This is a genomic window from Streptomyces sp. NPDC007896 (assembly GCF_042959425.1).
Classification (GTDB): Bacteria; Actinomycetota; Actinomycetes; order Streptomycetales; family Streptomycetaceae; genus Streptomyces.
Window position 1 is genome coordinate 329195 of the sequence record NZ_JBIBKX010000005.1, and the last position, 111230, is coordinate 440424.

The following is a 111230-nucleotide window of genomic DNA, read 5'->3' on the forward strand; positions in this document are numbered from 1 at the left end:
AGCCGCCTGTTCGAGCGGGTGCGCAGACTGCCCATGCCGACCCTCGCCGCGGTCGACGGCTGGGCGCTGGGCGGCGGAGCCGAACTCTCGTACGCCTGCGATCTGCGCATCGCGGGACCGGACGCGGTGTTCGGCAACCCCGAGCCGGGGCTCGGCATCCTCGCCGCGGCCGGGGCCTGCTGGCGGCTGCCCGAGCTGGTCGGCGAGTCGGTGGCCAAGCAGGTACTGCTCGCCGGACGGAACCTGGACGCGCGGGCGGCGCTGGCGGCCGGGCTGGTCATCGATGTCGTACCGGCCGACCGGCTCCTCGACGAGGCGCACGCGCTGCTGGACCGGATGGCCCGCTCCTCGGCCGCGGCCCTGCGCCTGACCAAGCTCGTGGTCGACTCCCCGGGCGCCCATCCGGTCGCCGACGACCTGGCGCAGGCCGTGCTGTTCGAGGGACAGGACAAGCGGGAGCGGATGACCCGCTTCCTGGAGAAGAGGAGCAGGGCATGAACACCGCCACGGCAGACACCGCGTCCGCACCCTCCGTCGTGGGCGTGATCGGGGGCGGCCGGATGGGCGCCGGTATCGCCCAGTCGTTCGCGGCCGCGGGCTCGTCCGTGACCGTCGTGGAGAGCGGCGAGCAGGCCGCGGCCGCCGCGCTGGACCGGGTCGCCATCGGGCTGACGCGGGCCGCCGAGCGCGGCAGGCTCGACGCGCCCGCCGAGGACGTGCTCGGCCGGGTCTCCGTCGTCGGCTCGGTCGACGAGCTGCCGCGGACGTCCGATCTCGTCGTCGAGGCCGTCCCCGAGGACGCCTCGCTCAAGGCCCGGCTGCTCGCCGCCGCCGAGCGGGCCCTGAGTCCGGCGACCGTCCTGGCCAGCAACACCAGCTCCCTGTCGGTCACCGACCTCGCGTCGGCTCTCTCCCGCCCCGGGCGCTTCCTCGGCATGCACTTCTTCAATCCGGTACCGGCCTCCGAGCTGATCGAGATCGTCGTCGCCCCGGAGACCGAGGACGCGACCGTACGGCTGGCGCTCGACTGGACGCACGCCCTCGGCAAGAAGGACGTCGTCGTCAAGGACTCCCCCGGGTTCGCCAGCAGCCGCCTCGGCGTGGCGCTGGGCCTGGAGGCGATCCGCATGGTCGAGGAGGGGGTCGCCGGGCCGGCGGCCATCGACGACGCCATGAGCCTCGGCTACAAGCACCCCATGGGCCCGCTGCGCCTGACCGACCTGGTCGGACTGGACGTACGCCTCGCCATCGCCGAGCACCTGCACGCCACCCTCGGGGAGCGCTTCGCGCCGCCGCGGCTGCTGCGTGACAAGGTCGCGCGCGGCGAGCTGGGGCGCAAGACGGGGCAGGGTTTCTACGCCTGGCCCTGAGCGGCCCCCCGGCCGGGCAGGACGAAAGTCTTGCCCGGCCGGAAGAAAACCGTCACACTGAAACCGAACGAATGGTCGGTAGGGAAGCTGGTATCGATGACCACGACACACTCCGCCGCCACCGGCGCCGACGACGTCGGGCCGGCGGCCGAAGAGCGGCTCCAGGAGCAGTTCGACGCGACCGTCGCCCGTGACCAGCGGGTCGAGCCGCGCGACTGGATGCCGGACGGCTACCGCAAGACGCTGATCCGGCAGATCGCGCAGCACGCACACTCGGAGATCATCGGCATGCAGCCGGAGGGCGAGTGGATCACCCGCGCCCCGTCGCTGCGCCGCAAGGCCATCTTGTTCGCGAAGGTCCAGGACGAGGCCGGGCACGGGCTGTATCTGTACTCGGCGGCCGAGACCCTGGGCGCCGACCGCGCCGATCTCACCGAGCGGCTCATCGAGGGCCGGCAGAAGTACTCGTCGATCTTCAACTACCCCACCCTGAGCTTCGCCGACGTCGGCGTGATCGGCTGGTTCGTCGACGGCGCGGCGATCTGCAACCAGGTGCCGCTGTGCAGGAGTTCCTACGGTCCGTACGCGCGCGCCATGGTGCGGATCTGCAAGGAGGAGTCGTTCCACCAGCGCCAGGGGTACGAGCTGCTGCTGACCATGATGCGCGGCACCGACGCCCAGCGGGCGATGGTGCAGGACGCGGTGGACCGCTGGTGGTGGCCGTCGCTGATGATGTTCGGGCCGCCCGACGACAACTCCCCCAACTCGGCCCAGTCCATGGCCTGGAAGATCAAGCGCCACAGCAACGACGAACTGCGCCAGCGTTTTGTGGACATGACCGTCCCGCAGGCCGAGAAGCTGGGCGTCACCCTGCCCGACCCCGAGCTGCGCTGGAACGAGGAGCGCGGACACCACGACTTCGGCACCCCGGACTGGGACGAGCTGATGCGGGTCATCAAGGGCGACGGGCCGTGCAACGCCGAGCGGATCTCCCGGCGGCGGACGGCCCACGAGGAGGGCGCCTGGGTCCGTGAGGCGGCCACCGCCCACGCGGCCAAGCAGAGTGAGCGAGCCCGGAAGGAAACGGCGGCATGAGCGACACCGAAGGCAAGAAGGACGGCTGGCCGCTGTACGAGGTGTTCGTACGGGGCAAGCGCGGGCTGAACCACGTACACGTCGGCTCGCTGCACGCCGCCGACGACACGATGGCCCTGACCCACGCCCGTGACCTGTACACGCGTCGCAACGAGGGCGTGAGCATCTGGGTGGTGCGCTCGGAGCACATCGCCGCCTCCACCCGCGACGAGAAGGACCCGTTCTTCGCGCCGAGCGCCGACAAGGTCTACCGCCACCCGACCTTCTACGACATCCCCGACGACGTCCCGCACATCTGAGGAGCAGGGCATGAGTGACGACCACGTCTACCTGACCCTCGCCGAGGGACACGAGGACGACACCCGCTGGGCGTACGGCACCGGCTTCGAGGACCCCCTGCACGGGGTCGACACCACCGTGCCGGACGGGCTGGACACCGGGGAGCTGGCGGCCTCCTGCGTCGCGCTCGCCGACGACGCGCTCGTGTCCGCCCAGCGACTGGCCGAGTGGACCACCCGTGCCCCCGAGCTGGAGGAGGAAGTGGCGCTCGCCAACATCGGCCTCGACCTGCTCGGCCAGGCCCGCCTGCTCTACGCGCGCGCCGGCCAGGTCGACGGCACGGGCCGCGACGAGGACGCGTACGCCTACTTCCGCGACGCCGACGACTTCCGCAACGTACGCCTGGCCGAACTCCCGAACGGGGACTTCGCGTTCTGCATCGTGCGGCTCCTGGCACTGTCCAGCTGGCGGCTCGCGCACTTCGAGCGGCTCGCCGCGCACCCCGACCCGGTGCTCTCCGCCATCGCCGCGAAGGGCGTCAAGGAACTGACCTACCACCGCCAGTACGCGGCCGAGTGGGCCGTGCGACTCGGCGACGGCACGGCGGAGTCCCACCGCAGGATGCGTACGGCACTGGAGCGGGTCGCCCCGTACCTGGGCGAGTTGTTCACGGCCTACGACGTACGCGACGACGTCGTCGCCGTGCTGCGTCAGGTGACCGAGGCGGGCTCACTGCCCATGCCCGTGTACCGGCCGCTGCCCGGCTCCGGACGCACGGGCGAACACACCGAGCATCTGGCGCCGCTGCTGGCCGAGTTGCAGAGCGTGGCCCGCGCCCATCCGGAGGCGACATGGTGACCGTACTGACCGACGTGCGACGGGCCCGGCACATCGCCGAACAGGTGCCCGACCCCGAACTGCCCATGCTCACCCTCGCCGACCTGGGCGTGCTGCGCGAGGTGTCGCTCGCCCCCGACGGCACGGTCGTCGCAAGCCTCACGCCGACCTACTCGGGCTGCCCGGCGATGGCGGAGATGCGCGCCGACGTGGCCGCGCGGCTTGCCGCCGCCGGGTACGAGCACGTCGAGATCCGTACCGTCCTCGACCCGCCGTGGACCAGCGACTGGATCACCCCGGCGGGCCGCCGCAAGCTCACCGAACACGGGATCGCCCCGCCCGGCGCCGCACCTCGGCGCCCGGCCGGTCCGGTGCCGCTCGTGCTGACCACCACCCGGCGCGCCGCCGTGCCCTGCCCGCGCTGCGGCTCGGCGGACACGGAGGAGACGTCCCGCTTCGCCGCCACGTCCTGCAAGGCACTCTGGCGCTGCCGCGCCTGCCTGGAACCGTTCGAGTACGTCAAGGAGATCTGATGGACGACCTGATGGAGCCGGCCGCCCCCGCCCCGGCGGTACGCCCGCGTACCCGCCGTCGGCCGGCCTTCCACTCCCTGCGGGTCGCCGCCGTGCAACCCCTGTGCGAGGACGCGGCCGCGGTCAGCTTCGACATCCCGGCGGAGCTGGCCGAGGAGTTCGCCTTCGCCCCCGGGCAGTCGCTCACCCTGCGGCGCGAGATCGACGGCCGTGACGAGCGCCGCTCGTACTCCATCTGCTCTGCGGCCGGATCGGTGCCGCGCATCGGGGTGCGGGTGGTGCCGGGCGGCCTGTTCTCCGCATGGCTGGTGCGGGAGGTGCGCCCGGGAGACACGGTCGAGGTCATGGCCCCGACCGGCGCCTTCACACCCGACCTCACCACCCCCGGCCATCATGTGCTGATCGCGGCGGGCTCCGGCATCACCCCCATGCTGTCCATCGCCGAGTCGGTCCTGGCGGCGGACTCCCGCTCGACGGTCACCCTCTTCTACGGCAACCGGCGCACCGACACCGTGATGTTCGCCGACGAGCTGGCCGACCTGAAGGACCTCTACCCGGCCCGGTTCCAGCTCGCCCACGTCCTCTCCCGCGAGCCCCGCGAGGCCGAGGTGCTCTCCGGGCGGCTGGACGCCGAGCGGCTGTCGGCGCTCGTCGACTCGTTGGTCGACGTGGCGGGCGCGGACCACTGGTGGCTGTGCGGCCCGCACGGCATGGTCCGCGACGCCCAGCGGGTGCTGGCCGGGCTCGACGTACCCGACGACCGGGTCCACCAGGAGCTGTTCTACGCCGACGACGAGCCCGTGCGGGAGGTGCACCACCAGGACACGGCCACCGAGGGCCCGGTCAGCGAGGTCACCATCACGCTCGACGGCCGCTCCACGACCGCCGCCCTGCCCCGCGGTCGGAGCATCCTCGACGGCGCCCAGAAGACCCGCCCCGACCTGCCCTTCGCCTGCAAGGGCGGCGTGTGCGGCACCTGCCGGGCCCTGGTCACCGACGGCAAGGCCGACATGCGGCGCAACTTCGCCCTCGAACCCGCCGAGGTCGACGCGGGGTACGTCCTTACCTGCCAGTCGTTCCCGGTCACGGAGACGCTCGCCGTCGACTACGACAGCTGACGCGGTCGTCCATCGCCATCACGATCATCATCGTCGGGAATGGTTGTGGCAGCTCGGCGTGACATCCGTCACGCCGTCTTCCCCCATCAACGTGGTGCGGTAGTACATGGCGTCCGGGCGATATAGGCAGACTTGCCACCCGGAAACAGACATACGGATCGAATGTTCCTCCGACATATGCCAGCCGTGGTGACGTCGCACCTCCCGCCAAGCACACGAGGCTTTCTGACGATACGTCACGTCTGGTCGCGCCCCGGTCAGCCTGGTCGGCACACCCGTGCGCCCGATTCAAGGGCGTTCGGGGCCTACGAGGCCGGGTAGTAGAGGCGCTCGTTGCCGCTTACTCACCCGGCTTTTAACAATGGCGGCCCCAAACGGCGTCACCACAGCTCAGGCACAGTGTCCGTGCGGAGCCGGCTCACCGGTGGCGCCCCCGCGACGACGAGCGAGGCCGCATGAGCAAGCACCGCAGGAAGACGCGCCACCGGCAGATCACCATCGCTGCCGTCGTGCTCAGCGCGCTGGCAGTACCGACCGCCGCCATGGCGTGTATGAACGACCAGAGCGCCGCGGACGCCAAGTCCTCCAGTCAGTGGCATGGCCGGAAGAACTGGCAGCACTGGCAGAACGCGTCTCTACAGGAGCGGTGGAAGGGCGGCCACTGGACCCCGCGGCCCCAGGAGCCGACCTCGCAGGCCACCACCGCGCCCGCCGTACCCGAGGCACCCGCCTCCACGACTCCCGCCACACCGAAGGCGCCCGCTTCGACAGCACCGTCGGCGCCCGAGGCACCCGTCTGGACGGCACCCAAGGCACCCGCCACGACGGCACCCGCCGCACCCAAGGCACCCGCTTCGACGGCGCCCGCCGCACCCAAGGCCACCGCCAGCGCGTCCCCGAGCACCGCGGGCACGACGGCCCCGGCGTCCACCGCCGTGGCCCGTGTCCTGGCCCTGGTCAACAGTGAGCGCGGCAAAGTCGGCTGCTCCCCGCTGACCCTGAACGCGAAGCTCTCGAAGGCCGCCCAGGATCACAGCGCGGACATGGCGAGCCACCAGAACATGTCGCACACGGGTTCCGACGGTTCGGATCCGGGCCAACGCATCACGGCTGCCGGCTACAGCTGGAGTGCGTACGGCGAGAACGTCGCGTTCGGATACTCCACCCCCGAGCAGGTCATGGCGGGCTGGATGTCCAGTGCCGGCCACAAGCGCAACATCCTGGACTGCGGCTTCAAGGAGATCGGCGTAGGCCTCGCGCAGCCCGGCAGCTACTGGACGCAGGACTTCGGCACGGCCCGCTGACCTGCGCCTCGCGGCGGCCTTCGTCAGCGTCCTCCGTTGCCGCCGCACGCCGTGAAGGAACTGAGCCGAACACTCGGGTCCGCCGCATCGCCGACCCGCTCGGCGATCCGGATTCGGCTGCCCCGGGACGGGACGGAGCCGGGGCAGCCGTCGCGACCGGCCTCGGACGCCGGTTCGGAGACGGCCGAGTAGGGAATGGCCGGGTAAGGAGCGGCTTGGTCGGCAACCGTCGGGTAAGGAGCGGCCGGGTCGGCAACTGTCGGCTCGGAAACCGCCGGCACGGGAACCGCAGGCTCGGCAACCGCCTGGTCGACAACCGCCGGCTTGTGGAGCAGGAGCAGCGCCGCGTCGTCGTGCAGTCGGCCTCCCACATGCGCCAGCAGTTCGTCGTGGAGCGCGGTGAGGGTGCGCGCCGGCTCGTCGCACAGGTGGCGCGCCAGTCCCTCGGCGAGCGGATAGAACTCACGGTGGTGGTTGCGGGCCTCGGTGACCCCGTCGGTGTAGAGCAGCAGCTGATCCCCGTCGGCGAAGGGCAGCACCTGGAGGCTGGGAGTCTCGCCCGTGAGAGCGCGCAGTCCGAGCGGCGGGGCGGGATGGGTGGGATCCACCGGCACGACGTCCCCGGACGCACGCACCAGCAGCGGCGGCGCGTGTCCGCAGTTCACCACTTCCAGATGCCCTGCCTTCGGGTATCCGGCCACCACGGCGGTGACGAAGTCGTCGGTACCGAGGTTGCGCGCCAGGCTCCGCTCGATCCTGGCGACGACGGCGAGGAGGTCGGGCTCGTCGTAGGCGGCCTCCCGGAAGACACCCAGGACGAGTGCGGCGGTGCTCACGGCCGGCAGCCCCTTGCCGCGCACATCCCCGACGATCAGCCTGACGCCGTACGGAGTGGGCAGCAGCGCGTAGAGATCCCCGCCGATACGGGCCTCCGCCGCCGCCGCGCTGTAGCGGACAGCCACCTGAAACGGCCCGACGGTCGCCGGTACCGGCCTGAGCAGTGCGTGCTGGGCGGCCTCCGCGACCGAGCGGACGGCCGCGAGCACCCGCTCACGACGCCCCCGCAGCGCGCCGGACAGGGCACTCGCGAGAGTGACGGCCGCCAGCGCGGACAGCACGGCCACCAGTTCGCGGCCCGGCACACCGTCCCGGATCCCGAGCGCGGCACCCAGCACCGCGGCGAGGAGACCGACGCACGAGACCCCGCGCGGCCCGCTGGTGGTGGCGGCCAGCGCGGGGCCGGCCGCGAGCAAGGAGAGCCAGATCATGCCGGCTCCGCCGAAGAGGTCGACGAGCACGACGACGAGCACGATCAGCACGGACAGGACGGGCGTACCGGAGGCGAGGTGTGCCGCGGCACGTGTCCGGGCCGATGCCCCGGGACCGGCCACGCGATTCCTGAGCGGCCCTGTCGGCCAGGGGGCGCCACCATGGTCTCGGGCCTGACTCATGTTTCGTCCGCAATCCTCACCGTGCGTCGCCCGCACTCCGGAAATGTCTGTTTCATCCAGGAAACGGGTTCGGCTCGGACGCCACAAGAACAGGGATTTCAAATAGTGAGCGACAGGCTCCTGGTCACGCGGTTCGCGGTCGGGCCCAGCCGCTCCAGAACCTCCTCCAGACGGGAGAGCCGGTTCGCCGGCAGCGAGACTCCGAGCGAGCCGAGCGTCTCCCCGCTGTACACCGGCACCGCGACACACACCGTGCCCAGCGCGTACTCCTCCAGATCCGTGACGGCCGGAGCCATCGGCGAGGAGTCCAGCCGCCGCAACAGTTCCCACGGACTCGTGATCGTCCGCGGCGTGAGATCCGCCAGGGGATGCCGCGAGAGGTAGTCCTCGCGCGACTCGTCGTCCAGCTCCCGCAGCACACACTTGCCCAGCGCGGTCGCGTGCCCCGCGTCCTCCATCCCCACCCACAGATCCACCCGCGGCGCCCGGGGACTGTCGACGATCTCCGCGACCCGGATCTCACCGTCCTCGTAGAAGGTGAGATACGCGGCAGCCGTGAGCTCGTCCCGCAACGCCGCCAGCGCGGGACGCACCCGCCCCAGCAGCGCCTGCCCGCGCCCCGAACTGTGCAGCGACTGCACCTTGTCCCCCAGCACGAACCCGCCGTCGTCCAGCTTCCGCACATATCCGTCGTGCACCATCGTCCGCAGCAGGTGATACGCCGTGGCCAGGGGAAGCTCCGTCTCCCGGGCCAGCTGCTTCGCCGGCACACCGTTCTCGTGCGCGCCCACCGCCTCCAGCAGACGGAACGCCCGCTGCACGGACGTGATCAGCGTGGGGCCGTCACGAACACCCATACGACCAGGGTGCGCCGGACACGCCACACGAGCAAGGCGGAACCGCTCCACCCGACTCCGCGCACGGATCCGGCGTACGGCCGATGCCTGGCTTGAGGGCGGAACGGCGCCGCGGGAGGCTGGAGACGACGCCCGCGATGTGCGCCTGGTTTCCTCCGGGCGCTCCTCCGGGCTCCGCCGAGGCGAGGACGAGGGTAAAAACCCATGGATAGCGAGCACGTCGCATCCGGAGGAAAGGTGCCGGCGCCCGTACCGGAGGACTCCGCGGTCGTAGTCGATGCCCGGGGGTCGGTCATGGTGTGGAGTGCCGGAGCCACGCAGCTGCTCGGCTACGAACCCGAAGAGATCGTGGGCCGCCACGCCACCGACCTGCTCGCCGCCGACCTGCCCGCCTCCGCGCGGCGCCACATCGCCGACGGGCGCCAGTGGGCCACCGAGGTGGCCCTTCGGCACCGGGAGGGGGGACGTGTCGTGGTGCGGCTGCGGGGAGCGCCGCTGGTGGACGCGGCGCACCGGAGGCTCTGGCTCGTGACCGGCGCGGCGCTGACGAACCCTGCCGGACCGTCCGACCCGAACGCGGCCGCGATGTGGGGCCGCACGCTGGCGCAGCTCCCGCTGCCGGTGGCGGTGTACGACCTCGATGCGCGGCTCGTGGCCGCCAACGAGGTCATGACGCGGGTGATGGGCAGGACCGAGGAGGAGATGCGGGGCCTGACGCTGTGGGAGATCGAGCCGAGCCGGCCCTTCGACGAGTACGACCGGCTCCAGCGGGAGGTGCTGCGCACCGGAGAGATGATCTTCCATGAGCAGCACGGCCAGGCTCCCGGCGAGACGCGGGAGCATGCGTGGTCGATGTTCTTGACGCCGTTGAAGGACGAGGACGGCAGGGTGCAGGGGTTGTCGGCGGCCGTGTTCGACACCACCGAGCAGTACTGGGCCCGACAGCGCCTGGCCGTGCTCAACGACGCGAGCCTCCGCATCGGCAGCACGCTGGATGTGACCCGAACGGCCGAAGAGCTGGCCGAGGTGGCTGTGACGGGGTTCGCGGACTTCGTCACCGTGGACCTGCTGGAGTCCGTGGCGCAGGGCGAGGAGCCCCGGTCGGTGCCGCCCGGCGAGTCGGTCACGGTCCGCCGCACAGCGCAGCGATCGGTGCTGAAGGGATGCCCGGAGTCGGTGGTCGCCTCGGGCGGCACGAGTCTCTACCCGGCGGATTCGCTGCCGGTGCTGGCCCTGGTCAGCGGCCGGGGCACCCGGCACCGGTCGGACGATTCGGCGCTGCGGGCGTGGGTCGAATCATCCCCGGCCCGTGCCGAGACCGTGGGCAAGTACATGATCCACTCGGTGATGATGGTCCCGCTGCGGGCCCGGGGCGTGACCCTGGGCATGGTGCACTTCCTGCGACACCGGACGCCTGAGTCCTTCGGCGAGGACGACCTGCTGCTCGCGGAGGAGATCGTCGCCAGGGCGGCGGTGAGCGTGGACAACGCCCGCCGCTACACCCATGAACGCCGCACGGCGCTGGCACTCCAGCGCAGTCTGCTGCCCGAGCGGCCACCGGCTCTCACGGCGGTGGACGTCGCCTACCGCTATCTCCCGGCCGGTTCCGGAGCCGACATCGGAGGGGACTGGCTCGACGTGATCCAGCTGTCCGGCGCGCGGGTCGCCCTGGTCGTGGGCGATGTGGTGGGCCATGGCATTCAGGCCTCGGCCACGATGGGACGCCTGCGGACCGCCGTACGGACTCTCGCGGACATCGACCTCGCCCCCGACGAGTTGCTCACCCAACTCGACGACCTCGTCATCAGGCTCGACCGCGAGGAGGGTCCGGAGGCGCGCGGACGGGCGGAGGAGACGTCGGGGGAGGTCGGGGCCACCTGCCTGTACGCCGTGTACGACCCGGCGTCCCGCCGCTGCACCCTGGCCCGTGCCGGGCACCCGCCGCCCGCCCTGGTCACCGCGGACGGCACCGTGCGGTTTCTGGACCTGCCCGCCGGGCCGCCGCTCGGCCTCGGCGGCCTGCCGTACGAGTCCGCCGAGGTGGAGCTCGGCGAGGGAAGCCTGCTCGCTCTCTACACCGACGGCCTGGTCGAGGCCGCCGACCGGGACATCGGCGTCGGGCTCGAACTGCTGCGCCGGGCGCTCGGCAGTCCGGCCGACACGCTGGAGGAGACCTGTGACCAGGTGCTGAGCACCGTGCTGAGCGGTCGTCCCGCAGACGACATCGTCCTGCTCCTGGCCCGTACCTCCGCGCTCGGCGCCCAGCGGATGCGGACCTGGCACCTGCCGCGAGACCCCGCGGCCGTCGCCGGGGCCCGCAAGGTGGCGGGCGAGCAGGTGGCCGCCTGGGGGCTGGGCGAAACGGCGTTCGCCACCGAACTGATCGTCAGCGAACTGGTCACCAACGCCATCCGCTATGGCGAGGCGCCGATCCAGCTACGGCTCATCCGCGACTCCACGCTCATCTGCGAGGTGTCCGACGGCAGCAGCACCGCCCCGCACATGCGCCGAGCCCGGGTCTTCGACGAGGGCGGCCGCGGACTGCTGCTGGTTGCCCAGGTCGCCGAGCGCTGGGGCAGTCGCCAGACCCCCACCGGCAAGACCATCTGGGCCGAACAGCCGCTGCCCTCCTGACAGCGGGACGCCCCCGCGCCGGCACCGGCGCCGACCGCGGCGGTCGTGGCGGGCTCACGGCACCGGTCGTACGTCGGGCGGGCGCCGCCGGGCGGAGTTCACGAGCCGGTCGGCGAGCGCGACGACGAGATCGCGGAGCTCGTCCGGTTGCTCGATCACGAAGGGGCGATCGAGCGACGCGAGCACCGGAGGCAACCAGTCGAGCCGTTCCACCCGCAACCGGACACGCGACCAGCGCTCGGAATCACCGTCCTGGCGGCCCGCTGCCGGCGGGTCCTCGACGATCGCGACGCTTGCCGGCAGCCGGACGTGGATCTGCTCGGCCGTCCCCCGGATCCACAGGATCACTTCGTGCCGGTACGGCGCCTCGGCGAATCCCGACAGGACGCGCTGCGCCGGATCGAGTCCCGCGGGCGGCTCGAAGGAGCCGGGCAGGGCCCTCGCGTCCGCGATGCGGTCGAGCCGGAACGTGCGGTCCTCGCCGCTCTCGGGCTCCGCACCGGTCACGTACCACCGACCCGAGTGGACGACGAGCCCGTACGGGTGCACCGTGCGGACGCTGCGCCGGCCGTCTCCGGCGGTGTACCGGATCGAGACCGGCCGGCGATGGCGGATCGCGTCGGCCACCGAGAGCAGGACCGCGTTCTGCGGTGCGGTTGTCTCGTCGGGCCGAGCGGTGAAGGCGAGGGAGTCGAGCACGGCGTCGAGCCTTCGGGCGAGGCGCTTGGGCAGGACCCGCCGGATCTTGGCCGTTGCCGTCTCATGGGCGGTGCCCGCGGTCGTCGGCAGTCCGACTCGGCGACCGGTGATCAGGCCGAGCAGCACGGCCAGCGCTTCGTCGTCGCCGAGCATGAGCGGAGGCATGCGGTGGCCGGGGGCGAGCCGGTACCCGCCGTAGCGGCCGCGCACCGATTCGACCGGCACGTCGAGGTCGACCAGGTGGTCCACGTACCGCCGCACGGTGCGTTCGTCGACGTCGAGCCGCTCGGCGAGTTCGGCAGCCGTCCTGATGCCGCCCGACTGCAGGAGCTCCAGCAGGGTGAGCACGCGAGCTGTGGGCCTGGGCATGCTCAGAAGTATCCCCGCAATACCGGGCGGAATGTGTCCGCTATCTCTCCTAGCCTCCGTGAGTACGAATCCCACCGAACTCACCGGGAGATCACCGTGAACTTCGTCTCGATCCGTGTCATCACGGGCGATGTCGCACGCCTCGTCGACTTCTACGAGCGCGCGACCGGCACGCGGGCGAGCTGGTCCCACCAGGACTTCGCCGAGCTCAGGACGGCGTCAGCCACTCTCGCGATCGCCGGCATCCGCACCGTGCCGCTGTTCGCGCCCGACGCCGCCCGTCCCTCCGACAACCGTTCCGTGATCATCGAGTTCCTCGTCGACGACGTGGACGGCGTGTACGAGAACCTGACCGGCTTCGTGGAGGACTTCGTCAACAAGCCCACCACCATGCCTTGGGGCAACCGTTCACTGCTGTTCCGCGACCCCGACGGCAACCTCGTCAACTTCTTCACCCCGGTCAGCCCGGACGCCGTCAGGAAGTTCCCTTCCTGACGGCGCGGGGGCGGAGCTGTCGGGCTGAGTTGTCAGGGCTGGGCTACGCCACGAAGGTGACCCCTCGTGCCGTGGTCATGAGCGGCGTGCGCGGCGGGACGCGTACACCGCCCCGGCGCCGAGGGCGACCACCAGGGCCGCGCCGCCCGCGATGGTGCCGACCGGCGCGCTCGCACCCGTCTCCGCCAGCGGCGGCCCGCTGTCGCTGGGCGACGGCTTGGGGGTGGCGGGCGGCGTCGACTCCAGCGGGGGCACGTCCGGCGTCGTGGGAGGCGTGGTGGAGGGCTTGGGGCTGGTCGGAGGCGGGGTCGTCTCCTCGGCGGGAGGCTGTCCGCCCGCGGGAGTCGTGGGCGTGACCGGGGTGGCGGGAGTGGTCGGGTTCGACTCCGACGGCGTCGGGGTGGGCGAGTCCGACGGGCCGGGGGTGCACGGCTGTTCGCCTCCGTTCCACGCCGCTATGAGGTGGTAGGGGGTGACGACGTTGTCGGGCTCGTAGGGCACGGGGCCGTGTCCCTCCCCCGTCTTGCCGTCGTAGGTGATGTCATCGCCGTACAGGTCGATCTGGCCGTAGCAGTCCGGCGTCTTCACGCTCAGCTTCTGCCAGGTCCGCTTCGCGTCGTCCGTACCGGCGACGTCGTCGGCGGTGAGGTAGACCGTCGCCTTGTCGACCAGGCTCTGGTGCCCGGAGACGTACCAGTTCGGCCCCTCGGTGGTGTATTCGGCGAGGGACACCGGGTACTTGCAGCCCTCCCCGACGGTCTGGCCCGGGGCCAGCCGGACCTGGACGCTGCCGGGAACGGTGTCCCAGAGATGGAACCCGCCCTGCGAGGTCCAGTCGGCACCCACGACGTTTCCGTCCGCGCCGACGATGCGGTACTGGACCGTGGCGGACTCGCACGCCCCGGCGGTCGTGGCACTGGCCACCCCTGCGCCGAGCACGGGCACGGCGGCGGCGGCGAATGCGGTTGCGGCGAGCACAGCCAGAGTTCTGGAGTGTTGCGAACGCGACAAGATGAGCCTCTGTGAATTCGAATGTGTGGGAGGTGATTGCGCGCGAGTGACCGACGCGGACGGCAGAACTGGATGACCCGATGCAAGAACCGGCGCACGGACCAACGGAAGAACCGACGGAAGAACCGACGGAAGAACCGACGGAAGGCATGCCGCCCAAGCCACTCGTGTCGCTTCGCTCACTTCAGACGCGGCGAAGCGAGCTGGATTCTTCCAACTTTTGACAACTCCCGTCAATCCTTCACCGGTTGCGCACTTCCTCCACGGAACACTCCCGGGCTGTAAGGGACTTACGAGACGGGGTCCCGCACGGCCGCGACGGTTCAGGAAGCCAGGTCCCGGTGACGACGCAGCAGTTCAGCTATCAGCCGGCGTCGATGCCCGGAAAACGCGAGAGGGCCCCCGGATGGTTCCGTGGGCCCTCACTCGGGTGTCGGGTCATGTCAGCTGGGAACGGCGACCCGTCGGCTCGCGGCGGCCGTCACCGGCTTGGGATTCAGCAACCGCTCGGCCAACTCGCCGAAGACCAGGCCGAATCCGCCCCACAAAACGGTCTGGATGGCCAGCGCGGAGAGACGGAACCGCCACAGCAGAGTGGCGGGGAAGTCCTTCGGCACCTCGTTGATGACCGGCAGGAACGCGTACGCCAGACCGATCACGACGGCGAAGGCGGCCACCGCGGCGACGGTGGCGTACCAGGTGCCGATCCTGGGTGCCAGCCGCTTGCCCAGGATGGTGGCGGCGATCGCGAGGAGCACGCTGAGCACCATCATCAGGAAGTACAGGGTGGTCCGCTTGCCGATGGTGTCGGGGTTGCCGACCGACGGCGGGTTGGCGGGGTACTTCAGGAACGGCACGACGTACACGGCCAGCAGCGCGCAGCCGGACAGCAGCAGTGCGGTCGCCCGCGGGCTGAAGCGGCCGACACGGCCGAGCGCGAAGGAGAAGGCGAGCGCGGCGATGCCGCCGAAGGCGACGCCGTAGACCAGAACGCCGGTGGCGAGACCGGCGGTGGACTGCAGGGAACGGGAGACGATCTCCATCTCGTGCTCGTGGGAGTGGGCTTCCTCGAAGCTGATCGCGCTGTCGACGTTCGGCTCACCGAGGAAGTAGGCGGCAACCAGGGCGAGCAGGCCGGCACCGAGGCCGGCGAGCATGCCCCGCACGAGGAGATTTCTTACCGTTGCGGAGTTCATGGGAGTGCTGGGGTTCCCCTCGGTCAGTGGCAGGGGAAGCCGAGAAGGTGGCGGGCGTCGTGCACCCACTCGTGGACGTCCGAGCCGGAGACGACGGAGGTGGCGCCCTGTTCGGCACCGACGAAGTACAGCAGGACGAGCATCAGGATGCCGAAGAAGACCGCCCACGGAGCAATCGCCTTGAGCGGCAGCTTGGCGGGAACGACGGGGGTGGTGGTTGTCGGCTGGGCGACGGTCTGCGCCATGGCAGGACCTCCTCGGGAGTTCGCGTCCCATCTCGGTGGTGCACTGGACGACGGCTACGGGTCTGACTCACGACAGGTCCCAGCGGGCTGGAGTCTCTCGTTCACAGTGGCGCGACCGTGCCGGCTTCCCACCGGCTTCCGTCTTGCCGTCATCGATATCGCACCGACCGTACCGCGTGTCGGGTGCGGGGCCAAGACCGCGCCACCTGGCGTGATCTTCCTCTCGCACCAGGTGGCCGCTCCCGAGTGAACAGCGGGTCAGCGGTGGCGGAACCCAGTTGAGTTCGGGCCCGGCCCCGCTCTCAGACCGAGGGGGACCGGTCCGCGTCCTGGGACTCGGGCGTGCCCGTCGTACGACCGAGCTTCTGTGCCTCCTCCAGCGTGCGAGCCCCGCGGAGGGGGGGAGAACGTGAGCCAGAAGGAGACGACGAGGTAGGAGACCCCAACGGCCCACAGGGCCGTGCCGGGTGACAGGGCGTCGGCCAGGGCACCGCCGACGACGGCTCCCAGGGGCAGCGTGCCCAGGGCGACGAGGCGGTAGCTCGCGGTCACCGCGCCGATCTGGTGCTCCGGCGGAATGGCCTGCCGCAGGCTGACGGCGAACACGTTGAACAGCGCGACACCGAAGCCGTTCACCATCATGGCGACCGACGCGAGCACGGCGACGTACCCGCCTACCCGGCTGACGGCGGGTACGAGCAGCAGACCCACCGCGGCCAGCACCGCACCCAGGGCCAGCACACCGCCGACGGCCCACCGTTGGGTGAGCCGGGTGGCGCAGAGCGAACCGATCAGGGCCCCCACACTGCCGATGCCGGTGATCACGCCCACCGTGGTGCCGCTCATGTCGAGATCACGGACGGCGAACACCAGGAAGACGGTCAGAAAGGCCTTCTCGTGCAGATTCGACAGGCCGGCCTGAACGCACAGGTCCCGGATCGGGCGCAGGGACCAGGTGTAGCGGAGCCCGGAGCCGATCGCCTTCAGCGCCGGCTCACGAGGCTGTTCGGGGGCCTTGACGCCCCGCAGCAGCAGACCGCTCACGGCGGCACCGGCGGAGCACGCGGCGGCCACCGTCAGGGTCGGCGACACCCCCAACTGGCCGACCAGGAAGCCGGCCGCGGCGGGACCGGCGAGGGTGCTGACCGAATACGTCGCCTGGTGCAGGCCGTTGGCCGCGGCGATGGAGTTCAGCGGCAGGAGCCTGGGCAGCGTGGACTGGTAGGCGACTTCGTAGAAGACGGTGGCGACACCGATCACGGCGGCGGCGGTGAGAAGTTGGCCGAAGTTCAGCCCGTCGGCCGCCTGGAACGCGGCTAGCACCGCCAACGCCGCGCCCTGGGCGGCACTCGCGGTGACGAGGGTGCGGCGCGGCGGATACCGGTCGACCATGACGCCCGCGACCAGCGAGAGCACCACGACGGGGACGAACTGCACCGCCGACACGAGTCCCACCCCCGTGCCGTCGGCATGGAGGTGGGTGACCGCGATCAAGGGTAGGAGAAAACTGGTCAGCTGTCCGCCGAAATGCGCCGAGGTTTCTCCCAGCCAGATGTTGCGGAAGTCTTTGTTGTCCGCGATCAGGATTCGGATACGGGAAGTCGTAGTACGGCGTCCCGGCGAGGAGTTGGCCGTCGGCCTCGACCGTGAGGTATCCCGGGGTGGCGAACTCGGGCCGCTCCTGACCGCGCAGCCAGGCGTGGCTCTGGTAGAAGCAACTGCCCGGCGCGAGCGCGTCCCAGGCCTCCCGGTCGATGTCGTCGATCGTCTCCAAGTGCCTCACCTCAGGCATGTGCCTTCCTCCCGTTGCTCACAGCAGCCAGTCGTCGGTGTTCAACCCACCCACCACGTACTGGCCGTACTCGGCGCCGAACGCCTCCGCCTCGGCCCGGTTGCGTTCGCGGACCTTCGCCCCGTCCGCCGCCAACGGCCGGTCCACTCCGACGAACACGCTGTACAGGGGATGAGGCTGGGCGCCGCGCGCCAGCTTTGCCTGGAAGGTGCCCAGACCGAGGTGGATCGCCCGCACGGTGCGACCGGCGCCCGACTCGATGGGGTGGTAGAAGACCAGGTTGAAATAGTCGGCCATGTTGGGCACCGAGTAGTCGAAACCAGCCACGCGCGCATACAGCGTGTCGCCATGCCGGTACCGCAGCGCGAAACCGATGGGCTGCCCGGCGTCCTCGTCCAGGAGCAACGTGCTGCGGTCGCCGAGGTGGCGGCCCTGGCGGTCGTACACCGCTGCCGCGCGCTCCTCACCGTACGCATGTCCGTGCTTGCGCATCAGTGCGCTGTTGAGCGGGGCGATCTCCTTGACGACTTCGGGGAGGGAGACCTCCCGGATGGTCCGGCCGCTGCGGTCGAAGTCCCTTCTCTCCCGCCGGGCCCGGGGCCGTCGGCCTGAGGGCAGCCAGGCGAAGTAGTCGTCCAGGTTCTGCCACAGACCGACGGGCAGAACGGTCTCCACGTCGTGATAGAGGACCACCGCCCCGTCGTCGGCGTGGGCCTCGGCGACCTCCAGTGCCTCCGCCCGGGGCAGGTAGTAGTACCCGAGCACGTCCGCTTCGGCGGTTCGGGCGAAGTCGAGGGTCTGTGCGGTGAGCGCGTGCACCGCCTGCGCGCGCTCCTGTGCCGTCACTCCCTCACGGCCCGGCAGTTGGCCGCGGAACTCCGACCAGCCCGCGCCTAACACCATGGGCCGGGCGGCGAGTTGGGCGTGGCGCTCGTGGTCGATCAGACCGGCGAGCAGGTCGGCGGGGGTGTAGAGCAGGTGCGGCGGACGTGTGAACGCGTACGCCTCGGCTCCCGCGACCGGCGTTCCCTGCCTGTCGCGCGCCAGCAGATAGCGGGCGGCGGCTCCGGGCGGCAACTCCTCCGTGCGTACGCCCGCGAAGCCGCTGCTGGAGTAGATCGTCCCGCCGATCACCAGAGCATCCCATTCCGCTGCCGGCAGCTGGTCAACGGAGTCGTACGAGGAGACGTGCATGGGGGAAACTCCAGAAAGGGTGATCGGATGACTGTAGGGGGAAACGGTACCGGGGTTCACTTCAGCAGAGATCGCACATCGCTGTCGCGCGTGTGCAGGAGCAGGATGCCGGTGCCGCTGAACGCGTCGAACAGCTTCTGGTTGGCGACCCGTTGGGAGCCGCGGACCTGCACGGCGTACCAGAGGATGGACCGGGGGCCGACGACGGTCCAGAACGTTTCCCGGACGCCGCCCCAGAGTTCCTCACGGCGTATCCAGCGCCGTACGATACGGCGCAGCAGCCGCGGCCAGGTGACACGCAGCGGCGGATCGGTCCACACCACGCAGTCGGCCCGGTGGGCGAAGGCCTCCACGCTCGCGGCGAAGGCCGGTCTCCAGAAGAGGGCGTCGAGCGTGACGGGCGGGATGCCACGCCGTTCGGCGAGGGCGCGGGCGAGGGTCGACTTGCAGCAGCCGGGACCACCCACGATCCACACCCGTTGGGCCTCCGCAAGGGTCTTCACACGTGGCACAGACACATTCCCTCCAACCAGGCGGCCAGGCCGTCGTCGTCATTGCACGCGGTGAGGGCATCGGCTGCCTCGCGTACGCCCGCGCTCGCGTTCGCTACGGCCACACCGAGGCCCGCGGCGGCGAGCAGGCCCGTGTCGTTGGCGCGTCGCCGACAAGCGACGGCCCGCTCCCAGCCGATGCCGAGGCCGGCGAGGACCGAGGCAATCGCGGACACCTTCTCCGCCTCCGGGGCCGACACCTCCAGCAGTCCCGGCCCCGAAGAGGTCCACCGCACCGCCCCCCCGCACCCCGAGCGGCGGAGGCGGTGTGCACCATCAGGCACAGCACCGGCGAGCCGTCCGGCACGTCATCGACGCGCAGGGCCGTCCCGGCACCGCTCGCCAGGATGTCGGGCCGGCCGGGGCCGATCAGTCGGTCGTGCTCCCGGTCCACGGCCCAGGGGCGCTGCTCGAGCGCCGCGATCGCGGCACGGACGGTGGCGGGTGCCATCGCCCGGATCCGGCGCCACATCCGATCAGGGTTGACGATACGGCCGCCCGCCGTCTCGGTGATCCCCAGCATCCGCCCGTCCACATACGCCGGCACCGCAGAGCGGGCCTGGCTGCGCGAGGTCCTCGGCGAGGACGCCTACGAGCCCTGCGTCGCGCACACCGAGAACGTTCCCCGTACGCTCGAAGAGCCCGCGAGCTGAGAGACGACGGAGGTCCCACGTGCTTGCGTCCTGGTACGACGAACAAGGCCCTGCCACCGCCGTGCTGAGGGTCGGCGAACTCCCTGACCCCGAGCCCGGCCCCGGTGAGGTTCGGGTCCGTGTCACCGTGTCGGGGGTGAATCCCGGGGACACGAAGAAGCGGCGCGGGTGGCTCGGCTCGTCGATGCCGTATCCGCGGGTGATTCCGCACAGCGATGCCGCCGGGGTCGTCGACGCCGTGGGCGACGGTGTCGACGCGCGCAGGGTCGGACAGCGGGTCTGGGTCTACGGCGCCCAGTCGTACCGGCCCTTCGGCACCGCCGCCCAGTACACCGTCGTACCCGAGGACCTGGCCGTTCCCCTGCCCGACCACCTCGGCGACGAACTCGGTGCGAGCCTGGGCATCCCCGGGATCACCGCGCACCGGACCGTGTTCAGCGACGGGCCGGTGGACGGGAGGACCGTGCTGGTGCACGGAGTGCTCGGTGGGGTCGGCTCCCTGGCCGCTCAGCTCGCCCGCTGGGGCGGAGCCACCGTGCTCGCCACGGTCCGCCGCGGCGACGATCTGGACCGCGTCGACCCGGCCGTCGTGTCCCACGCCGTCGCCCTCGACTCCGCCGACCCGGGGACGGCAATCCGCACCTACGCGCCCGAGGGCGTGGACCGCATCATCGAAGTGGCACTCTCCGACAACGCCGACCTGGACACCGCCGTCGCCGCGGCAGACGCGGTCATCGCCGCCTACGCCACCCGCGCCGACCGGACCGAAATCCCCTTCTGGCCGCTGCTGTTCAACAACGTCACCCTGCGTCTGCTCGGCAGCGACGACTTCCCCGCCGAGGCCAGACGCCACGCCGCCCGCGACCTTACCGCCGCGGCCGCCGTGGGCGCCCTCACCGTCGACGTCGGCGACCGCTACCCGCTGGAGAACATCGCCCAAGCCCATGACCGCGTCGACGCCGGCGGCCGGGGCCGGGTGCTGGTGACCATTCCCCAGTGACCGGGCCGCCGTCGGGGGACGGCCGGCGGGACGGCCGGTCGTCAGGCCGTCTTCACCGCCTTCATCGTGAAGTGTGAGGTGACGTTCTTGATCCGCGGGATGGTCATCACGTGCCCGCTGAGGAAGGTCTCGTAGGCGGACAGGTCCGCGACCGCCACGCGCACGAAGTAGTCCGGGCTGCCGAACAGCCTTCTCAGCTCGATGACCTCCTCGGCCCGCGCCATGGTCTGCTCGAAGCGCTCGACCGTCTCCGCGTCCTGGGCTTCGAGGCTGAGGTCGATGAGCACCTCGAAGGAGCGGCCCACGGCGACGGGGTCGATGACGGCCCGGTAACCGCGGATGACGCCGTCGGCCTCCAGGCGCTGCACGCGCCGCAGGCACGGCCCGGTCGTGAGCCCGACCCGCTGCGCCAGCTCGACGTTGGTCAGCCGTCCGTCCCGCTCCAGCTCGGCAATAATTGCCAGATCAATCGCATCCACGACAGAAGATTGCACCCCAGACGGCCAGGCAAGCAATCTTTGCAACCACATGTCGCGCGTTTTCCGGGACGATCAACACATGCACCACGACGTTCCGCCCCGCGCGGCCACACCGGAGGCCGCCCCGGTCGCGGCTCGGGCTCCCGCCGACCGGCGCCGCCTGATCACCCTCGGAGTCCGCGACTCCTTCTCCGCAGGCCTCGGGATCTTCCCCCTGGGCATCGCTCTCGGCCTGCTGATCATGCAGGCCGGCCTCCCGTGGTGGCTCGCCCCCGCCCTGTCCCTGGCCGCGTTCGCCGGCTCCCTGGAACTGCTGCTCGTCGGCATGATGGCCACCGTCACCCCGCTCGCCGCGGTCGCGCTGACCGTCCTCGTGGTCAACTTCCGGCACGTCTTCTACGCCTTCTCCTTCCCCCTCCACCTGGTCAAGCACCCGGTCGCGAAGGCGTACGCCGTCTACGCCATGATCGACGAGGCATACGCCGTCAACGCCTCCCTGCCCGAGGCGGAACGCTCGGCACCCCGACTGCTGGCGATGCAGATCGCGTGCGAGACCTACTGGGTCGGCGGCGGTCTGGTCGGGGTCGCTCTCGGCGCCGCGCTGCCCGCGCCGATCAAGGGCCTGGAGTTCGCCCTGTGCGCCCTGTTCACCGTGCTCACCCTGGACGCCTTCCGCTCCCGCGACGAACTCCCCTCGGTCCTGCTCGCCGGTGCCGGCGCCACGCTCGCACTCGTACTGACGCCGGGCCTCGCCCTGTTCACCGCACTGCTGCTGTTCGTCGGCCTGCTCCTGGTGCGCCACACACTCACCACTCGCCGACCCGCCCAGGAGACCTCCGATGCCTAGCACCTCGTATCTCATCGCCGTCCTGGCGATCGTCTTCAGCATCACGCTCGCCCTGCGCGCCCTGCCGTTCGCGGTACTGCGCACCCTGCGCGGCTCGGCGATGGTGCGGCAGCTGTCGGTGTGGATGCCGGTCGGCATCCTGGCGATCCTCGCCGTGACGGCCCTGCACGGCACGATCACGCACGACCCGGACGGAACGGGGTACGCACTGCTCGCGGTCGCCGTCACCGCCGGCGTCCACCTGGCCTTCGGCCGCCGCACGATCCTGAGCGTGGGCATCGGCACCGCCCTCTACGTCGTCCTGCTCAATACTCTGTGATCAGCACCGCGAACCGCCCGAGGAGAAACGTCCGTTGAACACCGGCACCCCGGCCCCCGACAGCTACTACGAGCGCATCGACGAGCACCGCTACAAGCCGACGGTCCACACGGGCGGGGCATGGGACCCCGACGAACAGCACTTCAGCCCGCTCGGCGGCCTCGTCGTCCACGCCATCGAACGCCACCTGGCCACGCTGGCGGACACCGACCTGGTGCCGGCCCGGATCAGCTACGACATCCTGGGCCGTCTCGCCCTGGACGAGTGCGAGATCCGGGTGGAGACCATCCGCCCCGGCCGCACCATCGAGTTGATCGAAGCCGCCGTGCTCATCGCCGACCGGCCCGTGGTCCGTGCCCGTGCCTGGCTCCTCGCCACCGTCGACACCTCCGCCGTCGCCGCCGGCCCCGACGACCGGCTCACCCCTCCCCAGGCGCTCACCCCGTGGCCGATGGCCTCGGTGTGGCCCGGCGGATACATCGCCTCCCTGGACGTCCGCCCGCTCGCACCACCGCGGCCGGGCCGTACGACCGCCTGGATCTCCACCCGCCACGCCCTCGTCGCCGGCGAGCCCAGCAGCACGCTCGCGTCCTACCTCGCCCTCGTCGACACCGCCAACGGCATCGCCGTACGACAGCCGCCCACCGCCTGGATGTACCCCAACGTCGACCTGACGGTCCACCTCCATCGCCAACCCGAAGGCCACTGGACCGGCCTGGACACCACGGTCACCTTCGGCCCCACCGGCCAAGGCCTCACCAGCACCGTCCTGCACGACCTCAACGGCCCTGTCGGACACGCACAACAGATCCTCACCGTCCGCCCCGTACCGGACCGGTGATCACGGACGAGCGAGGTCGGGGCGGCTACTTGTCGATCTGGAGTACCGCCATCATCCCCGCGTCCTCATGGTTGAGGATGTGGCAGTGCAGGACCGTCTTGCCCGGATAGTCGAGGAACCGGATACGGATGACCATGTTTCCGCGAGGCGGGACGTCGACGGTGTCCCGCAGGCCGTAGTTGGCCTGCGGCTTGCCGTTGATGCTCATCACCTGGAAGTCGTTGGTGTGGATGTGGAACGAGTGGACCTCGTCGCTGTCGTTCTTGATCGTCCACTCTTCGACGGTGTTGAGCTTGGACCGGTAGTCGATGCGGTTGTGGTCGAACTGCTTGTGGTTGATGTAGAAGAGCGTGCCCGCCTTGTTCTCCGTGAAGATGACCGTCTTGCGTCCCGCGACGGCCTCCTTCGCGAGGTCGTCCACCGGGGCGAAGGCTGTGGGCAGGGCCGCGGCTCGCATCGGTTCGCCCTCGGACTGGACCGTGGCCAGTGTCGCCAGGGGGAACTGGTTTCCGGCCTTGCCGGAGTTGTACGGCAGGGTCCGAAGTTCCGACACACCGGCCTTCGGGCCCTGTACGAGCACGTCGTAGCGGGCACCGGCCGGGATGACCAAGGTGTCGACGGAATAGACCCTGTTCACCGGGTAGCCGTCCTGGGCGATGATGTGGAACTTGGTGCCCGGCAGCGTCACTTTGTAGAAGATGTTGGCCCCGATGTTCGCGAGCCGCCACAGCTGGGTCTCGCCGGGCCTGATCCGGATCCGCGGGTTGAGCTGTCCGTTGACGGTGCGTGTCGTGGGTGAACCGATCTTGAGATTCGTGGTTTTGATCTGGTCGCCCACGAGTTGGAAGTCCTTGAGCGCGACGACGTGTTCTGTGATCCCGCGGAGCGGCGCGGGCAGATACGCGTCGAGGCCGTCGACCACGATCAGGCCGGCCATGCCGCCGGCGGTCTGGGCGGCGGAGAGCGGGTGCGGGTGCGGGTGGTACCAATACGTTCCCGGCTCCAGGCTCTTGGGGAAGGTGTACTCGTAGGTGAACGTCTTCCCTGGCTCGACCTTGAGGAAGATGTTGTCCGCATTGCCGGCGGGTGACACGTGCATGCCATGGACGTGCAGATTCGTCTGATGGTCGAGCTTGTTCTCGAAGGAGATCTCCATCCGGTCCCCCGGCCGCAGACGCAGCGTGGGCGGCATGTACATCCCGTTGTACGTCAGGGCCCACAGATCGCGGCCTGCCAGGCGCACCTTCTTGCGTTCGACGACGATCCTGGTCCTGAGCAGTCCGTTCGCGCTCACGATCTGCGGGGGGTCGCGCAGCTCCTCCGTCGCCCGCTCGGTGAGGGCCGGCGACGGGGACGGGGACGGGGACACGCTCCGCGGGGGAACCGTCGACATTTCCGGATGGCCGAGTCCGCTCGTCTCGGTATGCGTGGTGCACTTCGCAGCCAGTGCGAGTGCGGCAAGTACGGATCCGATGACGGTCAGGGTGCGACGGGCATGTGCGGACAAGCTGGACTCCCATGCACTGCACATAGGGAAAACGGGCGGCCGTGAGCTGCCATCATGCATCGGGAAATCAGGCGAAATCGGTCACGACCCCAAGGAACGGGGAGGGCATCACCTTGATGAGCGAGCCCGTTCCACAACGCCCCGGCCCCTCCCCGGTGGAACCGGTCATCCGGCGCGGCCACAACCCGTACGCCACGGAGTCAATCTGCTCCTTGTCAGATACAGCTGCCACCGTTCGATCCCGCGGTCGCACGAGGCCGCCTTGACCTGCTCCGCCGGCCCAGCGGCGGGCGGCACCCGGAACCGGCCGGTGCGGCCGACGAACACGCGCAGCACCGCCATCTGCGAGGGAATCAACTCCACGAGTGGGCGCCCGGGCGCCCAGCCGTGCCCGGCCGCCTGCCTCACGGACTGGACCGCATGGTCAGGCGGTCAGCTCCGTCTGGGCCGCGGCCGCGGTCATGGGGGCGTGGCGGATGTACCACTCAGTGGCGAACAGCCGCTCCCGTACGTCCGGCGGAAGACTGGCGATCACCCCCGGCAGGGCTCCCCGCTCGACCTCGGAGCGGTGCGCGAGTACGGCGGCGATCTTCTGCTTCATCCAGGGGCCGACATCAACAGTCGCGGTGACCTGTTCGTCCGGAACGCTGTACACCGCCTTGCGTGCACCGATCACGTCTCTCAGCGCCGACAAGGCCGAGTGCGGGTGCGTGGCCAGGTAGAGGGCACGCGGCTGCCAGGGGGCACCAGTATCCGGGTAGAGCTGCCCAAGGCCTGCCGCTTGGGCAGCGAGCATGGTCACCCGATGGGTGTGGACGTGATCTGGGTGACCGGGCAGCCCACCGTAGGCGTCATGGGTGACCATGATGTCCGGTCGGAATTCCCGGATGTGCGCCACCAGCCGCTGCACCGCCTCGTCGAGTGGCGCATCGCAGAACCGTACGCCGCCCGGGGCCGAGTTCGGTACACGCGCATCGGCATAGCCGAGCATCCGCGGCTTGCCGGCGCCAAGGATCCGCAGCGCCTCGGTCAACTCCGCGGCCCGCGGGGTGTCCGCGGCCCAGGTCGCCGTGACGACTGCGGTGCGCGCGCCCGCAGCCGCGTGCCGGGCGAGCACTCCGCCGGCCGACAATGACTCGTCGTCCGGGTGCGCGAAGACCGCGAGCAGGCTCGGCACGGGCATGGACGGACCGCCTTCCAGCGCGAAGGAAGCCCGATCGTACGTTCTCAGGTCGGCGCGCTGCTGACCTCCGGCCGGCCGTTTTCAAAGTGCTTGGCCATCGTGATGCGCGTGGCCGAGGCGACGAGGCCTCAGCGATCCGGGACAGGCGGGTCGATGGTGTCCGGGTCCGCCTGCCACCACGGCGCCGATGTGACGTCCTCGATGATCTGCCGCCAGCCTTTCGTGTGGTGGCCTCCCGTAGGGGCTGTGTCGTCAAGCCAGATCTCTGTGCCCACGGGGAGATCTGGGGCTTCGCGGTTGCCGCCGATGGTGAGGGTGAATTCCGGGTCCGATGGGCTGCTGTGGCTGTAGTGGACGCCGCCCCGGCTCCATGCCTCGATGGCGAACCCGGCCAGCGGTGCCTGCCATGTCCCTTCGCCCGGGAAGAGGAGCAGAAGCCTGTCGCCCGGCATGGGTACGTCCAGGTCTTTCACCCGTGACGCCAGCTCCTTGATCCGCACGGTGGGTTTGACCTGGAGGCCGAAGCCAGTGCGATGCGAGCTCTCCACGGTGAGCAGGTAGTAGGGCACGACAGATCTCCCGGGGCGACAGGTTCGTGCGTACGACGGGCGTATCTGACCACGTTGCGGTACTCGCGTTCAACGTCGCCAGAGCCACTCGTCGATGCCGGCGACGGTGACTGTGGCTTCGTAGGGGACGGCGAGTTCGTCGTCCCTCGCGGCCACTGCCCGATGGCGCTTGAGGCGATCGATCCCGCACTCCACCGCATGACGTTCCTTGTAGTCACTCTTGTCGAACTTCGGCGGTCGGCCGCCGCGGGAACCGAGCTTCTTGCGGTTGCGGACCTGATCACTTTTCTCCGGGATGGTGCGAGAGCGGCTTCTGTCACTGTTCAACCGCTAGGTGGAGCTTGGTGGTTGAACCACCCCGGGAGCGGCCGAGCCCGTGGTCGGCCGGCTCGGCGTCGATGCCGCCGACCGGCTCGCGTGATCGGTCGCGGAAGACCGCGGGTGCGCGTGATCCGCTGAACTGCCCGCCCACGCGAAGTACTTGACGATTACGTGTACACGACGAAGAATGATCGCACTCTGCGCTTGACAACGTTGTCTAGGCTTCGAGGAGGCGTTCCCGCCCATGGGATGGACTCAACGGCTGCGCGATGCGGGGATGGTGGTGGCGACCACCATCCTCCTCGGCGGCTCCCTCGCGGTTCCGGCGGCTCGGGCGGCCGTCCCGCCGAGCGCCCCGCTCACCGATCTGGTCAACCCGTTCATCGGAACGGAGAACGAAGGCAACACCTACCCCGGCGCAGCCGTGCCCTTCGGCATGGTGCAGTTCTCGCCGGACACCGGTCACAACACCGGCTACGACTACTCCCAGAATCACATCCGCGGCTTCTCCCTCGTCCACCTCTCGGGCGTCGGCTGCGGCCTGGGCGGCGACCTGCCCGTGCTGCCGACCACGGGCGACGTCACCGAGACGGACTACGCCAAGTACGAGGCGGAGTTCAGCCACGACAGCGAGCGGGCGAGCCCCGGCTCGTACCGGGTCGACCTGAAGACCGGCATCGAGGCCGAGCTGACCGCGACCGCCCGGACCGGGGTGCAGCGCTACACCTTCCCGGCCACGGACAAGGCCAACGTCCTGCTCAACGCGGGCCAGTCACTGCACAGGACGATCTCCACCAAGGTCGAGATCCTCGACAACCGCACGGTGCGCACCGCCATCACCGGCAGCGGCTTCTGCCAGGACACCAAGCCGTACACCGTCTACACGGTCACCCGCTTCGACCGCCCGTTCACCACTTCGGGCACCTGGAACGGCGATACCGTCACCGAGGGTTCCAAGGAATCCGTGAGCGCGGGACGCAACGGCGCCTTCGTCCGCTTCGACACGACCAAGGACCGGACGGTCGAAGCGACCACCGCGCTCTCGTACGTGGACGCCCACGGCGCCGCCCTCAACCTCCGCTCCGAGGGGGGCCGTTCGTTCGACGCCGTCCGGAGCCAGGCGCACCGCACGTGGGAGGACCGGCTCGACGACGTACGCGCCCAGGGCGGCGGTGACACCCTGCGCCGCACGTTCTACTCATCGCTCTACCGGTCGTTCCTCGCGCCCAACATCGGCAGCGACGCCGACGGTCGCTACACCGGCTGGGACCAGCGGGTCCACCGCGCACAGGGCTTCACCTACTACCAGAACTGGTCGCTGTGGGACACCTACCGCACCCAGTCGCAGCTCCTCTCCCTGCTCGCGCCGCGTGAGGCCAGGGACATGGCGATCTCCGTCATCAAGATCGACGAAGACAGCGGCTGGCTGCCCAAGTGGGGCTACGGCACGGTCGAGACGAACATCATGACCGGCGATCCGGTCACCCCGTTCCTGACCAACGCCTACCAGCAGGGCCTGCTCAAGGGATACGAGGAGCGGGCCTACCGCGCCCTGAAGAAGAATGCCGACGGGGTGCCGCCCGCCGATTCGCCCGCGGTGGGCCGCGAGGCCAACAGGGAGTACATCGCGAACGGCTTCGCGCCCTACGTCAAGGACCGCCCGCACGCGAAGCCCGGCGACTCGGACTACGACCACGGAGCCTCCGCGACCCTGGAGTACGCCCTGTCGGACGCCATGCTCGGTGCGATGGCGCGGGATCTGGGCCACGACGCGGACGCCGCACGCTATGCCGCACGGTCCCAGAACTACCGGAAGATCTACGACGGTTCGACCGGCTTCTTCCGCGCGCGGGATGCCTCCGGCGCCTTCACCGGACCGGCGGACCCGGCCCTGAGCGAGGGTTTCCACGAGGGCACGTCCTGGCAGTACCAGTGGCTCGTGCCGCAGGACCTGCCGGGCATGGTCGACCTGATCGGCGGCAAGCCGACGGCCAACGACCGGCTCGACTCGTTCTTCGCGTACGAGCAGCTTCTGAAGGACCCGGCGAAGACCGCACGAGAGGTGTGGGTCAACGGCCCGTACGACTACTACAACGCGGACAAGTACAACCCGCAGAACGAGCCCGACCTGATCGCCCCGTACACGTATCTGTCGACCGGTCAGCCATGGAAGACGACCGATGTGGTGCACGCCGCGCTGACCTTGTTCACGGACGCGCCGACCGGCATGACCGGCAACGACGACCTCGACACGATGTCCGCCTGGAACGTGCTCTCGTCCATCGGGATCTTCCCGGTGCAGCCCGGATACGACACCTGGGGCCTGTCGACGCCCGTCTTCGAGCGGGTCGATCTGACACTCGACCGGCGCTACTACCCGCGGGGCACCCTGACCGTGACGGCGACGGGCACCTCGGACCGTGACCGGTACATCCAGTCGGCGAGGGTCGACGGTTCCTCCTACAGCCGTACGTATCTGACGACCGAGTCGCTCCGAGGGCTGCGGTCGCTCGCCTTCACCGTCGGCGCCGAACCGTCCGGCTGGGGGACGTCCACCGACGCCGCCCCGCCCGCCCTGGGACCCACCACACCCCTGACGTGACGAGACGCGGTCGCGGCAATCGCCCATGCGCCGGTCAACGGATGCGCATGGCGGGCGCCGCGGCCGTCACTCGACGACCGGCACGGATGGAGCACCCGGTGGCATGTTGAACGGTGTGACCACCTGGATGGCCGAGGGCAGCGACGGTCCGTCGTCGGGGAGTGCCTTGTGGGCGCGCATGATGATCTGGCAGGCGCGGCGCATGTCCTGGCGCAGGTCATGGTGGAGGACCGCGGACAGACGGCGCTCGCGCAGCAGGCGGGTGTTGTCGTGGTCGAGGTCGTGGGCGATGAACGCCTCGCACTCCCGCCCGAGCGCGTCGAAGGCGTCGAGGGTGGCGAGGTTGCCCCCGCCCGCGGAGTAGACGGCGATGATGTCCTCGTCCCGCTTGAGCGCCTCCAGGACGAGATCGTGCTGGGTGGCGTCCAGGCCGTCGCTGTCGGTGACCTCCACCAGGGATCGTCTGGGTTCGGCGAGGCGCATCGCGCTGCGGAAGCCCATCTCGCGTTCCTCCTCGCCTCGGAAGGAGCCCCGGCTGATGGTGGTGAGCACGTTGCCGGGCCGCTTGCCCAGCCACTGCCCGAGGAGGTAGGCGGCGGTGGCGCCGGCCGCGCGGTTGTCGATACCGACGTACGCCAGGCGTGCGCTGTGAGGCAGGTCGGTCACCAGGGTGACGACGGGGATGCCGGCCGCGACCAGCCTGCCGACCGCGGCCGCGATCTCCGGCTCGTCGGGGGCCTTGAGGATCACGCCCTGCGTACCACGCTTCGCGATCTTGTCCAGGGTTCCGATCAGTTCGGCGGGAGGGCAGGTCTCGCGGAAGTGGAAGCGCGAGCGCACGAGAGCGGGATGCAGGGAGGGCAGTTCGGCTTCGAGTGCGTCCCGTACCGCGGTGGAGAACCGCTCCGGGGTCTGCATCACGATGTCGATCATGAAGGTGCGGCCCCCGAGCCGGACCTGGCTCTGCTGGCGGTCGAGGTCCTTGATGGCTTCGTGCACCTCCCTGATGGTGCTCTCCGTCACGTTGCCCCGCTGATTGAGGACGCGGTCGACCGTGGCCGTGCTCAGTCCGGCCTGACGGGCGATTTCCCTGATCGGATAGCGGTGTCGCATGACTGATCCCAAATGCCGATGATGGATTTTTGATGCACTGATAAGCATTGAATGATGGGTTCGGGTTCTCAAGACTGGCAGAAATACACGGACTGCGAAAGGACCCGGATGTCTCCCATAGCCGCAGGAGCGCGGACTTGGTTGACCGAGGCGGACTGCGATCTCGACGTGTTCCGCTCGCTCGTGGAGCGGCGCACCGACCCCGCCGACCACCCCTCGGCCGAGCGGATCGAGCAGAACGTCCCGCTCTACGACAGCGATCGGCTCCGCTCTCTGGCGACCTCCCCGCAGGGCCGTCGGAGCGTGCAGGACGAGCTGATCAGGGCTCTGTTGGACGGGCCCGGCATCGTGGTCCTCAAGGGCGCCTTCCCGGACGCGGCCGTCGTGGACCGGGCCTCCGACGCCTTCCGCGCACTGATCGAGGAGGAGCGCGCGAGCGGCGCGGCCCACGGCGACCACTTCGCCAAGCCCGGTGCGAACGACCGCGTCTGGAACGCCCTGGACAAGGTGGCCGTACGGGCGCCCGAGGCGTTCGCCGACTACTACGCCAACGACATCCTGGAGTTGATCGCCGAGGCCTGGCTCGGCCCCGCCTACCAGGTCACCTCACAGGTCAACGTGGTCAACCCGGGCGGCGCGGCGCAGAACGTCCACCGCGACTACCACCTCGGCTTCCTCTCCCGGGAACAGGCCGCGACCTACCCGGCGCACGTCCACCGGCTCTCTCCGGTGCTGACCCTGCAGGGCGCGGTGGCCCACTGCGACATGCCCGTCGAGTCCGGCCCGACGCTGTACCTGCCGCATTCGCAGAAGTTCGAGCCCGGCTATCTCGCCTGGCGACTCCCTCAGTTCGTCGAGTACTTCGACGCCCACCACGTCCAACTCCCCCTGGAGAAGGGCGACGCGGTCTTCTTCAACCCGGCGCTCTTCCACGCCGCCGGGCACAACCGTTCGGCCGACATCAGGCGCATGGCCAATCTGCTGCAGATCTCCTCCGCCTTCGGCCGCGCCATGGAGACGGTGGACCGCGAGGCGATGGCGAACGCGTTGTTCCCGGTGCTGCTGCGCCGCAAGTGCGAGGGGGTCTCGGAGGACTGGCTGCGCCGCGTGATCGTGGCCACCGCCGAGGGCTACCCCTTCCCCACCAACCTCGACCTCGACCCGCCGGTGGACGGTCTCGCCCCGCCCTCCCAGGCGGACACCCTCTGGCAGGCCGTGGCCGAGGAATGGGACCCGGAGCGGCTGCGCCAGGAACTGCAGGCCGCAGCCAAGCGCCGCCAGGGCTGAAAGGGACACAGCACTCTCATGGGACTGCTTGAGGACAGAGTCGTCCTCGTCAACGGCGGCGGCCAGGGCGTCGGCGCGGACATGGGCGCGCGCTTCGTGCGCGCGGGCCTCTCCGATCCGGCGCAGGCGCGCGACAGAGCAGAAGGAGCACGATTCCGATGCGTATAGGCATCATGGGGCTGGGCCGCATCGGCGCCTTCCATGCGGAGACCCTCGCCGGGCTGGAGGCGGTGGACTCGCTGGTGGTCACCGACCCGGTGTCGCCGCACACCGTCTTCATGGACCGCTTCGCCGAGGCGTGCACGCTGTCGCTCCGTGAACACCGGCCCGTACGACTCGACGAGGTGCGCAAGTGATGACGGACGAACCCCTGCGGATCGGCGTCCTGGGCGCGGCCCGGATCGCCGAGCTGTCGATCGTGGGACCGGCCCGGGCGACCGGCCACCGCCTCGTCGCGGTGGCCGCCCGCGACCGCGACCGGGCCGAGGCCTTCGCCGCCACGCACGGCGTGGAGCGGGTGGTCGGCTCCTACGCCGAGCTCGTCGCCGACCCGGAGATCGAGGTCGTCTACAACCCGTTGGCCAACAGCCTGCACGGGCCGTGGAATCTGGCCGCCCTCCAGGCCGGCAAGCACGTCCTGACCGAGAAGCCGTCCGCGAGCAACGCAGCCGAGGCGGTGGAGGTCCACGAGGCCGTCGCCAAGGCGGGCACGGTGTTCATGGAGGGCTTCCACTACCTGTTCCACCCGGTCACCCGGCGCCTGCACGAACTGCTGAACAGCGGGGAGTTGGGCGAGCTCAGGCACGTCGAGACCATGGTCGCCATGCCCGCGCCACCGGACAGCGATGTGCGGTGGTCGCTCCCGCTGGCGGGCGGCGCGCTGATGGACCTCGGGTGCTACAGCCTGCACGCCCAGCGCATGCTCGCGCCCTGGGCAGGTGGGGCGCCCCGGCTGGTCGCCGCGCGCGGCGGTGAGAAGGCGGAGGCCGCGGGGGTCGACGAGTGGCTGGACGCCGATCTGGAGTTCCCGGGCGGCGCCACGGGCAGCGCCCGCTGTCACATGGCCCACCAGACATGGCAGATGAGCTGCCGCGTCGTGGGCTCACGCGGCGAAGCCACAGCGGTGAACTTCGTACAGCCCCATCTGGACGACCGGGTCGTCGTACGTACAGCCGCCGGTGAGCGCACCGAGGAACTCGGCCGCCGGTCCTCGTACACCTACCAGCTCGAGGCCTTCGCCGCCCACCTGCGGCGCGGTGTGCCGCCGGCGCTCGACGCCGACGACGCGCTCACCACGATGCGGCTCATCGACGATTCCTACCGGGCGGCCGGGTTCCCGGTACGGCCACGTACGGTCCTTCCGGCCACGGCATAGCGAAGAGCGAACGGGAGAGGGCGGTACCGGACCGGTACCGCCCTCTCCCGTTCTCTGTACGGCCTACCGGTAGAAGGCAGGCCGCTCGATCAGCTCGACCTCGACGCGTCGCCCCTCCCGCTGGGAGAGCACACCCGCCTCGCACACGGCCGCGGCCGCGTAGCCGTCCCAGACGCTGGGGCCGGTGATCTCGCCGCGTCGGGTCGCGTCCACCCAGCCCTGGACCTCACGGTCGTACGCGTCCTCGAAGCGCTCGACGTAGTCCGGTGTGATGCGTCCGCCCCAGCGGCCGTCGGTACTCAGCCGCGGCCCGTGCTCGTCACCGATGCGTACGGTGCCCCGCTCGCAGACCGCCTCGGCCTGCACCTGATAGCCGTAGCCACAGTGACCGAAGATCTCGACGTCGACCAGGGCACCCAACTCCGTCTCGAAGAGCACGAATTGAGGGTCGTTCATACCGACCGGCGCGTGTGACGTCGGGGCCGGCTTGTGCACGGTGACCGCTGTGATCTCCTGGTCGAGAAGCCAGCGTGTCACGTCCATCTCGTGCACCACCGAGTCGTTGATGAGCATCTCGTTGGTGAACCACGGCGGCATGGACAGGTTCCGGTGCCGATGGTGCAGCATCAGTGCCCTGCCCAGCTCCCCGCCGTCGAGGAGCCGCTTCAGCTTCATGTACTCGGTGTCGTACCGCCGCATGAAGCCCACTTGGATACGCCGGTGCCCGAGCCGCTGCTCCGCCGTCAGGACGCGAAGGGCGGAAGCCGCGTCGGGGGTGAGCGGCTTCTCGCACAACACCGGCAGGTCACGGCCGAGGGCTTCGAGCAGGGCCGCCTCATGGGCGGGCCCCGGGGAAGCGATGAGGACGGCGTCCACGTCCTGTGCTGCCATGGCCGCCGCGGGTTCGGTGTACGCCGTGCAGCCCTCGATGGCGTCCGCGAGGGTCTTCGCCCGTTCCGCCTCGATGTCGACGACGGCTGTCACGCGTGCCCCGCTGACGACGTCATGGAGTCTGCGCACATGATCCGCGCCCATCTTGCCGGTGCCGACGACGGCAACACCCAGTGTTCGCTGAGGTGGCATGTTCGTGATGTCTCCGTTGCTGGTGAGGGTCAGTTGGCCTGGAGGGCTCCGACTTGAAGGGCGTCCTCTTCGGGCCGAGCCAACAGCCCGAAGGTCAGCGGCCGTTCAGAGGTTCGCCCGTCCTTCCGCGGGGCCGGCGGAGCCGGCGACGGGGAGCCCGTCGCCGGTGCCGTTGTCCGGGTCACGGTCGTCACCGGGTTCCCTTCGCGGCGAAGTCGGCGATCTTGTCGACGTTGGACTGGTCGACGAAGGCCGGCCCGGTCAGCACGGGTGCCTCACCGCCTCCGCTGTAGTTGCCGTTCGTCTTGTAGAGCCACAGGGAGTCGACCGACAAGTACCCCTGGAGGTAGGGCTGCTGGTCGATGGCCCACTGGATCTTGCCCGACTTGATAGCGCCGACCGCGTCCTTGTTGAGGTCGAACGTGGCGAGCTTGGTCTTGGTGCCGGCATCGGCGATGGACTGAATGGCGGTCATCGCGAACGGAGCGCCGAGCGTCGTCACGTAGTCGATGGAGCTGTCCTGCCTGAGCTTGGCGGTGATCGTCGACTTCACCGACGGCATGTCCGTGCCGTTGACGTAGAGGATGTCGGTCTTGCCTTCGAACGTCTTCTTCACGCCCGCACAGCGGGCCTCCAGGGCCACCTGCCCCTGTTCCATGATCACGCAGACGGTGTGCTTGGCCCCGGCCTCGTTGAGCCTGCGACCGAATGCCTCGCCGGCGATGCTCTCGTCCTGGCCGAAGTACTCGAGCAGACCCTGCCCCTTCCAGTCCCGCACGCCGGTGTTGAAGCCGACGACGGGGATACCGGCCTGCTCGGCCTTGGCGACCACGGCCTTCATGGCGTCCGGCTTGGCGAGTGTGACAGCGATGCCGTCGACCTTCTGGTCGATGGCGTTCTGAACCAGGTTCGACTGGTTGGGGCCGCTGGGGTCGCTGGAGTAGATCAGCTTGACGTTGTCCTTGGCCGCGGCGGCCTCGGCACCCTTGCGAATCGTGTCCCAGAAAGTGTCACCAGGGGCGGCGTGAGTGATCATCGCGACCGTCATACGGGGGGTGCCGGCCTTGCCGGCCGAGACAGCGTTCCCGCTCTCTTCGGCCTGCTTGCCTCCGGAGCTGCTGGAGCATCCGGCCACAAACAGTGCGGCGGCGGCTGCCACTGCGACGACGGGGACGATTCTGCGGGAGCGGGGGTGGGAGGAACGGTCCATCTTTCCGGCACCTCACTGTGCTACAGGGAAAAGGGAGAAGCGGCTGACCAGGCGAACATTGCGAATCACATACCGTTGACACGGCTGTTGCCCATGACGAGATAGAACCGTCACACCATCCCGAGGTCAACGTTTGCAATGACATCATTTATCCATCACGGCAAAATGCCGGAACAATTGCTGACACTGCTTGCGCGTGACCTCCAGACCTGAAATATCCACTGCGTTCCCCTGAAATGGGCGAGAGGTCCGGCGCCGCGCCGACAGATGGAAACAGGGGTGGTGGGGACGACCGTGGTTTCGTCCCCACCACCCCTGCGGCATCTATTTCACCAACTCCGCGGCAGACCGGTACGCCGCCGCGGCAGCCTCCCGCACCGGCAGCCCACGGTGCGTGTCGGAGAGGATCTCCACACCCCAGGGGCCGCGCCAGCCGGCCGCACGGAGCGCGGCGATGATCCCCGGGAGGTCGAAAGAGCCCTCTCCGCACAGGCGACGGCGATGGACGGTGTCCTCGAAAAGAGTGCCGACGACCTGGCTGTCGGCGTCGTTGAGCTCCACGCCCACGATCCGCGACCCGGGTACGTCCGCCAGGTCGGCGGGTGGGGTGTGGGCACGCTCGGTGTGCCAGACGTCGATGATGAGACCGCCCGCCGGGTGACCGGCGGCCTCGACGAGCCGTAGTCCGTCGTGCACGGTCCTGAGGTTGGACCAGGGCAGGGGCTCGACCCCGAGCCGGGCACCCACCCCCTCGGCCTGCGCCGCCAGCGTGGCGAACTCCTTGGCCCAGACGTCGAGGTCCCAGGGCTCGTCGCCCACGTCGGGGCCGATCTTGAAGGTGCGTGCGCCGAGCGCCTCGATGGCCCTCAGCATTCCGCCGCGGACGGCGTCCGACGCGGCTCGCCGGGGTCCGTCGGCCCACCAGTCGGTCAGCAGCTCCAACTCGATGTGGCTGATGCCGTGGTCCTCGAAGAGAGACCGGATGCCGGTGAGCCCGTACTCTCGCTCGGCCTCCACCAGGTCCGCGTACAGCAGCCCGAAGGCGGTGAATCCGGCGTCGCGCGCCGCTTCCACCCGTTCCCGCAGGTTCAGCGGACTGCGCTGGTCCTCCTGATCGGGAGCGGCGTCGCCCGCCGTGGTCCAACAAGTGGCCAGAAATTCGTCAGCGGTCATTTCTGTTTCCTGGATCCCTCATGTTCGGAAAAGACGCCGGCGTGCAACGAATGGCAATCAAAAGAAGAGGCGGAAAGAGCGAGCAGCAAGTCGCCCCGATATTCTTTGATGCCCCGCACACGCCAGTCAATCCCTCAGAAGACATCAAAAACGCATCAGGCCCGTATACGGCTGCGCGACACCGCGCAGCACCGCGCGCAGATGCTCGGCACTGGCCCACACATCCTCGACCGGCCCCTTTGCCTTGGGCTCCTCGGTCAGGATGGTGTCCTGTTCCAGGACCTACCAGCCGTCGTACCCGCGCGCGCTGCGGTGGATGACGATGGCCTGGACATCCACGTCTCCCGCGCCCGGTCGAGGTTGGAGAGCAGCAGCCTCCAGCCGTCGGCGTCGAGTTCGGGGCGGGAGTCGTAGCCGTCCTGGCCGGTGACGGCCGACAGGACGAGGACCTCGGCCTTCGAGGCGGCGTGGCTCTCCAGGAGCTGTTCGGCCTCGGGCAGCGGATCGTGTCCGGGCACGTGCAGCAGCAGCGGGGTGAAGCCGCCGACCGCGGGGAGGTCGTGGTGGGCGAGAACCTGGGCCATGGCGTCCGGCCACGAACCCGCGGGCCCGCGGACCTGGGACGCGGCCGTGGCCCCGAGCCGGTCGCGGACCCGGCTCCGGAAGGCGTCATACGGGCGCGGCGGCCCGAGAACCGTTCGGGCCGCCCCGACGCGTCGAGCGAATCAGTTCGTCCTCTGTACGGCGCACACCTTGCCTGCGCCGTTGAAGATCTGCCAGGAGAGCGTCTGCCTGTCGTTCCGCTGGGGGCAGCTGCCGCCGCTCAACACCGCGGTGATCGCCATGATCGCGTTCTGGCCGCTCGGCACCTGCGTCCGGTCACAGCCCCAGACGCTGAAGAGCCGCCCTTCACCGTGGAGGGACCCGTCGGCCTGCTTGCTCAGTGTCGCGGGGAAGCACTGCCCCACGGCGAATACGCGGTCAAGGCACAGCGCGATGGAAGATCCGTCGTCGTTGACGTGCCCCCAGCCCCGTCGGCCCGCACCCTGGGGGCAGTTCGAGGCGGACGTCGTCACCATGGTCACCTTCGAGAAGGCGAAGTTCGCACCGCAGTCGACCGCGAAAGGCCGGTCGTGGTTCAGCTTGCCCCAGCCGCTGTCGTACACGTTGAGGCAGGTGCCGACGCCGACGGACGCGAATGCCACGTCGACCGGGTCCGGCGGGTCGGGGGTCGGAGAGGGGCTGGGACTGGGACTGGGGCTGGAAGAGGGGCTGGGAGAGGTTTCCGGGTCCTCCGACTCCTTGTCACCCCCGCCGGCGGACGACGGCTCCCGGTACGGCGCGGGCTTCGCAAAGGACCCGCCGGAGGGACCCGAACCGATCCCGGTGTCCGTGCGGTTCCGTTCGCCGGTCGACGCCGTCTCCTGCCACGGCTGCCACATGCCGAGGAGAATCACGAGGCCCACGAGGGCGGCAAGCGCCGCCGACGAGGCGCTGACGAAGTAGGTGGTGTTCATGTCGCGGCCGGCCACCCTGATCCGGGACCGACCGTCCCCTCGTACATCGATGCGAGTCCCAGCGTTGCCGTCGCCGTCGCGGCGGGAACCGTTCGATGTCCCTCCGGAGTAGCTCAAACGATCACCCCTTGGTGATGTTGATGTCCCGCCCGGACATGGTGATGCGGGAGTGCCCCGACCCGTTCGCGATCAGAGTGACGCTACCGGCCCGCGGTTCCTCCTCGCGGGCAGTGGGCCGCAACTCCTCGATCAACCGCTGGAGTTCGGTCACCATCTCCGGGTTGGCGACCAGCAGCCGGCGCAGCCGCGCCTGCCATTCACCGACGAGTTCCCGCTCGGCCTGCTCGTCCCCGTTCCGCCGTGCCACGAGCACCTCGGCGCGCGCCTCGCCCAGCTCGGCCACCACCGTGTCCGCCCGCTCGGGGTGCACCCGGCGCCATAGCTCGCCCATGGCCCGCTGCACTCCCTCCCACCCGGCCGTCGCCATTCCGCTGACCACCGTCGACGCGGCCACATTCGCCAGTGCCGCCAGTTCCAATTCCATCGCCACCCCTGTATTCGCTCGACTTCCTGGGTCAACGTGTATATCGCCCGAAGGGAAACGGCGTCCCGTGATGTGAGGAGCCCCAGAGCAAGAAGCGAGCGCGGTGCTGATCCGAGGAGCCTGCGGCCTGTGGCCGACCCCGTGGGTCAGGGCGACTCTGCTGCTCAATTCCGTCAGGCGAAGAGTCGGTGGCCGAGGCGCCCGCCCAGGTCGGAGGCGCTCTGACCTGGGACCCGCTCCGATCACGGATTGATGCCGTCGAACTGCAGCACCCGGTACGGCTGCCCCAGGGTGCCGTTCCACTGCGACACGAGGAGGGTCAGCGAGGTCGCGCTCGCGCTGCCGGGGTGGATGTAGCCGCCGTAGAGGTTGGGCACCGTCAAGGCGGTGATCCGCGGGATCGGGATGCTCCACCCGGCGTCGGGGCGAGGGGCGGCGCGGGTGCAGATCGCGCCCATGTCGACGTCGAAGTAGCTCATGCAGTAGGTGCCGCCGATCCGCTTCACGGAGAACTCGCCGGTGTTGTGCCCGGTCAGGATGACCGACGGCGCCGCCGCGGTGGTCCACTGCCAGGAACCTCCGAGATAGGCCCAGTTCTGCTGGGCGCCGAAGTTGCCGTCGCGGAAGTCGCCCGGCTGGATCCGGAACAGCTGGATGGCTCCGCCGTCGGCCGTGTTCTTGTGGGTGCCGTTCCAGCGCTTGGAGAAGATGTAGAGCCAGCCGTCGGGGTCGATACCCGCGAACGACCACATGCCGTACAGGGACTGGTTCGCCCCCTGGGTGTCGCCGGCCCAGTGGTAGTCGTAGTCGTTCCAGGTCACCCCGTAGTCGTCGGAGTAGGCGACACCGGACATCAGCGAACCGTCGTATCCGGCCGGCGGGTCCCAGGTGGCCACGGACGTGTACTGGATGTACGTGCGGCCGCCGAACTCGATGCAGTCGTTGGGTATGCGGCTCACCTCGAAGCCGTACCCGTTGTCCGTGTTGTGCTGGTAGTTGAACAGCTGGCCGGCCTGGCCGCCGGTCGGCTGCGCCCAGGTGAACGAGATCGGTGTCGCGCCGGAGGCGTCGAAGCTCGCCTGGTCCAGCATCACCGGGGAGCCGATGTAGTCGCCGCTCTGCTGCATCCCCGTCCACGAGTCGCCGAAGACGTAGCCCCAACTGCCGTCGTGCTCCCGGTAGTACGGGATGCCGAGATCGCTGGAGCCCAGGCCCTGCTGACTCGCCGAGTCACCGGCCTGGTCGCACAGCGGCGTACCGCTCTGCCCGGCGGCCACGGCAGGGGTGGCACCGAGCAAGCCCGCTCCAGCGAGCGACAGGCCCATACCGGCCTTGAGTATGGAGCGCCGGCTCGGCCGAAAGGGAACGGACATGGATCTGACCTCCGGGTGTTCTTGGTGAGTGTTGGGTGTGTTCGGTGTTGTTGCGAACTCGATGTGGGCCGGCGCTACCACGTGATCCTCCGTCGCCCGTCTCGTCAGTGGCGGGAAGCGATGACCAGGAGCAGGACCACGATCCCCAGGGCGATGAGGCAACCGGAACCGCCGCCGGAGGAGGACCCCTTGCGGAACTCGACCATCCCCCCGGGGACGACATGCGGATGACTCCGGGCGTAGTGGGTCTCGATCGCCTGCTCTCCCTGCGATTCGCTCCCCCAGGCGGTGCGGTGCCCGCACTCGCCGCACCGGTGTCGGTAGCTGTCGGCCATGCCGGTCTCCTTCGGATCGTCACCAGCGGTTGTGCTAGGTGGGTTATGTGTGGCTGCCGGCGCGTCCTGCCGGACGCTAGGAGCAGTCGGTGAAATCGCCGTGAAACAAGGGGCCGTACGTCAGTCGTCGTTCCGTGCGGCACCAACCAGGTGCTCGGCGAGGGCGTGGAAGACGAAGGGGTTCGGGATCCCGGACGCCACGGATCCCAGCACCTGCCACCGCCTGGCGACGCGGATCGCGACGGAACCGTTCAAGATCTCGACCTGCTGGACCTGCGGCCATCGCAGGGACGTTCCTCGGGAGCCGATCTCGTCCCTGGTGATCCATACGGGGCCGAAGGTGAGCCGCGCTCCCTCGGCCAGCGCGGCCAGGGCCCGCGGCACCTGGGCCTCGGTGACGGCACGACGGATCTCGGGCCCCCACACCTCCGGGTGGCCGAAGTCGCCGCCGCTCAGCATGATCCGCTCGCCGTCGACGTCGACGAGCACGTGGGCACGGGTGATTCCCTTCGGGGACAGAACTCTGCGCCGACGCACCAGGGTGGTGTCGTAGCGGATGACATGGATCCGCCCGTCGACGACAGCCGTCATCCCGTGCTCGTAGAAGTCCAGCCGGGCGCCCGCGTTCGCCCCCGTCCTGCCACCGGCCCGCCACAAGCGGCACGCGCCCTGTGCAACAGCCCGCCCGAGCACCCGAATCGCCACTCCCCGCCCAGCACGTGCGGTGGCTCCGTGCGGTGCCGCCCGATAGGTGGCGCATCGCCTGCCGAGGTGTGCGCGGCCGGCGGCTGCGGAGATCCTCGCCAGCAACAACTCCTCGTCGCGGTCGCGGGAGGTCCCGTCGCTCATGCCGCACCCACCCGGCCGCGACCGGCGCCCGCGTCGTCCCCGCGCAGGATCGCCCACCGAGCCCGCCGCAGCAGTTCGCCCGGGGCCACCCCCAGGTCGTCCGCGAGCCGCCGGCCGGCGCGGTCGAAGACAGCCAGCGCCTCGGCCCGCCGACCGCCGCGCTGCAGTGCGCGCATCAGCAGCACGGCGACCGGTTCGTTCAGCGGCTCTTCCAGAGCCAGGGCGGACAGCCCGGCAATCGCCTCGGCAACCCGGCCGAGCCTCAGCTGCCAGTCCGCCTTCCGCTGTGCCAGGGCGACCCTGCGCTCGGCGAGCCGCAGCCGTTCCAACTCGGCCAACGGGCCGGGCAGTCCGGCCAACGGCACACCACGGAACAACTCCAGCGCCCGGTCGCACAGCCGCACCGCCTCGGACAGGTCACCGGTGCGCTCGGCCGCCCTGGCCGCGGTGGCGAGTACCTCCATGCACGCCACGTCCACCTCGGCCACACCGCGGACCAGCCCGTAGCCGTACCGGTCACGCCTGATCACCGATTCCGGGCACTCCCCAAGACGCAGGCTCTTGCGCAGCCGGTAGACATAGACCGGTACGACGTTCCCGCCCGGCGACTCCATCCCCCAGACGCCATCGAGCAGTTGCTGCCGGCTGACCGAACGGTCCGGGCTCAGCGCCAACGCCGCCAGCACGGCCTGCTGGCGCACCGGGCCGACGTCCACGGGCTGACCGGCGAGCCACGCCCGCAACGGGCCGAGCACGGAGACCCGAAGCCATGGACCAGGTGCGGGGCCCGTCCGCTGACGGACAGTGATCCCCTGCGCCGCCTCCTGCCTGCGCGGGCCCTGTCCGGGCACGACCAGACCGCAGTCGAAGGCGTGCACGATGGCGGCAGCCCGGTCCCGCAGGTCCAACTTCACCAGGACGCGCCCCAGGTGTCCGCTCACCACATGCTCGGGCAGGGCGAGGACATCGGCGATTTCGGCGTCCTCCAGGCCGCAGCCGAGCGCGTAGAGAACCTCACGCTCCTGCGGAGTAAGGGCGGTGACGGTCGGCCGTCCGTGCGGTGCGGTCGTCGTCGGCATGGCTGTTCCCCGTTCTCCGGACCGGTCGATCCACTCGACCCGTCGAGTCGAACCCTCGATGCCCTCGAAGGTGGCCCCGGTGGAGGAAACGTGGACAGGACATTGAACCGGTCATATGTGGCCGGTGGCCGCGCTAGAGTCCCCCACCTGCGAAAAGGCGACATCTCAGAGGAAAGGGCAGTGACTTGTGACCAGTGGGTTCGGCGATGTGCTGCGGCGGCTGCGGGTCCAGGCGAGGCTGACCCAGGAGGAGTTGGCTGAGCGTTCCGGGGTGAGCGTGCGCACCATCCGCGGCTTGGAAACCGGCAGGCGCTCCAACCCGCGCATGACCACGGTGCGGGAGCTCGCCACGGCTCTGCCGCTACGGCCCGTGGAGCGCGAGGAGTTACTCGGCGCCGCCGTCCGCCGGAACCCGGACGGCGGCCGACAGGACGAGTCCGCCACGGAAGAGCCGGGTCCGGAGGATCCAGAATCGGAGGAACCCGGATCTGAGGAACTCGGATCGGAGGAACCAGGGTCGGAGGAACCAGGGTCGGCGTCGTCGGCTTCGGGACAGCCGACGTCGGCAGCGCATGACACGCCGTCGGACGCGACCGAGCAACTCGCGAAGGCTGTGGCCGTCCGCTGGCAGCGCGAGGAGGAACACCGACAGATCCAGGACCCGTTCCCTCTGCCGGTCCGCTGGCAGGCGGCCCCCGAGGAGCTGACCGACCACTGGGCCAACATCCTCCGTCTCCCGGCGGGAGCCGCGGCCGACCCGCTGGACCTGGACGGCCGGCTGGACGACATCGCCGAGCTGTACCGGCGCATCCCGTCCGGGCGACTGGTGGTGCTGGGGAGATCCGGCTCGGGCAAGACGATCCTGGCCCTGCGCTTCGTCCTCGACCGCCTCAAGTCACGGACGTCGGCGGAGCCCGTTCCGGTGATCTTCAGCATCGGCGCGTGGAACCCCACCGCCATCACTCTGCGGGACTGGCTGACCAGCCAACTGACCCGCGACCACCCCGGCTACGCCGCCCAGGGCCCCGGCGGAACAACCCTGGCCTCCGCCCTGGTCGAGTCCGGCCGCATACTCCCGGTCCTGGACGGCTTCGACGAGATGGCCGACGGCCTGCGCCGCCCGGCGCTGGAAGCCCTCAACGCCACCACCCTCCCTCTGCTGCTCACCAGCCGCCCCGCCGAATACGCCGCCGCGGTCGCCGAAACCGACGTACTGACCTCCGCCGCCGCGCTCGAACTCACCGACCTCACCCTCGACGACCTGGCCAACTACCTCCCCCGCACCACCCGCAAGCCCGGCCGCGCGAACCCCACCGCGAACGCCTGGGTCCCCGTACTGACCACACTGCGCGAGCAGCCGCAAGGCCAACCCGTGTCCCCCCTCGCCGCAGTCCTGGCCAACCCTCTGATGGTCGCGCTCGCCCGCACCATCTACAGCGACACCCCCGACCACGACCCGGCCTCACTCCTCGACACCGAGCGATTCGCCAGCCGGGAGGCGCTGGAAGACCACCTCCTGGACAACTTCATCCCCACCGTCTACCGCCGCCGACTTCCGCAGGCCCCGGGCGCCCGGCCTCGCCCCACCTTCGACCCGGAGCGCGCCCGACACTGGCTCGGCTACCTGGCCCACCACCTCAACCGGCTCGAAACTCCCGACCTGGCCTGGTGGCGACTCGGCAGCGGGCTGCGCCGCTCCACACGCACCCTGGTCACCGCACTGGTGACAGGACTGGTCATCGGCCTCGTCGACTGCGCCGTCTCCACCGCCGTGGGCAACTCGTTCCCGTTCCCGATCGTGGACGCGACGATCGTCGGACTCCTTTCCGGACTCATGTTCGGGCTCGCGCACTGGCTCACGTTCGCGGTCAGGGACATACCGGTGACACCGTCCGTCGTACGCCTGCAATTCCGCGGCAGGCCAGGGACCGCCCAGTGGAAGACCGGACCCCGACTGGTCATCGGGATGCTGGGCGGGTTGGTCTTCGGCTTCGGCTACGGATGCGTGACCGGCGTGATGAACAGCCTCGTCTGGAAGGCCGGGCTCCCGACCGCACTGCACGTCGGGCTTGTCAACGGGAGCGTCTACGGCCTGGTCTTCAGCGGCGGCGCCGGACTCACGTTCTGCCTTATCGGCCTGCTGGAAAGCCCCCTCGACATCCGCTCCGCCGTCCACCCACGCAGTCTCCTCACCACCAACCGCGGCACGGTGACCACCCAACTACTTGTCTGGGCACCCACCTTCGGGGCGGTGGTCGGGTTCGGAGCCGGAACAGTGGTCGACCTCCTGCAGGGGCCACTGGGTCCACTCGTCTGGAGCCCCAGCGCCGGACTCGTACTCGGCATCATCAGCGGCCTCGGCGGTGCCCTCGGATACGCGCTCACCATGACCGCCTGGGGCCAGTGGCTCGTACTCTCCCGGATCTGGCTGCCCTTGACCGGGCGCCTGCCCTGGGCCGTCGTCACCTTCCTCGACGACGCCTACCGGCGCGGTGTACTGCGCCAGGCCGGCGCGGTCTACCAGTTCCGCCACGCGCGCCTGCAGCACCACCTGGCCCAGGCCCACCCCACACTCCCCGTCCCCGGCCGACCGGGACGTCGCAGATAGCGCGTCCGCGGGATCGCGCTTCACCACGATTTCATCGCTCCTCCCTAACGTCAGGTGCCGTCCCACCAGCAACCACCATGTCATCGGACCCCGGGGGAACACCCAATGCGGAACACCAACCGACTCACGCGCCGCGCCAAGACCGTCGCCCTCACGGTGGCGATGGCGGCCGCCGCCGCCATCGCACCCACGGCCGCGTACGCCGAGTCCCCCAACCACTACTACATCGAACTTGGCGGCACCGGCTCCGCGACGGACGCGCCCGGGTGCACCATGACGTACTACTACGCCAACCAGCACCTGGACGGCGGCATCCCCGTCCCGGTCTGTTACCCGGCCAGTGCCGGCCCCTGGCTCAACGGCCAGAACACGCCGGACGTGACCGCGCCGAGCTACGACAGCAGCGTCGCGCAGGGCTACAAGAACCTCCTGGCCGCCGCCGAGGAAACGCACCGCAAGGACCCGACCGCACGCCTCACGATCGTGGGCTACTCCCAAGGCGCGCAGGCCGCCGACCAGGTACTGGAGACGATCGCGGGCGGCGGCGCCGACATCCCGCGGGAACTGGTCAACGGCATGCTGTACGCCGACCCGAAGCAGCCCGACACCGGCCTGTGGGCCAAGGTCCCCAAGGGCCTGGGCGCCCTCGGCTTCACCTCCGCCGGCCCCGGCCCCAAGGAGTTCCCGGGCGTCCCGGTCGCCCGCTTCTGCATCCGCACAGACCTGGCCTGCGACGCCACGACACCCGTGTCCGCCTACACCTTCTTCCTCACAGACACGCACAGGCGCTACGCGAACGACGGAAACGTCATGACCCAGACCATCGCGAACGGCAGCGTCGACGGGGTCTTCTGGTACGAGTCCTGACTTCGCCCAGGACATGAGAAGGCCCAGGTCAGACCCGATCCGACCTGGGCCCCGGGGCGCTCTGCCGCGAGGTGATGCATCGGCTGGGATCTCGACCGTCCTCGCCTCGGCCCGGATTGCGGCCACCGCATCGCGGGTGGACAGCACGTCAACCGGCTCCGCTCTCACCTGCGCGAGCCCCCTTGCCGCTTGAGCGCGAGCGTCGGCGCGAGGTGATCGATGGTGCGATGGGCACTGGACGTGGAGATGCCGAGCAGCGGGGCGAGCTGTCGCAGCTTCAGGTCGGTCCGCCAGTACGCAGTCACCAGAATCACGCGGTCCTGCAGCGGTGACGACCACGGACGCCCAAGCCACGACGGACGGCCGACGGGCCGACGGGCAGCCTGAATCAGGGATATCCTCGGACGGTGTCGAATGGGGCGGTGTCAGCTGGAGTAGGTCTCGCGCGGGTGATGGCGCACTGCGGGGGCAGCCCAGCGGCAGCCGTGCACTATCTGGCGGGTGCCGTCGCCTCCGCGCCTGAGAACCCCGAGCCCTATACGGTTCTTGCCGAGTTGTGGGCGGACAAGCCGTCGGAGCTGGCCGAGGTCGTTCGGGATGCCGACTCCTTGAGGGCGGTGCTGGCCCAGTCGTACATCAGCTTCCTTGAGGACGACATGGACGGCGCGGCGCTGGCCATCGGATCGGTCACGGGTGCGCAACCCGACATCGCATGGGCCAACGCTCCCTGGTTCAGCGATGAGCGCTTTCTCGGCGTCGTGAGTGCCGACGCGCTGGCAGAGGCCGCCATGCGGACGATGGACTACGGCCATGTTCTGGACACCGAAAGCGTGCGGGAACGATTCCGGCCCTGGTTCCATGCCATCGACGTGGTCTCTGCCCGCCAGCCGTTGCCGGAGGCGTCGGCCAAGATGGCGATCTTGCTGCGGGCATGCGGTCTCACCGACGCGTCCTTCGCCCTCTGCGACCAGGCGGATTCGATGGAGCGGATCATGCTGACGGAAGTCGTGCGAGCGGGGACGTGGCGCAAGCTGGGTGATCCTGAACAGACCGCGGCGGCGTTCGAGCGCGCTCTTGCCCTGGACCCGGCCAACTGGTCGCTCTATCTCGACCTGGCCGACGTGCGCAGCGAACAGGGCGACTTCACCGCCGCGGTCCGGCTGATCGATCAGGGACTGACGCACGAGCCGGCTGAGCTCACACTTCGCGCGGCCGGGGCCGCCTACCGGGCCCGCCTTACCGGCTCGGCTGCCGAACTGAGCGAACTCATCGAACTGGCGCCGAATCTGCCGAACGACTCGTACCGGAACCTGCTGATTGACCACGCGTGCGCCGGCCCCGCCCTGCCTTCCGAGCTCGTGGCCGCGGCCCGCCGCATCCGGAACAGCTGAAGCTCCGCTCCTCGACGAGCAGCAACTCCAGCTCAGGGACAGTCGGCCGCGTCGGTCTCCTCCGCGGCCCGGAGTCGGGGCGCGTCCGTACCGCGAGGAGTGAGTTCCCACAACGGGGCAACCCCCAACGGGGGCCAGGCGGTTGTCCATTCGTGCATCCCAACAATTCTGTGGCATCACCTCGCGAACGCCGGCCCCGAAAGCCACTCGCGACGGTGTCCCTCATCGCGACCGTGGTCGCCGCTCTGCTGGCCGGCTGCAAGATACCGGTCACGGCTACACCAGTCATACGGGTACCACTCGCGCGCAGGCCAACTGGACCGACGGCGCCACCGGGATGACCGGCAAGAGCTGGGACGGCAGCATCGCCAACGGGGTCGCCGCCACAGGCGTCAAGGGACTGCGGACGATCGTCCCGGTCAGCTCCATCTCCTCCTGGTACCACGCCTACTTCCCCCAGGGACCCTGGCCGGCCGGAAGCGCGCCCACGCCTGGGTCAACACCCTGCACCGCTGCTTCGACCACGAACTCCTCGGCTACGACAACGGAATCGACCGCGAGCCGATGGCCGACATCGAACGCACCCCCGACCACTCGCGGCCGGGCGTGGCCAAACTCGGTACCCACACCGGAAGCGGGACCGAGCCCTTCACCGACGACCCACAGAAGAGCGAGCCGCCAAGGCACTGCGGATCCTGCGTCGGCACCTGGGGCCGTCGCACGTACTGGAGGTCGGTGAGCAGCCGTGACACGCCCGACAGAAGACGCGGAAGAACACGAGGTGCCTCAACAACGCCTCCCCGACCGTGATCCAGCAGACCACCGAGATCCTCGCCACCGCCACCCTCAGTCAGTGATGCGAGGCGGTTGATGATGCCGGTGCCGAAGGCGGAGCGGACCAAAGGAGGAGCCCCTCTACGACACCCTGGGCATCACCGTCACCATCACCTACGACAACGCAACGAGGACCGCGACCGTAATGTCGAGGCCCTCTGTTCATCAGACGCCGAAGACCTGGAACTCCGAGACCTGCCCGGCCGGCCAGCCGTTGTTGGCGGTGAAGGTGAGTCGTACGTAGCGGGTGGTGACGGTGGAGGGGAGCGTGAGGGTCGCGGTGTTGCCGGTCGCCGGGTCGAAGGTGTAGCCCGCCGGGGCGAGTAGCTGGGCGAAGGTGCCGCCGTCCGTGCTGTCCTGGACGGAGATGGTCTGGGTACGGGTGGCCCAGGCGGTAGCCGGGGGAAGGTGGAGGACGATCCGTTTGACGCCGGTCGTGGCGCCCAGATCGACCTGGACCCACTGCGGGAAGGCGTTGTTGGCGGACTCCCAGTAGGTGCTGGTGTCGCCGTCGGTCGCGTTGCCCGAGGCGTAGATCTGGGTGTGGCTGCTCTCCGAGGTCGGGCGGTGGAGGGCGAGGTTGGTGGTGCTGGAAGGGGGGTCGGTAGTGACGGTGACCTGGTTGGAGGGCTGCGACACGTTGCCCGCCGCGTCGAGGGCGACGACGTCGAAGGTGTACGCGGTGGACGCGCCGAGTCCGGTGACAGTGATCGAGGCGGCGCTGGTGGTGCCCACCTGTGTGCTGGTCGAGCCGGACACCTGCAGGACGCGGTAGCCGGTCACGCCGACGTTGTCGGTCGACGGGTTCCAGGTCAGCGAGGCCGAGTTGCTGGTGTGCCCGGTGACGGTCAGGGCACCCGGCGCGGCGGGCGGTGTGGTGTCACCGCCGGTGGGGACGACCGGCTGGGTGGGGCGGGTCGCGGTCAGGGCGATCTGGCCCTTGAGCATGCGGCCGCCGTCGCCGGTCAGGCGCAGGTAGTAGTCGGAGGAACAGGCGGTGCCGTCCTCGTCGAGGGCGAGGAATCCGGAGTCGGTGGGCACCCACGCCTGGGTCTCGGCGGTCTTGGCGATCTGGTTGCCCTCGTTGAACTCGTCGAACATCGAGATGTAGATGCCCTGCACCCCGGCCCGCACCATGTTGTAGAACTGCCGCCACATGAAGTCGCCGTGCGCGCGCTGCCGGCCGGAGACGTCGCCGGGCAGGACGCAGGGCTGGTAGTCGATGCCGTTGGCGTTGCAGTCGGCCTGGTCGCCGAGGGTGTAGGTGTTGTAGGCGTTGTCGGCCTCGGTCACATTGGCGATGGCGCCGATCATCCACGGCGAGATCATGTTGAAGGCGTGGTAGACGCCCAGATAGCCGGGCCGTGAGCCCCCGGTGCCCGTCCGCCATTCGCGCGGGACGCCGCCCATGACGTAACAACCCTGGCCCTTGAACCAGTTGATGACGTCAAGGCAGGCGTCGGCGGTGAAGGGGTGGTCGTTGTCGTTGAAGCCGAAGCCCCAGATGCAGACGACCGGCTTGCCGTTCTGCTTCGCGTACGCCGAGGACGCGGTGTGCGCGGACATCTTGTTCGACCAGTCCGCCTTGATCTCGGACTGCATGTTCGTCCAGTCGGTGACGTCGTACATGATGTAGAACTTCCGCCCGTACGACTCGGCGGCGCTGCGCACCTTGGTCGCCATGGCGTCGCGGGTGGGGCCCTCGCCGCCGGTGGGGTTGAAGCGCTGGAGTGCCGCGGTGTCGATGCTGTTCTGCTGCATCCACAGGAAGTGGGTGTTCACCGTCTGCTGGTCGTAGGAGGAGAACAGCGTGGCGGGCCGGCCGTTGCCGAGGGCGGCGTACGACGTCTGGTACGTCCTGGTGTAGTCGCGCATATCGGGCCAGCATTTGATGCCGGTGTTGGACGGGGACGGCGGCTGGCCCCAGTTCTGGGTCCAGTGCCACCAGCCGTTGATGGGCGCGCCGTCGCCGACGCAGGCGAACCAGCCCTGGTAGCCGACGCTGATCTTGCCGACCACGTCGCCCGGCGGACTGGCCGCCGACGCGGTCTGGGCGAGTACGGTCTCGGTGGCTCCCACGGTTCCCACCGCGGTGGCCGCGATCGCGGCCCTTAAGAAGACTCTGCGTGTGACACCCATCTGCACTCCTCTGGACGCCTCTGGACGCCTCTTCGGTGGTCGGTGCCGCCGAGCGCGTCTGCGCTCGGCGGCACCCTCAACTCGGATCAGGTGTTCCAGACCTGGAACTCCGAGATCTGACCGGCCGGCCAGCCGTTGTTCGCCGTGATGTTCACCCGGAGGTATCGCTGGGTGGTCGCGGTGAACGTGATGGTGACCGTGTTATTGGTGGTGGGGTCGAAGGTGTACGTCGCCGACGACTTGAGGGTGGTGAAGGCGGCGCCGTCGGTGCTGCCCGACAGGGACAGCGTCTGGTTACGGGCGCCCCAGGCCGCGGGGAGCTGGAGGACGACACGGCCCGTGCTCTGCGCGGAGCCGAGGTCGACCTGGACCCACTGGGGGAAGGCGTTGTTGGCGCTCTCCCAGTAGGTGCCCTGGTTGCCGTCCGTCACGTTGGACGACGGGTACACGTCGGTGTGGCTGGACTCGGTGGTGGCAGCGCCCGCTGCCAGGTTCCTGCTCACCGTGCCGGCACCGGTGCCGGTCAGCGCGACCGTGGTCGTGCCGTTCGACGCGTTGCTGGCGATGCTGAGATCGCCGGTGCGGGTGCCCGACGCGGTGGGCCTGAACGTGACGTTCACCGTGCAGGAGGCGTTCGCCGCGATCGACGTACCGCAGTTGTTGGTCTGCGAGAAGTCGCCCGTGACGGTGATGCCGGAGACGGTCGCGGCCGCGGTACCGGTGTTGGTCACCGTGACCGTCTGCGCACTGCTGGAGGTGTTGAGCGCCTGGGTGGGATACGACAGCGACGTCGGGTTGGCCGACAAGGTCGCCGGCGAAGAGCCGCCGTCGCTGGGGAACACCTCGAAGTCCGACAACTGGGCCGCGTTCCAGCCTGTGTTGGCGGTGATGTTCACCCGCACGTATCTCGCCGTGGCGGCGCTGAACGTGATGGTCACCGTGTTGTTGTTGGCGTTCGGGTCGAAGGTGTACCCGGCCGATGCCTTGATCGTGGAGAAGCTCGAGCCGTCCGTGGATCCCTGCACCGACAGGGTCTGCGTGCGAGCCGACCACGCCGTCGCCGGCGGGAGCTTGAGCACGACCTTGCCGACGCCGTAGTTCTGGCCGAGGTCGACCTGGGCCCATTGCGGGAACGAACCGTTCGTGCCCTCCCAGTACGTCGACGCGTCCGGGTCGGTGAGGTTCGAGGCGACGTACGGGCTGCTGCTCGAACTCGCCGACGCCGGCCGCCCGGCGGCGACATTGGTGGTGCTGTCGATGCCACTGCCGGTCAGGGAGACGACGGTCGGGCTGTTGTTGGCGTTGCTGGTGACGGTCAGGTTGCCGGTACGGGATCCGCCCACGGTGGGCTTGAATCCGACGTTCACCGTGCAGGACGCACCGACCGCGAGGGTGGAGCAGTTGTTGGTCTGGCTGAAGTCACCGGTCGCCGCGACGCCCGAGACGGTCGCCGACGCGGTGCCAGAGTTCGTCACCTTCACCGTCTGCGCGGTGGCCGACGAGCCGACCACCGTATCGGCGAAGGACAGGCTCGCCGGGTCGGTGTTCAGCACCGGGCCCGGCGCGGTGCCGGTACCGGAGAGACTGACCGTGTTGGTGATCCCGCCCGCGTTGACGGTCAGAGATCCACTACGACTGCCGGCCGCTGTCGGCGCGAACTTCACGCTGACGGTGCACGAACCGTTCGCCGCGATCGACGAGCCGCACGTGTTGGTCTGGGAGTAGTCGCCGCTGGTGGAGATCGACGAGACGGACGCGGCGGTGTTGGTCGGGTTGGAGACCGTCACCGTCTGTGCGGCGCTCGTCGAACCGGTCGCGACCGAACCGAAGTTCAGCGCGCCCGGGGTGGCCGTCACACCTTCGGACGGGTACGGCGGATACACCGGAGCCGGCCAACCGCCGCAGTACGGCGTGCCGCTGATGCCGGAGTTCCCGCCGCCGTCGGTGACGGCGAAGTTGCCGCCCGAGCAGTTGTACACCGGGGACGAGTAACCGACGCCGGTGGCCGTGACGTTGGTGAACTTGGCGGCGCCGCCGGTCTGTTCCTGCAGGGCGAAGGTTCCGGTGCCGGCGATGGTCACGTTGCTGAGGTTGACCCCGCTGATGGTGCCCTCGACCCACTGGACCGCTTCGTACGGACTCTGCTGGATCAGCGCGTTGGTCACGTTGATCGGGCCGGTGATCGCGCCCTGGCTGCCGTCGAACCACAGGGCACCGACCCCGAACTGCCAGTTCGGGTCGAGGCTGCCGGCCCGGATCATGGTGTTGTCGGAGATCGTGGTGGTACCGACCGGCGTCGACGTGAAGCGCTGCCCCACGTGGATGCCGCCGCCCTGGGCGAGGCCGGTGTCCACCACCCGGTTGCCGCTGACGGTGTTGTCGTGACCGCCGTAGATCGCGATGGCGTTGGCGAGGATCTGCAGGGACACGGTGTTGTTGGAGATCGTGTCGTTGGCGTCGGCACCGATGCCGGAGTCCGCCCAGGTGGCGATGCCGTCGTCGCCGGTGTTGCGGATGTCGCTGTTGGTCACCTTCGAGTTGGTGACGGCGCCGTGGAAGTTGATACCGTCCGCGGTGGTGTCACGGATGCGCATGCCGGTGAACGTCAGCCCGTCCATCGGCCCGTCCATCCAGGCGCCGACCTTCATGTGGTCGATCCACACGCCGGCCACGGTCGAGTTGCTCATCGCGCCGCCGATGCCGTTGACCTGGGCGCTGTCGTCGCGCTCCTGCACATTGCCGAAGATCGCGAAGTTCTGGAGATGCACGTTGGTGCTGGCCGAGGGCGCGGAGTTGCCGTAGAAGCCGGGTGCCGTGCCGGTGACGGTCGAGTACCACATGCCGGCGCCGGCGATCGTGACGTTGTTGACACTGATGTGGCCGGGGATGTTGTAGGTGCCCGGCGGGATCCACACGGTGCCGCCGGAACCGGCCGCACTGATCGCGGCGTTGAACGCGCTGGTCGCGTCGCTCACACCGGTTGAGTCGGCGCCCTTGCTGGTCACCGACACCGACCCCGAGGGTGCGGTCAGGGCGGCGCCCACCTGCTCGAAGTCGGCGAAGTCGATCGTGTACGAGGAGGCGGTGTCCCCCGAATCGACCTGCAGCTTGAAGGTCGTTCCCGCCGGATAGGTGGTGGAGAACAGGCGGTGGGCCTCGTCGAAGAAGTGGTGCGGGTTGCTGCCCGGCGAGTTGGTGAAGGGGTAGCTGCCGTAGTACCAGCTGTAGGCGTTGGTCAGGGTGAAGTCGGGCTGCTTGACACCGTCGATGTACAGGGACAGCCCCGCGGTGTAGACCGAGCCGTTCGAGGTGTCGGGGATGCTGTAGCGGAAGTTGATCGAGTTGGTGGCCACCGGCGTGGTGAACGTGACGTACTTGCCGGTGCCCTGGAGCGTCGTCGCCTTGCGGTACGACGCCTCGTCGGCCAACTGGCCCTGGGTGTAACTCGGGCCGATGGGTGTGCCGTTGGTGGCGGAGTTCTCCGCCTGCACCTCGACGTAGGGCAGGCTCGCGCCGCTGCCGCCCGTGGCGGCGATCGCCGCCCAGGCAGGTGGGACAGCCAGAGCGAAAACGCCGACGACAGCCAGCATCGCGGTGCTGACCGCCCAGACGAGGACTCGTCTCAGAGCTCGGATGGAATGGAACACTTGCCACTCCTTTCATCACGAAATGCCGGAACTGTGCCGCTGACACCGCCAGAGAGGGAGGGACGGGGCTCAAGGGGAGCCGGGAGACAGGGGGAAGGCAGGGGGTGCTGACGATGCGAGGGGGACCGTAATATCGTCGACATGGTCGCGCAAGAACTAGACAGAACATTGCAACAATGAAAATTCAGCATGCAAGATCTAATGCGACGCCTTGAGGCTGCATCCAGCACCGGGCCACGCGCATGCCGGTGCAGAGATTCCCATCCAAGGTCGCCTGAGCACGCCACGCACTCCACGTTTGAGGTCAGCGAAAAGACGTCACAAGAAGCGGAGGACGACGAACATGCAGGTCAGGCTCGGCTTTTTGGCTGCGAAAGTAGGTCGTCAGCCGTCAAGAGCGTCTAACGAGCGTCACGGCCCGGCAGGTTCCTAAGCGGATCATGACTGACAGGCGACCTACACCACAGGGCCGCCGAAAGGCGATCACGTTCACGTGCGGCACCCAGACGTGTGACGGGATGTGCTCCCGGGCTGCCTGCCCGCCCCATCTTGGCAGTCTGCCCGCACCTGGTCGAGGTGGAGCCAGAGGTCAGGGCGATCTCTACGCCCATCCCTGGCCGTTCGACGACCACGGTCGCTGGACTGCCGGACGACGGTGCGGACGCAGAACAAGCCTGACCAGATAAACGGCTCCGCCCCTGTTTGAGGACAGGGGCGGTAGATCGGCCCAAGAGATGCTGGACCTCGTAGAGAGTCGTCCAGCGTCTTGTGGTGCGGGAGCTTCGAGAACAGCAGGGACCGGCGGAAACGGCGGCCGTCTCGGACCGCGAGTTCCTCGGACAGCACGGGGTGGACGGCCTCGGCCTGGTCCTGGCCGTCACGGTGACTGGACACCTGGACTGCTGCTGCGGCGAGTCACCCGAGTCCTACTGGGGCTGCCGCCTCCACGCCGACGGCAGCGCCGGACAACCGGGCGCACTCCACATCCGCTTCTCCCGCCGTTCCGGCGACCGAGCACGGCACTACAAGCACAAGCTCAACGACTATGAAGAGCGCCGAAACCTCTACCGACCCGTCTCCGCATAGCTGACGGGCCCGCGTACCGGAACGATCCCGTAGCCGCTGACCAACGGCTGTCCCACCGCTCCAAGACGCCTGTCGGCCTTCGCGTCCACCAATTCAGGCGCACGATACAGCGGCGGAGTCCCGGTTACCGAAACCGGGACGCCGCCGCACCAGTGGGTAGTCCACCGCCACGACCTGCCCGTACGTCGAAAGGGACACCCGACGGCCAGCACGGTGGAGGTGACGGGGGCTCAGATCTCCCAGCACCATCCCAGTACGAGGAAAAACCAGGAGCCCGACTCGGAAGAGTCGGCGCTACCTGGCGGGTCATGGCGCGCCGCCTGATGGGTCACGGCGGGGTCGCCAGCGAGCCCCGAGCCGTCTGCCGGCATGTGCGTCATCAGCCGCCGGGAGCGAGGATGTAGCTCCACTCGGCGAGCGCGTTGATGCGGCTCTCGGTGTACGCGAGTGGAAGATATTCTCCGGCGCGCCATGGTTGGACGTGGTCCTGGTAGTGCTTCCGGCCTGGACGTCCGTCCTGTCCGGGCGCGTTGATGAACCAGGAGTCATCCCAGTCGCCGACATCCGTGACGAACCGGAAACCGGCACCAGCTGTCTGCGATCCGTCGGCACGGCGCGACGAGACCGCGACCGTGTCCGGACTCCCGCTCTTGGGCACTGGCGGCAGTGACCAGTCGGGCGCGATCTCGTCTGCCGGATGGGTGAAGCGCATGGTGTGGAACCGACCCCACTCCCAGAGGGAGTGCTGGCCTTGCTGCCGGTTCAGGTGGTCGACGGCCTCGGTCAGAGTCGCGTCCACTACCTCGGCGAGAAGCGAAGGCGATGCGGCGAGTTCATCGAACAGCCTCAGGTCGACCCGAGGGTCGCCTGCGGCCTCTTCCCGGTCGGTCGGGTCGAGCGTATCGACGGCCTCGTCCACGGCGTCGACACCACAGGCGATGACGGCACGAGTGAGCAGTGCGCGCCGCAGCGGTCCGCGGAACCAGGTCTCGAACAGTGCTGCCGCCGGTGAGTCCTCCGTCATGCGGTGGTCCCACTGAGCCAGCAGGCGCAGCGCCTGCGAGGCCGGCTGGGAAAGCCCGCTCAGCGGCAGGCCGCGCAGCACGCCGCAGATGCGCTGCGCCGGCACGCTGACCACATCCATCTGCAGTGCTCTCGCCGTCTTTGTCGTCCAGCTCCGATCACGGCGCAGCTCTTCGCTGATACGGAGATAGCGGTAAGGCGCGAGCCATTCATAGCCGACCGGAGAGGCCGGCTCTGTCGCGCCGTCCGGCAACTGCCGCTGGTTGGCGGTGGCGATCCAGCCTTCGTCCGGATCGATGAGGCCCGGCAGGTCATCGGAGCCGCGAGAGCCCGTCCAGTCGAACCGGCCGTCGCCGGGTACCGGAGTGAGCCCGTCCGCCTGGCGGACCGGCGTCCGTCCGCTCGCCTGCCATCCGATCTGCCCGGAACGATCGGCGAAGACGTGGTTCGCGGTCGGCGCTCCCCACTGCGAGAGCGCCTTTCGGACGTCGTGGACGTCCGTGGCATCTAGATACCGCAGGCTGGAAAGGTAGGGCGCCATGCCGGGCTCGAGCCACACCGCCGCCACGGCGACGGCGGTTCCCGCATCGGCATCGATCGAGGTCACCGGCCCGTGGACGCTGAACCGGTTGAGACGCACTTCCTCGCCCTTTCCGCATACCGGGATGACCTCTTCGACGCGCTCGAAACGCCGCCACGCACCGTCATGCCAATAGCGTTCCGAGTCCGCCGGATCCAGCCGATAGACGAACACGTCCTCCTGGTCCGTTGGAAGGTAGGTCAGCCCGAAAGCGACTTCTGCATTGTGGCCGATGCTCACGCCGGGCAGGAACGGCTCGCCCGCCCCGATGACGTCGAACTCGGGACAGCTGAGGTGCACGACATACCGCAGCGAAGGGAGAGTCATGGCTCGGTGGGGATCGTTGGCGAGCAGAGGCCGGCCTGAGGCCGTACGCGATCCGTCCAGCACCCAGTTGTTGCTGCCGTCGACGGCGGGCTCCGAGTTGCGCGTCGCGTTCGGATCACCGAGCCGCACCGGCCCGGAGGCGAGCTCGTACATTGCCAGCGCGTCAGGACCCACCTGCGCATCGGCGTGGGCGGTGGGAGTCGTGGCAGGCTCCAGACTCCGGCGAAGTGCGTCGACGCCGGCGCCCCACCGGCTCAGGGTCCGGCTTCGGGTGAGTTCCTGCAGCGCGTTCTCATACAGTCCGTGCACCCGGATGCGGCTGATGTCCTCGCCGGCCCACTCCAGCGGCTGATGTCCCAGGCGTCCGAACTCTGGTGGCAGGGAGTCCGTCGCCTGGGCGTGAGCGATGTACGCATTCACGCCCGCTGCGAAGGACGTCATCGCCTCGCCGCCGCGCGGGCCGTACGCCTGGCGTTCGGCTACGGGATCGCCGCGGAAGAGGAAGGCGCGGCTGGCCTGATCCTTCTCCACCCATTGCGGACCGAAGGCTTCCGCGAGGCGGCCGAGTCCTCGGCGCATCCACAAGTCCATCTGGAACAGGCGGTCGCGTGCCGCGACATACCCCTGGGCCAGGAACACGTCGGCCGCCGACGAGGCGCGGATATGAGAGACCCCGGTGCTGTCCACGGTCACGGTGACGTCGCTGCGCATGCCCGGGACTGCGATCACCGAGCTCTGCCGTTTCGATTCGGTCGGTGCGATCGCCGTCACAGCTTCACCGCCTCTGCCTCTGCCCGGGCGACCTTCCCGTCTGCATGACGGCGGCTCATGATCCGGTGCAGGCCGAGCGCCCCGCCGATGGTCAGGAGCATCAGCACCGCATAGAAGACCGCGACGGCCCACGGGTTGTTGCCGGAGGAGTTGAGGATCCACTGCGCGATCAAGGCCGTCGGTCCGCCGATCAGAGCCGAGCAGAACTGGTAGGCCATCGAGACGCCCGAGTAGCGGATACGGGAGGGAAAGGCGTACACGAGGAAGCTGGCGAGAACGGCGAAGTAGGCGCAGATGCTGCCGAACGAGACGTACATGGTGAGTGTGATCAGCAGGAGGTTGCCGTGGGAGATGGCCGCGAAGTAGGGGACGGTGAAGACCAGCGCGATCCCGAGTCCGACGAGCATGACCCTCGTACGGCCGAAGCGCTGCGCGGCGTGGCCGGCTATCCACTGCGCGACGAACTGGACGACCGTGGCGCCGATCAGGATGTTGAGGATGATCCGGCGCCCGAATCCCAGCGGCCCGGTCGCCCACGCCAACATGAAGGTGTTGGTGAAGTAGGAGTTCGAGATCGCCATGATCGAGACTGCGATGCCGAGGACGAGCACGAGCGGTGCCTGCGTGAAGACGACGAGTGCCGGCGCCTTCTCGACGGTTCTGGACTGCTTCGACGCCAGGTACTCCTCGGACTCGGGGACCCGGAGCCGCAGCACAAGGCCCACCACGACGAGGACTGCTGAGAACAGGAAGGGAAGTCGCCATCCCCAGCTGTAGAAGTCGTCGTCCGGAAGCAGTCCCACCAGAAGGAACGAGCCGGTCGCGAGCAACGACCCGATCGGGGAGCCTTGCTGGACCCAGGCGCCGGCGATCGTCTTGCGATTCTCCGACGCGTTCTCGGTGGCGATGAGGACGGCGCCGCCCCACTCGCCCCCGACGGCCAGCCCCTGCACGGCGCGGAGGACGACCAGCAGTACCGGCGCGAGCAGGCCCACCTGGGCGTACGTCGGCAGGAGTCCGATGAGGGTGCTCGCGATACCCATCATGAGCAGGGTGGTGATGAGTACGTTCTTCCGGCCGAACTTGTCTCCCAGGTGGCCGAAGAGGAGGGCTCCCAGCGGCCGGGTCAGGAAGCCGACCCACAGGGTTGCGAAGGACGCGAGCAGTCCGGTGCCGGCGTCCACCTCCGGGAAGAACACCCTTCCGAACACGAGCGCGCTTGCTGTTCCGTAGACGAAGAAGTCGAACCACTCCAGTGAGTTGCCGACCATGGCACCGATGATGGCGGCGCGTTCGCGATCTGGGCCTCGCGTCATCTTGCATCTCCTTGACGAGGACTGGGTGAGCGGCTCAAGCGCCGTCCGCACCAAGGTGACCGGCTCCGTTCATGCTGTCCAATGAAAAATTTCGCCCTTCGTTATAACCTCCAGGAATGGACCGGCGAAATCTGCAAAGCTTCGAGACCGTTGCCCGCCTTGGTTCCGTGAGCGCCGCGGCCGCTGAATTGCGGATCAGCCAACCGGCCGTGTCGAAGCAGATCCAGCGTCTGGAGAAGGAGTTGGGTCTGCGTCTCTTCCACCGCAACCCGTCCGGCATGACGCTGACTGCCGCCGGTGAGACCCTGCTGGAGCTGGGCTTTGACGTCCTCGCCCGCTTCGAGCGGGCCGAGGGCGTGATGCGCTCGCGGTTCCGCGGGATGCCGTCGTTCAGGGTGGCCTGCCCGCATGCCACAGCCGAAGGCGTACTTACACCGTTCGTCGCGATGACGGACGTTCCCATTGTCGACCTGCACATCATCCCGGCCGACGACATCGACGCGGCACTGGACCACAACATCGACCTCGCCGTCAGCTCGCTGGCGCCTCCAGAACATCGCCACCGGCTTCCGATCGCCGAGGTGCCCGTCATGGTGCAGGGCACCGCCGAGGCACACGACCGCTTCGGCGTCGCGCAGTCCGGCGATCTCGAACTCCTGCGGCAGACCTGGCTCATCGTCCCGCGCACCGGAGTCGGCACGGCGGTCATCGCCGCTGCCGCGACACTGTATCCCGCACCATCGATCCGCGAGGTCTCGGCAGGCTCGGTCGCACAGTCGCTCGCTGCCAACGGCCAGGGATTCGCGCTGGTCACGGAGGCGCAGCGCTTCGGCCTCGGCGCCGTTCCCGGCAGAGTGAACGGCCAACCGATAACAATCACCCTCTACGCCTCGTGGGATGTCAACCACTACGCGGCAACCGACCTGCTCCAGGTGGCGAAGTCGCTGCGTGAGTGGATGTCCGCGAATCCGCCCTGGGGTCCCCGCGAGGCTTGGGACGCGTCCTCACGCAACTAGCCTCGCGCTTTCACGAGTGAGCCTGTCCGAGTCTTGATCAAATACGTGGAGAGTGCCGCTGACCTGCAACGATGGGACTTTTCGAGGGTCCTGTCGGATGCGAGGAAAGAAGCACTCTCCAGGTGAAGAAGCGTAGCGGGTCGTATCCACGTGGCTGGCCGGTGCGGACGGTCCGGCCGCCGACGGCCAGGTGACCCTGGACAGCAAGGGGCATGTGGACTGCCCCTCCACATCGTCATGGGTGACCGTAGTCAGCTCTTGCCGAGCAGCCGCCAGATCTGGTTCTTCTTGGTGCTCAGTACGCTCGCCGCATCGCAGGTCCACTGATGGATCTGCGCGCCGGCCGTGGTCGAGACATTGCTGACGTCGACGCACTTGCCGCTGTGGACGGCGACGAGCTGGTAGTCGTGGCTGTTGCCGAGTGCGGTGACGGGGCTGAGCATGAACTGCTGGTTGGTGGCGCCGTTGCAGGTGTACTGGATGACCGCGGCGCCGTCGGCGGTGGACGCGCCGGAGACGTCCAGGCACTTGCCGCTGGTCTCGTTGACGACCGTGTAGGTGTTCGTCTTGCCGCTGACCGGCTTGAAGTCGAACATCTGCTGGTAGCCGCCCTCGCAGTAGTACTGCTGGTACTGCGTGCCGTTGGCGGTGGAGAGGTTGGTGTCGTCCAGGCACTGGCCGCTGTTCTGGCTGACGGCGACCGTGGAGACGGTGGTGTTGGACGGGGGCAGCAGGGTGACGGTGTAGCCGTCCTTGGCGTTGGTCCACGGGAGGCTCACCGAGGCGGTGTTGCCGCTGACCGTGAGGGTGGTGTCGGCGATGGTCTCCGGGCCGGTCACGGCGGCCCCGCTGTTGTACGGGATGCGCTGGACGACGGCGCGGACCTGGCTGTTCTCCACGACGGACGTGGTGTTGAGCCCTGTCAGATTGACGGTGACGGTGCCGGTGTTGCCGCTGCTGCCGAGCAGCACCTTTGCGTTCTTCGCCGAGTTGTCCTTGGTCGCCAGGCCGTCGGTCCCGGTGCCCGGGATCAGGTTGACAATGTTGCCGGTCTGGGAGCCGTAGTAGCGGTATATGAACCACTCGCCGAGCGGCAGGTACTGGCCGGCGCTGTTCTTGGTGAGCAGGTTGGCCTCGTTGTCGTGCAGAGCGGTGCCGGAGGCCCAGTTGCCGCGCAGGCCGTCGGCGCCGGCCCGTTCAAGGCGGCCGATGAACCAGGCGCCGCCACCCGGGGACTGCATGGACAGGGTGGCGTACTCATTGATCTGGTAGGCACGGGTGTTGGTCAACCCGGCTGCGGCGAGGGTGGAGTTGGCGCGGCCGACGTCGGTGGCGGGGTCACCGGGTTCGTCGTGCCAGCTGTAGATGTCGGGGGCGACGTTGTTCGCCTTGACGTAGGTCAGGTATGTCGTCCACCAGCTGTTGGAGGAGTTGGGCTGGCCGGCGATGCTGGGGCCGACGATGAGCTGGGCGGGGAAGGCGGCGCGCACCTTGGCGTAGAAACGCGACCACATCTGAAGGTACTGCGTCTGTGATGCGCCCCAGAAGCCGCTGCCGTCGGGCTCGTTCCACAGGTCCCACTGGACCGTCATGTTGTTGGCCTTGACGTCACCGATGAGCTGGGTGACGAAGGCATCGAACTGCGTCCAGTCACCGTTGTCACCGGGCCAGCCCTGACTGGTGGTGCCGTCGGCGCCCCACAGGTCGTGCGGCAGGAGGACGAAGGTGCCGCCGAGGGCGGCGGTGCGCTTGTACTGGGCCAGGGTGGAGGCCCAGCGGGTCTGGTAGTCGGCGAGGCTGGTGGCATAGCCGCCACTGTTGAGCTGAGCGCCTCCGGCCCGCATGAAGTGCCACTTGATGTCTTTGAAGAAGTGATCCTGGGGAAGCGAGCCGTCCGGGGTCATCCCGTAGATCATCCCCGAGGCGTGGTACGTGGGGGCGCCCCCGGCCGTGGAGAAGTCGACGGTGACGGAGGTGTCTGCGGCGTGGGCCGTGGTCGCGGGGAGGGTGACGGCGGCGAACGAGGCGAGGATCGCCGCGATCACGGCGGTCCTGCGGATTCTCGGGACGGCCGGTCTGCCGGGGCGTCCGGCTGGGGAAAAGAAGCGAGGTATGCGCATGTGCGGGTCTCCCGAAGGGGGTACTGCCTGGGCGCGAGTCGCCCAGGGGGTCTGTCAGCCGCCGACGGCCTCCGTGGTCTCGGCGCGCCGGAGCTCATGGGCCTCGGCGAGGAGGAGGTAGCTGCTGGCGGTCCAGGTGTAGGCGCGGTCGCGCAGGCCTACGCCGGTGAGGGCGTCGAAGTTCTCCGCGAAACCCGAGGTCTCGCACAGGGCCCGGAAGCGGGTGCTGATCTCGTCCGCGAGACGGTCGTGGCCGGCGCGGCGCAGGCCGTCCTCGATCAGGACGGTGGAGGGGGCCCAGATCGGGCCGCGCCAGTAGCCGTCGTCCAAGTAGTGCGGCGAGGTGGGCAGTTCGGTGGCGAGACCGTACGCGGTGAGGTGGGCCTCGATGCGGTCGGCCAGCGCGTCGCCGATGTTCTCGGGCAGGTGCTCGCCGAGCACGACGGGCATCAGGTCGAGCAGGCTGGAGCTGGCCCAGGTGGCCCCGCTGTGTGCCGAGCGTGCGACGAACCGGTCGCCGGTCCACAGCTCGTCGAGCATCGCCGTCTGCGTCGCGTCGGCCGTTCGTGTCCATCTGTGGGTGTCGGCCGAAAGCCCCAACTCTTTTGCCAGTTCGGCGAGTTCGCGCAGCTGGAGGACGAGGAAGGCGGACAGGTCGGCGCTGACGATCACACGTTCGGGGGCGAAGGTGGTGGCGTTGTCCCAGCCGCTGTCGTTGCCGTGCTGGTAGTGCGGGAGGGTGGACCCGGGTCCGCGCCGCATGGTGAGCCAGAAGTCCGTCCAGCGGGCCAGCCGGTTGTACACCTCGGTCAACTCCGCCTCGCCGAGCGGCTCGGGGAGCCGTCGGCGCAGGTGGCGCAGGGCCCAGCCGTGGATGGGGGGCTTGACGAAGTTGTAGAGGATCTCCGAGTGGGCCACCGAGTCGGGCAGCGCACCGGTCTCGTCCTGGTGGTCGAAGGGCAGCGAGAACTGGTCCAGGGCGAGTCCGGGGCTTCCGGGGGCCAGGGCAAGGGCGTTGAAGCAGTGGTCCCAGCTCCACACCTTGTCCATCCAGTGCTTCGACATGAGCACCGCGGGCCTGGTGATGAAGCCCCGGGGTCGGACGGTCGCGGACCACAGGACATACGCGGCGAGTTCCGCGGCGGGTGTGCCGGACGAGCGCCAGGGCGCGACGGTGTCGACGAAGGAAGAGAAGGCGCCGTGCGCGGCGTCCACGACCTGGCCGAAGGATGCCGAAGACGCGTACGGGCGGCGCGCGGTCTCGTACTCCTCGACCGCGGCCTCCCAGACCGCGCCAGCCTCGGCGCCGATCGTGACACCTCGCGCGGCGCTGCCCAGCGTCTGCGTGCCGGACGCCTCGGCCGCGGTCCCGGACAGCATGGTGACGCGGTAGCGCCGCCCGGTCTCGTACGAGGTGAACACATACGCCCCTGTGCCGGGTTCGGGGTAGAAGTAGGTGCCACTGAACGGGGTCAGCGTGGTGGCCGCCGCGCCGATGTGCAGGCCCAGCCCGTCACCGCGCAGGCGTACGGTGTCGGGCGATTCGTAGGCCATGTCGACGCGACCTTCGGCACCGATCCAGCTGAGCAGGCTCGGCGTCGCGTGCGGCCCGGTGGCGGCGCGGTCGCCGGTGGTCATGTCGAGCGGGACGAGACGCAGCACGGCGTGCATGCCGTTCTGGTGCGAGACGAGGTGGAGGTCGTCGGCGAGGGTCTTCTCCGCCACCACGGGCGAAATACCGAACCATGACCCGTGGGTGCTGAACGGGATGTCGTGGACGGAGAAGGCCGGGCCGGACGGGGCGGCGGTCATGCAGCGTGACTCGTTTCTGAAGCAGGGGTGATCGGCTCTTGGGCAGGCGGAAATGACAGGCCGGCGGCAGGCGGCCGGTGGTGGACCGTGACGGGGTGGGGAGAAGTCAGTCCTTGACGGCGCCGGCGGTCACGCCGGCGGCGACGTAGCGCTGGGCGAGGACGAGGATCACCGCGGCGGGCAGCGAGGCCACGACGGCGGTGGCCATGATGGCGTTCCACTCCTGGTTGTTGTTGCCGATGTAGTGGTAGATGCCCAGGGTGATCGGCTCGTGCGCGCCGCCGTTCGCAAGAGTGCTGGCGAAGACGAAGTCCGACCAGGACCACAGGAACGCGAACAGCGACACCGTGACGATGGCGTTGCGACTCATGGGCAGCACGATCGACCAGAAGGTACGCACGGGCCCGGCCCCGTCCGTCTTCGCGGCCTGGAGCAGTTCGCCGGGGATCCCGGACATGAACGCGGTGAAGATCAGCACGGCGAAGGGGACGGCCAGCGTGGAGTCCGCGACGATCAGGCCGGGCACCGACTGGAGCAGTCCGAGGCTGAGGTAGATGGCGTAGAAGCCCATCGCCATGATGATGCCGGGGATCATCTGGGCGACCAGGAAGAGGAAGCTGAGCACGCCGCCGCCACGCGGGCGCAGTTTGGCGAGTGCGTAGCCTGCGGGCGCGGCCAGTGCCACGGTGAGGACCACGGTGCCCAGACCGATGACGAGGCTGGTGCCGAGGTAGGGCAACTGCTGGTCCAGGACGGCGCGGTACCCCTCCAGGGTCCCGTGCAGGGGAATCGGGTCCGGCGGGCTCTTGCGCATGTCCTGGTCGCGGGTGAAGGACACGTTGAGCATCCAGTAGACCGGGAAGAGCATCACCGCGGTGAACAGCACGCCGATGGCCGTCTGCCACCACGTACGGCTGGTGCTTCGGTTCATGACAGTGCCTGCTTCCGCTGGACCCTGACGTAGACCAGGCCGAACGCCAGGGCGGCGACCACAAGCAGGTTTCCTACGGCCGCTCCCGGACCGAAGGCAGGCAGCAGGTTGCCGAAGCCGAGCTGGTAGGACCAGGTGGCGAAGGTGGTGGACGAGTCGGCCGGGCCGCCCTTGGTCATGATCCAGATGATGTCGAAGACCTTGAGCGTGTAGACCAGGCCCAGTAGCAGGGTGATCGCGGACACCGGTCGCAGCAGCGGGAACGTGATCCGCCAGAACCGTTGCCAGGCGTTCGCCCCGTCGAGGGCCGCCGCCTCGTAGAGGCTCGCGGGGATGGACTGCAGACCGCTGTGGAGGACCACCAGGTTGAACGGGACGCCGATCCAGATGTTCGCGACGATCACCGAGGCCAAGGACCAGCCCGGTGCGGTCAGCCAGTTCACCGGCCCGATGCCGACGGCGTGCAGGACGGCGTTGACGACACCGGAGTCGCTGTTGAGCATCCACGACCAGGTGGACGCCGAGACGATCAGCGGGAGCAGCCACGGCACAAGGAAGAGCGCCCGCAAGGTGGCGGAGAGCCGGAAACGCTGGTTGAAGAAGACCGCGAGGGCCAGACCGATGGCGTACTGGAAGACCAGACACACGGTGGTGAAGACCACGGTGTGGAGCAGGGCCGGGGCGAAGGTCGGGTCGTCGAGGACGGTGCGGTAGTTCGCCAGGCCCGTGAACGGTGCATCGCCCTGGACGAAGGACCGGACCGTGTAGTTGCGCAGGCTCAGGTCGATGTTGCGGTAGAGGGGATAGGCGTAGAAGAGGACGAGGTAGAGGGTCACCGGGGTGAGGAAGCCCCAGGCGGCCCACTGCTGGGACGTGGGCCGGCGCCGTGCCCGGGGCGGTGCGGCGGGGGCCGCACCGCTGTGGTGGCGCACGGGCCGGCGGTGTGGCACTTGGGTCATGTGACTCATCAACTGGCCCTGACCCCTGGTTACTTGACGGCCGATTGGGCGGTGGACAGCGCGTCCTTCGGCGACTTCGAACCGCTGAGCGCGGACTGGACCGCCTTCCACAACTGCTCCGAGATCTTCGGGTACTTGGCGCCCAGGTCGTCGCTGGTGCGTCCCTTGGCCGCCTTGACCGCGTCGACCCAGGGCTTCAGTTCGGCGTTCGCCACGACCTGCCTGTCCTGGACCTCGGTGGTGGGGGCCACGTAGGACAATGTGGTGTCGGTGTTGAGGAGGTTGTCGGTGCTGGTCAGGCAGGTCACGATCTTCTGTGACGTCGCGTAGCGGTCGGTCTTGCCCTGGACCGGGATGGTGACGAACTCGCCGCCGGTCGGGGCGGCCGCGTTGCCTCCGTCGGCTGCGGGAACGGGGATGACCTCGTAGTCGAAGCCGGCCTTCTTGGCGTTGGCGAGCTGCCAGGTGCCGTTCTCGCTGAACGCGTAGTCTCCGGTCGCGAACTCCTGCCAGCTGGTCGTCTGTGTGTTGTTGAGGACCGAGTTCGGGGCGTAGCCGTTCTGCAGCCAGTCCTTCCACAGCGTCAGCGCGGAGACCGCCTTGTCGGAATCGAGCGCGGTCAGCTGGGCGCCCGATCCCCAGTACCAGGGCAGGAATTGGAAAGTGCCCTCCTCCGTGCCGATCGCGGAGAACGTGATGCCCTTCTTGCCCGCCTTCTTGACCTTCGCGAGCGCCGCCGTCAGCGATTTCCAGTCCTTGACCGAGGCTATGTTCACCCCGGCCTGCTTCAGCACCGCCTTGTTGTAGTAGAGGGCGAGGGTGTTGGCGCCGATCGGCATACCGTACGTCTTGCCGCCCGACTGTCCGGCCGCGAGGAGGTTGGTGTTCACCTTGGAGGTGTCCAGCTTGTTGTCCTCGGTCGTGGTGAGGACGCCGGCCTCGGCCAGGGTCGACACCACCGGGTTGTCGACGATGAGGACGTCTGCGGAGTTGTCCTGCTGGGCTGCCAACAGCGCCTTGTTCGCCAGGTCGCTGGTGTCGAACGCGGTCCGCTTGATCTTCACCCCGGCCTTGGCGCCGCAGGCATCGAGCAGCTTCGCCCACGCGGAGCTCTTGTCGAACTGCGGGTACGGGTCCCAGATGGTGTACGTGCCGCTGTCCGCGGCCTTGGTGCCGGTGCTGCCCGCACCGGAGGAACAGGCGGTGGCGGTGCCTGCGACGGCGAGGACGGTCACGGTCGCGGCGGTGAGGCGGAGCCGTCTGACGGAGCTGTGCATGGCGCGTTCCTTCGTTTTCTGGCACGGGTGTGCCGAGGGAGGGTGACGAGGGGGGAATCGGGCATGCCGAACAGCCACGGCGAGCGGTGCATACGGTGCGGGGGACGGACGCTGCCCGTGATCCGTGGTCAGAAGGTGGTGTTGATGGCCGACGTCAGGGGGCGTCGATGGACGGTGTGCCGGGGCCGGGCCCCGTGCTGGCACGGAGCGAGATCGGCGGTGCGAGCAGGTGGTGCCGGGGCGGCGCGTCGGGCTGGTCGATCCGCTCGACGAGGAGGTCGACGGCGTGTCGGCCCATCTCCTCCGCCGGTACGTCCGCCGCGGTGAGCTGCGGGGTCACCGTCTCCGCCCACCGGCCGGCCACGACTCCGGTGATGGAGAAGTCGCGCGGTACATGACGGCCGGCCTGGGCCAGTCCGCGGTACAGGCCGCCGAGCGCGGCCTCGTTGAGGGTGACCAGGGCCGTGGTGGCCGGGTCGTCGTGCAGAATCTGTTCCAGGCACGCCTGGCCGGACGCGGCGTCGTCCCCGCAGCAGTACGTCCGGACGGTCAGCCCGCGCTCGGCCGCGGCCTTGGTGAAGCCGTCCAGCCCGCGGTGGGCCGACTCGTATCCGGCCCGCAGCAACTGCTCGGGACGGTTGACGAAGGCGACCCTGCGGTGGCCGAGGTCCGCGAGGTGATGCACGCATGCCGCTGCCAGCGCGGTGTGGTCCAGGCCGACCCACCAGGTGCCTTCGGGATGCGCGGTCCGGCCGATGGCTACGGAGGGGAAGCCGAGGGCGGCCAGGTGATCGACCCGGTCGTCCTCCAGTCTGATCTCCATCAGGATCGCGCCGTCGACCCTTCGCTCCCCCAGCAGCCGCTGGAACGAGCGGTCGCTGTCGACGCCGCTGGGAGACAGCAGCACGTCGTAGTCGTGGGCCGCGGCGGCCTCCACCACGCTGCCGATGAAGTCGAGTTGCATTCCGGTGTAGTGGTTGCCGGCCGGCGGAAAGACCAGGCCGATCGTGTTGGTGCGGCCGTTGGCCAGGGCGCGCGCACTGGCGTTGGGCCGGTAGTCCAGCTCGTCGATGACGCGCTGGATCTTCCGGCGGGTGTCCTCCGACACGGCGCGCTTGCCGCTCAGCGCGTAGGACACGGTGCTCCGCGAGACACCGGCCCGCCGGGCGATCTCACCGATGTTCACGAGCACTCCTTGGACGGGTCGAACCGGTTCGATGTGGCGAACCAGCTATCGAACCGGTTCGCGTGAAGTGAAGGTAGGAACAACCCCAGCGGCTGTCAACACCTCGCGCCACACTTCTCGTTACGGCTCCGAAATCCAGTAGGAGCTGCCACAACCGCCCGTGTCGGAGGTATTGCTGGTGGATTTCCGCGGTGCTAGCTTTCATCGAACCGGTTCGACACAGGCGCCGTGTCCACCAAGGCGCAGGGCGGCCCGCAGCACGCGGGTGCGGACGCGCTGGAGGTCCTTCCGCCGTTCGTGGATTCGGGCGGCAAGGACGTCTACCTCTACATGACCGATGTCTACCGCGGGTTCCGTACCAGTGGCCGGGTGACAGCGGCCCCGAGCGGCTCGCGGACTTCAAGGAGAAGATCAAGAAGCAGGTCGCCCAGGTCAAGACGATGGGCAGCTACAAGGACCACGTCGTCTACGTCCCCTTCAACGAGTCAACGAGCCCGAGGGGAACATGTTCGGCTCGGGCACGTGGAGCTACAACAACGTCTCCTGGCTCAACGACCCGCGGGTCGGTCACCGTAGGGCTTTCTGCAGTACGCCAAGGCCAACGACGTCGTCCCGGAGGTGATGACCTGGCACGAACTGTCGTCGCCCGCCGCGGTCCGCACTGGTGCCCGCCGCTGGTCTCGTTCCGGCGCACCCCGGCAGCCGCCCCAGCTCACCGTGACGCTCCCCGCCGCCGCGCCAACCGTTCCGAGGCCCCAGACCGGCCGACTCCGCCGGCCGACGAACAGCAGCGCGGCTCCGCGGACGGGGGATGCGGCGCAGCCGCACTCGCCCCGTACCGTCCGACTGTGCGATTCATACAGCGGCGTAGCCGAGCCGGAACAGGTCTTGGGCACGCTCCAGGTCCCGCTCCGTGCGCAGCTGTACCTCCAGGTCGCCCGTGCCGTGGTGGCCGAGCCCTTTCAGATCCCGGGTGAAGCCGGGAACAAGGCTGACCGCCTTCGGGTCGGCATTGAGGTACTTGAGGTACTTGAGGTACTTGAGGTAGACGAGCAGCTTGGTCTGCTGCGGCGGGCAGACGCAGGCGAAGTTCCGCAGCCGCTGATAGGCCGCGTACTGCTTGCGCTGGATCCGGGTGATGCCATCCCCGAGGGGCACCACCGCATCAACCGCCTCCGCAAGCTCCGCCATCGCACCGTGCCGCCTGAGATCGTCGGCGGCCTCGCCGCGCGCCGGCGAGGCCGCTTGGCAGCTCGGCAGCTCGGCAGCTCGGCAGCTCGGCAGCTCGGCAGCTCGGCAGCTCGGCAGCTCGGCAGCTCGGCAGCTCGGCAGCTGCAGACTGCCTGGTGACCGAGGCCACCGTCTCAAGGCCGATGTGCTCGGTGTCGAAGTACCGGTAGCGGACCAGGTCGATGCCGCGCCGGTGCTCGCGTACAGCGTGCGCGTCGTAGCGGGTGAAGTCGCCGGCAACGCAAATCAGCCCGGGTGCGCTCCTCAGGACCTGAGACGCAGCCGAGGCACCGAGCCGGTCGCGCACCAGGCTCCGAAAAGCGTCCTTATGGGCCATGAGCCACGACATGCAGTAGAACCCCTGGTTGGCCCGCCGACGTCGGTGCCGCGCTTGTATTCCACCATCACGGGTGCGTTGTTCTCGTCGAGCCCCAGCGAGTCGATCCGCCCGCCGTCGACACAGTCGATGACGTACTCGCTCGCCAGAAACCGCACGCCCAGCATTGTCTTCTTGTGCGTCTCGACGAGGTCCTGCACTTCCGCCTCGACCGCAGCAAGACGCGGCGCGACAGCCGACGGGAGTAGATTCTGGCCCTGAATGCAGGCACGGATGAGGAGCGCGGCCAGTGACCAGCGACAACCGCATAGGACCACCCAGTTTTGGAAGCGAACGCGACATGCTGCGGGCTTTTCTCGACTACCATCGCGCGACCCTCGCCATGAAGTGCGAAGGGCTTACCGACGAGGAATTGCGGCAGCAGTCCATGCCGCCGTCCACGCTTTCGCTGCTCGGTCTGGTGCGGCACATGGCGGAGGTGGAACGTGCTTGGTTCCGTCGAGTGTTCGAGGACAACGACGCTCCCATGGTCTGGTCCGACAAGATCGACTTCCAGGCGGCCTACGACGCGAGCGCGTCGACCAGGGACGAGGCGTACGTAGCCTGGGAGGCCGAGGTGGAGAACTCCCGCCGTATCGAGCGGGAGGCCGAGTCCCTGGACCGGGCCGGGTATCAGCCAAGATGGAGCGAAGAGGTATCGCTGCGGATGGTGATGGTGCACGTGCTCCTGGAGTACGGCCGCCACAACGGGCACGCGGACTTTCTGCGTGAGGGTGTCGACGGGACTGTGGGCGCCTGAGTCCGCAGGAGCCACCGGTCTCCCCTTGCTGATCCATTCCAGAGAATCGCGCGCGCGGCTGGAAGGAGGGGGTCCAACGTCAGTGGGTGAAGACGGAGTTGGACTCCCCCGCCATCGCGCTCTATGTGAAGACCGACGATCCGCTGAAGGATTCGCCGCAATGGGCCCCGTGGCGGCCGGCCGTGGGCATCGCGCCGCGGCTCACCGACGCGGAGCCGATGACGCTGGCGATGATGCAGGTCAGGTTGGGTTTCACCGCTTGTTGCAGCCGGGCTGATGGAGAAGGTGGGCCTACGACGACGACCGGCGGTGTCGGTGCGCGGTCTGAGCTGCCGTGTGCGGGCCGACATGGCGGCCCGGCCACGCGCCAGCGGATCGGCTCCGGTCAGCTGTCGGTAGACGGGCCAGTCGCTGACCCAGGTACGTACACCCATGGCGTGTTCTCTCGGGCAGCCAGACTCCTGCCACCAGTCGCGGGCATCTCTCCCAGCGCCACCCGCCAGGGCTCCCGCGGCGCGCCGAGCGTCAGGCCGACGGTTCGTCGGGCACGGGATGCTCCGGACGTCGGCTGCCGGAGTGCGGGGCGCCCCTCCGGCCGGTGCCGACCTCGTCCGTATCGGGAATCTCCAGGTCCGGCTGCTCCTCGGTGACGGACTGTGTCGGGTCGCCGACGATGTCCCAGGGGTCCTCGGCGGCGGTGGCCTGCTGATCGGGCGGATCCCTGGGTATCGGCTTCGGTATCGGCTTCCCGCTGCTCCCAGGGGCTTCCGGGCGGCGCTCGCTCATGGCGTTCTCGCTTCCTCATGCGGGGGGGTGGCGTGAGTCGCAGGTACCCCGGCGGCCGACGATGATGCCGATGATCGAGGCCCCGCCCCGAGGCTGGTCGGCGACTGAGCAGAGCATTGACGAGTTCCCCCTCGCTCCCGACCTTCTTCCGGCTCTGCGGGGAGGTCGCCCTTGGTGCGCTCCCAGAGCGAGTCCCGCCGGGTACCTCGGAAGGCCGAAGGTCAGTTCGCTGCGCTATGCCGACCTTGCTGTGAGACTTCGTTTGCGGTCGGAGCCGCACGGCAGGGGCGAGACCGAGCAGGTAGTCGCCGTCGGCGAAGAACCCCGCGCCGTACGCCGTTGACGTCCGCCCGGCCGACCTCCTTCACAGTGATCTTGGTAAGCCCGCGGACGCAGGGAATCAGCGCCGACCCCTTCCAGGGCCCCACGAATCGGCTTCTCGCCCGCCCCGAACGTCGTCACCTGCAGGGCGGCGAAGCCATGCAGGCGCAGACTGACGCTGGAGGTTCAAGTGTGCCGTCACCACACCTCAGGACCGCCGCCGTGCCACTCGATGACCGGTGAGTCCGCCACATCGATCTCATCCATACCAGCCCAGCCGACCCGCCGCATGATCTCGGCCAAGCCACACAGACCGCACGCCGCCCCCACGGGCTCCCCGTCCACGCGTACTTGGCGCCCCTCCCCCTTGACGGGCGGGCAAACGATCACGGAACGCTCGGTCATTCGGCAAGCATCGCCCGCAGCCGCACCCCGCGCATCCGGACGTAGCCCGCGGTGCCGTGCCAGACGCCGTGCCGCTCCAGGCGGCGCGCAGGTTCGTCTGGATACGCGTGCGCAGGTCGCGCTCGATACCTTTGCCACGGCGGCGGAGGGCCGGCGGGATCTCCCACCCCGGCGGGCGTGCAGAGCTCCGTGCTCGACACCCATCTGCTCGATCCGGTCGCCACGACCACCCCGTCATCCGCAGGGTCTGGGCCGGCGGCTACTGCCAGCACCTCGTCCTGGCATGTTCCGACACCACAGAATCAAACAACTGGTGCTGTGCAGAGTATGAGAACGCGCCGACCACGAACTGGCCGGGCGTGACGGTGGTGACCTCGCTGCCGACTTCCTCCACGAAGCCCACGTACTCGTGGCCGATCGGGCTGGGGGCGTCGCTGGGATCGGCGCCGCGACAGGGCCACAGGTCCGAGCCGCACACACAGGTTGCCGACACTCGGATGATCGCGTCCGTGGGCTTGAGGATCTTCGGTTCCTCGCGCTCACTCGGAAATCTCCGGGGCGCGCATGACGACGCCGCGCACGGCAGCTGCTCCTTCACCCCAGGGCCGACCGCCGGGGGATGAGGACGGCCGGGCGGCCCACGTGCCGCACTTGCCAGGAAACCGGTCTATCGGCAGGGCAGTGAGTCCCTGGCGAAGGGTGTACGGGCGGCATGTCGGGGTGAGCATGATCGCCTCATGGATCGACGTGCGGTGACCTTAAACGAGATCGTTTTCGAGGACTGGCCGGCCGTTCACTCGTGGGCGTGCCTCGCGGAGGCGTGCCGCTATCAGGTGTGGGGGCCGAACACAGAGGATCAGACGCGGGGCTTCGTGAGAGAGGTGGTCAAAGCCTGGTCGGACAGCCCTCAGCGCCGGTTCTCCTATGCCGCACGCCTCGGGCGCAACGTGGTGGGCATGGGTGAGCTGCACGTTCGTAGTCAAGTACAGCGCCAGGGCGAGATCACATATATCGTGCATCCGCAGGTCTGGGGGCAGGGCATCGGGACAGAAATCGGGCGACAGCTCCTCTCTCGTGGCTTCAGCGAGTTGGGGCTTCATCGGATCTATGCCACCTGTGATCCGCGGAATACCGGCTCTTCCCGGGTCCTGGCGAAGCTCGGCATGACGCAAGAGGGACGCCTGCGTCATACCCAGGTGATCCGTGACGGCTGGCGAGACTCCTTGATCTTCAGCATCCTCGAAGAGGAATGGCGCTTCGGTGTGGGGATCCCTGCACCAACTGCGTAAGCAGCTAGGGCGAACGACGGCTGGCCCACCGACCGACAGTCGGCGTGCCTCGGCCATCGGGCCGGTCGGCATGGCAGGGCGACGCTGGTGACGGCCTGCCGGCGGACCACGCTCCCGGCCCCTCCACTCTCCTACTGCGGCGGCATGGCATGGCATGGCTACGCAGGATTGAGATCCTTTGCCATCACCAATTCCCTACGCACACCATCCGGCAGCAGGTCGCCCGGCTCTCCGGTGTCCTTGAAGCCGTGACGCTCATAAAGCGCCATAGCCGCACGGTTGTCCGGCATCACTGACAACCGCAGCGTCTTGACTCCTGTCTGCACAGTCCAACGGGCAATCTCTCCGATCAAGAGGTCTCCCACCCCCTTGCCTCGAACCGCGGGACTCACCCACATCGAGATCAACTCCACGGCATCCGGTTGCTCAGCAGGGACACCACTGGCCATCCCGACCGGCTCACCTTCGCGGACTGCGACAACGTTGTGAGAACCGGGGATCGCCAGGCGGGCCCTCCAGCGTTCTTCTCGGTCACCCTGCCCCTGCCACTCGGCCAACGTTGAGCCGAAGGCAGACGGCGCCTCGGCAAGCGCGGCTAGCCGCAGCACGCGCCACACTGGCCAGTCATCCGGTCGCAAAGCACTCAGTTCGATCACGCCAAGACAGTGCTCCGAGGGGGGCTCCATCCGCAACTTATATGAGAAACAGGCGCTCTTGATCTTCAACATCCGGAGTCGAATGGTGCGTCGAACTTGATCACTCGGTGCGGTAACTGCCGTACGCGGAAGCGGCCTTCGTCTGAACATGTGATCCGACCAAGGAACACACACATTCAGCACGAAGGCCATGAGGATGAGTCTGCTGCATCACGAAGCCCGGCGGGATCCGTTGGCACAACTGTCATGTTTCCGGGGCGAGTTCCACTCCTGCCTGACTGCTCGTTCGGACGGCGTTGTTCGAGCTGGCCGATGCCGCTCTGTGCGGCGATGGGCCGGTGAGGTCGCTGCCCGAACTGTCGCTGGTGGGCGAATACCGCCGAGGCCATGGCGGGCTTCAAAAGGTCCTAACAAAACAGTTGGACGTGGCGGTGGGTGATCAGGCAGACGGCGAGACCGAGGATCGCTTCGTGGATGTCGTCGCGGCGTTCCCAGCGGATGCGCAGGCGGCGGAAGCCGTGGAGCCAGGAGATCGTGCGCTCGACGACGTAGCGGAAGATGCCCAGGCCGGTGCCATGGGGCTGCCCTCGGTCCGCGATCACCGGTCGGATCCCGCGCTGCCGGAGCAGGCGGCGGTACTTGTCGTGGTCGTAGCCGCGGTCGGCCAGCAGCGCTTCCGGCCGTCGGCGCGGCCTGCCGACCCGTCCCGCGACGGCCGGGATCTTGTCGAGCAACGGCAGGAGTTGGGTGACGTCGCCCACGGTTTCCGCCGGTCAGCGACACCGCGAGCGGGATGCCCTGCCCGTCGACGATGAGGTGGCGCTTGCTGCCCGGCCGTGCGTGGTCGACCGGTCTGGGACCGCTTTTGGGCCCCGCCGGGCCGCGCGGACGTGCGAGGAATCGATCACCGCCCGGGACCAGTCCAGCTTGTCCTGCGACCGCAGCTTCTCCAGCAGCACCACATGGAGCCGGTCCCAGACGCCGGCCTCGTTCCATGCGGCCAGCCGCCGCCGGCAGGTCACGCCTTAGCCGAAGCCCAGCTCCAGCGGCAGGTACTCCCACCGGATGCCGGTGTGCAGGACGAACAGGATCCCGCACAGGGCCTGCCGGTCCGGCACCCGCGGCCGTCCCTAGACCAGCTTTGGCGCCGCCGCGGGCAGCAACGGCTCGATCAGCGTATTCGGTTCGTCGGCAGTAGAGCGCGCACCACTTGGGCGGGCGGCTTCTGAGAGAGACGGGGAGGGGCGAGCCGCAGTATGCGCAGTCTGTTCGACGAAACGCTTTGAAGAAGGCGTCCTACAGGGGCAGGCCGTGGGAGCGTGTGCCAGGCTCCGGCACAACATCCTGGTCGGCCACGGCGTCGGCCCGGGTACTGACCGCTCCGACCGAGGCATGAGCCTGTCACCGCCCGGCGCGACCTTCCGCGCACCCGGCGGTAGACCACGGTCCAGGCTCGCCACGGTGTCGGCGGCGCAGCGGACCGACGGCGAACCGGTCACTCTGTTACGCCACGTCCTTGGGCACTCCGTCCGGAGAGCGCCGACCATCTCGGCGTCACGCCGGCAGCAATGCCTGTCGGCATGCCGGGTTACAGAAACGAGCCCTGGCGGAGCTGGTGCCCGTCAGCTTTGGGGGGCGTCCTCGGATGCTGCGCGGGCGAGGGTGTCCGCCACCGTTGTGCATGCGAGCCGGACCACGGAGCGCAGCTCGGCGTCCGAGGCGCCGGCACGGCTCAGTACGGCCAGACCGCCGTCTGAACACCATCAGGAACGTACCCGTCCTGATCATCGCCGGCGAGGAGGACAGCCAGTTCCCCCTGCACGTGGTGCGGAAGATGGCCGAACGCCATCGAAGGAAGCACCTTCCGTGTGCTCCAGCACACCGCCCACCTCGCCGCCCGCGAGAACCCCGAAGGCGTCAACGCCGAGATCGACGCCTTCTTCGTCGCCCTGCCCGCCGCAGCCTGATCAGGAGACCGCCACCATGACAGACAACGCACGAGCGACAGCCGTGCCCGGCTGGGTCCTGAAGCTCATGGACGCCATCGACACCCTGGAGTTCAGTGAGGGCTTCGCGCCACTGACCGAGGACACCGACATGTTCTTCGGCACCGCCCACATCCACGGCGTCGAAGCCATCAAGGAGTTCTTCGTCAAGATCGACGCGCCGCTGAACATCACCCACGAGGTCCTGGAGTTCTGGACCGCGGGCGACGGTGTCCGCCTGCTGCACGGCGAAGCGACCATGGCCAGGAAGAGCGAACCGGACCAGGTGGTGCGCGCCCCGTTCACGCACATCTTCTACCTCGACCAGGAAGAGCCGGTTCGCATCCGGACACTCCGCATCACTGCGGGCCCGCTTCAGACCGATGCCGTGATGTGACCTCGTTCCGGGGCGAGTTGTGAGTGTCCTGGAGCCCCGGAACGGAGGACGGACGGGACGAGCACCATCCGGTCTCGCTGTACTACCGGAGATCAGCCAACGATCTCCCGCGGCAATCACGACGCGAGACACGCCCGCCAGGGACCGCCCGGTCGAGGTCTGCCTCGGCATGGCCGCCCCTGCCGTGTTCGACTCCCAGGCGCGAAACGTGCCCCTCGACGCGCCTGGCCGGCCCGTCGGCACCTTTTCGGGAGACGACAAGTTCGCCGAGGTGGCCTGGCGGCCCGGGCCGCACGAAGACCCGGTCATCGACGGCGGGGTCGCCTGGATCGGCTGCACGATCGAAGCCGTGCACGACGCCGGTGACCACTACATCGTCATCGGCCGTGTCGACGAACTGGACGCCGACAGCACGGCGCACCCCTAGATCGTTGACAGCGCGGACAGGCCTGTGGCGGCCAACTCCAGCCGTCGACTGGAATGTCGGAGCCGGCGTTGTCATTGGTAGGACGCGGCGCTCTTGGACCATGCGGGCTCACGCATCGAGATCATCGAACTGGTCGAGAAGAAAGTCGACCGGTGTCCGGCTCGGGGCGGCGGATGTGCCGTCGTGGAGAAACTGTTCCGCCCAGATGACCTTGCCGCGGGTCGTGTATCGCGTTCCCCATCGCTGGGCGAACTGCGCCACCAGAAACAGCCCCCGCCCGCCTTCGTCCGTGGTCGCCGCCCGCCGTAGGCGCGGCGAGGTACCGCTGCCGTCCGACACCTCGCAGATCAGACAGCGTCCGTGCAGCAGCCGCACGCTGACCGGCGGCAATCCGTACCGGATCGCGTTCGTGATCAGCTCGCTGAGGATCAGTTCCGTGGCGAATCCGGCCTCCTCCAGTCCCCATTCCCGCAAAGTCTCCCTGCACCGCGCCCGCACCGAGGGAACCACTGCCGGGTCCGACGGCACGCCCCACTCGGCCACGCGCGAGGGCGGGAATATCCGGGTACGCGCCACCAGCAGCGCGATGTCGTCGGAGGAGTGTGACGGCTTCGTCGCGTCGATCACCGCCTGACACGTCTCCTCCGGAGTGCGGCGCTCGGAACCGTCCAATGCCTGGCGCAGCCTCTCCAACCCGACGTCGATGTCGTGGGTGCGCTCCTCCACCAGGCCGTCGGTGTACAGCACCAGTTGTGAACCGTTCGGCAAGGAGAACTCGGCGGTCTCGAAGGGGTAGCCGCCCAGGCCGAGCGGCGTCGAAGCCGGGACGCCAGGACAGGTGACCGTCCCGTCCGGACGCACCACCACCGGTTCCGGGTGTCCCGCACGGGCCATCGCGCAGGCCCCCGACACCGGGTCGTAGACCGCGTAGAGACAGGTCGCTCCGGTCACCCCCTCCCCCTCGTGGCCCTGCGCGCCACCGCTCGCGTTCTCCTCGTTGTCCATGCTGACGACGAGGTCATCCAGGTTCGCGAGCACCTCGTCAACGGGGAGGTCCAGGGTGGAGAAGTTGTGCACCGCGGTGCGCAGCCGACCCATCGTCGCCGCCGCGTGCAGCCCGTGACCGACGACGTCACCCATGACCAGAGCCACCCGAGCGCCCGGAAGCGGGATGACGTCGAACCAGTCCCCGCCCACCCCCGCCTCCGCGGGCAGATACCGCCAGGCCACCTCCAGCGCGTCCTGATCCGGCTGTGCCCGCGGCAACAGACTGCGCTGCAGCGTCACCGCCATCGCGTGCTCCCGGGTGAACCTCCGGGCATTGTCGATGGCCAGGGCCGCCCGCGCGGCCAGTTCCTCCGCGAAGGAGAGATCCTCCGGCTGGAACGCCGGGGAATCCACTGTCCGATAGAAGTTCACCACGCCCAGCGGCACGTTCCGCGCCTGCAGCGGTACGGTCACCAGCGAACGCAACCCGCACTCCAGGGCCTTCCGGGCGCGCTCCGGATCCTGCTCCCGCCAGCCGTGTGCCTGCCGCAGGTCCGCCTCCAACAGGACCCGTCGCTCCTGCAGCGTCCGCATTTGCGGCGTTCGGCGCGAGAACGTGATCACTTCGCCCAGCGGATACACCGGGATCATCCGCTGTTCACCGCCGATCGCCGCCCGGCGCAGATGCCGCCAGCCCTCCGCCGTCGGCTCCCATCCCCGCAGTACCGCGTCGAGCAGGTCCACCGTCACCAGGTCAGCGAACTCCGGCGCCGCAACGTCGGCCAGCTCCTGCGCCGTACGCCCCACGTCCAGCGTCGTCCCAATCCCCACCCCGGCCTCGTACAGCAGCTTCAGTCGCTCCCGCGCGACCTCGGCCCGCCCCGAGACCGCCGCCAGCTCCGTGGTGTCCCGCAGGGTCACCACGCTGCCTCCCCGGTCGGCCTGCGGGTACGTTGGCCGCTTGTTCACCGCCAGCAATCGGTCCCCTGCGCGATGCACCTCATCGGTGACCGTCTCCGGCGACGACAGCAGACGCGTGATCGGCTCCGGCAGTCCCAGCTCCCGCACCGGGCGCCCCTGCATGTCCGCCGGCAGGTCTAGCAGACGCCTCGTCTCGTCGTTGGCCAACAGCAGTCGTCCGTCGGTGCCGATGATCAGCACTCCTTCCCGCACCGCGTGCAGGACCGCGTCGTGGTGCTCGTACAGCTGCGCCAGCTCCGCCGGGGCCAGGCCGTGTGTCTGCCGACGCAGCCGCCGGGCCATTAGCGTCGTTCCCGTCATGGACAGCGCCAGCGCGGCCGCGCCGCTGCCCAGGATGATCGGCAGCTGCGGCAGCCACAGTGCCGCCACGTTCTTGACCGTGATTCCGGCGGAGACCAGGCCGACCACCTTGCCGCGGGAGTCGGTCACCGGGACCACCGCCTGCACGGCGGTTCCCTTGCCCGCGGGCAGAGGCGGCCCGCCGGCCTGCTCGACGACGGTACGGCCCTTCAGCGCCGGTGCGATCGTGCCGACGAACTTCTTCCCGATCTCGCGCGGATAGGGGTACGTGTAACGAATCCCCTGCGTGTTCATGGCGACGACGAAGTCCACGCCCGTGCGTTTTCGCACCTCCTCGGCCCGCGGCTGGAGCACCGCCGTCGGATCACGGCTCCGCAGCGCCTCGGCCGTGCCAGGGGCACTCGCGAACGACTGGGCCGCGACGACCGACTCACTACGCCCTCGCTGCAGCGCGTCACGCGACGTCTGGAGCACCACGGCCGCCACCGCGGCCACGACCAGCAGGACCACGATGACGACCTGGAGAAGGAATACTTGACCGGCCACACTGCGCAGGTCCAGCAGGGAAGCCCGGTGTTGCCGCGAGCGTCCGATGAGCGGATGACGTTCCGGGCCCCGAAGGCGCCCAGAAAATACCTCCATACACCCTTCATAGCACCGCCGCGGGGAAGCCGAAGCTGATCACGTCCGTCGCGCCGCCGCGTGACTGAGTTCGGCACTTCAGGGAGACGGTGGTGGGCCGAGGGAGATGCTCCTGGCGCGGCGTTCAGTCCGCCTCGGCCTGGCCGGGGTGCGCCTTGCGATGGGTGCTGGGCCAGCCTGGGCACGTGCGGTGCGCAACCTCGCCGCCGCTGATGGGGATGCCCGAAATTCCTCAGCGTCTGCTCGATTCCCCACTTGGTTGAGCGGTGAACGATAAGGCCGGGGCTGCTCCTCGGCGGCTCGCGTCGTCAGCTCTGTCCTCCCTGCCTCCCGCCATGGCTGCGCCACCAACCGCACTCCTTCTGAGAACGTCGGCGCGTCCCGCGCCCGCCAGTACAGCCGCTCGCTCGCGGCCGCGGCCAGCACCCCACCGTCCTCCTCATACGCCTCGGCGAACCGCAGACAACTCGGCTCATTGCGCTAGCCGTTGTAAGGCCCGCAGATCATTAACTCGTCTCTTTGATCTCCGTTTGGGTGGGGTCTGGAACGAGGAATGCCGCGATGTCGGCTGATGGTCTTGGCGGTGACTCCGAAGAGCTGGCCCAGGAGGTCCATGGTGGCGAGTTTGCGCAGGTGGGGCACGGTGGCCAGGATCCGATTCGCTGGTGTGAGCTTGGCTTTGGCGCCTGTGCCAGGGTCCACGAGGCGTTCGTGACCGCGACGGGCACGGAGGTGGCAGACGGTGATCGCCAGTCCGGTCTCGGTGGCCAGCTGGGCGAGCTCAATCTTCCAGGTGCGGGTGCGGTAGCCGTGGGACCCGCCGGCGTCGGCGGTAATCAGCAGTCGGCCGGCCGTCGGACAGGCGGCCCGTCCGGCGCCGTTCCACCAGCGGCGGACGGTCTCGGCGGCGAACGTGGCGGTGTCGTGGTCGGTGCCCACGTTGACCAGCCACGGTCCGCGGCGACATCGTAGATGCCACAGGGCACCGCCTTGCCCAGCTCACGGTGGGGGAAGTCATGGGTGTCGACCCGCACCGGCTCGCCTTTCGGCTCCCGCTCCCGGCCGCGGTTTTTGAAGGGGTCGACCAGTTCCTTCGTCTTGGTGTCCACTTGGTGTCCACGCTGATCACCGGCTGTCCGTCGCCCTGGTGGTGGCGGGCCTCGTCGTTGAGACAGCGGAACCGGGTGTCTCGGTCGGGGTGCTGTTTGCCTTCCAAGATCTTGGCGTTGCCCTGCAGGCTGAAACCCTCCTCGCGCAGCAGGTCGCCCACTGTGTTCGGGCCGATCCTGTATCCCTGACGGGCCAGTTCGTCGGCGAGCGTGCGAGTGGGTTTGGTGGTCCAGCGCAGCGGCGACATGGGATCCCCACGCATGTCGGGCGGCGGCCTCTCTCACTTCGCTCCCCTACTGTGTGGCCGACCAGCGCCGAGAGATTGGGCTCGGTGGCCGACAGGATGCCTCGGGCACACGGACATCGCCGGCCGACCGTGCCACCGGCGATGGACACCGGCTCGGACGAGCATGAGCGGACAGCATCCACAGTGCTCCGGGTCTGGAAGCGGCTGCCGGAATCCAGTGCCGACAGTGGACGCCATGAGGAAGGAGCACGGCTGAGGAAGGGTCACGGCTCGGGGCTGTCGCTGTCCGGTGGCGCGGGTCTGCCGGTGGGAGAGGTCCAGTCATGGCGTGGGTGGTTCGGGGAGAGGGGGTTGAGTGTTTCGGTGACCGCCGCGGAGATCCCCTGCTGCAACCGGTCGGACAGCGGCGCGTCGTTCACCGCCCCCACCAACTCATGGGCCAGGTGGTGGAGTTTGGTGTTGGTGCGCTGCGAGACCTCGACCAGGACGCTCCAGGCGTCCTCGGCGTTCAGACCGAAGGAGGCCATCAGGACCCCACGGGCCAGATCGATGACCGGCCTGGTTTGCATGGCCCGTTTGAGCTGGCCGATTTCGATGCGCAGGTCCTTCTCGACATCCTTGGGCAACCCGTCCGCCTCCACGGGGCTGGGGGTGGTACCGGTACACATGCCCCGGCCGTTGGCGGCCACGCCGGGACCGGCGTCATCCGGGTCCGCGAAGAGCGGCCAGGTGCGGGTAAGTGTGAGCAGGCGCTCGACCGCGATCCCCGCCGTCTGGATGCGGACCGTCTTGGCCTCCACCAGGGCCTGGCGGCGGATGTGCAGCAGGATGTTGAGGCCGGAGCAGTCACAGAAGTCGACCCCGGCGAAGTCGAGGTCGAGGCCGTGGACCGACTGGGCCAGTACTTCACGCAGGGCGTGCCGCAGCGCCTGCTCCGTGTCGATGTCGAGTTCACCCGCGACCGCCACAACCGTCCGCTCGCCGGCGGGATATGCCGCGACCTTCAGGAACGGCGAGGTGTGGGCTCCGACCGCGCCATCCGCTTGCGTCTCGTGGACGGCTTCGTCTGCGCCCCTCGCCTGGGAAGAAAGCAGATGTTCTTGCATGGGAGTCGCTCCCGGGGCATCCACTGGTCTTTGCCTCCTCCAGGCTCGACCTCCACCACGTCGCACGTCAAGAGATACATGAACTCATTTTCACCCTTTTGAATACGTGAACGTCGGGCACTACCATGAGAGGCATGGGTGGAGTACCCGAGGGACACAGCGGCTGGACCTTCCTGACCAACCACGCCCGAGTGCTGGCCTCGATCGCCGACGATCCGGGCACCCGTATCCGTGACATCGCCGCGCGATGCCGGCTCACCGAGCGCGCTGTCCAGAAGATCATTTCCGATCTTGAGCAGAACGGCTATCTCACCCACACCCGGCAGGGCCGCTCGAATCGCTACCGCATCGAAGAGGGAACCATCCTCCGGCATCCGGCCGACGCCGGCCTCACCGTGGCGGGCCTGCTGGCCGCCCTCGACCAGCACGAGAACTCCCACGAAACCCAGCCCGGGCAGGGGGCAAGGCATCAGGGGAGCGATGGAACGGAGGGGCCTGCTGACGACGACAGCATGACGGCCGCGAGATCCGTTCAGGTCGGCCGTCACCGAGTGAAGTCGTGACTCGCGATGATCGACCTTATGATGATCGACCTTATGGGGACGGCTCACCAGCAAGGCCACGGGATGCGGCCTGCGCTGAATCGCCGATGCCTTCGAGGGGCGGCGGTATCTCAGTCGACCCGCGATCGCGGAGGAGCCGGGCGCGGTGATGCCCGCGCGAGCGTCCCGGGCAGCCCCGCCGCCCTTGCATGGCTGGGCGCTCAGCTTCCCGGGGAAGCTGGTGTGCTGGCCGCGGGGACAAGTCACGCGGCATGCCGGTCGGCGTCTGCTCCACGGCCTCGACAACTGCGCGACCCTCAGAGCGCCCTTCGCGCGGTCACAAAGAAGCGGGCCCCATCGGGGTCGGTCAGGATGGCCTCGGTCGAGCCGAGGCCCTGCTGGTGGGCCGTGCCGCCGTGAGCGCGGGCGGCGCGGGCGGCAGCCTCGACGTCGTCGACGGTGAAGTGGATCTGCCAGTGCGGCCGGATCGTCGGGTCGGGCGCCGCCTCGACCGCGCCGGAGTGGATACGGGCCACGACATCGCCCCGGCTGCGCAGCACGACCTCGTTGTCCTCGTAGCGCACCTCGCAGGACCCGGGGGCCGAGGACGCCCACTCCAGGACCTCCCCGTAGAAGATGGCGGCGTCGAAGGCGTCGCGGGTGTGCAGCCGTACGAAGACCGGTGCCGCCCGGCGCCACTCCTCCCAGCCGGCCACCAGCTCGCCCTCCCAAATACCGAAGACCGCTCCGTCCCGGTCGGCCAGCAGGGCCGCCCGGCCCGGCGGGAACGACAGCGGTCCCACCGCAGTCGTACCCCCACGCTCCTGGCTGCGGGACACGGTCTCGTCCGCACTCGCCACCGCGAAATAAGGGGTCCACGCGACGGCCGTCTTCACCCCGAAGTTCACCTCCGAGATCCCTGCGACCGGGACCCGCTGCACGCTCGCGACCCGGTACTGATCGCCCATCGTGCTGCTCGTGCGCCACTCCCAGCCCAGCACGGCGCGGTAGAAGTCCTCCGCCGTCTGCAGATCTCGCGTGGTCAGACTCGCCCAGCAGGGTGCTCCGAACACCGAGTGACTGGCGGCGACCTCACCGTGCAGTGCTGCGTCGCTCTTCATCGTCGTACCGCCTGACCTGCCTGACACCACTTTCATCATGGGGCGTGGATCGACCCCGGACTCGGCGGTCGCCCAAGAGCCGGGTGCCCCTTCGAACGCGCGGCAACCGCCGTTCCGCGCGCACACCACGCAGCGACCGACGCCAGACGCCGACGAGTTCGGACGACCCGGCGCCGGTTTCAGCCCATAGCCCCAGTGACGCCCGCGAGCACCCGCGGGCGTCACGAATCATTTCGGGCGATCCTGGAATAGGCATCGGCGTCCGGGGAGGCCTGGGACATGGCCACTTCCGCATGGCCCCCGCAGACCGGGGCCGGAACAGTCCGCGACCGGGCCCGCGCCCCCCACGAAGCGGTAGCCAGGCGCAGAGCCATCTTGTACGACCAGACGCTGCGCCCGGTCAACGGCTCGGGACAGCGGTCTCCCCCGCTGACTCGCGGTCGGCGAAGACGCTGGTGTCCAGGTGTCCGAGGAGGTCGGCGGGATCTCGGTACAACGCGCGGGCGCCGGCCGATTCCAGGTCCGCCCGTGGGATCCCGCCGGACAGCACCGCCAAGGGGACCACCCCATCCCGCACGGCGGCCTTCATGTCCCAGACCGTGTCGCCGACGAACACGGCTCGTTCACTGGGCACGCCGGCCGGCTCCCTGGCCTGCCGGACGGGGTCGGGGGCGGGTTTGCCGTCGTCGACGTCGTCCGCACTGGCCGCCCCGAGGATGACGTCGTCCGCGTCGATGGCGCCGCGCAGCGCGGAGAGTTCCGCGCCACTCGCCGAGGTCGCCAGGACGATCTTCCAGCCCCGCCCGGCCAGTGCGCGCAGCAGGTCGCCTGCCTCGTCCAGCGCCCGTAGCCGCTCGAAGTACGTGGCGCAGAGGGCGTGGTGAGCCGCGGCGAGCTGGTCGTCGCCGTCAGGGTCGCGGTCGTCTCCCAGCAGGTGCTCGATCAGGTCGCCGCCGCCGAGGCCCACGGCGCGGTGGATCTCCCGCATGGGGACGTGGTGGCCGGCCTGCCGGAAGGCCTCCCACCAGGTGACGACATGCAGGTGGTTGCTGTCGACGAGCGTTCCGTCGACGTCGAAGATCGCAGCACGCATCGTGGTCATCCCGCGCTCACAGTTCACGAAGGACGGGCAGCAGCTTCTGCTCGGCCCACTCCAGATACGGCTCCTGGTGCTCGCCGCCGATCTGTATGGGGGCGACCTCGGTGAATCCGGCGTCGACGTAGGGGCGCACGGCTTCGACGACGGCGTCCACGTCGCCACCGCAGGGAATGGACTCGGCCACGTCCTCGGGCCGTACGAACTGGGTGGCACCCGCGAACGCGGCGGGTCCGGGCAGTTCGGAGTTGACCGGCCAGCCGCCGCCGAACCAGCGGAACTGGTCGTGGGCGCGGGCGATCGCCGCGTCGCGGTCGGTGTCGTAACAGATGGGCAGCTGGCCGACCCTGGGCTTACCTGTGCCGCCGTACCGGTCGAACGCGGAGATCAGTTGCGGCCTGGGTTCGGTGGCGATCACCAAGTCGGCGGCGTGACCGGCGAGTTCGCACGAGCGGTCGCCCGAGACGGCGACACCGATCGGCGGGGGGTGCGTCGGGCAGATCCCACAACCTGGCGTTCTCCACGTCGAAGTGGGCACCGTGATGGTTGACGTTCTCCCCCGCGAAGAGCGAGCGGATGATCTCCACCGCCTCCTCGAGCATCTCCAGCCGGACGTGCGCGGCGGGCCAACCACCGCCCACCACATGCTCGTTGAGGTTCTCCCCGGAGCCGAGGCCCAGGCGGAACCGCCCCTGGGAGAGGAGTTGCATGGTGGCGGCCTTCCGGGCCACGACGACCGGGTGGTAGCGGGTCGTCGGGCACGTCACGTACGTCATCAGGGGAATGCGTTCGGTGGCCTGCGCGGCGGCACCGAGCACGCTCCACGCGTAGGGGGCGTGTCCCTGGGACAGCCAGGGGAACGCCGAAGGCCGGCGGGGCGGATCCCGTCAGCGGTCAGTAGGCGGACCGATCCCTGACACGGGTGCGGGTACCCATCTCGTGTCCTCTCGCACGGCCGGACTTCCACAACGGTAGCTGTCGTGGACATCGCTCTCCGTGTTCGCTGGTCAGGCTCGGCATGTGGCCCACTGGCTCGATACCCTCGCCCACACCTGCCGACGGTACGTAGTCGTAGCCGTGATGGGGCAGGATCCGAGGAGGCCGACCGCCACAGCCGCCCGCGTGTGCCCTGGCTCGACGGTAGCCAGGCACAGCGGACAGCATTGGGGGCAGCGCCACAGCGCCCACTCACAGCGTCGGACCCGCCGGGTGATGCACTCCCCTTCGGCGATCTCCGGGACCATCACAGCTACGGACAGTTGCTACATTCCGTTCCCCGGCCGCCTGCCTGCGCACGAACCGTCGCCTCGCGGCATCGCGTCCGGACAGATGCGCCGCACCCGCGCCCCGAGTCCCGCACCGGACCCGCCCACCCGCCGACGTCGGAGGGAAAACGGAGCGCATCCGTCGGCGGAAAGGGCCAGGACCGTGGATCGGTAGCGGTACCCGCTGGATGTGCGGACAACGCTTGCACTCGCAGTGCAGGAGCACCCAGGTCACCGAACGCGCCGTGAACTAGCCGGGGCACCAGACTGTTGAACGCTTACCCGGCATCCGATCTCTTGAGGCGGGAACCAAGTACCGTGATCGATCTCGACCCCTTCACCGACTTGCTCGACTATCCGATGTATGTCGTGACCGCCGAAGCTCACGGGGAAAGAGCTGGCTGCCTGGTGGGATTCGCCTCGCAGTGCTCGATTCGACCCGCCCGGTTCATGATCTGGCTGTCCAAGGCCAACCGGACGTACCGGGTGGCCGAGCACGCCGAACGACTCGTGGTCCATCTTCTCCGCCGCGACCAGGACCGGCTGGCCCAGCTCTTCGGCGGCGAGACCGGCGATCGCACCGACAAGTTCACCGACACCCCGTGGCACCCAGGACCGGGCGAATCGGTGATCCTCGACGAGGCCCCCGCCTGGTTCGTCGGTCGCGTGGAGAACCGGATCGACGGCGGCGACCACGTCGGCTTCCTTCTCGCTCCGGAGGCGGCAGAAAACCTCGCGGGCAACCGCACCCCTCTGCTGACGTTGAACGACACCCATGACATCACCCCGGGCCACCCAGCGAACTGAGCCACACCTGGTGGTCGCCACTTGGTGGAGGAACAGCGATGCTTGGATGACGCGACAGAAGAAACCAACCAAATAGGGCGAGTTGGTCTCGTCGGTGGAGGTGTCATGTGAACCGGCGTAGGACGCTCCTCGGCACGGGCGAGATTCTGACATGGTGGGCCGTTCTCGCCCTGCTGTGGCTGGTCTTCATCAGTGCGGTGACCACCCTGGAACTCTTCGTGGGCGCGTCCGCCGCGCTGGTCGCGGCGGTCGCGGCGTGGGGTGCGCGGCGGGCGGTGAGCGGGTAGTGAACGGCTGGACAGTCACCGCGACGGCCACACTCACCGTGGGAGTCGGGGCCACAGTCTGGGGCGTCGCCACGGGACCGCTGCGGCGCCGGGTCGTGGCACAGAACCTGTCCACCTCGCTGGCCTGCCCCACTCTGCTGCTCCTGGCCCAGGGCTACGACCGGCCGTCGTACGTCGATCTCGCCCTGCTCCTGGCGCTGTTGGGGCCGGTCGGCACCCTCGTCTTCGCCCTACTGCTCGCGGAGGATCCGGCGAAAGATCCGCCGCGGGCGTGGGGGCTCACATACGCGGTCGCGGCGTTCGGTGGCGGCGTCGTGGTCACCGTGTGCGTGGCCACGGGTCCGGGCCGTGCGCTGATGAAACTCCTGGTCGTCGGTGCCCTGTTGATCGGCGGGAACCTCACCGCGTCCCGTGCCCTGTCCGGCGGCTTCACGGGGAGCCGGCGTGGATGACCCGCTGATCGTCGTGGCGCTGCTGCTGGTCGCCGCGTCCGCGACCGCCGCCGTGGCCACCCGTGATCCCTCGCGGCAGGCACTCGTGCTGGCGGTGCTCGGGACGGTTGTGGCCGTCCTGTTCACCGCGCTCCAGGCCCCCACGTGGCGCTCTCCCAGCTTGCTGTGGGCTCCGCCCTGACTCCCCTGCTGCTGATGCTGTCCGTGCGCAAAGTCCGGCGGCCGCGGCGGCGGAAGGAGAAGGAACGGTGACCCGGCGGGTGCGGCTGATCGTCCTGGCCGTCGGTGGTGCGGGCCTCGCGGCCCTGCTGGTCGCCGCCTGCTTCTTTCTGCCGGGCTTCGGCCGGGACCGGCACCCGTACGGGGACCGGGTGGTGCGGGCCGCCCTCGCCCGGCACACCGCGAACACGATCGCTTCCGTCAACTTCGACCAGCGCGCCTTCGACACCCTCGGCGAAATGAGCATCCTCTTCGCGTCCGTCCTCGGCACCGTCGTCCTGCTGCGCCAGACCCGCGACGAACACCGCGCCGAGCCCGAACCCGAGGAGGTCGCGCTCCCCGTACGCCGGTACGCGCTCGTCGTTTTGCCCGTCGCCGTCCTCACCGGCCATCGCGCACGGCCAGCTCAGCCCGGGCGGCGGCTTCCAGGGCGATGTCGTGGTGGCGACCGCCCTGCACCTGCTCTACCTGGGCGCAGACTACCGCGCGCTGGAGCGTATCCGCCCGGTCGGCTCCTACCAGGCCGGCGACGCCCTCGCGGCCTCCGCCTACCTCGTGCTGGGCCTCGCCGGCGCCATCGCCGGCACCGCCGTCCTCGCCAACTTCCTTCCCTACGGCACTTTCAACACCCTTTCGTCGGGCGGCACCGTCCCGCTGCTGAACGCGGCCATCGGCATGGAGGTCGCCTGCGCGGTCGTCGTGCTGCTCGCCCGATTCCTGGACCAGGCCGTGGAGATCAGAAGGGAGACGGGAAGTGATGTCGGTCCTGCCGTATCCCGTCGCCGCCTGGGTATTCCTCGTCGGCTGCTACGGGCTGGCGACCAGCCGGAATCCCATCCACGCCGTGGGTCTCGCGGTCTGCCAGTCCGCCACCTACGTGCTGTTGCCGGCCGTCGGCTATCGCGACGGCGGCACCGCGCCCGTCTTCTCCGACCTGAAGCCCGGCTCGCGCCCCGTGGTCACAGCCGCGTGGGACGAGTTGATGGAGAACGGCTACGAAAGGCTGACCATGGAAGCGGTGGCCGAACGCGCCCAGACCAGCCGCCCCGTGATCGCCCGGCGCTGGGGAAGCCGCCAGGAGCTGTTCACCGCGGCCGTCCTGCACTGGATCGACCACAACAGGCCGCCCGTCCCTGACACTGGCACGCTGCGGGGAGACCTCCTGGCCTACCTGGCGAGCAAGTCCGACCAGCGAGCGGAGATCAGGGCCGTCTTCGGGGCGCGATTCGGCGGGCTGGCCGAGGAGAACCAGGACCTCGCACAGCTGTTGCCGCAGCGGATCTCCCAGGCACTGGGAACCCAGGACATCTGGGACCGGGCCGCCGCACGGGGAGAAGTCGACCCGGCCGCCCTCACGCCGCGCATCATGGACCTGCCGCTCGATCTCGTCAGCCTCGAACTTACGCAGACCCATGAAGCGCTGCCCCTCAGCGTGATCGAGGAGATCCTGGACACCATCGTTCTGCCCCTCGTCGTCCCGCGCGACTGAGACGTCGTTGTCGTACCGAACGTGATCGGCATGTTTTCGCGAACGAGCTGTCCTCCTCGAACCGATGCTCACCGCGATCGGTACGACAACGGCGTCTGAGGGCTTGCGGAGGCGTCGGGTCAGGTCGTTTCGAATTCCACGGCGTGGGACAGCCGGGCATCCCACTCGCCTACACCGTCAGCGTCGGCAGAGATCACCGCGTAGCGCCAGGAACAGCCATCCGACGGTGCATCCGCGTAGAGGACGACGCCTTCACCGCGCGCCGGGTCGAAGGCGAGGTGGTGTTCCCGCAGCCGGGCGAGGGCTTGTTCGAAGCAGAAGGGCCGTCGTATCCCGTGAAGGAACCCTGAGTTGTGTGCATCGCAACGCTGAACAGGACTCGCGTCCCGGAGGTGGTGGTCTCCAGCTGGATGCTGACCGACGCGGACACGTCCACGCGCTCCTCCACCACCCACGTCCCCGCGGGACCACCGATCGCATCCAGCTCCAAGGCTGACCCGCCTTCCAGGTCGCCGCGCACTACGAAGCGCATCCCGTGACCTCCGGCAGAGCGGTCAGGCTTGATCACCACTCACAGTCTGCGCACCAGCGGCGGCAAGACCTGGGTTCCACGCGGCGCGATCACCTGCCACCTCCAAGGAGGAAAGGTGGGTCAAGAGGCCCGGGACACGAGTGCCTCGTACCCCACGTCGGACAGGTCCGCGGCCTTTACGTAGACCTGGACACCGTCGAGCAGGTTCCGGAGCGTGCTGTAGCCGGAGGAGTGCGCGATCCTCTCCTCGGCCTTCGTCCCCGCCGGGCACCAGGAGATCAGTACGACCTTCTCCTGACGGGTCCCGTCCGCTGTTGCGAAGAGAAGGTCGTAGACGGCGTACCGGGACGCGTCCGCCGGCAGGGCCTTCAGTAGTTCGTCGTGTGTCAGGTTCCCCTCGAAGTCAGGGATGACGGTCTCCAGGCTGTCGCTGAGCCGGAAGATCACTGTATTGATGTCCCGCCTGCTCTTCAGCTCCTGGAAGGCGCTGATACAGCTGTCGTCCACTGGGATACCACCGCTCACGACGAGTCCTTCTGATCATTGGGAGAACAGGCCGAGCGGCTCAACGAACCGACACCCCGGGAGGTTCTGGGCCGCCGGCCCTGAGCACCTGTTCCGCTCCCCCATGCCCTGGCCGATAACCGGGCGCCGGCGGAGCAGCGCTCCGCCGTACGCGGGCGGCCCGCGTCCAGACGTGGCGGTCCGGGACATCCCGAGCAGCCCGCAAGGAAGCGGCGCAGCACGCTGTAGCGGGTGAACGCGCTCACGGCCAATCGCTCGACGGCCACGGCGGTCACGATCAGGCGCTTGCGTCCCATGAGGTAATTCCTGCTGCCACGAGCTCAGCCGAACGGCCGTGCTTCCCCGCTCGCTGCGCGTCTCTCCTCGGCCATGCAGGCGATACGGAGAACACCGACGACGCCCACTGTGACGTGTCATTGGCCCACGGGGCTTCGTACGTTCGCTCTGTCTCTCGCTTCGAAATGGCCCTGCGGCGGTCGTCCGTCAGTCTCCGCAGCACATTGCGTCAGGCGCATCCTCGTGACGAACAGCTGAAGCATGAGCACACCTGAGGCGATCACCGCCAGGAGCACGCCCGTCATCGCGAAGGCCTTGAAGGCGGTGACGGTTCGCGGAGCTGCTGCTCGCGGCGCTCAGGCCATGGCGGATCGGGCGGCGATACGGGTCACCGTGACCGCGACGCTGACCGGCTCCACAACGCCATGGGTGGCGAGGTGGGAGGTGGCGGCGCTCTGTACCCGGTCGTGGACGTTCCTGGCGGTGTCCAGGGCTCGGTGGCCCTCGGCCAGGACGCAGCGCACCTCGATGCGCCATCCCGAACCGTCCAGCGCCCGGTCGGCGCGGATGCCCGCCTCGGGCGGCATGCGGTGCGGCGCGGTGTCCGTCCGGGTGGGCGCGGCGGCCGCCGCGAGGCAGTGGGCCAGGCGGGGTTGCAGACCGGCCACGCCGGGAGCCGCCAGGGCCGCCTCGGCCGCGACGCCGATGAGCGTGGTCGTGCCGGTGGCGGTCATCACGTGCCCCTGCCCATAGGGTCGCCGGGGCCCAGGGGTGGCCACGGCTCCAGAACGTCGACCACGGTGATGTCGACTGCCGTCACGGCCAGACCCAGGTCCCGTCCGGCCGAGTCGAGGACCGACTGACGTACCTGATCAACCCGGTCGGGCAGCGGGCGGTCGAGGGCAGCGGCCAGCTCCATGGTCACCCGCACGTCGGTGCCCTCGCCCGCGGGTACGAGCCGGCAGGTCGCGGCCCTCACACCGGGGACCATGTCCGCGGCCTGCCGCAGTACCTTCGCGGCAGCGCTCTCGGCGATCCGTAGCTCCCGGTCCGGGTCGGCCAAGGGCAGCAGCCGTCCGAGCCGGATCTCTGCCCTGACGACGTTCATGACACGGTCGGCGAGCGCCTGCAGGCCAGGAGGGTCTTCCGCACGCAGCGCCTGGGCGGCCGCGTTCACCGTGGCCAGTCCCTCGACCGCCTCGCGGCAGTAAGGGCAGGACACCGTGTGCGGGTCCGCGACCGGCGCAGCGTCCCGCGCCTGTTCCCAGACCCGGCTGAGCAGGCGGCCGCAGGGCAGTACCTCATCACCCGCGAACGGGGGCACGTCGGCGTCAATGGACATGCCGGCGTCAATGGGGCTGGTGCGGGGCCCGTCGACATGGGGCGGTTCGGAAGGCCGGGCCTGCGGGTCGTCTAGCGCCATGGGCCCATCGCCTCCTGAAGGGATCGACGTGCTCTGAACAGTCTGCCGCGCACCGTCTGCTCACTGGTCCGTGTCACGTGGGCGATCTCGTCGTAGGGCAGGCCCCGCAGTTCACGCAGGATCCAGCAGATCCGCTGGCCGGCGTCCAGCTCGGCGAGCGCGCGGGACAGGGCCTCGGTGGCCGCGTCCTGCTCGGCGGACCGGGCGGGCTGGCTCCTCGCGTCGCCCGTCGCGGGTTCGGCGACGGTGTCCAGGGGGAGCGGCGGCGGTCGGCGCCGCCGTCGCATGGTCAAGCAGCGGTTGATGGTGATCCGGTACATCCAGGTACTGAATTCCGCACCGTGACGGTACTCCGGTAGACGCCGCCAGGCGCTGACGAAGGCGTCCTGAACGGCCTCTTCGGCGTCCTGGGGGTTGCCGAGCATGCCACGGGCCAGGGCCAGGAGCGACCGGTTGTGCCGCTGGACGAGAACGGCGAAGGAGTCTTCGTCTCCCTCGGCCGCCCGCACGGCGAGCACTCCGTCCGGCAGGTCGCATCCCAGCTGTGGGAAAGCAGGACGTTGAATCATGACGCTCTCGCAGGGGGCTCGGAAAGAGCGTGTACCCCCGCCACACCTATGTGACGCACATCACATGTCATGTCTGTGAGAGGTACGCCGCCCCGGGTGTCCAACCTCTTGAGAGACACCACGCAGGTGTCACACCGAGCCACTCGAGGCGACCGCCATGACGGACAACATCACCAGCGTCGGCGGGGGCAGCCGGCCCGACACAGGCGTGAGCGCGCTGAAGGGCCGTACCGGGGCCGGAGCACCGGCCGAGACACGGGGGAAGACCACCATCGCGGACGGCGTGGTGGCCAAGATCGCGGGCATGGCCACACGCGAGGTACCGGGCATCCACAGCATGGGAGCGGGGATGGCCCGCGCCTTCGGCGCCATGCGGGAACGCGTCCCCGGCGCAGGCGGAGGCGTCACGCGCGGGGTGAAGGTCGAGGTCGGCGAGCGCCAGGCCGCGGTGGACTTGGACGTCGTCGTCGAGTACGGCGTCTCCATCGTCGACGTCGCCGGCGCCGTACGCACCAACGTGATCAGCGCCCTGGAACGAATGACGGGACTGGAGGTCGTCGAGGTCAACATCGCCGTCGACGACGTCCACCTCCCCGACGAGGAGGAAGAGGCCGAACGGGACGAGGGCCGCGTGCGGTGACCGACCGCCGTGACCTCGGCCGTGCCCTGGGCATGAGCGGGTGATCACACGGACGCTCACGTTCGCGAGACGGGTGAGTGGATGATGAACGCAGCGACGACGGGCCTCGCGGCCGGCATGGCTCTGGGCTTCGCCGGATACTTCGGCGGCTTCTGGGCATTCCTGCTGGTTCTGGTTCTGGGTGCGGTGGGACTGATCGTCGGCCTCGTCGTGCAGGGCGACCTCGACCTCCATGCGCGGAGGCAGCGGTGAGTACCCGGCCCGGTTCCCAACCCCCTGGCGAAGGGGCCGGCCCGCCGGGGCGAACCGCCGACCTGCCGCCTCCGGCCGAACGGGGCGCCACCGTCATCCCGGAAAGGGTGGTCGCCCGTATCGCCGCCAGGGCCGCTCGCGCAGCCCAGTCCCGGCGCGCCGCAATACCGCCCGACCGGAGCGGGTCGGCGGCACCCAGCGCCTCGGCAGCCGTCCGTACCGGAACGGTGCGCCTGCACCTGGCGATGGACCTGCCCTACCCCACCGATATCCCCCACGTCTGCGAGCGGATCCAGCACGACGTCGCCGAACGGGTGACTCAGCTGACCGGCTTGGAGGTGGGAGAGGTCACCCTCACCGTCCGGCGGCTGCTGACCGCCGCCGACGCGAGCCGGGGACGGGTCCGATGAGGCGCCACGCGGCCCGGGCCGCCGGGCACGCCGCGCAGAGAGGAGGACCGGAATGACACCCGACCCGGACCCTCCCGCACGCAGCTCCACGCCATCCGCGCGCCGTGCCACCGTGCCGATGACGAAGGAGCTTGAGGAGCCAAAGGAGCCCAGAGAGCCGACAGAGCCCGGTCCGCCCGAACACGACGCGCCCCTTGCGCCGGACTTGGCGGTGGGCGAGCACGACAGAGGGCACCGCACGCACCGCCCGTGGTCCGCGCGCCGCATTCCGGCCGCGCTGGTCGCCTCGGTGATTCTCGTGGCGGCGGTCGCGGCGCTGTTCGACGTCGTCGCCGTACGGGCGGGACGCCCTGCGGCAGCCTGGCGACGGCACCTGGCCGACGAATTGGCCACCCGCCCCCTGGACGACGTGTGGGTGCTCACGGGGACCGCCGTGGCCGCCGCGCTCGGCATCTGGTTGATCGTCCTGGCCCTCACCCCCGGCCTACGCCACTGGCTGCCCCTGCGCTCCCCCGCGCCCGGGCTGCGGGCCTGCCTGGACCGCGACGGCGCCGCCGACCTGCTGCGCGACGCCGCCATGCGGGTCCCGGGAGTCAGCACGGCTCGCGTCCGAGTGCGCCGCCATCGCGTCAAGGCCCGCGCGGACGTCCGCTTCCGCGACCCCCAGCAGGTGAAGGACGACCTCACCGCCGTCCTCGACGAGGAGCGCGATCAGCTCGCCGTCGCCCGCCCTCCCCGCATCGTCGTACGAGTGCGGCAACGCACCGACTGAGCGAAACCCCCCACACCGGAGCCCACACCATGACGCCGCGAACCGTACTCAACCGCAGTCTGCTGGCCCTCGCCGGACTGGTACTGCTCGGCGGCGGTCTGCTGATTCTCTTCGCCGGACTCGACGTCTACCGGCGACACCATCTGGTCCCGCCCGTCGGCTGGCCCCTGACCACCCCGCACGACGTCCTGCTCGGCTCCGCCGATCGGGCCCGCTGGAGCGGTCAGGGCTGGTGGTGGTGGCCCGCGGTCATCGCCGCCCTCACCCTCGTCGCCCTGCTCGCGCTGTGGTGGCTGCTCGCCCAACTGCACCGACGCCACCCCGGAGCGCTGCCCGTCGGCGGCACACCCCCGCAGGAAGGCGTCGAACTGCGCGACCACGCGCTCAGCGACGCGATCGCCGCCGAAGCCGGTGCCCAGCCGGGCGTTGAGCATGCAACCGTGCACATCACCGGCCGGCCTGTCCACCCCCGCACCCACATCACGCTCGCTCTCACCCCCCAGGGTGCACCCGGCGCCGCCCTCGACGCCCTGGACGACGGCCCGCTCCGTACCGCTCGTCGGTCCACCGGCTCCCCCGACATGCACACCGACGTCCGCCTACAGGTCGCCCACCACAAACCGCACCGCGCACAGTAGGGCGGGGCACCGACGGCCTGCCTCAGCAGCGGATCCCGCTTGCGAGCACGAGGTACTCCCAGTTGCCGGGCCCCGCGGGCAAGCGCACGGTGAACAGAGATGTGTCGGTCCTGGACGGACCGCGTTTCCCAGCGTCTTCGAGAGGACGGCGATTCCGATGGCCAAGGCCAAGGGCAATGCGAAGGTGCATCAGATCAGGGGCAAGATGAAGGAGACTCTCGGCAAGGCGCTGGGGGACTCATCGATGCAGCAGGCTGGACGTGGGGAACAGCTGCGTGCCAAGGCACATGAGATGACCGAAAGGGCAACGGGCCACCTCCGTAAGCGGAACCGACACTGATCGAGGACGTACGGCTGGTCCGCATCTTCGAGGGCTCGTGTCGTCGACGTCGATATCGCGCCGGACGCGGGTGATCGCGCAGTGGTTCAAGCGCCGCGCCCGCGCCCGCGCCCGTCCGATGACTTCTCCAACCGGTCGCTCACTCCGGCCAAAAGACGAGGTCTGAGAGTCCGGGAACACCAGCCGACCAACTCTCGGGGCAGGTCACGCCGAGGGGAATCGCACGGCTCGGGCCGCGTCAGCGCTCGTCCTCGTCGTCCTCCTCCTCTTCCTCCTCGGCGTACTCGTCCTCCGGCCCCTCTTCGTCGTACTCCTCTTCTTCCTCTTCTTCCTCGGGCGCCTCTTCGTCGTACCCCTCCTGCTCCTCGTCCTCCCCTGCCGCTTCCTCCTCTTCCAGTGCCTCCTCATGGCTGCGAACTACCTCGCCGTCGCGGATCTCTCCGCGCCAGCCCTCGACGTCCTCGTCGGCGAACGTGACATAGCGCTGGAAGTTCTTGAAGTCCAGCCGCAAACGGCGTCCTTGAACACGCCACAGGTTGCCCGTCTTCTCGAAGAAACCCGAGGGGTAGTACTCGACGACAAGCACGATCCGCGTCAGGTCGGGCGTGAGTTCGTGGAAACTGACACAGCCGTGAGTAGTGCCCTTCGCACCCTCGGAGCTCCACACGATTCGATCGTCCGGCACCTGTTCCTGAACCGTCGCCTTCCAACCGCGAGTCGAGGGACCGACCTTCACCTTCCAGTCACTGGCGGTCTCGTCGTTCCGGGACACACTGCGTACGCCTTTGGTGAAGTCGCTGAACTCCTCGTACTGGGTCCAGTAGTTGTACGCCACGCGGATCGGCACACCGACGTCCAGCACTTCAATGATGTTCATCACCTTGGTGCTGCCGGACTTGCCTCCGCGTCCCCCGCCGAAAACGTTCTTGACCTTGTCCATCACATTGTCTTTGAGCCCCTTGGCCTTCTCACCGACGAACGCCTTCAAGGGGGAATCACCTTTGAGAATGCGTCCGCCGATGCCGAGAAGAGATCCGCCGTTCTCGGCCGTGTCAAGGAGTTGGTCGGTGACATCCCCCAACTTTTCCCCGGCCTTGTCGACGAGATGCTCGACCTGAGCACCGAGGAAGTCGGTCAGTTCGTCGCGCAACATGTCGAGGCCGGAGCCCTCTCCCCGGCCGGAGTCACGCTCTTTCTCGGCCATGACCTACCTCCGCCGCGCGGGAGTCTTCTTGGCAGTCGCCTTCTTCGCGGGTGCCGCCTTCTTGGATGGGGCCTTCTTCGCCGACGCGCTCTTCGTCGGTGCCCTCTTCGCCGCCGCCTTCTTGGCAGGGGGCGGAGACTTCTTCGCGGTCTTCTTCGCCGGCGCCGACTTCTTGGCGGCAGTCTTCTTGGCCGCGGGCCTCTGCGCCGCCGACTTCTTGGCCGGGGGCCTGTGCGCCGCGGTCTTCTTCGCGGGAGCCTTCTTCTCGGGAGTTCTCCTCGCAGGAGTCCTCTTCCTGGCGGGAGCGGCTTCCTTGGCGGCTGCCCGACGGGGAGAGGGTTTGGCCGCGCGCTTCCTTCCCGCTACCGGGCGGCGACGACGCCGTGGCGGCTCCTCCTCAGCCTCTTCCTCTGGCTCTTCCTCCTCCGGTTCTTCTTCCTCCTCCGCTTCTGCCTCCGGTTCCTCTTCCTCTGGTTCTTCTTCCTCCTCTTCCTCCTCCTCTTCTTCTTCGAATTCCCCCTCCGGTTCTTCCTCGCCCTCTTCCTCCTCCGGTTCCTCCTCGTCTTCGTAGCGCTCCTCGCCCTCCTCCGGTTCTTCCTCGCCCTCTTCCTCCTCGCCCTTCTCCTCACCGATGCGCAGCGTGCGCTCATGGAGAGAGTCGGCGAGGTCGGCGAGGCGCCGGTCGGCGGTGGCGGCCAGGGCTTTGCGTCCGGCGTCCAGCAACTCCCCGCGCACCTGCTCGTTCAGCTCGGCGACTCCAGGAACGTCACCGAGTTTCTTCAGACCGGTCGTCACCAGCTGCTGCGGATCGAGCCCAAATCGGCGACCTGCGAGATAAGTTGCCAGCCCGAAGGCGAAACGGGCTTTCTTCGTACGCCCGAGCACGTACCCGGCTGCGACCGCGGCGGCGAGGCCGATCTTGGTCGTGTCGTTCATAAGGCGGTTCCCTTCGGAAAGGGGAGGTGAACACACTCGAATTCGGGCCAACATCCCCTGCTCAACCAGTGATTGAGACAGATGCGGATCGCACGCGACGCATCTCTCGGCCCGCTGAGAGCACCCCGGGCACGCCATGCGGCCCCACCGGGGCAGGTCGTGACCCCACCGGGCAGGTTCGCTCAAAGCCATCCATGCCCGACCATATGTACCCCTATATGATGAAATTATAGTGTTCGTGCGTGGAGTATGACGCGCGCTCCGACCACCGGAGAGACCATGGCCGCAGCAGAACCCCGGCGGCGATCCAGCAGCAGTGGCCGCAGCACGGACCGGGGAACCACAGGTGGCCCCCGGCGACGCTCCGGCAAGGGCAACGCAGCCTGGGCCATTCGTTCCGCCGTCGAACAACTTCAGGAGTTGCTCGGGCGGGCCCCCGAATCCGTCTCGGCACTGAAATCCACCGAAACCGGTTGGGAAGCCGACGTGGAGGTACTCGAACTGGAACGCGTCCCCGAAACCACGAGCGTGATGGCTACCTACCGAGTGACGCTGGACGAGGAAGGCGACCTGGTGGAGTACCGAAGGACGCGCCGCTACAGCCGCGGCCAGATCGACCGGCTGGGCTGAGGCCGCAACGGCCATGAAGGGAGGCACCATGACGGTGGTGCCACAGAGTGGAGGCGCTGTCGCGCGCGGTGGTGGCGGTGGCACCAGCCTCTACGACGTCTTGGAACTCATTCTGGATCGCGGGCTTGTCATCGATGTCTTCGTCCGCGTGTCACTGGTGGGGATCGAAATCCTCAAGATCGACGCTCGTATTGTCGTGGCCAGTGTCGACACCTATCTGCGTTTCGCCGAGGCATGCAACCGTCTCGACCTCGAGACCGGGAGGAAGGCACCCGCCCAGTTGACCGACATCGTCGGAGACACGGTGGAGAGCGGGGCCAAGGGCAAATCCAAAGGGGCCCTCTCCGGCGCGGCGGAAGCGGTCACCGATTCCCTCAAGGGGATCACCGGCCGTGACGGCGGCGAAGAGGAGGAGGCCGAGGAAGAAGACGAGGGCAAGGAAAAGGAACCCGTGGAGAGGCGACGGCGGCCGGCTCGGCGCACCTCCCGACGTGAGCGCGAATAAGGCTCGCCCGGCGAGAAGGAATGAGCCATGGCCGTATACATCTACTCCATCACCGGCAAGCAGCACCCGCTCCGCCTCGACGGTCTCAGCGGAGTCGGTGAGTCACCGGCGGGCCTGCGGGCAGTGACAGCGGGACCACTGTGCGCTGTGGTCAGCGACGCGCCAGAGGATCTACGCCCCAAGCGTCGCGACATCATCGCCCACCAGGAAGTGCAGAAGCGCCTCATGGCTGACGGCACTGTGCTCCCCATGCGGTTCGGCCTCATCGCCGAGAACGACGAGGCCGTCCTGCTGGCTCTGGAGCAGAATGCCGCGGACTATACGGACAGGCTTCAAGTACTGGAGGGGTGCACCGAGTACCACCTCAAGGCGTCGCAGGACGAAGACGCGCTGCTGCGGCAGATCCTGCGGGAGTCGGACGTGGCGCGAGAACTCAATGAAGAGATCCGCAGCGGCACCGCCGACCCCGACGCGTCGCTACGACTCGGTGAGCTGGTCGCCCAAGAAGTGATGGCACGACAGGAGGCGCTGGCAGCGGGTGTGGTCGAAGCACTGCGCCCCTTCGCCCGGACGCTCGAAACATCCCAGCCGACGGGTTCGGACTTTCTCAACGTGTCGTTCCTGGTGACCGAGGACCAGGAAGAGACGTTCCTCACCTCGGAGTTGAGCGTCGCCCACCAGATGGGCGACGACTTCGACTTCCGGCTCAACGGTCCCCTGCCCCCCTACAGCTTCGTCTGAAGGAGTTCTCATGGGCCTGCTCACACAGCTCGTCACCTTTCCCCTGGCGCCCGTGCGCGGCGTCGTATGGGTCGTGGAGCGCGTCCGGGAGGAAGCCGAGAGCCAGTACTACGACCCCGCGCCGGTGCACCGAGAACTCGCCGAGCTCGAACGTCTCCTCGTCGCAGGCGACATCGACGAGGAGACGTTCGACCAGCGCGAGGACGAACTGCTCGACCGGCTGGAGGAGATCCGTGCCTTTCGGCAGGGCTGACACTCCTGATCCGGCACGAGGGAATACGAGGCCGCAACCGTGACTGAACCCCTGGCCAACAGGCTCGGTTCCTATCCGTCCCGATCAGCGCCCCCCTACGGGCAGGGATCCTCCGCGAATCTCGCCGACATCCTTGAACGGGTACTCGACAAGGGCATCGTCATCGCGGGCGACATACAGATCAACCTTCTCGACATCGAGCTGTTGACCATAAAGCTGCGCCTCCTGGTCGCCTCCGTCGACAAAGCGAAGGAAATGGGCATCGACTGGTGGGAGCACGACCCGTCGCTGTCCTCTCGGAGCAGGGGTGAACAGTCACTGGCCGAGGAGAACCGCCGGTTGCGGGCCGAGATCGATGCCATCCGCCAGGGCCACGCCCTCCCTCCAAAGGAGGAAGCGCCCCGGGACACGCGCAGCCGTCGCCGGGGAAGTGCTCGCGATGAGTGACCCGCTTACATACGCGTATGCGGTGGTACGCAACGCCGAGGGACTGCGGGAGGCAACCGCGCCGCTCCGGGGCGTCGCCGACACCCCGGTCAGCCTCGTCACCGACTCCGGTGACGATCAGCTGGGGCTCGCGGTGAGCCATGTGCCCACGCAGGACTTCCAGGAGGACGCTCTCAAGCAGCATCTCGAGGACCTGGAGTGGCTGGAGGCGGTGGCCCGCGCTCACCACGGCGTCATCGAGGCCTTGGGCGAGCGCACCACCGTCCTTCCGCTGCGCCTGGCAACCGTCTATCTCGACGACAACCGGGCGCGGGAGGTGCTGGCAGCCGGGCGGACCATGTTCGAGGAGCGCCTGGCTCGACTCGCCGAACATGTCGAATGGGGTGTCAAGATCTACGTCGAATCGTCGGCCGCCGCGGCGGCGCCGACTGTTCCCGCGGCAGATCTCACCCCCGGGCGCGCCTACCTGCGTAACCGCCGGCAACAGCAAAGTGTTCGCGACACCGTGTACCAGGCGGCGCAGAAGGCCGCCGATCGGGTGGAGGCCGCAGGCCGCAAGCACGCCTCCGACCGTGTCCGGCATCGCGTACAGCAGGGTGTTCTCGCCGACGCGGCCGGCGCCGGCGGCGAGAACGTCGTCAATGACGCGTACCTTGTGCCCCTGAACCGTTGCGACGACTTCCTGGCCGACGTGGCACATGCCGCTGACGGGCTGGACGGGGTGCGGGTCGAGGCCACCGGCCCCTGGGCTCCGTACTCCTTCGCCATGCCACTCGGTGAATCCGGCGGTGCTGCAGCTGCAAAGGGAGCACCTCCGTGATCACGCCTGGCCCTGCGCCCGAGGCGGAGCGTCTGCCTCAGCGGCAGGTCGCTCTCATCGATCTGTTGGACCGACTTCTGAGCGGTGGGGTCGTCCTCACCGGTGACGTCGTGCTGTCCATCGCGGACATCGATCTGGTACGTATCTCACTGCGTGCCCTGATCGTTTCCATCAGTGAGCAGAACCCCTCGCCATGGACGAGAACGAATCCGCCGCGAGGCGGCGACCATGACGACTGAGGGAGAGAGGCGGCCGTCGAGCCGCGCCGACGAGGTCGCGGAGGCCGCCGCACGCGCCTTCCGGCTGCTGCCCGCCGCACCCCGCGACCTGGACCCGCCAGCCGGCAAGGGCTCGCGTTCCCCGGCCCGGCGGATCAGCTCCGACCGCGACACCGTCGAACGGGATCTCATGAAGCTCGTCCTCACTCTCGTGGAACTGCTGCGCCAGCTCATGGAACGACAGGCCCTGCACCGCGTCGACCAAGGAGACCTCACCGACGAACAGGAAGAACGCCTGGGAGCGACCCTCATGCTCCTCCACGACCGCATGAGCGACCTGTGCGCCCAGTACGGACTGACCATGGAGGATCTCAACCTCGACCTCGGGCCGCTGGGCACACTGCTGCCGCCCCCCGACTGACCCCCGGCAACGCGGCAAACGGCAATGCCGCTGTCCACGCAGACAGCTCCTTGCCCCAGGAACACCATGTGAGACGTTCTGGATCACGGGTACTCCGTACACATGGATTTCTGGTCGAAAGAACCGCCGCTGCCGCCGAGCCGGGGCCCCATTTCGACGGCGATTGCTGAGTACTTGAGAAGTACGGGGCCGCCTCCCGACAATGGGACGATCGCAGACGCATCCCCCTTCGGCGAGGACTGGCAGCTCGGCCTCTATCTCTGTTACGAGCTGCACTACCGGGGTTTCGCCGACGTGGACGCCGCCCGTGAATGGGACCCCGACCTGCTCAAGGCCCGGGCAGCCCTGGAGCGCCCCTTCCTCAAGGCCCTGCGCCACCAGGCGACACGGCATGAACGCGCCGCCGAGGCGCTGGACGACCTGCTCGTCGAGCCCGCGGACGGCATCGGAGTCACCCACTACCTCCAGGACGACGGCGAACTGTGGCAGCTACGCGAATACGCCGCGCAGCGGTCGCTGTACCACCTCAAGGAGGCCGATCCGCACGCCTGGGTGCTGCCCCGCCTGTGGGGCCGGGCGAAGGCCGGAATGGCAGCCGTGGAGTTCGACGAGTTCGGCGGCGGCCGGGCGGATCGTGTGCACGCGCGGCTGTTCGCCGACCTCATGGCCGACCTCGGCCTGGACACCACCTACGGGCGGTATCTCGACTCTGCCGGCGCCGAGGCACTCGCCGTCGTGAACCTGATGTCCCTCTTCGGACTGCACCGCGCCCTCAGAGGCGCACTGGTAGGTCACTTCGCCACCGTCGAGATCACCTCGTCGCCCGGTTCACGGCGGCTCGCCCAGGCCATGCGGCGCACCGGCGCGGGACCGGCCGCCGAGCACTTCTACGACGAGCACGTGGAGGCCGACGCCGTACATGAGCAGGTCGTACGCCGGGAAGTCGTCGCGGGCCTCCTCGAGGAAGAACCCCACCTGGACAGCGACGTCGCGTTCGGCGTGGACGCCACCAACTACGTCGAGGACCGCCTTGCCGAACGACTCCTCGGCGCGTGGCGGGCAGGCGAGTCATCGCTACGTACGCCCGTCTGACCAGCGGGGACCGGCCCGAACAGGTTCTCCTCCACCCCCGAGAACCGGAGATGAAACCCCCATGACTCCCCTTGCTCTTCCCGGCGTCTACGCCCCACAACACGACACCGACCTGCTCGTGCAATCCCTGCACCGGGAACCCCTCCCTGCGCAGGCCCATGTCCTCGACCTCGGCACAGGTACAGGAGCTGTCGCTTTGGCCGCCGCACGGCTGGGCGCGAAGGTCACAGCCGTCGACATCTCCTGGCGGGCGGTTCTCAACGCCAAGGTCAACGCGGCATTGGCGCGACTTCCGCTGCGCGTCAGGCGCGGCAACCTGCTGGCTCCGGTGTCAGGCCGATCTTTCGATCTCGTCCTGTCCAACCCGCCGTACGTACCCTCACCCGACGCCGACTGCCCACGGCGCGGCGCGGCCCGGTCCTGGGACGCGGGCCATGACGGCCGTCTTCTGCTGGACCGGATATGCCGCGACGCACCCGCGCATCTCCGGCCGGGCGGAGTTCTGCTCCTCGTCCAGTCCGCCCTGAGCGGCGCGGAAGAGACGCTGAGGCTGTTGCGGGCGGCCGGCCTGAACGCGGATGTCGTGGAACACCGCTACATCGCGGTCGGCCCCATCCTCCGCTCCCGAAGCAGCTGGCTGCATAGCCGCGGCCTGCTGGTCGGCGATGACGAGAAGGAAGAGCTGGTGATCATCCGTGCCGAACGACTCCTCTGAACGACGCCGCCGCATCACCGTTCAGCGCGCGGGACCCCTGCTCGTTGAAGGCCCGGTCGAAGTCACCCTGGACGACGGCACCACCGTGTCGTCCGACCGATTCTGCGTGGCCCTGTGCACCTGCCGCCGCAGCCGCGCCTACCCGTGGTGCGACACCAGCCATCGCAGGCCCGCCAGGCCGATCCGAACAGGCAGTCCGGAGCCCGAGGCGACATCGGAGCCTAATCCCTGATCCGCGCTGACGCTCCCCGCCTTCGCCGGCCCGTGCAGCCCGGCACCGCAATCCGCCGCCAGTACTTCGCCACAAACGCCTGAGGCGTCCGCGTGTCAGTTGCGGCGCACCACCGCCAGCGGTTCGTTCGCCTGTCCCGCGCCTGGACCAGCCCGCCTCGGCAAACGCCCGCCCTTTGTGGACGACAGCTCGTTGGGGGCGCGGATGTGCCTACTCTGGACGAGGCATCACAGCGAAATCCGAGGACACCATGATCGTCCTGGGCATCATTCTGCTCGTCATCGGCCTCGTCGCCGGAATCAGCATCCTGTGGACCATCGGCGTGATCCTCGTCGTCATCGGAGTCGTCCTGTGGATCGTGGGCGCCCTCGGCCACGGCGTCGGCGGACGCAAGCGCTATTGGTAGCAATCGCATCGGCACAGGGAGCTCCGCAAATCCGTAGTGCTCACACAGTCCGTACTCAGTGCAGGAAAGGAAGGCAGGCCAGGCCATGGCAAAGGAGCCGAAGTCATCCCAGCCCCCGCACGGTGAGGGCCCCAGCCGGCACAAGGGCACCCACCAGCACGGCTGGTCTCCGGACGTCGACGAGACCCGCCAACAGGACAACCCGAGCACCCACCGCTCGTTGCACCCCGACCAGCACGCTCCCGACCAGCACGCTCCCGACAAGGGCCCCAGGCGCAAGGCCTCCGAAGAGGAGGCCGGAAATCCGCACGGCAGGCCCGTGAAGAGCGTGAGCCACCGGGGAGAGGAACAGAGCAAGGCCCGCAGTGACGAGAAGGGCATGCACGACACCGGCCCCAAGGGTCGCTCCCCACGTCCCAGCGGAACCAGAGACGCATCCGCCACCACTGGCGTCGACCCTCAGGACCCACCCGGCAGCCGCAACGCCCGCTGACCCTCGCGCCCAGTCTCGCGCCGAGGCCGCGGCGCCGAGATGCTCTTCGACGTTCTGAGGGAGCATGAATGCTGTACGGCTTGAGCCGCACGGCGCGCACGGACGAAGTTCTTGCCGTAGGGTGCGGCGCACAAAACACCGCCTGCTCAGGGTTTTGCCCCTGTCTCAAGGGCACTCGGCCAGTGAGGGCGGAGGTATTGAGATGAGTGTTGGAGAGAAAGCCAAGGCAAAGGCCGAACAGGTTGTCGGAAAGACCGTGCGAAAGGCGGCCCACGCGGCGCACAAGGATGTCCTCGCAGCAAAGGGCGCCGCTCTCGAAGCGCGGGGCATGATGCGGGGCGCGAAAGAGAGGTCCAAGGACTCCTTCAAGCACTGACAATGTCATGACATCGAGTCACCGTGGTCGCCTGGCACTGAACCGTTGACAAGGAAACGACAAGGTAAGAGCTGTGCGAACACGCTCACCGCTCCCTTGAAGATCTTGTCCCGGCACGGCGGCCCAGGGGACTCTGCAGGTGCCGAATAGTCATCCGACCTGGTCAGGCCGCATGTTGGTACTCGTGCAGGGTTCCGCCGAGTCGGTCTCGTCGGTGGACATCCAGATGCCGGACCTGTGCTGGCACGTGAATCGGCTCGGGTAGCGGGTTGAACGGAGCGGCCTGTTTGAGCGTTCGGTGTGGGCGGTGCCCGTTGTAGAAGTCCTCGAACTCGCGGAGCGCGTGGAGGAGGTGGCTCTGGTTCCAGATCAGGGTTCTGTCCAGGAGCTCGCGCCGGCAGGTTGGTATCCAGCGCTCGATGAGGGAGTTCATCCGCGGTATCCGGATGCCGGTGGTGACGACCTTCAGTCCGGCGTCGGGCATCAGGGCGTCGAAGGCGGCGGTGAACTTGGAGTCACGGTCGCGGATCAGGAACCCGGCCCTGCTGCCGGCGTCCTGGAGGTCCATGAGGAGATTCCGCCCGAGCTGCACGATCCAGTCCTCGGTCGGGTGCGCGCTGGCGCCCAGGATCCGCACCCTGCGGGTCGCGTGCTCGATGACGGCACAGACGTACAAGCGTGCCCCGGTCAGGGTGCGGACTTCGAAGAGGTCGCAGGCGAGCAGGGCCTCGGCCTGGCCGCGTAGGAAGTCAGCCCAGGTGGTGCTTGCCGTTCGGGCGCGGGCGGGATGCCGTGCTCGCGGAGGATCTCCCAGACGGTGGAGGCGGCGGTCTTGATACCGAGCGCTGCAAGCTCGCCGTGGATCCTGCGGTAGCCCCAGGAGGAATTCTCTCGGGCAAGGCGTAGGACCAGGGCGCGGACCGAGCGGACGGTGGGTGGGCGTCCGCGTCGTTCCGGCACGCAGGTCGCAGCGTGGCGACGGTGGAGCAGGTCGCGGTGCCACCGCAGGATGGTGTCGGGGCGTACCAGCAGCAGGAGATGCCGCAGTTTCGCTGCCGGGAGGTGGTGGAGCAGGCCGGCGAGGACCGCGCGGTCGGTGTCGGCGAACACGGGCCTGCCGACCTGGCGCTGCAGGACGAGCAGCTGGTGCCGGAGCGCACGGATCTCGATATGATCATGTCGGCGGGTGAGGCGAGGCCGACTTCCTGCCTGACGCGGGTGGCGAAGGCGCGGGTGCCGGCAGGGCGGATGCCTTCACCGGCACTGCACCAGACCGCATCGGCGGTGTACAGCAGTCCCTGTTCGACGCGCAGGTAGGGCTGGGCCTGGATGTCGCGGGTGCAGCATTCAGTGAGGAAGCTGCCGATGCGGTCCTCGGTGTTGGCGTACGCGCTGGTGGCGATACGGACGCGGTCGGGGCCTTCGAGGCTGTCCCGGGTGGTGAGGTAGCGGCGGGCGCTCTCGGTGAGCCACTGCAGGAATGGCCGCCGAGGAAGCCGACAACGCGGAGCATTGCCGGGTCCGTGCGCGAGTCGAGCATGCGATCGGCCGGCTGAAGAACTACAAGATCCTGCGCGACTGCCGGCAGCGCGGCGACGGCCTCCACCACGCGGTCCGGGCCGTCGCGCACCTGCACAACCTCGCCCTGGCCGCGTGATCAGATCACCCGTGGTGAGGCTTTGACCTGCAACATCACGGCCTTCGGCAACACGCTTCAGTCGGGAGGGGGGTCACGTCTCCTGCGGGGTATGGGGCTGCCAGGCGGCTCCAGCGAAGTGCTGCAAGGACCGGTCCAGCTGGGCTGGGGTGACCATGACTGAGGTGACCCCAGCCGCCTGGCACCTGGTTATCCGCACCCCGCCGGACCAGGGCTCGAAGCACTTGCCCCATCGCCATCTGGGTGGAACCCGCGCCCCGTCCCTGAACCAGACGACCAGGGACGCAACGGACTCGGCGGCACGGCCGGGGCGCACTACGGTCACGCGGCTCACGTCCTGCCAGGGTACGTGGGTGCGCCGCCGCCCCGCCGACAGGGTGAAACCATCCTGGTCCAGCTTGAGTTCAAGCTTCGACCGCAAGAGGAGGGCGAAGAGTGGGGCGCACATGGCAGCGAACGCCCACAGCACTAAGGCGTCGACCTGCAATGTCCACCACACCCCGATGGCGAACAGGACCGCTGGCAGAACCCACGCGGTCAGAGCGGTCGCCGGTCCCACGAACCGGCCGGAGTAGCGTGCCTCCGCATCTGGCCCCGCGTGAGCCAGGTCCGACTCCTCGGTCTCACCCTGCCAGCACGGTCCGGCGAATCTGCGGAAAGCCGCAGAGAATTCCGGCACCGTGAAGTCGATCAGGTTGAGATCCATCCTGTAGGCGCCGGTCACCGGATCGTAGGGCAGCGGCCAGCCACGGGCGGTCGACGACGTGCGCACTCGGAGATAGAAGACCTCGAGCGACTCGTCCCAGACAAGCCTGACGTCGTCGATGTCCTGCCAAGGCCGGCGCACCACACGATGGAGGAAACGGAGCCTCAGTCCCCAGTCGTCGATGTGCATACCGACGGGAGCAAGCGTGAGGGCGAAGGCCAGCAGGAGGGGGAAGGCCGCAACTACCGTGAACACCCAGGACCCGGCAACGTACATGGCGACGCCGCTGCAAGGCGCAGTCAGGAGCATGAAACGGGGTTCCACGTTCCGTCCGAAGTGGAAGCTGGTCTTGCCTCTCATGCCGTACGAGTCATCCCAGAGCGCACCGGCGTGCGTGGCCGTCGCCGCTGCGACGAAGCCCGAGGGCCCCCGCAGCCGGCGCAAGTCGCAGAAGATCAGGTGGTTGCCCTGACGGTCCATATGGGGATGCCATGCACGGCGTCGCGCTGGCACGAATCCGCCGCGGGGGCGGACGAGGAGCCGGTGAGGGGAGCCGCGTCGGCGAGCGAGGCGAACGGCAGTTACAGAATGCACCTCATCCCAGCGCAGCATCGTCCGATCCGTGCCAATCAGCAGATGCAACCCTTCGTCGTCCACGGTTAGTTCGTATGTGCCGGGGACGTACTGCACCGCGTGCGGCGTCAAGAAGGCGAGCGCGCTCAGGACCGGCAAGGCAACGCCCATGACGTCGAGCCACGTCCCGCTCGGCGCCTCCCAGCCCATCACGCCGAAAGCGACGAGGACGCTGGCCAGCGGGCCCGCCGTGACCATCGAGACGATGCCGCGCTGCCACGCCGCCCGCCTCCGATTCGTACGGAAGTGGAACGCCTCGTACTGCTTCCGGCCTTCTATGGCGGAGCCCCGGCCGCGCTCCCCGCCCTCCGACTCCTCCACGCGCGGCGGAGGCACGGCCTGTGGATGGGGGTTCGGGGAGAGCGCCAACGCGCCCACGCTGTCGGTGCCCTGCTGGCGTGGCTGCGGGTCGAGTGTGCGGCGAAGTTCGTCGAACAGGCCTTGCAGGGTGAGGTAGGGCCCGGCGCCCGCGATGCCGTCCTCGAGCAGGCCGATGAGCGCCCCTGTGAAGACCGTGTACCGCTCGCCGGAGCGCGCGATGGCCGGCATGTTGGCGGACGTGGCCGTAAGGGTGTACGCCCCGCGTGTCTCGGTCTGCGCCAAGGCGACGGTTTCCGCAGCATTGTCGCCCGCCCCCATCGTATCGACGATCGCCCGGCCGCTGTAACAGCAGTCGAGAATCACCACGCGGTTACGAGCCCGGGAGGCTGCCACCATGTCCCGGATCTCCGCGAACCGCACCGCCGAGTAGCGGGGGTCGTCGGGATCGCTGTGCTGCAGGGCCAAGTACAGCTCGTGGGAGTCCGGCTCGATGAGGCCATGCCCCGCGAAGTAGACGAGCAGCAGATCCTCCGCCTCCCGCGCGGCCGTGCGCACCGCCAGGCACACCGCACGGTCAGAGCCAGCGTCCGGAAACGCGAGGCAGTGCTCGCCCAGTAGGCCAAGACCCTCGCGCAGCAGGCGGCCGAAAGTGCGCAGATTGCCGGTGACCCCCGGCAACTCGGACAGGCCGGAGGCGGCGGCGTACGAACGCGTGCCGACCATCACCACGCGCGTCCGTTGCGGATCTGGCAGCCGTGTACCCGGCGACACTTCGGGTCGCACGGCTCAGTCCCGGGGCGAGGCGTCGTCGAGGATGCGGCGGACCAGCGACTCGGCGTCCTGGAGGTTGTCGGCCTTGATGCGCACTGACGTGCCTTCATCTCGAGTCAACTCGATCTCGACCTTGGATCGCTGCTGGCGCAGCCAGATCGGCAGCGTCCTCGCCAGCACGGCGACGGTTCCCGAGCCGAGGGTGAGGAGCAGTCCCTCGAGTACGCCGGCGGCCATGTGGTCGGTACCGGGTGCGGCGCGCACCTGGGTCACGAGGCCCCGGAACTCGGGCTCGTCGACGAGCCACCGCTGCAGGCGCTCCAAATGAGTGATGCGGTCGCCGTCAGGCATACCGCCTTCTCCTACCTGTGCGCCACCAGAGCCGACTGTGCCCTCGCCCGCGGTATGCGCAGTAAGCAGAACCTTCATTCCCGACATCCTCCCCTGGATAACCCTGTAACAATCCATAATGCAGGGGTTGTTGAAGCCATCACAGGCTGTGCGATGTGGGCGGCCTTGGGGGACGGCGTCAGCAGGGGGCGCGATTTTCACGCGCGGGCTCATCCTCTGGCAGGAGTGCTAGGGCAGAGCGTGATTCATGCTGGTCACGAGAGTTCGGTCATGTGGTGTGTGTTGGTTCGCCTCAGTTCAGCATGACGGGTCGTCGGCCGTCCCGGTAGGTGGCCACAACGTGACCGCTGACGAGCTTTGATGCGCCGCAGCGCAGGTCATGACGGCGCGGACCGCCAGAGTCGAATACCCGCGCACGACGGCGGGGGCCGCAACGTCGTTGGACGTTGCGACCCCCGAGCCGGGCCCCGGGGATGTCATGACGGATCCTCCGGGGCTCGTGGCATTGCCATAAGGGCTACTGGACCAGCGCGGCGAGGGCCTGGTCGGCCATCTGAGCGCCCATCGTGGCCGCGATGGTGGTACCGGCCTCCACGAGCTTGTCCTTGAGCTGGGTGGCAAACTGGCGCAGGCGGCCCGGCTCAGGGTTCTCGGAGGTCGCCTCAGTATGAGGTCCGGGGCGACGCGCTCCAGCTCCGCTCGGTCCGCGTCGGACATGCCCAGGGTGGTGCTGACCTGGCCGATGTACCCGGCGAGCTGGGCGAACAGCGTCGGGTCGACGCCGTCGGTGTTGTTCTGGGTGAAGTGCTGCTGCTCGCCGATGATGACGCCCTTGGCGTTCGGCATGTAGTTGTTGTACGTGGTGAGCCGCCTTGGACACCAAGTGATCAAACCGGACAATCCACGAGAACGACGCGACCATGGCGGCGGAGCGCCCCAGTAGTCCCCAGGATCCAGTCCTGACCAACCACCTTCCGGTCAAGATCAGTTGCGGGACAACCCTAGAAAGAGGAACACAACGCCTCCCACCACAAAGTCCGCGCCCGCGTCGAGCACGCCTTTGCCCGCATGAAGAACTGGAGGACCCTGCGCGACTGCCGCCTCAAGGGCGACGGCGTCCACCACGCCATGCTCGGCATCGCCCGGCTGCACAATCTCGCCCTCACCGGATAGGCGGCGAGCCGGCCGCACGCTCTACCGCCTCCAATTGTTCAATGAACGCAGAACTCGTTGCCCTCCGGGTCCTGCATCACGACGAAGAATGAACCCGAGCTATCCGATTCCTCGATGCGCAACCGGGACGCGCCCACGCTCTCCAGCCGCGCCACCACGGCAAGCACTCGCTCCTTGCGAGTGGCAAACGGGACGCTACGGCCTCCGCTCACACTCAGATCAAGGTGGAGCCGGTTCTTGACGACCTTCGACTCGGGTACCTGCTGGAACCAGATCCGCGGGCCGACGCC

105 protein-coding genes, 20 pseudogenes and 1 riboswitch (2 of these 126 running past the window's edge) are annotated in these 111230 nt (G+C 68.8%); of the genes and pseudogenes, 61 read left to right on the forward strand and 64 right to left on the reverse strand.

The annotated features are described in order from the left end of the window. The 8 genes from ACFZDJ_RS18935 to ACFZDJ_RS18970 all read left to right on the forward strand — a co-directional run. Positions 1–498, forward strand: partial view of an enoyl-CoA hydratase-related protein gene (locus ACFZDJ_RS18935; protein ID WP_391060246.1) — the 3' portion only. Its footprint begins 249 nt before the window's first position; 498 of the gene's 747 nt are visible here — the last part of the coding sequence; its start codon lies off the left edge, out of view; its stop codon occupies positions 496–498. Then, the gene (locus ACFZDJ_RS18940) at positions 495–1370 is read left to right on the forward strand and encodes a 3-hydroxyacyl-CoA dehydrogenase NAD-binding domain-containing protein (RefSeq protein WP_391060248.1); all 876 of its coding nucleotides are present in this window, start codon (positions 495–497) and stop codon (positions 1368–1370) included. Before ACFZDJ_RS18935 ends, ACFZDJ_RS18940 begins: the two co-directional genes overlap by 4 nt. A gap of 96 nt (positions 1371–1466) precedes the next feature. Continuing rightward, positions 1467–2465 carry a 1,2-phenylacetyl-CoA epoxidase subunit PaaA gene (gene paaA / locus ACFZDJ_RS18945; RefSeq protein WP_391060250.1) on the forward strand — a complete coding sequence of 333 codons (999 nt, stop codon included), beginning with the start codon at positions 1467–1469 and terminating at the stop codon, positions 2463–2465. Then, a complete protein-coding gene (gene paaB, locus ACFZDJ_RS18950; RefSeq protein ID WP_384921224.1) occupies positions 2462–2764 on the forward strand; it encodes a 1,2-phenylacetyl-CoA epoxidase subunit PaaB in 303 nt (100 codons plus the stop codon). The genes paaA and paaB overlap by 4 nt, the downstream gene beginning before the upstream one ends. Before the next feature lie 10 nt (positions 2765–2774). Next, positions 2775–3602, forward strand: a complete 828-nt coding sequence (paaC, locus tag ACFZDJ_RS18955; protein WP_391060253.1) for a 1,2-phenylacetyl-CoA epoxidase subunit PaaC — start codon at positions 2775–2777, stop codon at positions 3600–3602. Continuing rightward, on the forward strand, positions 3596–4114 hold the full coding sequence (gene paaD / locus ACFZDJ_RS18960) for a 1,2-phenylacetyl-CoA epoxidase subunit PaaD (RefSeq protein WP_391060255.1): 519 nt from the start codon (positions 3596–3598) through the stop codon (positions 4112–4114). Before paaC ends, paaD begins: the two co-directional genes overlap by 7 nt. Next, positions 4114–5232: a 1,2-phenylacetyl-CoA epoxidase subunit PaaE gene (gene paaE, locus ACFZDJ_RS18965; protein ID WP_391060257.1), complete on the forward strand. Its 1119-nt coding sequence runs from the start codon at positions 4114–4116 to the stop codon at positions 5230–5232. Before paaD ends, paaE begins: the two co-directional genes overlap by 1 nt. A gap of 455 nt (positions 5233–5687) precedes the next feature. Then, on the forward strand, positions 5688–6536 hold the full coding sequence (locus ACFZDJ_RS18970) for a CAP domain-containing protein (protein WP_391060259.1): 849 nt from the start codon (positions 5688–5690) through the stop codon (positions 6534–6536). 290 nt (positions 6537–6826) lie between these two features. Here the strand turns inward: ACFZDJ_RS18970 and ACFZDJ_RS18975 are convergent. Together ACFZDJ_RS18975 and ACFZDJ_RS18980 are read right to left on the reverse strand one after the other, a co-directional pair. After that, positions 6827–7987 (reverse strand): annotated as a pseudogene (locus tag ACFZDJ_RS18975) (PP2C family protein-serine/threonine phosphatase); the annotation flags it as partial. A gap of 98 nt (positions 7988–8085) precedes the next feature. Next, the gene (locus tag ACFZDJ_RS18980; RefSeq protein ID WP_168514182.1) at positions 8086–8844 is read right to left on the reverse strand and encodes an IclR family transcriptional regulator; all 759 of its coding nucleotides are present in this window, start codon (positions 8842–8844) and stop codon (positions 8086–8088) included. 204 nt (positions 8845–9048) lie between these two features. On the opposite strand from ACFZDJ_RS18980, the gene ACFZDJ_RS18985 reads away from it, so the two are divergent. After that, positions 9049–11478: a SpoIIE family protein phosphatase gene (locus ACFZDJ_RS18985; RefSeq protein WP_391060261.1), complete on the forward strand. Its 2430-nt coding sequence runs from the start codon at positions 9049–9051 to the stop codon at positions 11476–11478. A gap of 54 nt (positions 11479–11532) precedes the next feature. Here ACFZDJ_RS18985 and ACFZDJ_RS18990 read toward each other — a convergent pair whose 3' ends face one another. Continuing rightward, on the reverse strand, positions 11533–12546 hold the full coding sequence (locus tag ACFZDJ_RS18990; RefSeq protein WP_391060263.1) for a WYL domain-containing protein: 1014 nt from the start codon (positions 12544–12546) through the stop codon (positions 11533–11535). Between the two features lie 96 nt (positions 12547–12642). Here ACFZDJ_RS18990 and ACFZDJ_RS18995 point away from each other — a divergent pair, with 96 nt between their 5' ends. Next, on the forward strand, positions 12643–13041 hold the full coding sequence (locus ACFZDJ_RS18995) for a VOC family protein (RefSeq protein WP_168514178.1): 399 nt from the start codon (positions 12643–12645) through the stop codon (positions 13039–13041). A 75-nt stretch (positions 13042–13116) separates the two neighbouring features. Here the strand turns inward: ACFZDJ_RS18995 and ACFZDJ_RS19000 are convergent, their stop codons facing one another. The 7 genes from ACFZDJ_RS19000 to ACFZDJ_RS19030 all read right to left on the reverse strand — a co-directional run bounded on the left by ACFZDJ_RS19000 (position 13117) and on the right by ACFZDJ_RS19030 (position 19266). Next, on the reverse strand, positions 13117–14019 hold the full coding sequence (locus ACFZDJ_RS19000) for a hypothetical protein (RefSeq protein ID WP_391060266.1): 903 nt from the start codon (positions 14017–14019) through the stop codon (positions 13117–13119). 476 nt (positions 14020–14495) lie between these two features. After that, a complete protein-coding gene (locus ACFZDJ_RS19005; RefSeq protein ID WP_390935275.1) occupies positions 14496–15248 on the reverse strand; it encodes a CbtA family protein in 753 nt (250 codons plus the stop codon). 23 nt (positions 15249–15271) lie between these two features. Beyond that, positions 15272–15493: a CbtB-domain containing protein gene (locus ACFZDJ_RS19010; RefSeq protein ID WP_054232543.1), complete on the reverse strand. Its 222-nt coding sequence runs from the start codon at positions 15491–15493 to the stop codon at positions 15272–15274. 34 nt (positions 15494–15527) lie between these two features. Beyond that, a riboswitch (cobalamin riboswitch) is annotated at positions 15528–15676 on the reverse strand. Positions 15677–15751: 75 nt separating this feature from the next. Next, positions 15752–17086 carry an MFS transporter gene (locus tag ACFZDJ_RS19015; protein ID WP_391060580.1) on the reverse strand — a complete coding sequence of 445 codons (1335 nt, stop codon included), beginning with the start codon at positions 17084–17086 and terminating at the stop codon, positions 15752–15754. A 217-nt stretch (positions 17087–17303) separates the two neighbouring features. Next, positions 17304–18479: a GNAT family N-acetyltransferase gene (locus ACFZDJ_RS19020; protein ID WP_391060268.1), complete on the reverse strand. Its 1176-nt coding sequence runs from the start codon at positions 18477–18479 to the stop codon at positions 17304–17306. 56 nt (positions 18480–18535) lie between these two features. Further along, entirely contained in the window at positions 18536–18997 is a 462-nt protein-coding gene (locus ACFZDJ_RS19025) for a hypothetical protein (protein ID WP_391060270.1), read from the reverse strand. Next, positions 18979–19266 carry an HAD hydrolase family protein gene (locus tag ACFZDJ_RS19030; protein ID WP_391060272.1) on the reverse strand — a complete coding sequence of 96 codons (288 nt, stop codon included), beginning with the start codon at positions 19264–19266 and terminating at the stop codon, positions 18979–18981. Before ACFZDJ_RS19030 ends, ACFZDJ_RS19025 begins: the two co-directional genes overlap by 19 nt. Positions 19267–19512: 246 nt before the next feature. Between ACFZDJ_RS19030 and ACFZDJ_RS19035 the strand changes: the two genes are divergently transcribed. After that, positions 19513–19683 carry a hypothetical protein gene (locus tag ACFZDJ_RS19035; protein ID WP_391060274.1) on the forward strand — a complete coding sequence of 57 codons (171 nt, stop codon included), beginning with the start codon at positions 19513–19515 and terminating at the stop codon, positions 19681–19683. Between the two features lie 19 nt (positions 19684–19702). Then, entirely contained in the window at positions 19703–20683 is a 981-nt protein-coding gene (locus tag ACFZDJ_RS19040; protein WP_391060276.1) for an alcohol dehydrogenase catalytic domain-containing protein, read from the forward strand. 41 nt (positions 20684–20724) lie between these two features. Here the strand turns inward: ACFZDJ_RS19040 and ACFZDJ_RS19045 are convergent, their stop codons facing one another. After that, positions 20725–21162: an Lrp/AsnC family transcriptional regulator gene (locus ACFZDJ_RS19045; RefSeq protein ID WP_168514160.1), complete on the reverse strand. Its 438-nt coding sequence runs from the start codon at positions 21160–21162 to the stop codon at positions 20725–20727. A gap of 79 nt (positions 21163–21241) precedes the next feature. On the opposite strand from ACFZDJ_RS19045, the gene ACFZDJ_RS19050 reads away from it, so the two are divergent. From ACFZDJ_RS19050 to ACFZDJ_RS19060, 3 genes are read left to right on the forward strand one after another with little or no spacing between them, the layout of a single operon-like run. After that, positions 21242–22009 (forward strand): AzlC family ABC transporter permease, encoded by a 768-nt coding sequence (locus ACFZDJ_RS19050; protein ID WP_391060278.1) that lies wholly within the window; start codon positions 21242–21244, stop codon positions 22007–22009. Then, on the forward strand, positions 22002–22328 hold the full coding sequence (locus tag ACFZDJ_RS19055) for an AzlD domain-containing protein (protein WP_390935254.1): 327 nt from the start codon (positions 22002–22004) through the stop codon (positions 22326–22328). Before ACFZDJ_RS19050 ends, ACFZDJ_RS19055 begins: the two co-directional genes overlap by 8 nt. Positions 22329–22362: 34 nt before the next feature. After that, positions 22363–23169: an acyl-CoA thioesterase domain-containing protein gene (locus ACFZDJ_RS19060; RefSeq protein ID WP_391060280.1), complete on the forward strand. Its 807-nt coding sequence runs from the start codon at positions 22363–22365 to the stop codon at positions 23167–23169. 25 nt (positions 23170–23194) lie between these two features. Here the strand turns inward: ACFZDJ_RS19060 and ACFZDJ_RS19065 are convergent, their stop codons facing one another. The 4 genes from ACFZDJ_RS19065 to ACFZDJ_RS19080 all read right to left on the reverse strand — a co-directional run bounded on the left by ACFZDJ_RS19065 (position 23195) and on the right by ACFZDJ_RS19080 (position 26755). Then, on the reverse strand, positions 23195–24676 hold the full coding sequence (locus ACFZDJ_RS19065) for a multicopper oxidase domain-containing protein (protein ID WP_391060282.1): 1482 nt from the start codon (positions 24674–24676) through the stop codon (positions 23195–23197). A gap of 424 nt (positions 24677–25100) precedes the next feature. After that, the gene (locus tag ACFZDJ_RS19070) at positions 25101–25859 is read right to left on the reverse strand and encodes a PIG-L family deacetylase (protein ID WP_391060284.1); all 759 of its coding nucleotides are present in this window, start codon (positions 25857–25859) and stop codon (positions 25101–25103) included. Positions 25860–25987: 128 nt separating this feature from the next. Then, entirely contained in the window at positions 25988–26428 is a 441-nt protein-coding gene (locus tag ACFZDJ_RS19075) for a hypothetical protein (protein ID WP_391060286.1), read from the reverse strand. A 69-nt stretch (positions 26429–26497) separates the two neighbouring features. After that, on the reverse strand, positions 26498–26755 hold the full coding sequence (locus tag ACFZDJ_RS19080) for a hypothetical protein (protein WP_391060288.1): 258 nt from the start codon (positions 26753–26755) through the stop codon (positions 26498–26500). A gap of 238 nt (positions 26756–26993) precedes the next feature. Between ACFZDJ_RS19080 and ACFZDJ_RS19085 the strand changes: the two genes are divergently transcribed. Beyond that, positions 26994–29351, forward strand: a complete 2358-nt coding sequence (locus ACFZDJ_RS19085; protein WP_391060290.1) for a GH92 family glycosyl hydrolase — start codon at positions 26994–26996, stop codon at positions 29349–29351. A gap of 66 nt (positions 29352–29417) precedes the next feature. Here the strand turns inward: ACFZDJ_RS19085 and ACFZDJ_RS19090 are convergent, their stop codons facing one another. Then, a complete protein-coding gene (locus ACFZDJ_RS19090; protein WP_391060292.1) occupies positions 29418–30464 on the reverse strand; it encodes a substrate-binding domain-containing protein in 1047 nt (348 codons plus the stop codon). Positions 30465–30572: 108 nt separating this feature from the next. Between ACFZDJ_RS19090 and ACFZDJ_RS19095 the strand changes: the two genes are divergently transcribed. The 4 genes and pseudogenes from ACFZDJ_RS19095 (at position 30573) to ACFZDJ_RS19110 (ending at position 33126) form a co-directional block, all read left to right on the forward strand. After that, positions 30573–31751, forward strand: a complete 1179-nt coding sequence (locus ACFZDJ_RS19095; RefSeq protein ID WP_391060294.1) for a phytanoyl-CoA dioxygenase family protein — start codon at positions 30573–30575, stop codon at positions 31749–31751. An 18-nt stretch (positions 31752–31769) separates the two neighbouring features. Further along, positions 31770–31859 (forward strand): annotated as a pseudogene (locus ACFZDJ_RS19100) (short-chain dehydrogenase); the annotation flags it as partial. 50 nt (positions 31860–31909) lie between these two features. Then, positions 31910–32008, forward strand: a pseudogene (locus ACFZDJ_RS19105) (dehydrogenase); the annotation flags it as partial. Between the two features lie 98 nt (positions 32009–32106). After that, a complete protein-coding gene (locus tag ACFZDJ_RS19110; RefSeq protein ID WP_391060297.1) occupies positions 32107–33126 on the forward strand; it encodes a Gfo/Idh/MocA family oxidoreductase in 1020 nt (339 codons plus the stop codon). A gap of 63 nt (positions 33127–33189) precedes the next feature. Here the strand turns inward: ACFZDJ_RS19110 and ACFZDJ_RS19115 are convergent, their stop codons facing one another. The 10 genes from ACFZDJ_RS19115 to ACFZDJ_RS19160 form a co-directional block, all read right to left on the reverse strand. Then, a complete protein-coding gene (locus ACFZDJ_RS19115; RefSeq protein WP_390935234.1) occupies positions 33190–34209 on the reverse strand; it encodes a Gfo/Idh/MocA family oxidoreductase in 1020 nt (339 codons plus the stop codon). A 190-nt stretch (positions 34210–34399) separates the two neighbouring features. After that, on the reverse strand, positions 34400–35419 hold the full coding sequence (locus ACFZDJ_RS19120) for a substrate-binding domain-containing protein (RefSeq protein ID WP_390935232.1): 1020 nt from the start codon (positions 35417–35419) through the stop codon (positions 34400–34402). Positions 35420–35743: 324 nt separating this feature from the next. Next, positions 35744–36592: a TIM barrel protein gene (locus ACFZDJ_RS19125; RefSeq protein WP_391060299.1), complete on the reverse strand. Its 849-nt coding sequence runs from the start codon at positions 36590–36592 to the stop codon at positions 35744–35746. A 257-nt stretch (positions 36593–36849) separates the two neighbouring features. Continuing rightward, positions 36850–37176, reverse strand: a complete 327-nt coding sequence (locus ACFZDJ_RS19130; protein ID WP_391060301.1) for a hypothetical protein — start codon at positions 37174–37176, stop codon at positions 36850–36852. 141 nt (positions 37177–37317) lie between these two features. Further along, complete coding sequence (locus ACFZDJ_RS19135; RefSeq protein WP_390935226.1) at positions 37318–38109, reverse strand: hypothetical protein; 792 nt, start codon at positions 38107–38109, stop codon at positions 37318–37320. A 121-nt stretch (positions 38110–38230) separates the two neighbouring features. After that, positions 38231–38653: a hypothetical protein gene (locus ACFZDJ_RS19140; RefSeq protein WP_384921310.1), complete on the reverse strand. Its 423-nt coding sequence runs from the start codon at positions 38651–38653 to the stop codon at positions 38231–38233. Between the two features lie 242 nt (positions 38654–38895). Beyond that, entirely contained in the window at positions 38896–40026 is a 1131-nt protein-coding gene (locus tag ACFZDJ_RS19145; protein WP_391060303.1) for a DUF4185 domain-containing protein, read from the reverse strand. 104 nt (positions 40027–40130) lie between these two features. Then, positions 40131–40361, reverse strand: a complete 231-nt coding sequence (locus ACFZDJ_RS19150; RefSeq protein ID WP_385377627.1) for a hypothetical protein — start codon at positions 40359–40361, stop codon at positions 40131–40133. Between the two features lie 120 nt (positions 40362–40481). After that, a complete protein-coding gene (locus tag ACFZDJ_RS19155; protein ID WP_391060305.1) occupies positions 40482–41210 on the reverse strand; it encodes a DUF6585 family protein in 729 nt (242 codons plus the stop codon). Beyond that, on the reverse strand, positions 41207–42289 hold the full coding sequence (locus ACFZDJ_RS19160) for a BTAD domain-containing putative transcriptional regulator (RefSeq protein ID WP_391060307.1): 1083 nt from the start codon (positions 42287–42289) through the stop codon (positions 41207–41209). Before ACFZDJ_RS19160 ends, ACFZDJ_RS19155 begins: the two co-directional genes overlap by 4 nt. Before the next feature lie 187 nt (positions 42290–42476). Here ACFZDJ_RS19160 and ACFZDJ_RS19165 point away from each other — a divergent pair, with 187 nt between their 5' ends. Both ACFZDJ_RS19165 and ACFZDJ_RS19170 read left to right on the forward strand, forming a co-directional pair. Continuing rightward, positions 42477–44897, forward strand: a complete 2421-nt coding sequence (locus ACFZDJ_RS19165) for a helix-turn-helix domain-containing protein (protein ID WP_391060309.1) — start codon at positions 42477–42479, stop codon at positions 44895–44897. Positions 44898–45002: 105 nt separating this feature from the next. Then, the gene (locus ACFZDJ_RS19170) at positions 45003–45764 is read left to right on the forward strand and encodes a PE-PPE domain-containing protein (protein WP_391060310.1); all 762 of its coding nucleotides are present in this window, start codon (positions 45003–45005) and stop codon (positions 45762–45764) included. A gap of 188 nt (positions 45765–45952) precedes the next feature. On the opposite strand, the pseudogene ACFZDJ_RS19175 reads toward ACFZDJ_RS19170, so the two are convergent. Beyond that, positions 45953–46111, reverse strand: a pseudogene (locus tag ACFZDJ_RS19175) (transposase family protein); the annotation flags it as partial. 138 nt (positions 46112–46249) lie between these two features. Between ACFZDJ_RS19175 and ACFZDJ_RS19180 the strand changes: the two are divergent. Next, positions 46250–47155 (forward strand): tetratricopeptide repeat protein, encoded by a 906-nt coding sequence (locus ACFZDJ_RS19180; RefSeq protein WP_391060312.1) that lies wholly within the window; start codon positions 46250–46252, stop codon positions 47153–47155. 337 nt (positions 47156–47492) lie between these two features. Next, positions 47493–47894, forward strand: coding sequence for a CocE/NonD family hydrolase (locus ACFZDJ_RS19185; protein WP_391060314.1), 402 nt, complete (start codon positions 47493–47495; stop codon positions 47892–47894). A gap of 260 nt (positions 47895–48154) precedes the next feature. Here ACFZDJ_RS19185 and ACFZDJ_RS19190 read toward each other — a convergent pair whose 3' ends face one another. The 3 genes and pseudogenes from ACFZDJ_RS19190 to ACFZDJ_RS19200 all read right to left on the reverse strand — a co-directional run. Beyond that, entirely contained in the window at positions 48155–50128 is a 1974-nt protein-coding gene (locus ACFZDJ_RS19190) for a discoidin domain-containing protein (RefSeq protein WP_391060316.1), read from the reverse strand. Between the two features lie 86 nt (positions 50129–50214). Beyond that, complete coding sequence (locus ACFZDJ_RS19195; protein ID WP_391060318.1) at positions 50215–53775, reverse strand: choice-of-anchor D domain-containing protein; 3561 nt, start codon at positions 53773–53775, stop codon at positions 50215–50217. 753 nt (positions 53776–54528) lie between these two features. Next, positions 54529–54621: pseudogene (locus ACFZDJ_RS19200) on the reverse strand (AAA family ATPase); the annotation flags it as partial. Positions 54622–54624: 3 nt separating this feature from the next. On the opposite strand from ACFZDJ_RS19200, the gene ACFZDJ_RS19205 reads away from it, so the two are divergent. After that, positions 54625–54861, forward strand: a complete 237-nt coding sequence (locus ACFZDJ_RS19205) for a hypothetical protein (RefSeq protein ID WP_391060320.1) — start codon at positions 54625–54627, stop codon at positions 54859–54861. A gap of 379 nt (positions 54862–55240) precedes the next feature. On the opposite strand, the gene ACFZDJ_RS19210 is transcribed toward ACFZDJ_RS19205, so the two are convergent. Together ACFZDJ_RS19210 and ACFZDJ_RS19215 are read right to left on the reverse strand one after the other, a co-directional pair. After that, on the reverse strand, positions 55241–57562 hold the full coding sequence (locus ACFZDJ_RS19210; RefSeq protein ID WP_391060322.1) for a penicillin acylase family protein: 2322 nt from the start codon (positions 57560–57562) through the stop codon (positions 55241–55243). Then, positions 57559–58878, reverse strand: coding sequence for an MFS transporter (locus tag ACFZDJ_RS19215; protein WP_391060324.1), 1320 nt, complete (start codon positions 58876–58878; stop codon positions 57559–57561). The genes ACFZDJ_RS19210 and ACFZDJ_RS19215 overlap by 4 nt, the downstream gene beginning before the upstream one ends. Before the next feature lie 116 nt (positions 58879–58994). Between ACFZDJ_RS19215 and ACFZDJ_RS19220 the strand changes: the two genes are divergently transcribed. Continuing rightward, positions 58995–59894: a LysR family transcriptional regulator gene (locus ACFZDJ_RS19220; protein ID WP_391060326.1), complete on the forward strand. Its 900-nt coding sequence runs from the start codon at positions 58995–58997 to the stop codon at positions 59892–59894. Positions 59895–60145: 251 nt separating this feature from the next. On the opposite strand, the gene ACFZDJ_RS19225 is transcribed toward ACFZDJ_RS19220, so the two are convergent. The 6 genes from ACFZDJ_RS19225 to ACFZDJ_RS19250 form a co-directional block, all read right to left on the reverse strand. Next, entirely contained in the window at positions 60146–61939 is a 1794-nt protein-coding gene (locus tag ACFZDJ_RS19225; protein ID WP_391060328.1) for an RICIN domain-containing protein, read from the reverse strand. 129 nt (positions 61940–62068) lie between these two features. Then, positions 62069–63826, reverse strand: coding sequence for a trehalase family glycosidase (locus ACFZDJ_RS19230; protein ID WP_391060330.1), 1758 nt, complete (start codon positions 63824–63826; stop codon positions 62069–62071). A 106-nt stretch (positions 63827–63932) separates the two neighbouring features. Further along, complete coding sequence (locus tag ACFZDJ_RS19235) at positions 63933–64757, reverse strand: ABC transporter permease subunit (protein ID WP_391060332.1); 825 nt, start codon at positions 64755–64757, stop codon at positions 63933–63935. Further along, a complete protein-coding gene (locus tag ACFZDJ_RS19240) occupies positions 64754–65725 on the reverse strand; it encodes a carbohydrate ABC transporter permease (RefSeq protein WP_385368212.1) in 972 nt (323 codons plus the stop codon). The genes ACFZDJ_RS19235 and ACFZDJ_RS19240 overlap by 4 nt, the downstream gene beginning before the upstream one ends. 20 nt (positions 65726–65745) lie before the next feature. Beyond that, complete coding sequence (locus ACFZDJ_RS19245) at positions 65746–66993, reverse strand: extracellular solute-binding protein (RefSeq protein WP_391060334.1); 1248 nt, start codon at positions 66991–66993, stop codon at positions 65746–65748. 154 nt (positions 66994–67147) lie between these two features. Beyond that, positions 67148–68179: a substrate-binding domain-containing protein gene (locus tag ACFZDJ_RS19250; protein WP_391060336.1), complete on the reverse strand. Its 1032-nt coding sequence runs from the start codon at positions 68177–68179 to the stop codon at positions 67148–67150. 228 nt (positions 68180–68407) lie between these two features. Here ACFZDJ_RS19250 and ACFZDJ_RS19255 point away from each other — a divergent pair. Continuing rightward, positions 68408–68857: pseudogene (locus tag ACFZDJ_RS19255) on the forward strand (cellulosome protein); the annotation flags it as partial. A gap of 177 nt (positions 68858–69034) precedes the next feature. Here the strand turns inward: ACFZDJ_RS19255 and ACFZDJ_RS19260 are convergent. After that, a pseudogene (locus ACFZDJ_RS19260) lies at positions 69035–69913 on the reverse strand (transporter). A gap of 122 nt (positions 69914–70035) precedes the next feature. Here ACFZDJ_RS19260 and ACFZDJ_RS19265 point away from each other — a divergent pair. Further along, complete coding sequence (locus tag ACFZDJ_RS19265; RefSeq protein ID WP_391060338.1) at positions 70036–70545, forward strand: DinB family protein; 510 nt, start codon at positions 70036–70038, stop codon at positions 70543–70545. Between the two features lie 525 nt (positions 70546–71070). Here the strand turns inward: ACFZDJ_RS19265 and ACFZDJ_RS19270 are convergent. From ACFZDJ_RS19270 to ACFZDJ_RS19280, 3 genes and pseudogenes are all read right to left on the reverse strand, one after another. Continuing rightward, on the reverse strand, positions 71071–71331 hold the full coding sequence (locus ACFZDJ_RS19270) for a hypothetical protein (protein WP_391060341.1): 261 nt from the start codon (positions 71329–71331) through the stop codon (positions 71071–71073). A gap of 519 nt (positions 71332–71850) precedes the next feature. Continuing rightward, entirely contained in the window at positions 71851–72057 is a 207-nt protein-coding gene (locus ACFZDJ_RS19275; RefSeq protein WP_391060343.1) for a hypothetical protein, read from the reverse strand. 322 nt (positions 72058–72379) lie between these two features. Beyond that, positions 72380–72643, reverse strand: a pseudogene (locus tag ACFZDJ_RS19280) (alcohol dehydrogenase catalytic domain-containing protein); the annotation flags it as partial. Positions 72644–72794: 151 nt separating this feature from the next. Between ACFZDJ_RS19280 and ACFZDJ_RS19285 the strand changes: the two are divergent. Continuing rightward, on the forward strand, positions 72795–73346 hold the full coding sequence (locus ACFZDJ_RS19285; protein WP_391060345.1) for a GNAT family N-acetyltransferase: 552 nt from the start codon (positions 72795–72797) through the stop codon (positions 73344–73346). A gap of 158 nt (positions 73347–73504) precedes the next feature. Here the strand turns inward: ACFZDJ_RS19285 and ACFZDJ_RS19290 are convergent, their stop codons facing one another. Then, the gene (locus ACFZDJ_RS19290) at positions 73505–74002 is read right to left on the reverse strand and encodes a GNAT family N-acetyltransferase (protein WP_390935478.1); all 498 of its coding nucleotides are present in this window, start codon (positions 74000–74002) and stop codon (positions 73505–73507) included. Positions 74003–74198: 196 nt separating this feature from the next. On the opposite strand from ACFZDJ_RS19290, the pseudogene ACFZDJ_RS19295 reads away from it, so the two are divergent. Then, positions 74199–74418, forward strand: a pseudogene (locus ACFZDJ_RS19295) (transposase); the annotation flags it as partial. Here ACFZDJ_RS19295 and ACFZDJ_RS19300 read toward each other — a convergent pair. Continuing rightward, positions 74410–75177 (reverse strand): annotated as a pseudogene (locus tag ACFZDJ_RS19300) (IS5 family transposase). The pseudogenes ACFZDJ_RS19295 and ACFZDJ_RS19300 sit on opposite strands and share 9 nt — an antisense overlap. Before the next feature lie 808 nt (positions 75178–75985). On the opposite strand from ACFZDJ_RS19300, the gene ACFZDJ_RS19305 reads away from it, so the two are divergent. Both ACFZDJ_RS19305 and ACFZDJ_RS19310 read left to right on the forward strand, forming a co-directional pair. Beyond that, the gene (locus ACFZDJ_RS19305; RefSeq protein WP_391060347.1) at positions 75986–76384 is read left to right on the forward strand and encodes a nuclear transport factor 2 family protein; all 399 of its coding nucleotides are present in this window, start codon (positions 75986–75988) and stop codon (positions 76382–76384) included. A 169-nt stretch (positions 76385–76553) separates the two neighbouring features. Further along, positions 76554–76811 (forward strand): flavin reductase, encoded by a 258-nt coding sequence (locus ACFZDJ_RS19310; protein WP_390935180.1) that lies wholly within the window; start codon positions 76554–76556, stop codon positions 76809–76811. A gap of 108 nt (positions 76812–76919) precedes the next feature. Here the strand turns inward: ACFZDJ_RS19310 and ACFZDJ_RS19315 are convergent, their stop codons facing one another. From ACFZDJ_RS19315 to ACFZDJ_RS19335, 5 genes and pseudogenes are all read right to left on the reverse strand, one after another. Continuing rightward, the gene (locus ACFZDJ_RS19315) at positions 76920–79721 is read right to left on the reverse strand and encodes a SpoIIE family protein phosphatase (RefSeq protein WP_391060349.1); all 2802 of its coding nucleotides are present in this window, start codon (positions 79719–79721) and stop codon (positions 76920–76922) included. 261 nt (positions 79722–79982) lie between these two features. Continuing rightward, positions 79983–80183 (reverse strand): annotated as a pseudogene (locus tag ACFZDJ_RS19320) (aminoglycoside phosphotransferase family protein); the annotation flags it as partial. A gap of 18 nt (positions 80184–80201) precedes the next feature. Next, entirely contained in the window at positions 80202–80423 is a 222-nt protein-coding gene (locus tag ACFZDJ_RS19325; RefSeq protein ID WP_391060582.1) for a transposase family protein, read from the reverse strand. Between the two features lie 27 nt (positions 80424–80450). Further along, positions 80451–81099, reverse strand: a pseudogene (locus ACFZDJ_RS19330) (ISAzo13 family transposase); the annotation flags it as partial. Between the two features lie 242 nt (positions 81100–81341). Next, complete coding sequence (locus tag ACFZDJ_RS19335; RefSeq protein WP_390935176.1) at positions 81342–82184, reverse strand: ANTAR domain-containing protein; 843 nt, start codon at positions 82182–82184, stop codon at positions 81342–81344. A gap of 134 nt (positions 82185–82318) precedes the next feature. On the opposite strand from ACFZDJ_RS19335, the gene ACFZDJ_RS19340 reads away from it, so the two are divergent. Beyond that, on the forward strand, positions 82319–82747 hold the full coding sequence (locus ACFZDJ_RS19340) for a MarR family transcriptional regulator (protein ID WP_391060351.1): 429 nt from the start codon (positions 82319–82321) through the stop codon (positions 82745–82747). A 296-nt stretch (positions 82748–83043) separates the two neighbouring features. Here ACFZDJ_RS19340 and ACFZDJ_RS19345 read toward each other — a convergent pair whose 3' ends face one another. The 3 genes and pseudogenes from ACFZDJ_RS19345 to ACFZDJ_RS19355 all read right to left on the reverse strand — a co-directional run. Beyond that, positions 83044–83847 (reverse strand): VOC family protein, encoded by an 804-nt coding sequence (locus ACFZDJ_RS19345; RefSeq protein WP_391060353.1) that lies wholly within the window; start codon positions 83845–83847, stop codon positions 83044–83046. 400 nt (positions 83848–84247) lie between these two features. Then, positions 84248–84949: an HAD family hydrolase gene (locus tag ACFZDJ_RS19350; RefSeq protein WP_391060355.1), complete on the reverse strand. Its 702-nt coding sequence runs from the start codon at positions 84947–84949 to the stop codon at positions 84248–84250. Between the two features lie 7 nt (positions 84950–84956). Next, positions 84957–85803: pseudogene (locus ACFZDJ_RS19355) on the reverse strand (TIGR03557 family F420-dependent LLM class oxidoreductase); the annotation flags it as partial. Positions 85804–86526: 723 nt separating this feature from the next. Between ACFZDJ_RS19355 and ACFZDJ_RS19360 the strand changes: the two are divergent. The 7 genes and pseudogenes from ACFZDJ_RS19360 (at position 86527) to ACFZDJ_RS19390 (ending at position 89462) form a co-directional block, all read left to right on the forward strand. Continuing rightward, the gene (locus ACFZDJ_RS19360) at positions 86527–87015 is read left to right on the forward strand and encodes a flavin reductase (RefSeq protein ID WP_391060357.1); all 489 of its coding nucleotides are present in this window, start codon (positions 86527–86529) and stop codon (positions 87013–87015) included. 107 nt (positions 87016–87122) lie between these two features. After that, positions 87123–87302: a hypothetical protein gene (locus tag ACFZDJ_RS19365; RefSeq protein WP_391060359.1), complete on the forward strand. Its 180-nt coding sequence runs from the start codon at positions 87123–87125 to the stop codon at positions 87300–87302. Then, entirely contained in the window at positions 87302–87754 is a 453-nt protein-coding gene (locus tag ACFZDJ_RS19370; RefSeq protein ID WP_391060362.1) for a monovalent cation/H+ antiporter complex subunit F, read from the forward strand. Before ACFZDJ_RS19365 ends, ACFZDJ_RS19370 begins: the two co-directional genes overlap by 1 nt. Beyond that, a pseudogene (locus ACFZDJ_RS19375) lies at positions 87747–88006 on the forward strand (DUF4040 domain-containing protein). The gene ACFZDJ_RS19370 and the pseudogene ACFZDJ_RS19375 overlap by 8 nt, the downstream one beginning before the upstream one ends. After that, positions 88003–88726 (forward strand): annotated as a pseudogene (locus tag ACFZDJ_RS19380) (MnhB domain-containing protein); the annotation flags it as partial. The pseudogenes ACFZDJ_RS19375 and ACFZDJ_RS19380, both read left to right, overlap by 4 nt. Before the next feature lie 4 nt (positions 88727–88730). Continuing rightward, positions 88731–88934, forward strand: a pseudogene (locus ACFZDJ_RS19385) (dehydrogenase); the annotation flags it as partial. Continuing rightward, a complete protein-coding gene (locus ACFZDJ_RS19390; protein ID WP_391060585.1) occupies positions 88929–89462 on the forward strand; it encodes a TetR/AcrR family transcriptional regulator C-terminal ligand-binding domain-containing protein in 534 nt (177 codons plus the stop codon). The pseudogene ACFZDJ_RS19385 and the gene ACFZDJ_RS19390, both read left to right, overlap by 6 nt. Before the next feature lie 119 nt (positions 89463–89581). Here ACFZDJ_RS19390 and ACFZDJ_RS19395 read toward each other — a convergent pair whose 3' ends face one another. From ACFZDJ_RS19395 to ACFZDJ_RS19415, 5 genes are all read right to left on the reverse strand, one after another. Beyond that, the gene (locus ACFZDJ_RS19395; protein WP_391060364.1) at positions 89582–89917 is read right to left on the reverse strand and encodes a peptide ligase PGM1-related protein; all 336 of its coding nucleotides are present in this window, start codon (positions 89915–89917) and stop codon (positions 89582–89584) included. Positions 89918–90114: 197 nt separating this feature from the next. Further along, positions 90115–90519, reverse strand: a complete 405-nt coding sequence (locus ACFZDJ_RS19400; protein WP_391060366.1) for an actin-binding ADF family protein — start codon at positions 90517–90519, stop codon at positions 90115–90117. Between the two features lie 632 nt (positions 90520–91151). Beyond that, positions 91152–91529 (reverse strand): hypothetical protein, encoded by a 378-nt coding sequence (locus tag ACFZDJ_RS19405; RefSeq protein WP_391060368.1) that lies wholly within the window; start codon positions 91527–91529, stop codon positions 91152–91154. After that, the gene (locus ACFZDJ_RS19410; RefSeq protein ID WP_391060370.1) at positions 91529–92137 is read right to left on the reverse strand and encodes a hypothetical protein; all 609 of its coding nucleotides are present in this window, start codon (positions 92135–92137) and stop codon (positions 91529–91531) included. The genes ACFZDJ_RS19405 and ACFZDJ_RS19410 overlap by 1 nt, the downstream gene beginning before the upstream one ends. A gap of 71 nt (positions 92138–92208) precedes the next feature. Next, a complete protein-coding gene (locus ACFZDJ_RS19415; RefSeq protein ID WP_391060372.1) occupies positions 92209–92787 on the reverse strand; it encodes a sigma-70 family RNA polymerase sigma factor in 579 nt (192 codons plus the stop codon). Between the two features lie 157 nt (positions 92788–92944). Between ACFZDJ_RS19415 and ACFZDJ_RS19420 the strand changes: the two genes are divergently transcribed. The 5 genes from ACFZDJ_RS19420 (at position 92945) to ACFZDJ_RS19440 (ending at position 95499) form a co-directional block, all read left to right on the forward strand. Continuing rightward, positions 92945–93427, forward strand: coding sequence for an Asp23/Gls24 family envelope stress response protein (locus ACFZDJ_RS19420; RefSeq protein WP_168514092.1), 483 nt, complete (start codon positions 92945–92947; stop codon positions 93425–93427). Between the two features lie 81 nt (positions 93428–93508). Then, positions 93509–93679: a hypothetical protein gene (locus ACFZDJ_RS19425; RefSeq protein ID WP_168486647.1), complete on the forward strand. Its 171-nt coding sequence runs from the start codon at positions 93509–93511 to the stop codon at positions 93677–93679. Beyond that, positions 93676–94089, forward strand: coding sequence for an Asp23/Gls24 family envelope stress response protein (locus ACFZDJ_RS19430; protein ID WP_391060374.1), 414 nt, complete (start codon positions 93676–93678; stop codon positions 94087–94089). The genes ACFZDJ_RS19425 and ACFZDJ_RS19430 overlap by 4 nt, the downstream gene beginning before the upstream one ends. Before the next feature lie 211 nt (positions 94090–94300). Further along, positions 94301–94861, forward strand: coding sequence for a DUF6286 domain-containing protein (locus tag ACFZDJ_RS19435; protein ID WP_391060376.1), 561 nt, complete (start codon positions 94301–94303; stop codon positions 94859–94861). A 29-nt stretch (positions 94862–94890) separates the two neighbouring features. After that, on the forward strand, positions 94891–95499 hold the full coding sequence (locus tag ACFZDJ_RS19440) for an alkaline shock response membrane anchor protein AmaP (protein ID WP_391060378.1): 609 nt from the start codon (positions 94891–94893) through the stop codon (positions 95497–95499). Between the two features lie 578 nt (positions 95500–96077). On the opposite strand, the gene ACFZDJ_RS19445 is transcribed toward ACFZDJ_RS19440, so the two are convergent. Next, positions 96078–97043: an SRPBCC family protein gene (locus tag ACFZDJ_RS19445; RefSeq protein ID WP_391060380.1), complete on the reverse strand. Its 966-nt coding sequence runs from the start codon at positions 97041–97043 to the stop codon at positions 96078–96080. Positions 97044–97046: 3 nt separating this feature from the next. Further along, complete coding sequence (locus tag ACFZDJ_RS19450; protein ID WP_391060382.1) at positions 97047–97979, reverse strand: histone protein; 933 nt, start codon at positions 97977–97979, stop codon at positions 97047–97049. Positions 97980–98258: 279 nt separating this feature from the next. Between ACFZDJ_RS19450 and ACFZDJ_RS19455 the strand changes: the two genes are divergently transcribed. The 14 genes from ACFZDJ_RS19455 to ACFZDJ_RS19520 all read left to right on the forward strand — a co-directional run bounded on the left by ACFZDJ_RS19455 (position 98259) and on the right by ACFZDJ_RS19520 (position 105328). Further along, a complete protein-coding gene (locus ACFZDJ_RS19455) occupies positions 98259–98609 on the forward strand; it encodes a gas vesicle protein (RefSeq protein ID WP_168514078.1) in 351 nt (116 codons plus the stop codon). A gap of 28 nt (positions 98610–98637) precedes the next feature. Then, a complete protein-coding gene (locus ACFZDJ_RS19460) occupies positions 98638–99114 on the forward strand; it encodes a gas vesicle structural protein GvpA (protein ID WP_217575509.1) in 477 nt (158 codons plus the stop codon). Positions 99115–99141: 27 nt separating this feature from the next. Continuing rightward, on the forward strand, positions 99142–99855 hold the full coding sequence (locus tag ACFZDJ_RS19465; RefSeq protein ID WP_391060384.1) for a GvpL/GvpF family gas vesicle protein: 714 nt from the start codon (positions 99142–99144) through the stop codon (positions 99853–99855). Positions 99856–99865: 10 nt separating this feature from the next. Continuing rightward, positions 99866–100108 carry a gas vesicle protein GvpG gene (locus tag ACFZDJ_RS19470; RefSeq protein ID WP_390935140.1) on the forward strand — a complete coding sequence of 81 codons (243 nt, stop codon included), beginning with the start codon at positions 99866–99868 and terminating at the stop codon, positions 100106–100108. A gap of 39 nt (positions 100109–100147) precedes the next feature. Next, positions 100148–100555 (forward strand): gas vesicle protein, encoded by a 408-nt coding sequence (locus ACFZDJ_RS19475; protein WP_168514070.1) that lies wholly within the window; start codon positions 100148–100150, stop codon positions 100553–100555. Then, positions 100548–101375 (forward strand): GvpL/GvpF family gas vesicle protein, encoded by an 828-nt coding sequence (locus tag ACFZDJ_RS19480; RefSeq protein WP_391060386.1) that lies wholly within the window; start codon positions 100548–100550, stop codon positions 101373–101375. The genes ACFZDJ_RS19475 and ACFZDJ_RS19480 overlap by 8 nt, the downstream gene beginning before the upstream one ends. Further along, positions 101375–101614: a gas vesicle protein gene (locus ACFZDJ_RS19485; RefSeq protein ID WP_168518194.1), complete on the forward strand. Its 240-nt coding sequence runs from the start codon at positions 101375–101377 to the stop codon at positions 101612–101614. Before ACFZDJ_RS19480 ends, ACFZDJ_RS19485 begins: the two co-directional genes overlap by 1 nt. After that, positions 101604–102014 carry a gas vesicle protein GvpK gene (locus tag ACFZDJ_RS19490; RefSeq protein WP_391060388.1) on the forward strand — a complete coding sequence of 137 codons (411 nt, stop codon included), beginning with the start codon at positions 101604–101606 and terminating at the stop codon, positions 102012–102014. Before ACFZDJ_RS19485 ends, ACFZDJ_RS19490 begins: the two co-directional genes overlap by 11 nt. Before the next feature lie 102 nt (positions 102015–102116). Further along, a complete protein-coding gene (locus tag ACFZDJ_RS19495; protein WP_391060390.1) occupies positions 102117–103106 on the forward strand; it encodes an iron-containing redox enzyme family protein in 990 nt (329 codons plus the stop codon). A gap of 61 nt (positions 103107–103167) precedes the next feature. After that, positions 103168–103821, forward strand: a complete 654-nt coding sequence (locus ACFZDJ_RS19500) for a HemK2/MTQ2 family protein methyltransferase (protein WP_391060392.1) — start codon at positions 103168–103170, stop codon at positions 103819–103821. Next, positions 103802–104053: a CDGSH iron-sulfur domain-containing protein gene (locus ACFZDJ_RS19505; RefSeq protein WP_391060394.1), complete on the forward strand. Its 252-nt coding sequence runs from the start codon at positions 103802–103804 to the stop codon at positions 104051–104053. Before ACFZDJ_RS19500 ends, ACFZDJ_RS19505 begins: the two co-directional genes overlap by 20 nt. A 250-nt stretch (positions 104054–104303) precedes the next feature. Then, positions 104304–104459 carry a DUF6131 family protein gene (locus ACFZDJ_RS19510; protein WP_390935127.1) on the forward strand — a complete coding sequence of 52 codons (156 nt, stop codon included), beginning with the start codon at positions 104304–104306 and terminating at the stop codon, positions 104457–104459. 85 nt (positions 104460–104544) lie between these two features. Beyond that, entirely contained in the window at positions 104545–104952 is a 408-nt protein-coding gene (locus ACFZDJ_RS19515) for a hypothetical protein (RefSeq protein ID WP_391060396.1), read from the forward strand. 202 nt (positions 104953–105154) lie between these two features. Beyond that, positions 105155–105328, forward strand: coding sequence for a hypothetical protein (locus ACFZDJ_RS19520; RefSeq protein ID WP_384918582.1), 174 nt, complete (start codon positions 105155–105157; stop codon positions 105326–105328). 163 nt (positions 105329–105491) lie between these two features. Here ACFZDJ_RS19520 and ACFZDJ_RS19525 read toward each other — a convergent pair. Next, positions 105492–106498: pseudogene (locus ACFZDJ_RS19525) on the reverse strand (integrase core domain-containing protein). After that, a pseudogene (locus ACFZDJ_RS19530) lies at positions 106495–106806 on the reverse strand (DNA primase); the annotation flags it as partial. The pseudogenes ACFZDJ_RS19525 and ACFZDJ_RS19530, both read right to left, overlap by 4 nt. A 2-nt stretch (positions 106807–106808) precedes the next feature. Here ACFZDJ_RS19530 and ACFZDJ_RS19535 point away from each other — a divergent pair. Next, positions 106809–106985 (forward strand): annotated as a pseudogene (locus ACFZDJ_RS19535) (transposase family protein); the annotation flags it as partial. Between the two features lie 73 nt (positions 106986–107058). Here the strand turns inward: ACFZDJ_RS19535 and ACFZDJ_RS19540 are convergent. Both ACFZDJ_RS19540 and ACFZDJ_RS19545 read right to left on the reverse strand, forming a co-directional pair. Continuing rightward, the gene (locus tag ACFZDJ_RS19540) at positions 107059–109368 is read right to left on the reverse strand and encodes a caspase family protein (protein ID WP_391060587.1); all 2310 of its coding nucleotides are present in this window, start codon (positions 109366–109368) and stop codon (positions 107059–107061) included. Between the two features lie 63 nt (positions 109369–109431). Then, positions 109432–109767: a hypothetical protein gene (locus ACFZDJ_RS19545; RefSeq protein WP_390935120.1), complete on the reverse strand. Its 336-nt coding sequence runs from the start codon at positions 109765–109767 to the stop codon at positions 109432–109434. Between the two features lie 1005 nt (positions 109768–110772). Here ACFZDJ_RS19545 and ACFZDJ_RS19550 point away from each other — a divergent pair. Beyond that, a pseudogene (locus tag ACFZDJ_RS19550) lies at positions 110773–110940 on the forward strand (transposase); the annotation flags it as partial. A gap of 38 nt (positions 110941–110978) precedes the next feature. On the opposite strand, the gene ACFZDJ_RS19555 reads toward ACFZDJ_RS19550, so the two are convergent. Continuing rightward, a protein-coding gene (locus ACFZDJ_RS19555) for a VOC family protein (RefSeq protein WP_390935116.1) crosses the window boundary here: on the reverse strand, positions 110979–111230 show its 3' portion. Its footprint extends 204 nt past the window's final position; 252 of the gene's 456 nt are visible here — the last part of the coding sequence; the start codon falls outside the window, past its right edge; it ends in the stop codon at positions 110979–110981.

Coding starts and splice junctions, on each gene's coding strand:
- ACFZDJ_RS18940 (WP_391060248.1), top strand. CDS start 495: ATGAACACCGCCACGGCAGACACCGCGTCCGCACCCTCCGTCGTGGGC.
- paaA (WP_391060250.1), top strand. CDS start 1,467: ATGACCACGACACACTCCGCCGCCACCGGCGCCGACGACGTCGGGCCG.
- paaB (WP_384921224.1), top strand. CDS start 2,462: ATGAGCGACACCGAAGGCAAGAAGGACGGCTGGCCGCTGTACGAGGTG.
- paaC (WP_391060253.1), top strand. CDS start 2,775: ATGAGTGACGACCACGTCTACCTGACCCTCGCCGAGGGACACGAGGAC.
- paaD (WP_391060255.1), top strand. CDS start 3,596: ATGGTGACCGTACTGACCGACGTGCGACGGGCCCGGCACATCGCCGAA.
- paaE (WP_391060257.1), top strand. CDS start 4,114: ATGGACGACCTGATGGAGCCGGCCGCCCCCGCCCCGGCGGTACGCCCG.
- ACFZDJ_RS18970 (WP_391060259.1), top strand. CDS start 5,688: ATGAGCAAGCACCGCAGGAAGACGCGCCACCGGCAGATCACCATCGCT.
- ACFZDJ_RS18980 (WP_168514182.1), bottom strand. CDS start 8,844: ATGGGTGTTCGTGACGGCCCCACGCTGATCACGTCCGTGCAGCGGGCG.
- ACFZDJ_RS18985 (WP_391060261.1), top strand. CDS start 9,049: ATGGATAGCGAGCACGTCGCATCCGGAGGAAAGGTGCCGGCGCCCGTA.
- ACFZDJ_RS18990 (WP_391060263.1), bottom strand. CDS start 12,546: ATGCCCAGGCCCACAGCTCGCGTGCTCACCCTGCTGGAGCTCCTGCAG.
- ACFZDJ_RS19005 (WP_390935275.1), bottom strand. CDS start 15,248: ATGAACTCCGCAACGGTAAGAAATCTCCTCGTGCGGGGCATGCTCGCC.
- ACFZDJ_RS19010 (WP_054232543.1), bottom strand. CDS start 15,493: ATGGCGCAGACCGTCGCCCAGCCGACAACCACCACCCCCGTCGTTCCC.
- ACFZDJ_RS19020 (WP_391060268.1), bottom strand. CDS start 18,479: ATGCACGTCTCCTCGTACGACTCCGTTGACCAGCTGCCGGCAGCGGAA.
- ACFZDJ_RS19050 (WP_391060278.1), top strand. CDS start 21,242: ATGCACCACGACGTTCCGCCCCGCGCGGCCACACCGGAGGCCGCCCCG.
- ACFZDJ_RS19055 (WP_390935254.1), top strand. CDS start 22,002: ATGCCTAGCACCTCGTATCTCATCGCCGTCCTGGCGATCGTCTTCAGC.
- ACFZDJ_RS19070 (WP_391060284.1), bottom strand. CDS start 25,859: ATGCCCGTGCCGAGCCTGCTCGCGGTCTTCGCGCACCCGGACGACGAG.
- ACFZDJ_RS19085 (WP_391060290.1), top strand. CDS start 26,994: ATGGGATGGACTCAACGGCTGCGCGATGCGGGGATGGTGGTGGCGACC.
- ACFZDJ_RS19090 (WP_391060292.1), bottom strand. CDS start 30,464: ATGCGACACCGCTATCCGATCAGGGAAATCGCCCGTCAGGCCGGACTG.
- ACFZDJ_RS19095 (WP_391060294.1), top strand. CDS start 30,573: ATGTCTCCCATAGCCGCAGGAGCGCGGACTTGGTTGACCGAGGCGGAC.
- ACFZDJ_RS19110 (WP_391060297.1), top strand. CDS start 32,107: ATGACGGACGAACCCCTGCGGATCGGCGTCCTGGGCGCGGCCCGGATC.
- ACFZDJ_RS19115 (WP_390935234.1), bottom strand. CDS start 34,209: ATGCCACCTCAGCGAACACTGGGTGTTGCCGTCGTCGGCACCGGCAAG.
- ACFZDJ_RS19120 (WP_390935232.1), bottom strand. CDS start 35,419: ATGGACCGTTCCTCCCACCCCCGCTCCCGCAGAATCGTCCCCGTCGTC.
- ACFZDJ_RS19125 (WP_391060299.1), bottom strand. CDS start 36,592: ATGACCGCTGACGAATTTCTGGCCACTTGTTGGACCACGGCGGGCGAC.
- ACFZDJ_RS19130 (WP_391060301.1), bottom strand. CDS start 37,176: ATGGCCCAGGTTCTCGCCCACCACGACCTCCCCGCGGTCGGCGGCTTC.
- ACFZDJ_RS19135 (WP_390935226.1), bottom strand. CDS start 38,109: ATGAACACCACCTACTTCGTCAGCGCCTCGTCGGCGGCGCTTGCCGCC.
- ACFZDJ_RS19140 (WP_384921310.1), bottom strand. CDS start 38,653: ATGGAATTGGAACTGGCGGCACTGGCGAATGTGGCCGCGTCGACGGTG.
- ACFZDJ_RS19145 (WP_391060303.1), bottom strand. CDS start 40,026: ATGTCCGTTCCCTTTCGGCCGAGCCGGCGCTCCATACTCAAGGCCGGT.
- ACFZDJ_RS19150 (WP_385377627.1), bottom strand. CDS start 40,361: ATGGCCGACAGCTACCGACACCGGTGCGGCGAGTGCGGGCACCGCACC.
- ACFZDJ_RS19155 (WP_391060305.1), bottom strand. CDS start 41,210: ATGAGCGACGGGACCTCCCGCGACCGCGACGAGGAGTTGTTGCTGGCG.
- ACFZDJ_RS19160 (WP_391060307.1), bottom strand. CDS start 42,289: ATGCCGACGACGACCGCACCGCACGGACGGCCGACCGTCACCGCCCTT.
- ACFZDJ_RS19170 (WP_391060310.1), top strand. CDS start 45,003: ATGCGGAACACCAACCGACTCACGCGCCGCGCCAAGACCGTCGCCCTC.
- ACFZDJ_RS19185 (WP_391060314.1), top strand. CDS start 47,493: ATGACCGGCAAGAGCTGGGACGGCAGCATCGCCAACGGGGTCGCCGCC.
- ACFZDJ_RS19190 (WP_391060316.1), bottom strand. CDS start 50,128: ATGGGTGTCACACGCAGAGTCTTCTTAAGGGCCGCGATCGCGGCCACC.
- ACFZDJ_RS19215 (WP_391060324.1), bottom strand. CDS start 58,878: ATGACGCGAGGCCCAGATCGCGAACGCGCCGCCATCATCGGTGCCATG.
- ACFZDJ_RS19220 (WP_391060326.1), top strand. CDS start 58,995: ATGGACCGGCGAAATCTGCAAAGCTTCGAGACCGTTGCCCGCCTTGGT.
- ACFZDJ_RS19230 (WP_391060330.1), bottom strand. CDS start 63,826: ATGACCGCCGCCCCGTCCGGCCCGGCCTTCTCCGTCCACGACATCCCG.
- ACFZDJ_RS19235 (WP_391060332.1), bottom strand. CDS start 64,757: ATGAACCGAAGCACCAGCCGTACGTGGTGGCAGACGGCCATCGGCGTG.
- ACFZDJ_RS19240 (WP_385368212.1), bottom strand. CDS start 65,725: ATGAGTCACATGACCCAAGTGCCACACCGCCGGCCCGTGCGCCACCAC.
- ACFZDJ_RS19245 (WP_391060334.1), bottom strand. CDS start 66,993: ATGCACAGCTCCGTCAGACGGCTCCGCCTCACCGCCGCGACCGTGACC.
- ACFZDJ_RS19270 (WP_391060341.1), bottom strand. CDS start 71,331: ATGAGCGAGCGCCGCCCGGAAGCCCCTGGGAGCAGCGGGAAGCCGATA.
- ACFZDJ_RS19275 (WP_391060343.1), bottom strand. CDS start 72,057: ATGACCGAGCGTTCCGTGATCGTTTGCCCGCCCGTCAAGGGGGAGGGG.
- ACFZDJ_RS19285 (WP_391060345.1), top strand. CDS start 72,795: ATGGATCGACGTGCGGTGACCTTAAACGAGATCGTTTTCGAGGACTGG.
- ACFZDJ_RS19305 (WP_391060347.1), top strand. CDS start 75,986: ATGACAGACAACGCACGAGCGACAGCCGTGCCCGGCTGGGTCCTGAAG.
- ACFZDJ_RS19310 (WP_390935180.1), top strand. CDS start 76,554: ATGGCCGCCCCTGCCGTGTTCGACTCCCAGGCGCGAAACGTGCCCCTC.
- ACFZDJ_RS19315 (WP_391060349.1), bottom strand. CDS start 79,721: ATGGAGGTATTTTCTGGGCGCCTTCGGGGCCCGGAACGTCATCCGCTC.
- ACFZDJ_RS19335 (WP_390935176.1), bottom strand. CDS start 82,184: ATGCAAGAACATCTGCTTTCTTCCCAGGCGAGGGGCGCAGACGAAGCC.
- ACFZDJ_RS19340 (WP_391060351.1), top strand. CDS start 82,319: ATGGGTGGAGTACCCGAGGGACACAGCGGCTGGACCTTCCTGACCAAC.
- ACFZDJ_RS19345 (WP_391060353.1), bottom strand. CDS start 83,847: ATGAAGAGCGACGCAGCACTGCACGGTGAGGTCGCCGCCAGTCACTCG.
- ACFZDJ_RS19350 (WP_391060355.1), bottom strand. CDS start 84,949: ATGACCACGATGCGTGCTGCGATCTTCGACGTCGACGGAACGCTCGTC.
- ACFZDJ_RS19405 (WP_391060368.1), bottom strand. CDS start 91,529: ATGACCGCCACCGGCACGACCACGCTCATCGGCGTCGCGGCCGAGGCG.
- ACFZDJ_RS19410 (WP_391060370.1), bottom strand. CDS start 92,137: ATGTCCATTGACGCCGACGTGCCCCCGTTCGCGGGTGATGAGGTACTG.
- ACFZDJ_RS19415 (WP_391060372.1), bottom strand. CDS start 92,787: ATGATTCAACGTCCTGCTTTCCCACAGCTGGGATGCGACCTGCCGGAC.
- ACFZDJ_RS19420 (WP_168514092.1), top strand. CDS start 92,945: ATGACGGACAACATCACCAGCGTCGGCGGGGGCAGCCGGCCCGACACA.
- ACFZDJ_RS19425 (WP_168486647.1), top strand. CDS start 93,509: ATGATGAACGCAGCGACGACGGGCCTCGCGGCCGGCATGGCTCTGGGC.
- ACFZDJ_RS19440 (WP_391060378.1), top strand. CDS start 94,891: ATGACGCCGCGAACCGTACTCAACCGCAGTCTGCTGGCCCTCGCCGGA.
- ACFZDJ_RS19445 (WP_391060380.1), bottom strand. CDS start 97,043: ATGGCCGAGAAAGAGCGTGACTCCGGCCGGGGAGAGGGCTCCGGCCTC.
- ACFZDJ_RS19450 (WP_391060382.1), bottom strand. CDS start 97,979: ATGAACGACACGACCAAGATCGGCCTCGCCGCCGCGGTCGCAGCCGGG.
- ACFZDJ_RS19455 (WP_168514078.1), top strand. CDS start 98,259: ATGGCCGCAGCAGAACCCCGGCGGCGATCCAGCAGCAGTGGCCGCAGC.
- ACFZDJ_RS19460 (WP_217575509.1), top strand. CDS start 98,638: ATGACGGTGGTGCCACAGAGTGGAGGCGCTGTCGCGCGCGGTGGTGGC.
- ACFZDJ_RS19465 (WP_391060384.1), top strand. CDS start 99,142: ATGGCCGTATACATCTACTCCATCACCGGCAAGCAGCACCCGCTCCGC.
- ACFZDJ_RS19470 (WP_390935140.1), top strand. CDS start 99,866: ATGGGCCTGCTCACACAGCTCGTCACCTTTCCCCTGGCGCCCGTGCGC.
- ACFZDJ_RS19480 (WP_391060386.1), top strand. CDS start 100,548: ATGAGTGACCCGCTTACATACGCGTATGCGGTGGTACGCAACGCCGAG.
- ACFZDJ_RS19490 (WP_391060388.1), top strand. CDS start 101,604: ATGACGACTGAGGGAGAGAGGCGGCCGTCGAGCCGCGCCGACGAGGTC.
- ACFZDJ_RS19495 (WP_391060390.1), top strand. CDS start 102,117: ATGGATTTCTGGTCGAAAGAACCGCCGCTGCCGCCGAGCCGGGGCCCC.
- ACFZDJ_RS19500 (WP_391060392.1), top strand. CDS start 103,168: ATGACTCCCCTTGCTCTTCCCGGCGTCTACGCCCCACAACACGACACC.
- ACFZDJ_RS19510 (WP_390935127.1), top strand. CDS start 104,304: ATGATCGTCCTGGGCATCATTCTGCTCGTCATCGGCCTCGTCGCCGGA.
- ACFZDJ_RS19515 (WP_391060396.1), top strand. CDS start 104,545: ATGGCAAAGGAGCCGAAGTCATCCCAGCCCCCGCACGGTGAGGGCCCC.
- ACFZDJ_RS19520 (WP_384918582.1), top strand. CDS start 105,155: ATGAGTGTTGGAGAGAAAGCCAAGGCAAAGGCCGAACAGGTTGTCGGA.
- ACFZDJ_RS19540 (WP_391060587.1), bottom strand. CDS start 109,368: ATGGTCGGCACGCGTTCGTACGCCGCCGCCTCCGGCCTGTCCGAGTTG.
- ACFZDJ_RS19545 (WP_390935120.1), bottom strand. CDS start 109,767: ATGCCTGACGGCGACCGCATCACTCATTTGGAGCGCCTGCAGCGGTGG.